This window comes from Paenalcaligenes niemegkensis (genome assembly GCF_022230885.1).
In the GTDB taxonomy this organism is placed as follows: Bacteria; Pseudomonadota; Gammaproteobacteria; order Burkholderiales; family Burkholderiaceae_B; genus Paenalcaligenes; species Paenalcaligenes niemegkensis.
In genome coordinates this window covers 1,721,307-1,836,649 of record NZ_JAKGCT010000004.1, presented here as the reverse complement: position 1 = coordinate 1,836,649, position 115,343 = coordinate 1,721,307, and the positions used below count along the sequence as shown (strand labels likewise).

The 115,343-nt window shown below is 51.6% G+C and carries 99 protein-coding genes, 2 tRNA genes, 18 pseudogenes and 1 riboswitch (2 of these 120 cut by a window edge); of the genes and pseudogenes, 70 read left to right on the top strand and 49 right to left on the bottom strand.

The window, feature by feature from the left end; genetic code table 11:
• Both L1889_RS12925 and L1889_RS12920 read left to right on the top strand, forming a co-directional pair.
• Positions 1-370: the final stretch of an ABC transporter ATP-binding protein gene (locus tag L1889_RS12925; protein WP_372871574.1), read on the top strand. Its footprint begins 686 nt before the window's first position; 370 of the gene's 1,056 nt are visible here — the last part of the coding sequence; its start codon lies beyond the left edge, outside the window; the stop codon is at positions 368-370.
• Between the two features lie 35 nt (positions 371-405).
• Positions 406-1,276, top strand: a pseudogene (locus L1889_RS12920) (N-formylglutamate amidohydrolase).
• 50 nt (positions 1,277-1,326) lie between these two features.
• On the opposite strand, the gene L1889_RS12915 reads toward L1889_RS12920, so the two are convergent.
• Positions 1,327-1,860, bottom strand: coding sequence for a carboxymuconolactone decarboxylase family protein (locus L1889_RS12915; RefSeq protein WP_238665451.1), 534 nt, complete (start codon positions 1,858-1,860; stop codon positions 1,327-1,329).
• 103 nt (positions 1,861-1,963) lie between these two features.
• Complete coding sequence (locus L1889_RS12910; RefSeq protein WP_238665450.1) at positions 1,964-3,307, bottom strand: aspartate aminotransferase family protein; 1,344 nt, start codon at positions 3,305-3,307, stop codon at positions 1,964-1,966.
• Between the two features lie 166 nt (positions 3,308-3,473).
• On the opposite strand from L1889_RS12910, the gene L1889_RS12905 reads away from it, so the two are divergent.
• On the top strand, positions 3,474-4,262 hold the full coding sequence (locus L1889_RS12905) for a MurR/RpiR family transcriptional regulator (RefSeq protein WP_308217636.1): 789 nt from the start codon (positions 3,474-3,476) through the stop codon (positions 4,260-4,262).
• A gap of 97 nt (positions 4,263-4,359) precedes the next feature.
• Complete coding sequence (locus L1889_RS12900) at positions 4,360-5,397, top strand: C45 family autoproteolytic acyltransferase/hydrolase (RefSeq protein WP_238665449.1); 1,038 nt, start codon at positions 4,360-4,362, stop codon at positions 5,395-5,397.
• Positions 5,398-5,443: 46 nt separating this feature from the next.
• Here the strand turns inward: L1889_RS12900 and L1889_RS12895 are convergent, their stop codons facing one another.
• Both L1889_RS12895 and L1889_RS12890 read right to left on the bottom strand, forming a co-directional pair.
• The gene (locus L1889_RS12895; RefSeq protein WP_238665448.1) at positions 5,444-5,986 is read right to left on the bottom strand and encodes a cob(I)yrinic acid a,c-diamide adenosyltransferase; all 543 of its coding nucleotides are present in this window, start codon (positions 5,984-5,986) and stop codon (positions 5,444-5,446) included.
• A 16-nt stretch (positions 5,987-6,002) separates the two neighbouring features.
• Positions 6,003-6,521 carry a GNAT family N-acetyltransferase gene (locus tag L1889_RS12890; RefSeq protein WP_238665447.1) on the bottom strand — a complete coding sequence of 173 codons (519 nt, stop codon included), beginning with the start codon at positions 6,519-6,521 and terminating at the stop codon, positions 6,003-6,005.
• A 90-nt stretch (positions 6,522-6,611) separates the two neighbouring features.
• Here L1889_RS12890 and L1889_RS12885 point away from each other — a divergent pair, with 90 nt between their 5' ends.
• Entirely contained in the window at positions 6,612-6,917 is a 306-nt protein-coding gene (locus L1889_RS12885; RefSeq protein WP_238665446.1) for a copper-binding protein, read from the top strand.
• A 107-nt stretch (positions 6,918-7,024) separates the two neighbouring features.
• On the opposite strand, the gene hslU is transcribed toward L1889_RS12885, so the two are convergent.
• The 5 genes from hslU to L1889_RS12860 all read right to left on the bottom strand — a co-directional run bounded on the left by hslU (position 7,025) and on the right by L1889_RS12860 (position 11,360).
• Positions 7,025-8,356 carry an ATP-dependent protease ATPase subunit HslU gene (gene hslU / locus L1889_RS12880; protein ID WP_238665445.1) on the bottom strand — a complete coding sequence of 444 codons (1,332 nt, stop codon included), beginning with the start codon at positions 8,354-8,356 and terminating at the stop codon, positions 7,025-7,027.
• A 23-nt stretch (positions 8,357-8,379) separates the two neighbouring features.
• Positions 8,380-8,913 (bottom strand): ATP-dependent protease subunit HslV, encoded by a 534-nt coding sequence (gene hslV / locus L1889_RS12875; protein ID WP_238665444.1) that lies wholly within the window; start codon positions 8,911-8,913, stop codon positions 8,380-8,382.
• A 195-nt stretch (positions 8,914-9,108) separates the two neighbouring features.
• A complete protein-coding gene (gene dksA, locus L1889_RS12870) occupies positions 9,109-9,552 on the bottom strand; it encodes an RNA polymerase-binding protein DksA (protein ID WP_238665443.1) in 444 nt (147 codons plus the stop codon).
• 56 nt (positions 9,553-9,608) lie between these two features.
• The gene (locus L1889_RS12865; protein ID WP_238665442.1) at positions 9,609-10,664 is read right to left on the bottom strand and encodes a CobW family GTP-binding protein; all 1,056 of its coding nucleotides are present in this window, start codon (positions 10,662-10,664) and stop codon (positions 9,609-9,611) included.
• A gap of 195 nt (positions 10,665-10,859) precedes the next feature.
• Positions 10,860-11,360, bottom strand: coding sequence for a Fur family transcriptional regulator (locus L1889_RS12860; RefSeq protein ID WP_238665441.1), 501 nt, complete (start codon positions 11,358-11,360; stop codon positions 10,860-10,862).
• Positions 11,361-11,612: 252 nt separating this feature from the next.
• On the opposite strand from L1889_RS12860, the pseudogene L1889_RS12855 reads away from it, so the two are divergent.
• The 3 genes and pseudogenes from L1889_RS12855 (at position 11,613) to L1889_RS12845 (ending at position 14,248) form a co-directional block, all read left to right on the top strand.
• Positions 11,613-12,328, top strand: a pseudogene (locus L1889_RS12855) (metal ABC transporter ATP-binding protein).
• On the top strand, positions 12,328-13,221 hold the full coding sequence (locus tag L1889_RS12850) for a metal ABC transporter permease (RefSeq protein WP_238665440.1): 894 nt from the start codon (positions 12,328-12,330) through the stop codon (positions 13,219-13,221). The pseudogene L1889_RS12855 and the gene L1889_RS12850 overlap by 1 nt, the downstream one beginning before the upstream one ends.
• 4 nt (positions 13,222-13,225) lie before the next feature.
• A complete protein-coding gene (locus tag L1889_RS12845) occupies positions 13,226-14,248 on the top strand; it encodes a metal ABC transporter solute-binding protein, Zn/Mn family (RefSeq protein ID WP_238665439.1) in 1,023 nt (340 codons plus the stop codon).
• Here L1889_RS12845 and L1889_RS12840 read toward each other — a convergent pair.
• The 4 genes from L1889_RS12840 to L1889_RS12830 form a co-directional block, all read right to left on the bottom strand.
• On the bottom strand, positions 14,191-15,219 hold the full coding sequence (locus L1889_RS12840) for a tyrosine recombinase XerC (protein ID WP_238665438.1): 1,029 nt from the start codon (positions 15,217-15,219) through the stop codon (positions 14,191-14,193). The genes L1889_RS12845 and L1889_RS12840 overlap by 58 nt on opposite strands.
• 1 nt (position 15,220) lies before the next feature.
• Positions 15,221-15,727 carry a DUF484 family protein gene (locus tag L1889_RS12835; protein ID WP_257793905.1) on the bottom strand — a complete coding sequence of 169 codons (507 nt, stop codon included), beginning with the start codon at positions 15,725-15,727 and terminating at the stop codon, positions 15,221-15,223.
• Positions 15,703-15,882 (bottom strand): DUF484 family protein, encoded by a 180-nt coding sequence (locus tag L1889_RS19220; RefSeq protein WP_372871567.1) that lies wholly within the window; start codon positions 15,880-15,882, stop codon positions 15,703-15,705. Before L1889_RS19220 ends, L1889_RS12835 begins: the two co-directional genes overlap by 25 nt.
• A gap of 64 nt (positions 15,883-15,946) precedes the next feature.
• Positions 15,947-16,804 (bottom strand): lysophospholipid acyltransferase family protein, encoded by an 858-nt coding sequence (locus tag L1889_RS12830; protein WP_238665437.1) that lies wholly within the window; start codon positions 16,802-16,804, stop codon positions 15,947-15,949.
• Between the two features lie 246 nt (positions 16,805-17,050).
• Between L1889_RS12830 and metK the strand changes: the two genes are divergently transcribed.
• The 5 genes and pseudogenes from metK (at position 17,051) to metF (ending at position 21,445) form a co-directional block, all read left to right on the top strand.
• A complete protein-coding gene (gene metK, locus L1889_RS12825; RefSeq protein WP_238665436.1) occupies positions 17,051-18,220 on the top strand; it encodes a methionine adenosyltransferase in 1,170 nt (389 codons plus the stop codon).
• Positions 18,221-18,347: 127 nt separating this feature from the next.
• Positions 18,348-18,581 (top strand): DUF1289 domain-containing protein, encoded by a 234-nt coding sequence (locus L1889_RS12820; protein ID WP_238665435.1) that lies wholly within the window; start codon positions 18,348-18,350, stop codon positions 18,579-18,581.
• 65 nt (positions 18,582-18,646) lie between these two features.
• Positions 18,647-18,744: riboswitch (S-adenosyl-L-homocysteine riboswitch) on the top strand.
• A gap of 68 nt (positions 18,745-18,812) precedes the next feature.
• Positions 18,813-20,231, top strand: a complete 1,419-nt coding sequence (ahcY, locus tag L1889_RS12815) for an adenosylhomocysteinase (RefSeq protein ID WP_238665434.1) — start codon at positions 18,813-18,815, stop codon at positions 20,229-20,231.
• A 40-nt stretch (positions 20,232-20,271) separates the two neighbouring features.
• Positions 20,272-20,610 carry a phage holin family protein gene (locus L1889_RS12810; RefSeq protein WP_238665433.1) on the top strand — a complete coding sequence of 113 codons (339 nt, stop codon included), beginning with the start codon at positions 20,272-20,274 and terminating at the stop codon, positions 20,608-20,610.
• A pseudogene (metF, locus tag L1889_RS12805) lies at positions 20,607-21,445 on the top strand (methylenetetrahydrofolate reductase [NAD(P)H]). The gene L1889_RS12810 and the pseudogene metF overlap by 4 nt, the downstream one beginning before the upstream one ends.
• A gap of 99 nt (positions 21,446-21,544) precedes the next feature.
• On the opposite strand, the gene L1889_RS12800 reads toward metF, so the two are convergent.
• On the bottom strand, positions 21,545-22,177 hold the full coding sequence (locus tag L1889_RS12800; protein WP_238665432.1) for a 5-formyltetrahydrofolate cyclo-ligase: 633 nt from the start codon (positions 22,175-22,177) through the stop codon (positions 21,545-21,547).
• Between the two features lie 99 nt (positions 22,178-22,276).
• Between L1889_RS12800 and L1889_RS12795 the strand changes: the two genes are divergently transcribed.
• Both L1889_RS12795 and L1889_RS12790 read left to right on the top strand, forming a co-directional pair.
• Complete coding sequence (locus tag L1889_RS12795; protein ID WP_238665431.1) at positions 22,277-24,337, top strand: lytic transglycosylase domain-containing protein; 2,061 nt, start codon at positions 22,277-22,279, stop codon at positions 24,335-24,337.
• A pseudogene (locus tag L1889_RS12790) lies at positions 24,337-25,475 on the top strand (tRNA nucleotidyltransferase/poly(A) polymerase-related protein). Before L1889_RS12795 ends, L1889_RS12790 begins: the two are co-directional and overlap by 1 nt.
• Here the strand turns inward: L1889_RS12790 and L1889_RS12785 are convergent.
• Positions 25,472-26,680 (bottom strand): class I SAM-dependent methyltransferase, encoded by a 1,209-nt coding sequence (locus L1889_RS12785; RefSeq protein ID WP_238665430.1) that lies wholly within the window; start codon positions 26,678-26,680, stop codon positions 25,472-25,474. The pseudogene L1889_RS12790 and the gene L1889_RS12785 overlap by 4 nt on opposite strands.
• Before the next feature lie 34 nt (positions 26,681-26,714).
• Here L1889_RS12785 and L1889_RS12780 point away from each other — a divergent pair, with 34 nt between their 5' ends.
• Positions 26,715-26,897, top strand: coding sequence for a hypothetical protein (locus L1889_RS12780; protein ID WP_238665429.1), 183 nt, complete (start codon positions 26,715-26,717; stop codon positions 26,895-26,897).
• Positions 26,898-26,983: 86 nt separating this feature from the next.
• On the opposite strand, the pseudogene ppc reads toward L1889_RS12780, so the two are convergent.
• Positions 26,984-29,789: pseudogene (gene ppc / locus L1889_RS12775) on the bottom strand (phosphoenolpyruvate carboxylase).
• Between the two features lie 158 nt (positions 29,790-29,947).
• On the opposite strand from ppc, the pseudogene ilvD reads away from it, so the two are divergent.
• The 3 genes and pseudogenes from ilvD (at position 29,948) to L1889_RS12760 (ending at position 34,021) form a co-directional block, all read left to right on the top strand.
• Positions 29,948-31,812, top strand: a pseudogene (ilvD, locus tag L1889_RS12770) (dihydroxy-acid dehydratase).
• 140 nt (positions 31,813-31,952) lie between these two features.
• Positions 31,953-32,789: an NAD(+) synthase gene (gene nadE / locus L1889_RS12765; RefSeq protein WP_238665428.1), complete on the top strand. Its 837-nt coding sequence runs from the start codon at positions 31,953-31,955 to the stop codon at positions 32,787-32,789.
• A 143-nt stretch (positions 32,790-32,932) separates the two neighbouring features.
• Entirely contained in the window at positions 32,933-34,021 is a 1,089-nt protein-coding gene (locus L1889_RS12760) for an AI-2E family transporter (RefSeq protein WP_238665427.1), read from the top strand.
• A gap of 90 nt (positions 34,022-34,111) precedes the next feature.
• Here the strand turns inward: L1889_RS12760 and L1889_RS12755 are convergent, their stop codons facing one another.
• Positions 34,112-35,542, bottom strand: coding sequence for an amidase family protein (locus L1889_RS12755; RefSeq protein WP_238665426.1), 1,431 nt, complete (start codon positions 35,540-35,542; stop codon positions 34,112-34,114).
• A 206-nt stretch (positions 35,543-35,748) separates the two neighbouring features.
• Between L1889_RS12755 and L1889_RS12750 the strand changes: the two genes are divergently transcribed.
• Complete coding sequence (locus tag L1889_RS12750; protein ID WP_238665425.1) at positions 35,749-36,285, top strand: cytochrome b; 537 nt, start codon at positions 35,749-35,751, stop codon at positions 36,283-36,285.
• A gap of 25 nt (positions 36,286-36,310) precedes the next feature.
• Here L1889_RS12750 and L1889_RS12745 read toward each other — a convergent pair whose 3' ends face one another.
• Complete coding sequence (locus L1889_RS12745) at positions 36,311-37,036, bottom strand: response regulator transcription factor (protein WP_238665424.1); 726 nt, start codon at positions 37,034-37,036, stop codon at positions 36,311-36,313.
• 202 nt (positions 37,037-37,238) lie between these two features.
• Here L1889_RS12745 and L1889_RS12740 point away from each other — a divergent pair, with 202 nt between their 5' ends.
• Together L1889_RS12740 and L1889_RS12735 are read left to right on the top strand one after the other, a co-directional pair.
• Positions 37,239-39,266, top strand: a complete 2,028-nt coding sequence (locus L1889_RS12740; protein WP_308217635.1) for a ligand-gated channel protein — start codon at positions 37,239-37,241, stop codon at positions 39,264-39,266.
• Positions 39,267-39,329: 63 nt separating this feature from the next.
• Positions 39,330-40,339: pseudogene (locus tag L1889_RS12735) on the top strand (zinc-dependent alcohol dehydrogenase family protein).
• A 192-nt stretch (positions 40,340-40,531) separates the two neighbouring features.
• On the opposite strand, the gene fdxA reads toward L1889_RS12735, so the two are convergent.
• Both fdxA and L1889_RS12725 read right to left on the bottom strand, forming a co-directional pair.
• The gene (fdxA, locus tag L1889_RS12730; RefSeq protein ID WP_238665423.1) at positions 40,532-40,864 is read right to left on the bottom strand and encodes a ferredoxin FdxA; all 333 of its coding nucleotides are present in this window, start codon (positions 40,862-40,864) and stop codon (positions 40,532-40,534) included.
• A gap of 77 nt (positions 40,865-40,941) precedes the next feature.
• Positions 40,942-41,751: a DODA-type extradiol aromatic ring-opening family dioxygenase gene (locus L1889_RS12725; RefSeq protein WP_238665422.1), complete on the bottom strand. Its 810-nt coding sequence runs from the start codon at positions 41,749-41,751 to the stop codon at positions 40,942-40,944.
• Positions 41,752-41,944: 193 nt separating this feature from the next.
• On the opposite strand from L1889_RS12725, the gene L1889_RS12720 reads away from it, so the two are divergent.
• The 7 genes and pseudogenes from L1889_RS12720 to L1889_RS12690 all read left to right on the top strand — a co-directional run bounded on the left by L1889_RS12720 (position 41,945) and on the right by L1889_RS12690 (position 52,963).
• Positions 41,945-42,835, top strand: a complete 891-nt coding sequence (locus tag L1889_RS12720) for a LysR family transcriptional regulator (RefSeq protein WP_238665421.1) — start codon at positions 41,945-41,947, stop codon at positions 42,833-42,835.
• An 83-nt stretch (positions 42,836-42,918) separates the two neighbouring features.
• Complete coding sequence (locus tag L1889_RS12715; protein WP_238665420.1) at positions 42,919-43,857, top strand: ABC transporter substrate-binding protein; 939 nt, start codon at positions 42,919-42,921, stop codon at positions 43,855-43,857.
• 346 nt (positions 43,858-44,203) lie between these two features.
• On the top strand, positions 44,204-45,382 hold the full coding sequence (locus tag L1889_RS12710) for an efflux RND transporter periplasmic adaptor subunit (protein ID WP_238665419.1): 1,179 nt from the start codon (positions 44,204-44,206) through the stop codon (positions 45,380-45,382).
• 32 nt (positions 45,383-45,414) lie between these two features.
• A pseudogene (locus L1889_RS12705) lies at positions 45,415-48,572 on the top strand (efflux RND transporter permease subunit).
• A 1-nt stretch (position 48,573) separates the two neighbouring features.
• Complete coding sequence (adeC, locus tag L1889_RS12700) at positions 48,574-50,019, top strand: AdeC/AdeK/OprM family multidrug efflux complex outer membrane factor (RefSeq protein ID WP_238665418.1); 1,446 nt, start codon at positions 48,574-48,576, stop codon at positions 50,017-50,019.
• 296 nt (positions 50,020-50,315) lie between these two features.
• Positions 50,316-50,815: pseudogene (sodC, locus tag L1889_RS12695) on the top strand (superoxide dismutase [Cu-Zn] SodC).
• Positions 50,816-51,862: 1,047 nt separating this feature from the next.
• The gene (locus L1889_RS12690) at positions 51,863-52,963 is read left to right on the top strand and encodes an LPS O-antigen chain length determinant protein WzzB (RefSeq protein WP_238665417.1); all 1,101 of its coding nucleotides are present in this window, start codon (positions 51,863-51,865) and stop codon (positions 52,961-52,963) included.
• Positions 52,964-53,222: 259 nt separating this feature from the next.
• Here the strand turns inward: L1889_RS12690 and L1889_RS12685 are convergent.
• Positions 53,223-54,304: pseudogene (locus L1889_RS12685) on the bottom strand (TRAP transporter substrate-binding protein).
• A gap of 79 nt (positions 54,305-54,383) precedes the next feature.
• Positions 54,384-55,223, bottom strand: coding sequence for a class II aldolase/adducin family protein (locus L1889_RS12680; RefSeq protein ID WP_238665416.1), 840 nt, complete (start codon positions 55,221-55,223; stop codon positions 54,384-54,386).
• A 177-nt stretch (positions 55,224-55,400) separates the two neighbouring features.
• On the opposite strand from L1889_RS12680, the gene L1889_RS12675 reads away from it, so the two are divergent.
• The 7 genes and pseudogenes from L1889_RS12675 to L1889_RS12645 all read left to right on the top strand — a co-directional run bounded on the left by L1889_RS12675 (position 55,401) and on the right by L1889_RS12645 (position 63,903).
• Complete coding sequence (locus tag L1889_RS12675; protein WP_238665415.1) at positions 55,401-56,147, top strand: LysR family transcriptional regulator; 747 nt, start codon at positions 55,401-55,403, stop codon at positions 56,145-56,147.
• 340 nt (positions 56,148-56,487) lie between these two features.
• Positions 56,488-57,999: a Rieske 2Fe-2S domain-containing protein gene (locus L1889_RS12670; protein WP_238665414.1), complete on the top strand. Its 1,512-nt coding sequence runs from the start codon at positions 56,488-56,490 to the stop codon at positions 57,997-57,999.
• 68 nt (positions 58,000-58,067) lie between these two features.
• Positions 58,068-59,081, top strand: a complete 1,014-nt coding sequence (locus L1889_RS12665; protein WP_238665413.1) for a PDR/VanB family oxidoreductase — start codon at positions 58,068-58,070, stop codon at positions 59,079-59,081.
• Between the two features lie 62 nt (positions 59,082-59,143).
• A complete protein-coding gene (locus L1889_RS12660; RefSeq protein ID WP_238665412.1) occupies positions 59,144-59,743 on the top strand; it encodes a TRAP transporter small permease subunit in 600 nt (199 codons plus the stop codon).
• Positions 59,740-61,488, top strand: a complete 1,749-nt coding sequence (locus L1889_RS12655) for a TRAP transporter large permease (protein ID WP_238665411.1) — start codon at positions 59,740-59,742, stop codon at positions 61,486-61,488. Before L1889_RS12660 ends, L1889_RS12655 begins: the two co-directional genes overlap by 4 nt.
• A gap of 95 nt (positions 61,489-61,583) precedes the next feature.
• Positions 61,584-62,251 (top strand): annotated as a pseudogene (locus L1889_RS12650) (GntR family transcriptional regulator).
• A gap of 98 nt (positions 62,252-62,349) precedes the next feature.
• Positions 62,350-63,903, top strand: coding sequence for a phospholipase D family protein (locus L1889_RS12645; RefSeq protein ID WP_238665935.1), 1,554 nt, complete (start codon positions 62,350-62,352; stop codon positions 63,901-63,903).
• Positions 63,904-64,148: 245 nt separating this feature from the next.
• Here L1889_RS12645 and L1889_RS12640 read toward each other — a convergent pair whose 3' ends face one another.
• Positions 64,149-64,616, bottom strand: coding sequence for a hypothetical protein (locus tag L1889_RS12640; RefSeq protein ID WP_238665410.1), 468 nt, complete (start codon positions 64,614-64,616; stop codon positions 64,149-64,151).
• Between the two features lie 128 nt (positions 64,617-64,744).
• Between L1889_RS12640 and L1889_RS12635 the strand changes: the two genes are divergently transcribed.
• From L1889_RS12635 to L1889_RS12605, 7 genes and pseudogenes are all read left to right on the top strand, one after another.
• Positions 64,745-65,023, top strand: a complete 279-nt coding sequence (locus L1889_RS12635) for a DUF2149 domain-containing protein (RefSeq protein ID WP_257793992.1) — start codon at positions 64,745-64,747, stop codon at positions 65,021-65,023.
• A 108-nt stretch (positions 65,024-65,131) separates the two neighbouring features.
• Positions 65,132-65,866: a molybdate ABC transporter substrate-binding protein gene (gene modA / locus L1889_RS12630; RefSeq protein ID WP_238665408.1), complete on the top strand. Its 735-nt coding sequence runs from the start codon at positions 65,132-65,134 to the stop codon at positions 65,864-65,866.
• 52 nt (positions 65,867-65,918) lie between these two features.
• Complete coding sequence (locus tag L1889_RS12625; protein WP_238665407.1) at positions 65,919-66,527, top strand: molybdate ABC transporter permease subunit; 609 nt, start codon at positions 65,919-65,921, stop codon at positions 66,525-66,527.
• Entirely contained in the window at positions 66,527-67,120 is a 594-nt protein-coding gene (locus L1889_RS12620) for a beta/alpha barrel domain-containing protein (protein WP_238665406.1), read from the top strand. The genes L1889_RS12625 and L1889_RS12620 overlap by 1 nt, the downstream gene beginning before the upstream one ends.
• Positions 67,060-67,389 carry a beta/alpha barrel domain-containing protein gene (locus L1889_RS12615; RefSeq protein ID WP_238665405.1) on the top strand — a complete coding sequence of 110 codons (330 nt, stop codon included), beginning with the start codon at positions 67,060-67,062 and terminating at the stop codon, positions 67,387-67,389. The genes L1889_RS12620 and L1889_RS12615 overlap by 61 nt, the downstream gene beginning before the upstream one ends.
• A 73-nt stretch (positions 67,390-67,462) precedes the next feature.
• A pseudogene (locus L1889_RS12610) lies at positions 67,463-68,472 on the top strand (acyltransferase).
• A gap of 58 nt (positions 68,473-68,530) precedes the next feature.
• Positions 68,531-68,950 carry a YbaN family protein gene (locus L1889_RS12605; protein WP_238665404.1) on the top strand — a complete coding sequence of 140 codons (420 nt, stop codon included), beginning with the start codon at positions 68,531-68,533 and terminating at the stop codon, positions 68,948-68,950.
• A 576-nt stretch (positions 68,951-69,526) separates the two neighbouring features.
• Here the strand turns inward: L1889_RS12605 and lhgD are convergent.
• Positions 69,527-70,723, bottom strand: coding sequence for an L-2-hydroxyglutarate dehydrogenase (gene lhgD, locus L1889_RS12600; RefSeq protein WP_238665403.1), 1,197 nt, complete (start codon positions 70,721-70,723; stop codon positions 69,527-69,529).
• Between the two features lie 228 nt (positions 70,724-70,951).
• Here lhgD and L1889_RS12595 point away from each other — a divergent pair, with 228 nt between their 5' ends.
• The 3 genes from L1889_RS12595 (at position 70,952) to L1889_RS18850 (ending at position 74,112) form a co-directional block, all read left to right on the top strand.
• Complete coding sequence (locus L1889_RS12595; RefSeq protein WP_238665402.1) at positions 70,952-71,995, top strand: TRAP transporter substrate-binding protein; 1,044 nt, start codon at positions 70,952-70,954, stop codon at positions 71,993-71,995.
• A gap of 9 nt (positions 71,996-72,004) precedes the next feature.
• The gene (locus L1889_RS12590) at positions 72,005-73,153 is read left to right on the top strand and encodes an amidase (protein WP_238665401.1); all 1,149 of its coding nucleotides are present in this window, start codon (positions 72,005-72,007) and stop codon (positions 73,151-73,153) included.
• 95 nt (positions 73,154-73,248) lie between these two features.
• On the top strand, positions 73,249-74,112 hold the full coding sequence (locus tag L1889_RS18850) for an IclR family transcriptional regulator (protein WP_238665400.1): 864 nt from the start codon (positions 73,249-73,251) through the stop codon (positions 74,110-74,112).
• 14 nt (positions 74,113-74,126) lie between these two features.
• On the opposite strand, the gene L1889_RS12580 is transcribed toward L1889_RS18850, so the two are convergent.
• From L1889_RS12580 to L1889_RS12560, 5 genes are read right to left on the bottom strand one after another with little or no spacing between them, the layout of a single operon-like run.
• Complete coding sequence (locus L1889_RS12580) at positions 74,127-75,791, bottom strand: hydantoinase B/oxoprolinase family protein (protein ID WP_238665399.1); 1,665 nt, start codon at positions 75,789-75,791, stop codon at positions 74,127-74,129.
• A 12-nt stretch (positions 75,792-75,803) separates the two neighbouring features.
• The gene (locus L1889_RS18845) at positions 75,804-77,096 is read right to left on the bottom strand and encodes a hydantoinase/oxoprolinase family protein (protein ID WP_308217680.1); all 1,293 of its coding nucleotides are present in this window, start codon (positions 77,094-77,096) and stop codon (positions 75,804-75,806) included.
• A gap of 5 nt (positions 77,097-77,101) precedes the next feature.
• Positions 77,102-77,845, bottom strand: a complete 744-nt coding sequence (locus L1889_RS18475; protein ID WP_257793904.1) for a hydantoinase/oxoprolinase N-terminal domain-containing protein — start codon at positions 77,843-77,845, stop codon at positions 77,102-77,104.
• A 44-nt stretch (positions 77,846-77,889) separates the two neighbouring features.
• Positions 77,890-79,179 carry a TRAP transporter large permease gene (locus L1889_RS12565; protein ID WP_238665398.1) on the bottom strand — a complete coding sequence of 430 codons (1,290 nt, stop codon included), beginning with the start codon at positions 79,177-79,179 and terminating at the stop codon, positions 77,890-77,892.
• A gap of 12 nt (positions 79,180-79,191) precedes the next feature.
• Positions 79,192-79,692 (bottom strand): TRAP transporter small permease, encoded by a 501-nt coding sequence (locus tag L1889_RS12560; RefSeq protein ID WP_238665397.1) that lies wholly within the window; start codon positions 79,690-79,692, stop codon positions 79,192-79,194.
• 175 nt (positions 79,693-79,867) lie between these two features.
• Here L1889_RS12560 and L1889_RS12555 point away from each other — a divergent pair, with 175 nt between their 5' ends.
• From L1889_RS12555 to L1889_RS12545, 3 genes are read left to right on the top strand one after another with little or no spacing between them, the layout of a single operon-like run.
• On the top strand, positions 79,868-81,205 hold the full coding sequence (locus L1889_RS12555; protein WP_238665396.1) for an NAD(P)/FAD-dependent oxidoreductase: 1,338 nt from the start codon (positions 79,868-79,870) through the stop codon (positions 81,203-81,205).
• A 20-nt stretch (positions 81,206-81,225) separates the two neighbouring features.
• Positions 81,226-81,555 (top strand): alpha/beta fold hydrolase, encoded by a 330-nt coding sequence (locus tag L1889_RS12550; protein WP_238665395.1) that lies wholly within the window; start codon positions 81,226-81,228, stop codon positions 81,553-81,555.
• A 41-nt stretch (positions 81,556-81,596) separates the two neighbouring features.
• Positions 81,597-82,085 carry an alpha/beta fold hydrolase gene (locus L1889_RS12545; protein ID WP_238665394.1) on the top strand — a complete coding sequence of 163 codons (489 nt, stop codon included), beginning with the start codon at positions 81,597-81,599 and terminating at the stop codon, positions 82,083-82,085.
• 270 nt (positions 82,086-82,355) lie between these two features.
• On the opposite strand, the gene L1889_RS12540 is transcribed toward L1889_RS12545, so the two are convergent.
• The gene (locus L1889_RS12540; protein WP_238665393.1) at positions 82,356-83,705 is read right to left on the bottom strand and encodes an MATE family efflux transporter; all 1,350 of its coding nucleotides are present in this window, start codon (positions 83,703-83,705) and stop codon (positions 82,356-82,358) included.
• A 253-nt stretch (positions 83,706-83,958) separates the two neighbouring features.
• Here L1889_RS12540 and L1889_RS12535 point away from each other — a divergent pair, with 253 nt between their 5' ends.
• From L1889_RS12535 to L1889_RS19390, 4 genes are all read left to right on the top strand, one after another.
• The gene (locus L1889_RS12535) at positions 83,959-84,249 is read left to right on the top strand and encodes an addiction module antidote protein (protein ID WP_238665392.1); all 291 of its coding nucleotides are present in this window, start codon (positions 83,959-83,961) and stop codon (positions 84,247-84,249) included.
• Between the two features lie 221 nt (positions 84,250-84,470).
• On the top strand, positions 84,471-84,761 hold the full coding sequence (locus tag L1889_RS12530; protein WP_238665391.1) for a nucleotidyltransferase family protein: 291 nt from the start codon (positions 84,471-84,473) through the stop codon (positions 84,759-84,761).
• On the top strand, positions 84,758-85,021 hold the full coding sequence (locus L1889_RS12525) for a HepT-like ribonuclease domain-containing protein (RefSeq protein ID WP_444329669.1): 264 nt from the start codon (positions 84,758-84,760) through the stop codon (positions 85,019-85,021). The genes L1889_RS12530 and L1889_RS12525 overlap by 4 nt, the downstream gene beginning before the upstream one ends.
• A complete protein-coding gene (locus L1889_RS19390; protein ID WP_444329668.1) occupies positions 84,930-85,136 on the top strand; it encodes a HepT-like ribonuclease domain-containing protein in 207 nt (68 codons plus the stop codon). Before L1889_RS12525 ends, L1889_RS19390 begins: the two co-directional genes overlap by 92 nt.
• Before the next feature lie 52 nt (positions 85,137-85,188).
• Here the strand turns inward: L1889_RS19390 and L1889_RS12520 are convergent.
• A pseudogene (locus L1889_RS12520) lies at positions 85,189-85,239 on the bottom strand (hypothetical protein); the annotation flags it as partial.
• 95 nt (positions 85,240-85,334) lie between these two features.
• Positions 85,335-85,457, bottom strand: a complete 123-nt coding sequence (locus tag L1889_RS18470; protein WP_257793903.1) for a hypothetical protein — start codon at positions 85,455-85,457, stop codon at positions 85,335-85,337.
• 83 nt (positions 85,458-85,540) lie between these two features.
• On the opposite strand from L1889_RS18470, the gene L1889_RS12515 reads away from it, so the two are divergent.
• From L1889_RS12515 to L1889_RS12505, 3 genes are read left to right on the top strand one after another with little or no spacing between them, the layout of a single operon-like run.
• Positions 85,541-86,218 carry an MATE family efflux transporter gene (locus L1889_RS12515; RefSeq protein ID WP_238665390.1) on the top strand — a complete coding sequence of 226 codons (678 nt, stop codon included), beginning with the start codon at positions 85,541-85,543 and terminating at the stop codon, positions 86,216-86,218.
• Positions 86,215-86,868, top strand: a complete 654-nt coding sequence (locus L1889_RS12510) for an MATE family efflux transporter (RefSeq protein WP_308217679.1) — start codon at positions 86,215-86,217, stop codon at positions 86,866-86,868. The genes L1889_RS12515 and L1889_RS12510 overlap by 4 nt, the downstream gene beginning before the upstream one ends.
• Before the next feature lie 45 nt (positions 86,869-86,913).
• Positions 86,914-87,540, top strand: a complete 627-nt coding sequence (locus L1889_RS12505; RefSeq protein WP_238665388.1) for a hypothetical protein — start codon at positions 86,914-86,916, stop codon at positions 87,538-87,540.
• A gap of 226 nt (positions 87,541-87,766) precedes the next feature.
• On the opposite strand, the gene L1889_RS12500 is transcribed toward L1889_RS12505, so the two are convergent.
• Both L1889_RS12500 and L1889_RS12495 read right to left on the bottom strand, forming a co-directional pair.
• A tRNA-Leu gene (locus L1889_RS12500) sits at positions 87,767-87,851 on the bottom strand.
• Between the two features lie 168 nt (positions 87,852-88,019).
• Complete coding sequence (locus L1889_RS12495; RefSeq protein WP_238665387.1) at positions 88,020-89,204, bottom strand: RtcB family protein; 1,185 nt, start codon at positions 89,202-89,204, stop codon at positions 88,020-88,022.
• Between the two features lie 171 nt (positions 89,205-89,375).
• On the opposite strand from L1889_RS12495, the pseudogene htpG reads away from it, so the two are divergent.
• The 5 genes and pseudogenes from htpG to L1889_RS12470 all read left to right on the top strand — a co-directional run bounded on the left by htpG (position 89,376) and on the right by L1889_RS12470 (position 95,751).
• Positions 89,376-91,285 (top strand): annotated as a pseudogene (gene htpG / locus L1889_RS12490) (molecular chaperone HtpG).
• 296 nt (positions 91,286-91,581) lie between these two features.
• On the top strand, positions 91,582-92,868 hold the full coding sequence (locus L1889_RS12485; RefSeq protein ID WP_238665386.1) for a TonB-dependent receptor: 1,287 nt from the start codon (positions 91,582-91,584) through the stop codon (positions 92,866-92,868).
• A complete protein-coding gene (locus tag L1889_RS12480; protein ID WP_308217678.1) occupies positions 92,852-93,766 on the top strand; it encodes a TonB-dependent receptor in 915 nt (304 codons plus the stop codon). Before L1889_RS12485 ends, L1889_RS12480 begins: the two co-directional genes overlap by 17 nt.
• Positions 93,767-93,951: 185 nt before the next feature.
• A pseudogene (locus L1889_RS12475) lies at positions 93,952-94,630 on the top strand (Fe2+-dependent dioxygenase).
• An 11-nt stretch (positions 94,631-94,641) separates the two neighbouring features.
• Positions 94,642-95,751, top strand: coding sequence for an alpha-hydroxy acid oxidase (locus L1889_RS12470; protein WP_238665385.1), 1,110 nt, complete (start codon positions 94,642-94,644; stop codon positions 95,749-95,751).
• A gap of 25 nt (positions 95,752-95,776) precedes the next feature.
• Here L1889_RS12470 and ampD read toward each other — a convergent pair.
• From ampD to L1889_RS12455, 3 genes and pseudogenes are all read right to left on the bottom strand, one after another.
• Positions 95,777-96,387, bottom strand: a pseudogene (gene ampD / locus L1889_RS12465) (1,6-anhydro-N-acetylmuramyl-L-alanine amidase AmpD).
• Complete coding sequence (locus tag L1889_RS12460) at positions 96,371-96,625, bottom strand: PP0621 family protein (protein ID WP_238665384.1); 255 nt, start codon at positions 96,623-96,625, stop codon at positions 96,371-96,373. Before L1889_RS12460 ends, ampD begins: the two are co-directional and overlap by 17 nt.
• Positions 96,618-97,469 carry a cytochrome C assembly family protein gene (locus L1889_RS12455; protein ID WP_238665383.1) on the bottom strand — a complete coding sequence of 284 codons (852 nt, stop codon included), beginning with the start codon at positions 97,467-97,469 and terminating at the stop codon, positions 96,618-96,620. The genes L1889_RS12460 and L1889_RS12455 overlap by 8 nt, the downstream gene beginning before the upstream one ends.
• Before the next feature lie 106 nt (positions 97,470-97,575).
• Here L1889_RS12455 and ffh point away from each other — a divergent pair, with 106 nt between their 5' ends.
• Positions 97,576-99,006 (top strand): signal recognition particle protein, encoded by a 1,431-nt coding sequence (gene ffh / locus L1889_RS12450; protein ID WP_238665382.1) that lies wholly within the window; start codon positions 97,576-97,578, stop codon positions 99,004-99,006.
• Between the two features lie 83 nt (positions 99,007-99,089).
• Here the strand turns inward: ffh and L1889_RS12445 are convergent, their stop codons facing one another.
• The 11 genes and pseudogenes from L1889_RS12445 to trmB all read right to left on the bottom strand — a co-directional run bounded on the left by L1889_RS12445 (position 99,090) and on the right by trmB (position 107,957).
• Complete coding sequence (locus tag L1889_RS12445; RefSeq protein ID WP_238665381.1) at positions 99,090-99,629, bottom strand: acetamidase/formamidase family protein; 540 nt, start codon at positions 99,627-99,629, stop codon at positions 99,090-99,092.
• Positions 99,630-99,649: 20 nt separating this feature from the next.
• Positions 99,650-100,087 (bottom strand): acetamidase/formamidase family protein, encoded by a 438-nt coding sequence (locus L1889_RS12440; protein ID WP_238665380.1) that lies wholly within the window; start codon positions 100,085-100,087, stop codon positions 99,650-99,652.
• Positions 100,088-100,122: 35 nt separating this feature from the next.
• A complete protein-coding gene (locus L1889_RS12435; RefSeq protein ID WP_238665379.1) occupies positions 100,123-100,836 on the bottom strand; it encodes an ABC transporter ATP-binding protein in 714 nt (237 codons plus the stop codon).
• A complete protein-coding gene (locus L1889_RS12430) occupies positions 100,829-101,548 on the bottom strand; it encodes an ABC transporter ATP-binding protein (RefSeq protein WP_238665378.1) in 720 nt (239 codons plus the stop codon). Before L1889_RS12430 ends, L1889_RS12435 begins: the two co-directional genes overlap by 8 nt.
• A 17-nt stretch (positions 101,549-101,565) precedes the next feature.
• The gene (locus L1889_RS12425; protein WP_238665377.1) at positions 101,566-102,630 is read right to left on the bottom strand and encodes an ABC transporter permease subunit; all 1,065 of its coding nucleotides are present in this window, start codon (positions 102,628-102,630) and stop codon (positions 101,566-101,568) included.
• 2 nt (positions 102,631-102,632) lie between these two features.
• The gene (locus tag L1889_RS12420) at positions 102,633-103,505 is read right to left on the bottom strand and encodes an ABC transporter permease subunit (RefSeq protein ID WP_238665376.1); all 873 of its coding nucleotides are present in this window, start codon (positions 103,503-103,505) and stop codon (positions 102,633-102,635) included.
• Positions 103,506-103,629: 124 nt separating this feature from the next.
• Complete coding sequence (locus tag L1889_RS12415; protein ID WP_238665375.1) at positions 103,630-104,865, bottom strand: urea ABC transporter substrate-binding protein; 1,236 nt, start codon at positions 104,863-104,865, stop codon at positions 103,630-103,632.
• A gap of 113 nt (positions 104,866-104,978) precedes the next feature.
• Positions 104,979-105,605, bottom strand: a complete 627-nt coding sequence (locus L1889_RS12410; RefSeq protein ID WP_238665374.1) for an ANTAR domain-containing response regulator — start codon at positions 105,603-105,605, stop codon at positions 104,979-104,981.
• Positions 105,602-106,735 (bottom strand): transporter substrate-binding domain-containing protein, encoded by a 1,134-nt coding sequence (locus L1889_RS12405; RefSeq protein ID WP_308217677.1) that lies wholly within the window; start codon positions 106,733-106,735, stop codon positions 105,602-105,604. Before L1889_RS12405 ends, L1889_RS12410 begins: the two co-directional genes overlap by 4 nt.
• Positions 106,736-107,008: 273 nt before the next feature.
• Entirely contained in the window at positions 107,009-107,212 is a 204-nt protein-coding gene (thiS, locus tag L1889_RS12400) for a sulfur carrier protein ThiS (RefSeq protein ID WP_238665373.1), read from the bottom strand.
• A 44-nt stretch (positions 107,213-107,256) separates the two neighbouring features.
• Positions 107,257-107,957: pseudogene (trmB, locus tag L1889_RS12395) on the bottom strand (tRNA (guanosine(46)-N7)-methyltransferase TrmB).
• Between the two features lie 211 nt (positions 107,958-108,168).
• Between trmB and L1889_RS12390 the strand changes: the two are divergent.
• Positions 108,169-108,242: transfer RNA gene (locus tag L1889_RS12390), tRNA-Gly, on the top strand.
• A 2-nt stretch (positions 108,243-108,244) separates the two neighbouring features.
• On the opposite strand, the gene L1889_RS12385 is transcribed toward L1889_RS12390, so the two are convergent.
• On the bottom strand, positions 108,245-108,448 hold the full coding sequence (locus tag L1889_RS12385; RefSeq protein WP_238665372.1) for a hypothetical protein: 204 nt from the start codon (positions 108,446-108,448) through the stop codon (positions 108,245-108,247).
• Between the two features lie 33 nt (positions 108,449-108,481).
• On the opposite strand from L1889_RS12385, the pseudogene L1889_RS12380 reads away from it, so the two are divergent.
• From L1889_RS12380 to L1889_RS12350, 7 genes and pseudogenes are all read left to right on the top strand, one after another.
• Positions 108,482-110,369: pseudogene (locus L1889_RS12380) on the top strand (tyrosine-type recombinase/integrase).
• A gap of 699 nt (positions 110,370-111,068) precedes the next feature.
• A complete protein-coding gene (locus L1889_RS12375; protein ID WP_238665371.1) occupies positions 111,069-111,815 on the top strand; it encodes a hypothetical protein in 747 nt (248 codons plus the stop codon).
• Between the two features lie 117 nt (positions 111,816-111,932).
• On the top strand, positions 111,933-112,145 hold the full coding sequence (locus tag L1889_RS12370; RefSeq protein WP_102071001.1) for an AlpA family transcriptional regulator: 213 nt from the start codon (positions 111,933-111,935) through the stop codon (positions 112,143-112,145).
• Positions 112,146-112,185: 40 nt separating this feature from the next.
• Positions 112,186-113,064, top strand: coding sequence for a ParA family protein (locus tag L1889_RS12365; protein WP_238665370.1), 879 nt, complete (start codon positions 112,186-112,188; stop codon positions 113,062-113,064).
• Positions 113,048-113,308, top strand: a complete 261-nt coding sequence (locus L1889_RS12360; RefSeq protein ID WP_238665369.1) for a hypothetical protein — start codon at positions 113,048-113,050, stop codon at positions 113,306-113,308. Before L1889_RS12365 ends, L1889_RS12360 begins: the two co-directional genes overlap by 17 nt.
• A complete protein-coding gene (locus tag L1889_RS12355) occupies positions 113,301-114,953 on the top strand; it encodes a ParB family protein (protein ID WP_238665368.1) in 1,653 nt (550 codons plus the stop codon). Before L1889_RS12360 ends, L1889_RS12355 begins: the two co-directional genes overlap by 8 nt.
• Before the next feature lie 15 nt (positions 114,954-114,968).
• Positions 114,969-115,343, top strand: partial view of a DUF2857 domain-containing protein gene (locus L1889_RS12350; RefSeq protein ID WP_238665367.1) — the 5' portion only. The gene runs 186 nt beyond the window's last position; 375 of the gene's 561 nt are visible here — the first part of the coding sequence; its start codon is at positions 114,969-114,971; its stop codon lies off the right edge, out of view.

Sequence of the window (115,343 nt, the reverse complement as noted above, 5' to 3'; positions counted from 1 at the left end):
CTTGGCTGACCGGGTCATGATTATGTACCTGGGCAAAGTGGTCGAAATTGGCGATACGTCGACTATTTTCCAGCGATCAGCCCATCCCTACACGCAGGCTCTGATTAAAGAGCTTCCCGAGCTGCGCATGTCCAGGCGCGACTTTGTACCTATCAAGGGCGAATTGCCGTCGCCTTTAGACCCGCCTTCGGGGTGTGCCTTTCACCCGCGATGCCCATATGCAATGGAGCGTTGTGTGCAAGAAGAACCGCTGCTTAAAGAGTTGGAGACCACGGCTGAAGGCATTGTTCACGCTAGCGCCTGCCATTTAAATGACCTGCCTTTAAATACCTTAAGCCCAGGATTTGAACAGCCTGGCGAACACGTATAACTGTGTGCGCCAGAACATATATTAGGAGCAGATAAATGCAGTTTGCAGATAACGATTTTTCTCCGTATGTACTGACTCAGCCCGCCGAGGGCACACTTCCTTTAATGTGTGATTCGCCTCACAGCGGTGTGACGTACCCTCGTGATTTTAAATCGCGGCTTCCTGCCTCTGTATTGCGGTCAGGCGAAGACACCTACGTGGATGAACTGTGGTCGTCGCTGCCTGCTTTTGGCGCTACCTTACTCGCTGCGAATTTTCCGCGCAGCTATATTGATCCAAATCGGGCAGAAACCGATATAGACCCCGATATTTTGGCTGAACCCTGGCCGACCACCTTAAAGCCGACGGAGAAGTCAGCCATAGGCCATGGCCTGATTTGGCAGCAAACACGTGGGCAAGATATCTACGATGACAAAATGTTTGTGGCCGATGTGGAAAATCGTATTCGAAAATACTATCGTCCCTACCATGAAGCGCTGGCCACGCAAACCGCTGCCATGTATGAGGAATTTGGAGGTTTATGGCATTTGAACTTGCATTCCATGCCATCAGATGCCTATGAGGCGCTCGGAATAAAAAATGGCAAGGTTCTGGCCGATTTTGTGCTGGGGGATCGTGACGGCACAACGTGCGAGCCTGGCTTTATTCAGGCCATGGAGAATTTTTGCTGGACAAGGGCTACAGTGTTGCTCGAAATGACCCCTATAAGGGGTAGCCCTGATCGCTCAAATGGGTCAGCCCAGTGATAACCGGCACAGCCTGCAAGTTGAAATCAACAGGGCGCTTTATATGAATGAGCTGAATTATGAAAAAACAGAAAATTTTCTTAACTTGCAAAAAGATCTGGTGGGTTTAAGTGCCTTTATGGCCGAATATGTTCGGGAACAGCTGCAAAAACGCGATTAACAGCAATTTGCAGCGAGATTGATCGGCGGTGTAGTAAAAGCCGGGCTGATTCAAGCGCTATTATCTGCGTCGTCGCTATGAATCTCCAGGGCCTCCAGAAATCGTGAAACCATGTTGTAGGTGGCCACAGTAGCAGTTAGCTCTACGATCTCTTTGGTGGTGAAATGCGCATTGATCTGTTCGAACACAGCCTTGGGTACTTGCACATTTAGTGTCATTTCATCGGTGTAGGCTAAAACGGCGCGTGCCCGTTCGTCAAAAAGACTGGATGCAGACCATTCCTCCAGGGCATCAAGCTGGGCTTGGCTCAGTCCTTCTTTTAGAGCAATTGGAGCATGCTGATCTGCTTCATAGGGAGCCCGGTTCAACAGGGCTACCCGCATAATAACGAGTTCTCGCAGATCACCGGGCAAGCTGCTGTGTAAGCGTATGCCACTTAAATGATTTAGCCATCCCGAGGCCACCCGTGGACTATTCAGCAGCATTTGATAGAGGTGTAATACGCTACCGCGCTGCGCTACGATATCGCTCACCAGGGGACTGATATCAGGATTGCTTAGATCAGCATAAGGAATACGTGCCATGGGGCCTCCAGTTAGAGTTTGTTCACGATAGACAAGGCCAGCCGGCCGGACCGCTTTGCGATGATTGCGGCTGGCTGGCCTGACTCAGTTTTTACATAATAGGCTATAGCTTGGCATCTACAGGCACTGGCAGTACATCAAGTACGGTTTCGCAAACCAGCGCTACAATGCGGCTGATATCATCCGCCGTGCAAATAAAGGGCGGTGCGAGCAAAATATGGTCTCCGTGCACCCCGTCAACCGTGCCGCCCATGGGGTAAATCATGATGCCTTTTTCTTTGGCTACGGCTTTAAGTTTAGCGTGGGTTTTCAAGGAGGGGTCTAAGGGACGCTTTGTGTTTTTGTCAGCAACCAGCTCGATGCCCACGAATAAGCCGCGGCCACGTATATCGCCTACATTCGGGTGGCCATCCAGCTGTTGATGCAGCTCAGCTCGCAGCTGTTCTCCCCGGGCACGTACGTTTTCCAGCAACTGATCGCGTTCAATCACCCGTTGAACTTCAAGCGCAGCCGCGCATGCCGCTGCATGCCCCATATAGGTGTGGCCATGCTGAAAGAAACCTGATCCTTCCACAATACGCTGGTAGATACGATCGCTGGCCAGCATGGCGCCGATTGGCTGATAACCTGCGCCGAGGCCTTTGGCAATCGTGAGGATATCAGGGACTACACTATCTTCGGCGCAGGCGAATAAATGACCGGTGCGGCCCATTCCTGCCATCACTTCATCAAAAATCAGCAGCACGCCATAGCGATCGCATACATCGCGAATCTTTTGCAGGTAACCTTCTACCGGAGGCAGGACTCCTGCGGTAGCTCCTACGACGGGCTCTGCTACAAAGGCTGCAACCTTTTCCGCACCGATTTCCAGTATCTTTTGCTCAAGTTCATCGGCTAAGCGCTGCGCGTAGTCCAGTTCACTTTCGCCCTGAGCCTGATCTCTATAGGCATAGCAGGGCGAAACATGATGCGTTTCGGTGAGTAAGGGAAGAAAGGGGGCACGACGCCACGCATTCCCACCGATAGCCAGTGCGCCTAAGGTGTTGCCATGATAGCTTTGCCGGCGTGCAATAAAAACACTACGGCCAGGCTGATTAATTTCCACAAAGTACTGACGAGCCAGCTTCAAGGCCGCTTCAATTGCCTCAGAGCCACCGGACACAAAATAAATGTGATTTAAGTCGCCGGGAGAGCGTTCGGCGAGAAAAGAGGCGAGGTCTTCAGCGGCCTGGGTTGTAAAGAACGATGAGTGTGCATAGGCCAGGGCATCAACTTGCCTTTTGATGGCAGCGATCACGTCTGGGTGACTGTGCCCCAGGCATGAGACGGCGGCACCGCCTGAGGCGTCAATATAACGTTTGCCATTTTGATCAACGATTTCAATGCCTTCGCCACGTACGGCATAAGGTAGCTCGGACTTGGGGTTGCGATGGAATACGTATGACATAAAGCAGCTCGCCGTCTAGGTGAATGGGGGAGTTGAATGGATGAATCATTTGTTGTTTTAATAGTATCCTATGCAACAAATAAATCAATAGCTGGTACCCGGCTAACGAGAACCCCTGACCAGGCTGTGGTCAATTAGCTGCAGCCACCCGCGATATACTCTGCATATGATTAAAGAAACCTCTAGCCCACCAGCTACCATCGAAGCCCTGACCCAGCGATTACAAGGTGAATTCGCCGGGATGTCCCCTCAGTTTCAGGTCGGAGCCCGTTATTTGCTGGAGCATCCCGAAGATATTGCCACTGTCTCCATGCGCGCGATTGCGGTGCGGGCAGAAGTACAGCCAGCGACCTTGGTCCGTTTAGCACAGTCCTTGGGGTACGCCGGCTGGTCCGAAATTAAAGATATCTTCGTTCGATCGCTGCGCCGGGGCCCTAAGCGTTACGCTGAGCAGGCAAAGGCTGTTGTAAAGAGCCGCAACCCACGGGGAATGGCTGAAAAGATGGTTGCGGCGCAGTCGCTGAATGTGCAATTGCTGATCGATTTGAATGCTGACCGCTTGCCGCTGGCGGTAGAGCTGGTTGTTAAGGCTAAACGTGTTTTCGTGGCAGGTTTCAGGGCCTCGTACGCCGCGGCCTTTAGTTTTCATTACCTGTATCGTCTGTTCAGGCCTTCTGTAACGATGTTGCGCAGCGACGCGGGAACCTTAGAGGTTGAACTGCGTACTCTTGAGCCCGGTGATGTGGTGGTATTGATAGGTTTTGCGCCATACTCCCACGAAGTGGTCAGGGTCTATGAAGCCGCCCGTGCGGCCAATAGCAAGGTATTGGCCATCTGTGATAGCTTGGTGGCACCCATTGCACTCGAGGCGGACCAATCGTTGTTGTTCAGCACAGATGTACCTTCTTTTTTCCTTCATCAAGTGCGTCGGTTGCTCTGGTCGAGGTGCTGGTAGAACAGCTGCTGGCCAAAACTGGCCGACGCGCTGTGAGCGGTATCGAACAGGCTGAAAATCAACTTCACCAGACTGGTGCCTATTGGAATCAAGAATAATGGCAACTTTGAAATATATAGAAATTAATGGCACTGCCCACGAGGTCGGTGTGGCGCTTGGACGTTTCGGGCATGATGCCGTGCATAACCACCTGTTGGACTCTGACGCCTGGAAAGGGGTAATGCAATGGCGCCACACACTGCAGGCCAAGCGGATGCAAAGTCTGGTGCAGCAAAACTATCCTCGTGTCTGGCAAGAGCTTCTGGGTTTGGCCCAAGGGCTGGGATTGCCCTTTGATGACGTATTTCTCTGGAATTGCCGGGGCGATCTCTGGGCGATGGCTCCAGATGGCTGCACGACGGTGCAATTACCGCACGAAAATGTGCCGCGTATTACCCACAATGAAGATGGCGACCCGGGCTTTGCGGGAAGCTGCGGGCTTGCCTACATTTGTTCTAGTGAAGGGGCGAGCTTCATTTCATTTTTGTATCCGGGATCTATTCCCGGCCACACGATAGCAGTTAACGAGTACGGTCTTGCCATGACGGTTAACAACGTGCGGGCGCTAGGCGTTGAGGCAGGTGTCCCCCGCATGGTGCTCACCCGCCAGATATTAGAGGAGTCTTCTTTGGAATCAGCGGTGGCCGTGTTGCAAGAAGCTAAGCGGTCAGGTGCTTTTCATTTGAGCTTGGGTATGCAGGGTTCGACTACGCTGTTGAGTGTAGAGTTCAGTCAGTTTTATGTCTCGGCGCTGAAAACCCGGCAAGCTCTCCTACATGCCAATCACGCTGTTCATGATGCAAGCAAGGGCTTCGAGCAGCGTGTTACCGCTTCTTCAGAGCATCGCCAAAAAGTAGGGACTGCGTTGCTTTCTCAACAGTTGGCAACCGGCAGCGTTAATCCTTTAACGATTTTGGCGGATAACAGCGTGGAGCAGTTTCCAATTTTCAGAAAGGCTGCCGACGACAGCGATGACGAAAACACGCTGGCCACCGCTGACATACGGCTTGAAGGGTCGCAGGTGCTATGGGAGATCTACACTCATCCTCTAGAGGCGCCTGTGTATCGTTTTCGAAATCTGGAGCGCCTGGAGTGACGACATGCCTGTTGCGCATATGGGCTAATGCCGGATGGTTTTAACCTTACTTGCGTTTCCACAGTACGTCGCCCTGTCCGGCAGACCTGTTCAAGGCTCGCGCAAGTACGAAGCAAAGGTCGGACAAACGATTTAAGTATTGCTGTATGGGAGGCTCGATGGTTTCTTCCTGCATCAGGGCTACCACTGCCCGTTCGGCGCGTCTGGATACCGTGCGTGCCATATGGGCCATTGAAGCAGCCTTTGTCCCCCCAGGCAAGATGAACTCTTCAAGCTTTCCCAGGTCGGCATTGTAATGTTTCAGGGCCTCTTCCAGCGCCAGTACATGGCTTTCTTTCATGGCAATATGTCCGGGTATGCACAGTTCGGCGCCCATATCGAACAGGTCGTGCTGTACGCTTGAAAGCACCTCATCTATGTCGGCGGGCAGAGACTCGCAACGCCAGAGCCCAATAACGCTGTTGAGCTCGTCAACGTCTCCCAGGGCGTGAATGCGCAGACTGTGCTTGGCAATACGTGTGCCATCCCCCAGGCCGGTTTGTCCACCGTCGCCGGTGCGTGTAGTGATCACTGATAAACGGGTTGCCATATGAAGATCTGCCTGGTTAAGTGTTTGTGTTGTTTGTATTTGCAAGGCGGACAAGTGCTTCGCCGGCTATTCGTACCACTCGCCATTCGGGCAGTACGGATGCACCTTGTTGCTCATAAAAATCGATTGCATTTTGGTTCCAGTCAAGGACTACCCATTCGAATCGTCCACAACCCAGTTCAATTGCTTTTGCTGCAAGATGCTGCAATGCATATTTTCCCAGGCCTTTGCGACGGTGTGCGGGAACGATATATATGTCTTCCAGGTACAGTCCGCGCTTTGCCAAAAAAGACGAATAGTTATGAAACCACATAAGGTAGGACACCAGCTGTTGCGGATTGTCTTGATGGACAATCACTGAACAGTTAACAGCAGGCGGAATACTGAACAGGTTGTCATGCAGGCTATTTTCAGTTGCCTGGAACTGATCCATAAGATTTTCAAACGCTGCCATTTCCAGCATGAGCCTATGTATTTGAGGCACGTCTTCAGGCGTCGCTTCGCGTAATACATAATCGTGTAATGAATCAGACAAGATTTTTCCTTTCAATCGCGTTATGCTTTTAGAGACGATGAGGGTTTTACCGCCCTGGTTCTCTCATCCTGGTTTTTTGGAGTGTAGTGTATGACTTTTTATTCGTCTCGTTTGGCATCTGCCGCGCTGCTTGGGCTGGCACTCAGTACAACTGCCTATGTTAGCGTGGCTCAGGTCCAAGAAGCTACAGCTACCGGCGAGGTCCGTCGCATCGATGTGTCCGCGCAGAAGATCACCCTTAAACACGGAAGTATTGACGCTTTGCAATTACCTGCCATGACTTTGGTGTACAAAATTGATCCCGCCTTATTGGGCGATATCAAGCCTGGTGACAAGGTGCGTTTCACGGCAAAGCGCGAAAATGAACAGTATGTGGTGACGAAAATACAAAAATAAAATGCCAGATGGGAGTACCGAAAGAGCTGGGTTACGCTGCTTTAACTTTAAATAAGAAGCCCCCGTTTCGTGAAAGAAGCGGGGGCTCGTTTTTGCGTAGGGTCGAATTACAGCACGTATCGGGCCAAGTCCTGGCTTGCAGCAGTTTCCTGTAATTGCTCATTAACGTAGTCAGCGTCAATGACTACATTTTGCTCAGCTTTACTGCCTGCTTCGTACGATAAATCATCCAGCAGTTTTTCCATGACGGTATAGAGCCTGCGGGCGCCAATATTTTCGGTACGCTCGTTTACTTCAAAGGCCAGCTCGGCAAGGCGGCGTATACCATCTGGGCGGAAATCCAGATTTACGTTCTCGGTGCCCAGTAGCGCGGTGTATTGCTTGGTTAGCGAGGAGTCGGTGTCAGACAAGATTTTGACAAAATCGTCGGCGGTAAGGGAGTCGAGTTCGACACGAATCGGGAAGCGACCCTGCAGTTCGGGGATCAGGTCTGAAGGGCGCGACAAATGAAAGGCGCCGGAGGCAATAAACAAGATATGGTCAGTACGTACCACACCGTATTTGGTGTTAACGGTAGTGCCTTCGACTAGCGGCAATAAGTCGCGCTGCACACCTTGGCGGGAGACCTCGCCGCTGGTATTGCCTTCCCGGGCAGTAATCTTATCGATTTCGTCCAGGAACACGATACCGTTTTGCTCGGCGTTATGCACGGCTGCAGTGCGCAGTTCATCTTCGTTAACGCGTTTGGCCGCCTCTTCGTCGATCAGCAGTTTGAACGCCTCTTTGATTTTGAGTTTGCGCTTCTTGGTTTTGTCTCGGCCCAGGCCTGCAAACATGCCCCGCAGCTGCTCAGTCATTTCTTCCATGCCGGGAGGGGCCATGATTTCCATTTGTGGAGCGGCTTGCGCGATATCGATTTCGATTTCAGTGTCATCGATAGAGCCTTCACGCAGGCGCTTGCGAAACACCTGTCGCGTACTGGTTTCTTCACGCTCGGGCTGACCATAGCTATCACGAGCCGGCGGGACCAGGGCATCAAGAATACGATCTTCGGCAGCCTCTTCAGCATGACTGCGTACGCGACGCATTTCCAGTTCACGGGTTTGCTTGACTGAAGCATCGACAAGATCGCGAATAATAGTTTCGACGTCTCGGCCTACATAGCCGACTTCGGTAAACTTTGTTGCTTCGATTTTAATGAAGGGCGCATTTGCCAGCTTGGCCAGACGGCGTGCTATTTCGGTCTTGCCTACACCGGTAGGCCCGATCATTAAAATGTTTTTGGGAACGATTTCGTGACGGAGTGGCTCGGCTACTTGCTGACGGCGCCAACGGTTACGTAGGGCCACGGCAACCGAGCGCTTGGCGCGGTTTTGACCAACGATGTTTTTATCGAGTTCGGAGACGATTTCCCCGGGAGTCATAGACGATGCGGACATAGAATGGATAGCCTTTTCGGTAGTCAAAGCGTTTCAACAACGTGATTATTATTAGTATAGATGCAGAGGTCGCCAGCGATTTCCAGCGATTTTTTCACAATTTCGGCGGGTGTGAGATCGGTGTTATGTAAAAGTGCCAGGCCTGCTGACTGGGCGTATGATCCGCCCGAACCGATAGCGGCGAGACCGTGCTCAGGCTCCAGTACATCACCGTTGCCTGTCAGCACGAGCGTGTGTTCTTTGTCGGCAACAATTAGCATGGCTTCGAGTCGGCGAAGGGCACGATCGGTGCGCCAGTCTCGAGTGAGTTCTACCGCGCCGCGCAGCAAATTACCCTGGTGCTTTTCGAGTTTGGCTTCGAAAAGCTCAAGCAGGGTAAAGGCGTCGGCAGTAGCCCCTGCAAAGCCGGCAAGAACCGAGTCTTTATGCAGGCGACGAATTTTTCTGGCCGTTGCCTTGACAACAACGTTGCCCAGCGTGACCTGCCCATCGCCACCAATGGCGACGTCTTCGCCGCGGCGAACAGCAATAATAGTAGTGGCGTGATATTGTTCCATGTGATCCTTCCTTTGTTTGTTAACACATGGGGTTCGATAGTCAAAACTTCAAGGCTGATTATGTAAGGCGGTTAAATAAAACATGAAAAAGCCGCAATACTGAAGCAGTATTGCGGCTTTTGAAAATGGCATGCAGTGTATGTTATTGCCGTTTACTGATTACTGGCAAAACATCTACGTTCTGGCAAGAGCGGCTTAATCGCCATACATTTTTTGGCGCTTCTCGCGGCGCTCTTGTGCCTCTAGTGATAAATTCGCTGTCGGGCGCGCCAACAGGCGCTTTAGACCAATAGCCTCGCCAGTTTCTTCGCACCAGCCGTATTCACCTGAGTCGATTAAACCGATTGACTGCTGCACTTTCTTCAGTAGCTTGCGCTCGCGATCGCGAGTGCGGAGTTCAAGTGCGTGCTCTTCTTCAATTGTGGCGCGGTCGGCAGGATCAGGAACAAATTGTGTTTCGCGCAGATTTTCGGTGGTAGCACCGGCATTGGCAAGAATCTCTTGCTCTAGCTCGCGGAGACGATTTTTAAAGAATGCCAATTGAGCGGCATTCATGTAGCTGCTCTCTGGCATGGCCAACAGCTCTTCAACCGTTAGGATTTGAGCCGGGTTATTGTTGACACTCGATTTGCTTGCCATGATGTTTCCCTTTTTTTATCGTAGTGGAACCTGAGCGTGAACTCGGTTTAGTAGAGCTAAACTAAGCAGTGCTCAAGCCCCTGCGTAAAAACCTCCTGAGGTAGTTTGCGGCCTATAAATACCATTTTTGTCTCAGGCTTTTCATTGGCTAGCCACGGTTTCCCGGGCTCAGCCCCCATCATCATGTGCACGCCCTGAAAGAGCATGCGGCGATTAACGCCTTTAAGGTAAAGAATTCCTTTGTAGCGCAGCAGGTCAGGCCCGAAAACCTGAGTGACGCCACCCAGAAAATCTTCCAGACGCTCAGGATCGAACGGCCGTTTAGCGCGAAATACAAACGCCCCTATTTCGTCGCTATGAGCAGCGTGATGATGGTGATCGTGGTGCGTGCACCCAGATCCGCACGTCTCATCGTGCTCATGGTCATGAGTATGTTTGTCGTCATGCTCATGTTCGGGTTCCTCATTCAGGAACTCGGGATCGATATCCAGAATAGCGTTCAGATTAAAACCGCTGATATCCAGTAGCTCGTTAATATCGGTTTCGCCGAAGTGTACCGGAGTTATTGTTACACGAGGATTAATACGCATGATACGAGCGCGTAAAGCTTCATAATCGGCTTCATTTACCAAATCTTTCTTGGAAATCAGGATTTTATCGGCAAAACCAATTTGCTTTTGCGATTCTTCCTGCTTATCCAGGGTCACCATGCCGTGCTTTGCATCAACTACGGTGATCACGGCATCCAGACGATAATACTCAGCGATCTCATCGTCCATGAAAAAGGTCTGGCAGACCGGCCCGGGGTTGGCCATGCCCGTTGTTTCAATGATGACACGTTCGAAGCTAAGCTCACCAGCTTCCCGTCGAATACGCAGATCGTTCAGGGTGCGCATCAGGTCGCCGCGCACAGTACAACATACGCATCCGTTGCTAAGCTCGATAATTTCCTCGTCGCTGTCCTGGATCAATAGCTCGTTATCAATGTTTTCTGGACCAAACTCATTTTCAATAACGGCGATGCGTCGACCGTGAAACTCGGAGAGGATTCGTTTTAGCAGGGTGGTTTTTCCTGCGCCAAGAAAACCTGTCAGGATAGTGACAGGCATCATGTTTTTTTGGCAGCGGCTTTCATAGTGGCCTCGTAGTACTTGTACTCAAGTTGCAATCTGCATAAATATTCATTTAACTTGACTGCGTAAAATCAACGTGCGATTACATCACAGCCTTGGGCTGCGGGCAAATGCGCAAAGATGGCTGTTCGCTACTGTAGCGGTAGAAAAAAAGAAATATATACGGTTTGGCCCTTAGACGCTATGGTTCTGTGGGCACGATTTGGCTCGCACGCCCTCCGATATACATTTTTTGCATAAGGCTTGTAACTCAGTTTCCAGGCCTGACAGCGTGAATCCGGCCTGCTCTACGCATGCGGCTAGCTGCGCACTGAGGCTAGGAGCACTTAGCTCGGCCACGGCGCCGCAATTCGTACACACAATGAGTAAATCATGTGGATGGCCGGCAGCGTCAGCACAGGCCGTCCAGGCATTGACGGCGTCTAGCCGGTGGATAAGGCCTTCATCCGTCAGGAACTCCAGGGCACGATATACCGTAGGCGGAGCTGCGCCCGGCTGATCCTGTCTGAATAGTTCCAGCAACTCGTATGCTTTCAGACTGCGTTGCTGCCGGAGCAATAACTCAAGTACCTCGCGCCGTATAGGCGTTAGTCGCTTACCGCGCTTTTTGCATAGCTGCTCTGCGGTGTGAAGCTGCGCTTCGATAGCTTGAGGAGTCAGTACATGTACAGGCATAGTTGTGGCAAGACAGAATGAGCGGTTATGTTATAACATAACGGTCGATAGTCAATTAATCATTTGATCTTAACAGTAAGTCATGCATAAAAGCACAAGTTCACGCCCGTCACCCCAATCTTCGTTACGCAGGCCCTACAGGGGGACGGCTTTATTGGCATCCGCCCCGGCGAGGGTTAGCCGAGTATTGGTGGCTGTTGCGTTTCTTTGGTGCCTGAGCGCGTGGGCTTTAGGATGGATATAAATAGCCACATGGGCGCTGCAGTCATACAGTTGGATCAGCTCTCATTAGGCTGGCGTGACAAGGTGGCCGTTCGTGATGTATCGGGCGAGTTCTGTAGGGCAGGCCTCTATGCCATCGTTGGGCCTAATGGCGCAGGCAAATCGACGTTGCTTAAGGGGATCACCGGCCAGTTAAGTCCATTACGAGGCCAGATTCGACTTGCTGGCAAAGGGCTCAACGACATTGCATTTCTTCCGCAGCTTGGCGAATTGGACCGCAGCTTTCCCATTACTACCTATGACCTGGTAGCGATGGGCGCATGGCGCCGAGTCGGTGTCTGGCGAGGTTTTTCCAATAGTGAAAAAATCGAGTGGAGCAAGCCCTGGCACAAGTAGGTTTAAGTGATTTTGCTGCAAGGCCCATCGGTACCTTATCGGGAGGGCAATTACAGAGAGCTTTGTTTGCCCGTCTTATCCTAAGAGATTCTCCCGTTATTTTGCTTGATGAGCCGTTTGCTGCCGTTGATAAAGCCACCACTGATGATCTGATGAAATTGTTGATCCAATGGAACCAGCAGGGGCGCACGGTAATTGCCGTCCTGCATGATCTCGAAATGGTGCACAAGTTTTTTCCCCAAACCCTGCTATTGGCGGGGCAGGCGGTTGCATGGTGCGACACGCCGACGGCCCTGAGTGCTGAAAACCTGCATTTGGCCCGCCATTTGTGTGCCGGAGACTATCTCTGATGTGGTTGTACGATTTTCTTTTCGCCCCTTTTATTGATTATGGATTCATGCGCCGAGCGTTGGCGGGTTCTTTTGCGCTCTCTGCCGCAGCCGGCCCATTGGGCGTGTTTCTGGTATTGCGACGCATGAGTCTGATGGGCGATGCAATGGCTCACGCCATTTTGCCCGGTGTGGCGGTAGGGTTTCTGACGGCGGGTCTGTCGCTGGGGGCGATGGCCATTGGGGGCATGATTACAGGGCTGGTTGTGGCATTGCTGGCAGGTTTGGTTGCCCGTCTGACCCCTTTGCGCGAGGATGCAAGCTTTGCCGCATTCTATCTGGTGTCACTAGGGCTTGGGGTGCTGCTTGTGTCGCTGCGAGGCTCAAATATGGATCTGATACATGTGCTCTTCGGCACCGTACTTGGCCTGGATGACGCTTCGCTTATATTGGTCACCGGCACAGCGAGTATCGCCTTGGTGGTGCTCGCCATTATTTATCGCCCGCTTGTTTTAGAGTGCCTGGACCCAATTTTTCTGCGCAGCGAAGGTAGAGCGGGGTCGTGGGTGCATATGGTGTTTTTGGTGTTATTGGTCATGACGCTGGTGGCTGGCTTTCAGGTTCTGGGTACTTTGATGGTTGTGGGTATTATGATGCTGCCAGCCACGGCAGCGCGCTTTTGGGTGCATTCATCGGGCTCCCAAATGACGTTATCGGCCTTGCTTGGCATGCTTACATCTTATGCCGGCCTTCTGGCGTCTTATCACAGTAATGTACCTGCCTCGCCTGCCATTATTCTGGCAGCCGGAGCCGTGTATTTCTTTTCGATTTGTGTCGGACCCCACGGGGGCCTGATTCATAGCGCATGGCAAGCGCGGGCCCGTCGCCAGCGTTTATCGCATTTCCCGGAGTAAGCCCATGAAGACGTTGTTTAAAAAAAATGCGGCAGTGGTTGTGCATGGGCCTTGCCGGCTCATGATCGCTGCTATTGCTTTAGTGGGTGCAATGTTAAGTCCTCTTGCCTCGGCTAATGAGCAGTCGCCACTTGAGGTGGTCGCTAGCTTCACTATTCTAGGGGACATGGTCAAACAGGTGGGCGGTGATGCGGTGAACGTGAGTGTAATCGTGGGTCCGGAAAGCGATGCCCATACATTCGAGCCTCGTCCCAGCGATGCCAAGGCGGTGGGCCAGGCTAAACTATTGATCGTCAATGGCCTGGACTTCGAGGCATGGGTTCCACGGCTCATGCAGTCAGCAGGTTACGATGGCAAGCAAGTGGTGGCGTCCACAGGGATCAGCGCCATCAGGTATCAGGCTGACAGTCATGGTCAGCAAGAGAATAAGCACGATCACGATCACGATCATAGTCATGATCATAGTCATGATCATGAGCAAGGGCAGCATCAGCACGGCGATTATGATCCGCACGCATGGCAAAGTTTGAGCCGTGCGATAGTGTACGTGGAAAATATTAGAGACGGCCTGATCGAAGCCCAGCCTCGTTCTGAAGCATTGTTTCGTGCAAACGCGGAAGCTTATATTCAAGAGATGCAGGCCTTGGATACACAGCTGAAGGCCGCTTTTCAAGCCTTGCCTGCCGAGCATCGCAAAGTCATTTCATCACACGATGCCTTTGCCTATCTGGCAGCCGATTACGGCGTTGAATTTATTAGCTTGCTGGGCGTATCGAATCAGGCTGAACCCTCAGCCAAGGATATTGCCAGCGTGATTAGCCGCGCTCGAACTGAAGGTATCTCGGCAATTTTTGTAGAGAATGTCGTTAGCCCCAAGTTGGTAGAACAAGTGGCCAGAGAAACGGGGGCGAAGGTCGGCGGTGTTTTATATTCGGATGCCTTGGCCAAAGCGCTACATGATGCCGACAGTTATCTAGGAATGATTCGCTGGAATAGCAGCAAATTATTAGAGGCTCTGGCGCCGTAGCCGCTATGCCAATTATTTGCTTTTGCGCCTGGCCCGGGGTGAGCCTGATCATACACCTGGGCCAGGTGTTGAAAGTCGAGCCGGGTGTAAATTTGTGTTGTACTGATGTTGCTGTGTCCCAGTAGTTCTTGAACCGCCCGCAAATCTTGCGCCGATTGAAGCAGATGACTGGCCACACTGTGACGCAGTGCATGCGGGCTGACACCCTGGGCGAGTCCGGCTTCAATGGCTCGTTGCTGCAAGCGTTGTTGTACAACTCGAGGGTTGATCCGTTTACCACGGGTACCCAGAAAAAGAGCAGCGTGGTTGGCAGGGTCGTCCGTGGTAGCCCTCAATAGCTGAGCGCGAGCAGGTATCCACAAAGCTAAGGCATCAATGGCTTTCGAGCCTATAGGCACCTGCCTGCGTTTCTGCCCCTTTCCCAAGACGAAGGCTTCGGCATCATCAAGCTGTAGCCAGCCATGAGAGCGATACCCGCTTTGTTCTGTGTAGCGTACGTCTAAGCCTACTAATTCAGATAGCCGCAAGCCGCTAGAGTAAAAAAGCTCAAACATGGCCTGATCACGGAGCTGCTCAGCGCTGCAGGTATCCAGGCTGTCTGATGGCTGGTGGTCCAATAGTTGCTGGGCTTGGTCGACTGATAACGAACTGGGCAAGGGGCGTGGGCTTTTAGGGGCCTTTAAGCCTGTACATGGATTGAGGCGCTGGTCGTCCAGTGCGCACCACCAGTTAAAGAAATTACGCCATGCAGAGAGTATGCGTTGCAGGCTGCGTGGATGGGCGCCATTTTTATGCAGTGTGGCAAGTGTCTGACGCAGCAGATGGCTGTCTATAGAGGCAATAGCATTTATAGACAATGCCCGAATGGGTTTTAAGTCACGAGCGTAGGCTGCCAGGCTGTGCGGTGACAACCGTCGCTCGTGTGTGAGGTAAGTCAGCCATTCATCAATTACACGCTGGACGCCTGCCATATCAGGCCTCGAGTTCGGGGCTTAGTGGAACTCGACTCAGTGCCGAAGCGCAGAGCTCTCCGATCATGACTAAAAAGTCAATTTCCATATCTTCAGTAAATCTGTCGCTTTGGTGTGAGCCCATGACTATGGCACCGGCGCAATCAGACAGCACTGTCAGAGGAACAATTGCCACAGAGCCCACCGGTTCGCTTAGCCAGCCAAGTACAGGCTGTGAGGAAGCAGGACCACAATAAGGCTGGTTCAGCCCGCTGATAAAGCCGGTGCTTTCATCGTTTACGTCATCGTGCTCGGATTCAAGCACACCCCATGTACGGATAGCGATACTGTCTAAATCGAAGACTTCGGTCAGTGAGCGGATGATGTGTCCTGAAAGCTGATCAGCACTGGGTTCAGCCAGCATTCTGCATGACCACTGATGTAGTTGCTCGCCGATTTGCTGGTTGTTCTTCGCGTGGCTAATCAGGCGTTGCAGCTGCCGTTCTAATTCTTTGTTGCGAGCACGCAAGTTAAGAATTTGGCGCTCGCCCAGGGAGATGGCCTTTTTTCGTGTGGATGAGGGACACGGAGTTCGGAGAATATCGCGGAGTGCTGCTGAAAGAAGTCAGGGTTTTCAGCTAGAAATTGAGCAATGTCATAGGCATTGAAACTGGACGATGTCATTGGGAAGTCCTCGGCGGCAATCAGGCCAATGTTGCTGTTATGGCTCGTTAGCGTTTGAAAAAGGTTAATGGGGGGTTAGGTGATCGGGTATGGCAGGGGCTTCGGGCGGAATCTTGTAGCGGTTATAGCTCCAGAGGTACTGTTCGGGAAAGCGCGTAATCAGGCTTTCCATGCCGTCGTTAATGACCGCAACCATGGCATCAATCGACTCGGGAAGAGGTTCTTGAAGCCGTACATAATGGATTTTCCAGCCTTGGCCGCGGGGAAGACGCTCACCGGCGGTCAGCACCACCGGCACCTTGGTTTGTAGAGCAAGCTTGGCTGCAAGGGTCATGGTGTACGCGGGTTTGCCGAAAAATGGCTGCCATACGCCGTCGCCGCTACTGGGCACCTGATCCGGTAACATTCCTATGGCCTCGCCACGCCGTAAGGCACGCACGAACTCGCGTATGCCTTTTAGATTGGCAGGCACCGAATGCAGCCCGGGCGTGTCACGTGATGCGCGCATTGCGGGTTCCAGGAAACTTTGACGGGGCTCTCTGAACATAACAGTGATAGGGCCATACTGAACTAATCGCCGGGCGGTAATTTCAAAACAGCCCAGGTGAGGTGTTAGGTACAAGATACCGCGTTTCTCAGCCAGTGCTTCCTCAACGATGTAGGCATCAGGGTTAATGCATTTGGCCAGACATTCGTCTGCTCTGAGCCACACTTTAGGCGTTTCGAAAATCATTGCGCCAATTTCGCCTGCGCTTTTACGAGCAAAACTAGTGCTGGTGTAGCCGGCCTGGGCAGCATTTTTTCGCAGGCGGTTGCGGTAGCGTCCAGGAATCAAATACACGGTTTTGCCCACTATTCGTCCGCATCCGTGCAGGAAGCCTAAGGGCAGGTAGGACAGGGCACGCAACAAAAACAAAAGCATAAATCTGGGGTACTAACCTTTATAAATATTTCAAACAGATGCAAAGATGCGTTATTTTCGCTTAAAATGCATTTTATCGCTGAGTTAACCGACAACTTGCGGAGCGATACGCCACCTTGGTGGCTAAAAATCCCGCTAAAGCGTCGCGCCCGATGCGCATTGCTTCTGTGCTCTAGTATCCGTGGTGCAACGCAGTTTGTTCACCTACTTATATGCTTTTTAGCATCACAACAGGACGCAACCGCTGTGGCCAACAACGATTTTCTATTTACTTCCGAGTCCGTATCCGAAGGTCATCCCGATAAAGTCGCGGATCAGATATCTGATGCCGTGCTTGATGCCATTTTTACTCAAGACCCTAATGCTCGTGTCGCTGCGGAAACGCTGTGCAACACGGGTCTGGTTGTGATGGCAGGCGAGATCACGACCACTGCCAACGTTGATTATATTCAAGTCGCACGCGACACCTTGCAGCGTATTGGTTACGACAACTCCGACTACGGCATAGACTACAAGGGTTGTGCAGTACTGGTGGCTTACGATAAACAGTCGCCTGATATTGCGCAAGGTGTAGATCGTAGCGCAGAAGAAATTCTTAACCAGGGGGCGGGTGATCAGGGGCTGATGTTTGGTTATGCCTGCGACGAAACGCCCGATCTCATGCCTGCACCCATTTGGTATGCACATCGCTTAATGCAACGCCAAAGCGAATTGCGTAAAGACGGACGCTTGCCGTGGCTGCGTCCGGATGCCAAGGCTCAGGTAACTTTCCGCTATCTGGAAGGCAGGCCGGCTGAGGTCGATACTGTGGTCTTGTCCACGCAGCATGCCCCTGAAATGTCACAGGCCGATATCCAGGAAGCTGTAATCGAGCAGATTATCCGCCCTTGCTTCCCCGATGAATTCCTCACTCCCAACACCCGTTTCCTGGTTAATCCCACGGGGAAGTTTGTGATTGGTGGCCCCCAGGGAGACTGCGGTTTAACAGGCCGTAAGATTATTGTGGATACCTATGGCGGCGCATGCAGCCATGGTGGTGGAGCATTTTCAGGCAAGGACCCGTCAAAGGTAGACCGCTCTGCAGCGTATGCGGCACGTTATGTAGCGAAAAATGTAGTCGCGGCAGGCCTGGCGCGTCAGTGCGAGGTTCAGCTTAGTTACGCGATTGGGGTTGCCGAACCCATTAACATCACCATTTACACAGAAGGTACGGGTGTGATTGCTGATGACGCCATCGCTAAGCTGGTGCGAGAACACTTTGACTTGCGTCCAAAGGGCATTATCAACATGCTCAATCTATTGCGTCCGATCTACAGCAAAACGGCTGCTTATGGGCACTTTGGCCGTAGCGAACCCGAATTCACCTGGGAAGCCACTGATAAAGCGGCAGCATTACGCGCAGCGGCTGGTCTCTAAACGCTCGTTTTCTATCTGTCAGGCATTCAATCAGGGCGCTCGATGCGCCTTGATTGCACTGAGTAAATGCCGATTCATGTTAAGGGCATTAGGTCGGTTTTCCGACACTCAATGCTAAAGTAAAAGAATGTCCACCTATAATCCTTCCCCTTCCGCTGCTGACGAGAGCTCCAGCTTACGTCCCACCGACTCGCCATGTGTGGCGGTGTGTTCTACCCTTTACGATGACATCTGCCGTGGTTGCGGACGTACGGCCATGGAGGTAGCTAACTGGGTGTTTTTTTCCGAAGAGGAAAAACTCGGTATCTGGGAGCGGATCCGTGGGCAGGGCTATCCGCGTCGCAACAACCCGTCCCGTTAAGTTTTTCGGCCTGATGGCTGGCGAAAAATAATTTAACGGGTACAATTCTGCTATCGAATTCCCAGACCCCTGAGGAGCGTTGCGACAAACAACTTACAGTTTGCCAGGCTTAGGGGTTTTTACGTTGAACTACGTTTACGTTTCTCAACGACGCTCACCATATTCCCGTGCAGGGGCCATGGTGACTGCGTAATGTGTGTCCCGGCTTATGCATGTTAACCGGAGCACTCTATGAACGCCGTTACCGATACCGCATTTTCCGATTTCGTTATTGCTGACATCGCACTGGCCAGCTGGGGCCGTCGAGAAATCGCGATCGCTGAAACTGAAATGCCAGGCTTGATGGCCACTCGCGAAGAATATGCTGCATCGCAGCCTCTAAAAGGCGCACGCATTGCCGGCAGCCTGCACATGACCATCCAGACAGCTGTCCTTATCGAAACCCTGGTGGCCCTGGGCGCCGAGGTTCGCTGGGCATCGTGCAATATTTTCTCTACCCAAGATCACGCTGCTGCCGCTATTGCTGCCAGCGGTACGCCTGTATTTGCTGTTAAGGGCGAGACTCTTGAAGAGTACTGGCAGTACGCCCACGATATTTTTGACTGGCCCGGCGAGAATCAGGCCAATATGATTTTAGATGACGGTGGCGATGCGACGGTCTTGCTGCATCTTGGCGCACGTGCTGAAAAAGACATTTCGGTGCTTGATGCTCCGGGCAGCGAAGAAGAGCGCGTGCTTTTTGCTTCGGTCCGGGCACGTCTGCAGACGGACGCTACATGGTATTCAACACGCCTGGCGCAAATTAAAGGCGTCACCGAAGAAACCACGACTGGTGTGCACCGTCTCTACCAGATGGCTAAAAAGGGCGAGTTGGCTTTCCCCGCCATTAACGTTAACGATTCCGTCACCAAATCCAAGTTCGATAACCTTTACGGTTGCCGTGAGTCTTTGGTGGACGGTATCAAGCGTGCAACCGACGTCATGGTGGCGGGCAAGGTCGCCGTTGTTATCGGCTTTGGCGATGTGGGCAAGGGCTGCGCCCAGGCATTGGCTGCGTTACGGGCACAGGTTTGGGTAACTGAAGTCGATCCTATTTGTGCGCTTCAGGCTTCAATGGAAGGCTACCGTGTTGTAACAATGGAAGAAGCGGCAGACAAGGCTGATATTTTCGTGACAGCAACAGGTAACTACCACGTCATTAATCGTCAGCACATGGAACGCATGAAAGACCAGGCCATCGTATGCAATATCGGTCACTTTGATAACGAAATTGATGTTGCTGCTATTGAAGACCTCGAATGGGAAGAGATCAAGCCACAGGTTGACCACGTTATTTTCCCTGACGGTAAGCGGATCATTCTTCTGGCTAAAGGCCGTCTGGTGAATTTAGGCTGCGCAACGGGCCATCCTTCATTTGTGATGTCGGCGTCGTTCACGAATCAGACGATTGCCCAGATTGAGCTGTTTACACGCGGCGAAGCATACGAAACAGGAAAGGTTTATGTATTGCCCAAGCACCTTGACGAAAAAGTAGCTCGTCTGCACCTTGCAAAATTAGGTGTACAGTTGAGCGAGTTAAGCCCGGAGCAAGCTGACTATATCAATGTGCCGGTAGAGGGCCCTTACAAAGCAGACCACTACCGTTACTAAACCCATAGGCGTCTGCGGACGCCTTTTCAGGAGCCTCAACATGACCTTACTGCTTGTTTGGATACTTAATGCTGTTGCACTGCTGGTAGTGGCCTATATTTTGCCCGGTATTGCCGTCGCATCGTTTGGCTCTGCGTTAATCGCAGCACTGGTGCTAGGTTTACTTAACACCATCGTTAAACCTGTTTTGACCATACTGACCTTGCCTATCACTATCGTTACCTTAGGGCTGTTTTTGCTTGTGCTGAACGCTTTGGTGTTCTGGTTTGCTGGTTCGGTGCTCAGCGGCTTTAAGGTCAACGGGTTCTGGTGGGCCATGATTGGGGCCATTATTTACAGCCTGGTGTCCGGGCTACTGTCGAGGTTACTGGTTTCATGATTCAAACGCAGTCGCTGAGCCTGGAGTTTTTTCCGCCCCGTGATATTGCTGCACAGGAAAAGCTGGTTCGATCCGCTAAAACCTTGCAAGGACTGCATCCCGCATACGTTAGTGTCACCTTCGGGGCAGGGGCACTACCCGTGCGGGTACCGTAGGCGCAGTGGGCTTATTGCAAAAACTGGGTTTTGATGTAGCGCCTCATTTATCGTGTATTGGTGCTACGCGTGCCGAACTGGCTGCGGTTCTTGACGACTACCACGCCAAGGGCATCCGCCGTATTGTCGCTTTGCGAGGCGATTTGCCTTCAGGTATGGGAGGGGATGCCGGAGAGCTTCGTTATGCCAGTGAGCTGGTTAAGTTTATCCGGGAGCATAGCGGCGATGAGTTCACGATCGAGGTGGCGGCTTATCCGGAAATGCATCCGCAAGCCACCAGCTTCGATACTGATATGGCTCATTTCGTCGATAAGGTCAATCAAGGGGCTGACGGAGCGATCACGCAATATTTCTTTAATCCTCACGCTTATTTCGACTTTGTTGAACGCGCGCAGGTTAAAGGGGTGAACATTCCTGTCATTCCGGGAATTATGCCTATTACCAACTCATCGCAGCTAATTCGGTTTTCGAACATGTGTGGTGCTGAAGTTCCGCGTTGGGTCCGATTGCGTTTAGCTGACTTTGGCGACGACAGAGACTCAATCCGAGCCTTTGGTGTCGATGTCGTGACCCAGCTCTGTCAGGACTTGCTTGATGGTGGGGCACCCGGATTGCATTTTTATACCTTGAATGGATCAGATGCCGCCATGTCGGTAATACCTAAGCTTAGCTTTAGCTAAGTTCTGTTAGCCGGTCAGCAAGCTAAAAGATAGCTTGAATAAAACAATGGCTACGTTAAACGTAGCCATTGCTGTCTGGAAATACGGTGATGTGTATCTTTACAGGGCAGGAACCGCTTTCGCCCAGCCTTTATCGGTAAGTATGCCGTCCAGCTGAAAGTCGTGAGGCTGGGGCTGGTAGTTTTCAGCGCTTAAGTCGCCAACTGCCCAGGCAACGCCAATAGCGGTAAAGGGGTGATTTTGTGCTTTAAGCTGCGCTAAAGTACGATCATAATAACCTTTACCATATCCGACCCGGTCGCCTTGCCGCGTAAAGCCCAGGGTTGGGACCAGTACAATATCTGGAAGATCGGCGACTTCTGTGGTGTCGGGTTCTTGTATATTGTATTTACCCGCATTCATGTTCGAGTCGGGATGCCAGGGTCGAAACACCAAGGGGCTATCGGGAGCGACGACGCAAGGTAACGATATTTCGATCCCTTCCTCGTCTACCAGTTGGTAAAGTAATGACTGTAGCTCTGGCTCGCCGTCTAAAGACCAAAAGGCAGCAATCTTGTTCGGAAAAGGTTTGCCTGCTTGTTTTAGTCGTGTGCGAGTTGTTGCCAGCCACGTAAACAAACGACCTCGAATCAACAGACCGCCCCGGTTGGTATCCATGCGTTCTTGTTGGCTTCGTTTTTCTAGCAATCGTTTGCGTAGGGTACTTGCGTTATGCTCTACGTTTTGGTTCATGGTTAGCTTAAATTTTTAAAGGCAAGTGAAGATGACGTTGAAGTCGTTACGGTACCAGAAAAGTACCCCCGTTCTAAAACCTTGCTTGACGTGCCACAGATGACGGCTCTTGCCTTGCTATCGATTTTAGGGCTGGCGGGATGTGTGGGCGCACAGCCTCCCCAGAAGCTTAGCCAGAAATCGGATGAAGTCCAAGTTCTTCCGTCTGCTGATGATGTGCTGCGCCTGGCGATGGCCAATCCCGCCCCTGCGCCAGCAACACGTTGGGAACATAAGCCTGATGTTACTCCACAGGCCCGCTCTGCCGTCCTAAGCGCCCGTGCGGCCCTTGAGGCTAAGCGCTGGTCTGCACTGCCTGCCTTGGCAGAACAGGCCGCGGGAGACCCTGTGCTGGGTGCCTATCCACGCTACTGGCATTTGCGTCAGCAATTGCACACTACCACTGCAGTACCTCCTGCTGATTCTCTGAACCACTTTTTAAGAACCAATGCCGATCATTATTTGGCCGAGCGTTTAAAAGGTGATTGGGCAATTGCCGCAGCACGAAGGGGCGACTACGCTTTAGTCAATGAGCTGAATCCAGCCGACCTGGGCAATTCGCAAACACGTTGCGCTCAGCACTATGCCAAACATATGACTGGTCAGGCCGTTGATCTCAATTTGGCACTCGAGCAGTTCCGGCCGGGCAGTGCATGTTGGACGATGTTAGACCAGCTCTACACCGATCAGGTAGCGGGCTGGGATGACATTCGGGGCCTCATGCGAGCCGCCATTGAAAGTGCCAAGCCTGTAGAGGCGCGCCGTTTGGCTGCGATCCTGTTTGATGGCAGCGAAATGAAAGACTACACGTCGTTGATGGCCGCTCCGAAGGCGTGGCTGAATCGCCAGGGCGCAGTCAGTGGTGTGCCTCAGCAAGAACTTGTCACCTTGGCGCTGTCCCGCTTGGGCCGTGAGTCAAATCGTCAGGTTCAGGCCGATTACATTCGCAATAAATGGGCGCAGCAACTGCCTGCGGAAAATCTTGATTGGGTATGGGGTCAGTTTGGTCTGGTGGCCGCATTACGCGTCGAACCAGATGCCGCTACCTGGTACCGCCTGTCTGGCCTGACTCGCATGACAGACTATAACCACGCTTGGGAGGTGCGGGCCGAGCTCCGCGAGCCTTCAATAGACTGGAGGCGAGTTCAGGCCAGTGTCGAGAAAATGACTAAAGCGCAGGCTTCAGAGCCGGTCTGGGTCTATTGGAGAGCACGCGCCCTGCAAGCTCAGGGCGATCGTGCTCAAGCCAAGGCGCAGTTTGAGTCCATCACCAGCGATCTTGGGTTTTATGGGCAGTTGGCCAGCGAAGAGCTGGGCCGCCTGATTACGTTGCCACCTAAACCTACTGCGGTGACAAATGCCGAAATTGCCGAGGTTCGTTCGCGTCCCGGTATTGTGCGGGCTATTGAACTGTTTGATTTGGGATGGAGATCCGAGGCGGTGTCCGAGTGGGCTTTCGCTATTCGTGGCATGAACGACCGTCAGTTACGCGCTGCCGCTGAAATCGCTCGTAGCGAGCATGTCTATGATCGAGTGGTGAATACGTCGTTGCTGACACGGAATGAAATTGACTTTAGTCAGCGTTTTGTGGCGCCCTTTGAAGGACGGGTCACTGAAAAAGCAAAGCTCATTAACCTCGATCCTGCGTGGGTATACGGCTTGATTCGGCAAGAGTCTCGATTTATTACTGATGCCCGCTCAGGGGTGGGCGCATCTGGCCTTATGCAACTGATGCCGGGCACTGCTAAGTGGGTGGCCAATCGGATTGGCATGCAAGGCTTTACTCCCTCTAGCGTTAATGACTTTGACACGAATACCATACTGGGTACCAATTACCTGAATATGGTGCTGCAGCAGCTTGATGGCTCAGAGGTGCTCGCGTCGGCTGGCTATAACGCTGGTCCTAAGCGGCCTGTACGCTGGCGGTCACGCTTGCAAGTGCCGGTTGAAGGGGCTATTTTTGCCGAGACGATCCCTTTTACTGAAACGCGCCTGTATGTGAAAAACGTTTTATCTAACGCAACTTATTACTCAATGGTATTTACCGGTCAGCCACAGTCACTTAAGCAACGATTAGGCGTGATATCGCCTGAAGCTGAAACGACGGTCGCGTTGCCCTGATGACATCCACATTAACAGCAGCCCATCAACAGCGTCTGCTCAAGTTAACACCGGAGCCTGACGCGTATCTGCACGGGCTGCAGGTGTACGTGGTGGGCGGCGCTGTTCGTGATGCCCTGCTGGGGCAGCCCGCGGGCGATCGAGACTGGGTCATTGTGGGTAGCACTCCCGAGGAGATCGCCAAGCGGGGCTTCATTCCGGTAGGGGGCGATTTTCCGGTTTTTTTACACCCTGAAACCAAGGAAGAGTTTGCTCTGGCTCGCACCGAACGAAAGTCGGGCAGAGGGTACCGGGGCTTTACTTTTTACACTGGCACTGACGTGACACTGGCCGATGACCTGAAGCGGCGCGATCTTACGATCAACGCCATGGCTTTAGGCGCCGATGGCACGTTGGTTGACCCCTTAAGAGGACTTAGCGATTTAAACTTGAAGGTTTTGCGGCACGTGGATGGCGCCTTTGTTGAGGATCCCGTGCGTTTATTGCGTTTAGCACGTTTTGCGGCGCGTTTTTTGATTTTTCTATTGCGCCGGAAACACTGACACTAGCACGGCAACTGGTCAGCGAAGGCGAGGTCGATGCCTTGGTTCCTGAGCGCATCTGGCAAGAATTGCGTAAAGCCCTGACGTACGATGCTCCTTGGCGTTTTATTGACGTTATGCAAGAAGTCGCGGCACTTGAGAAAACGCTGCCGGGGCTGGAGCTTAATCAACAGGTAGAACTCGCTTTGGAAAAGGCTGTCTCCCGTGGCTTGGGCACTCGGGAACGTTATGCCGTGTTGCTTGCCTGCTCATCTGAGGCTGTAGAACTGTCGCAGCGTATTCGTGCTCCTGCCGAGTATAGGGATCTGGCTCGATTGACAGCTCAAAGCTTGCAGGAGGTCGCGCTTAGCGCAGATGCAACGGCAGTATCCCGCCTGAACTGGCTTGAGCGCTGTGATGCCTTCAGGCGACCACAGCGTTTCACTCAGCTATTGCAGTGTCTGTCATGTTACCGGCATGTTGATGCCGAGAATTGGCTGCAATGGCGCGACAGGGCCGACCAGATCGATGCTGCAGCCATTGCCCGGGCCCATCAAGGCGATGGGGTGAGAATCAAGGCCGCGTTGCAGCAAGCCCGTATACAGGCTTTATCTTAAAGACGGTCGCGTCTGTCACCAGACAAGAAACCAATCAGCGGCCCGTCAATTTCTTTTGCTACCGCCAGTACCTTAAACAGTTCACCCATCTCGGCTTCAGAAAAGAGCTTCTGGACAGCGCTTGCCGTCTGAGCCCATCTGGCTGTTTCAGCGCTATCGTTGCCAGCAGGTGCGAGTTGCTCCAGGCGTTGCACTAAACCACTGTTCATCAGAAAACGAGCCTGCGACGTATAGCCCATGACGTCCAGACCGCCTTCTAGTGCGGCATCAGCCATGGCGGTGAAGTCGACATGAGCGGTAATGTCTTGCAAGCCTGGAAACAGTAGTGCTTCGCTATGGGCGTAATGACGAAAGTGGCACATGAGGGTGCCTTCGGCACGCTGCTCGTGGTAGTACTCGTGTTGCGGAAACCCATAGTCAAATAGCAAAACCGCGCCTTTGCTTAACCATGAACCAATTTCCCTTACCCATGCTTCAGCCTGCAAGTTAATTTCGCTACGATAACCGTCAACCTTGGGGAAGCGAGCCTCAGCCACGCGTGCCAGCGCATCGTTAGCGGCCTGAGCGGCCCACGTGAAAGGGCTGACAGTGGGCTGCGTGGCCAGGCTGACCCCAAGCTCAGAAAACACACCGGCAGTCTCACGCTCTATGAGGTGAACCGGCATGGCGTCCAGCACTTCATTTGCAATGGCACAGCCGACAAAGTCGGTAGGCAGCTGGTCTAGCCAGCGCACCCGTTCGCCAAACTGATGCAGGCTTTCTTGCTGGCGTTGCTTCAGGCTGGGCGAAACTTCAAGTATGGAATACTGCACATCAATACCCAGATCAAGTAATGCGGGAATGATGGCCTTTGCCAAGGTACCACTACCGGCTCCGAACTCAAGTACTTCTACGCTTTGGCTTAGGCTGAGCACCTGATGAATCTGCACTGCAAGGCTTTGACCGAATAGCGGGGTAAGTTCCGGCGCGGTTGTGAAGTCGCCCACAGGCAGCCCGCTGCCAAATTTGGTGCTGCCGCCGCTGTAATAGCCTATATTTGGCGCATATAAGGTCTGATGCATCCACTGATCAAAGGGCAAGAAATTATCTTGCTGTGCTTCGATTTTTTCCGACAGGTAATTGTGATTGATATCGAGCTGGGGTATCAGTTCGGCTTCAAGTTGAGGCAGACCTGTAGGAACAATAGGGGAGTGCAGGTATTTCATAATGGGCGAAGCGTAGATTTAAGGAGCTGGGGGCGTGAGCCATGTGTTTTTTGCGCTGGCCCGCGCGATAAATCTCCATGATCATGCCCACCAGAAAGCTGAACAAAATAGCGGAGATTGCCGCCAGCAAGAAATTGCTGAATACGAACCACAGCGGAATGCAAATAATAAAGATACGCCAGAGAGGGCGCGAGAGCAGGTTTTTCATACTCTATGACAAATGAAGGTTCCGTCGTAACGGAACGGAACCCCCATTTTACGCAGCCTTTGCTAATTGTGTCGGCAACAGAGACCCAAAACGGATTAGCCGGAATTTCGCAGGCCGGCAGCAATACCGTTAATGGTGATGTGTATGGCCTCTTGGGCATAATCATCACTGCCTTTATCGCCGGCATTGCGCTGGCGCCGTAATAGTTCAACCTGGAGGTGATTCAAGGGGTCTATATAAGCGAAGCGCTCGGTAAGCGCTGCGCGCAAAGCAGGGTCATGGTCCAGCAGCTCATAGCCGCTAAGCTGCGTGAATAGCGAGCAGCACAAATGAAATTCGTCTTTAATACGTTTGAAAATGTCTTGAGCCATGGTTTGATCCTCAACCAGCTGAGCATAGCGAGCACCGATATCCAGATCGGTTTTGGCCAGGACCTGCTCCATGTTTGACAACAGTGTTCTAAAGAAAGGCCATTCTGCAGCCATTTCCTGAAGTTGCTTTAAACGCTCTGCTGGCGTTTCAGGCCCATTGGGTACACCTTCATCCAGATAGCGCTGGATTCCGCTCCCCACCCCATACCAGCCCGGCAAGGGAAGACGGCATTGCGCCCATGAGAAGCTCCAGGGGATAGCCCGGAGGTCTTCAATGCGCTGAGTGGTTTTACGCGAGGCGGGCCGCGAACCAATATTTAAGCCCGCGATTTCTTGAACCGGAGTGGCGTTAAAGAAGTATTCGTTAAAGCCAGGCGTTTCATAAACCAGAGCGCGATAATTTTTTTGAGCTGTTTCAGACATGAAGCGCATCGCATCACCAAAGCGCTCAATGTAGGTGTCTTCGCTGCAAGCCTCGGTGCTTAGGCTGGCTTCGAGGGTGGCTGCCACGAACATCTCCAGGTGCCAGCGTCCTACATCTACGTCTTTATAGCGGCTTTGGATAATTTCGCCTTGTTCGGTGAGCCGGATTTGACCGTTAACCGTACCGGGCGGCTGAGCCAGAATGGCATCAAAGCTGGATCCGCCACCCCGCCCGACGGAGCCCCCTGCCGTGGAACAGGCGTAGACGTATATCTCTTTGCTTAAAAACCGCCACCAGTTCGCGTTCTGCTTGGTAAAGTGACCAGTTTGAACACAGGTAGCCTCCGTCTTTGTTGCTGTCTGAGTATCCCAGCATGACCTCTTGCACACTGTTTTGAGCTAACTTGACCCTTGCACTGACTTCGGGAAGATCCAGGTAGTCAGCCATAATTTCGGCGCCACGCTGTAGGTCTGGGATGGTTTCAAACAGAGGCACTACCATCAGCCCAGAGGCCAGACCATCGTGCATGCCGGGAATGATAAGGCCGGTTTCCTGCTGTAACACCAGGACCTCGAGAAGATCGCTCAACGTTTCGGTGTGCGACACAATAGTCTGTTCAATCGCTTGTGAACCGAAGCAGGTTCTGGCCTTCGCTGCATAACGCAAGATAGCCAGCTCTTTTTCTGTTTCTGCGGAATAGCTGAGCCAGGGAGAGACTAGCGGACGCGTTTCAGCCAGCTCTTTACGCAGAATAGCTATACGATCGCTTTCTGATAGGGCCCCGTAGCGTACAGGTTCGCCGTTATGCTCAATACCCGCTGCCTGGAAAAGCTCAGTCAAGACCCGCTCGTGTACATCTGAGCTTTGACGTAAATCGATAGTGGCCAGATGGAAGCCGAAGACGGCCACCGCCTGGATGAGGTCGCGCAACCGTAGGTCGGCAATAACGGCAGCATGGCTATCCGACAACGAGTCGGCGATGGTTTGCAGATCGTGCTGGAATTCGGCAGCCGTCGCATAGGCTGGAGCAGAGTAAGTAGGGCGCGCCGCCAGGCTGCGCCCGGTAAGACGCTGTCCAGTAGCGGCGAGTCTGGCATAAAAATGTATAAATGCCCGGCGGTAAGGTTCGTCAATACGATGTGGTGACAGGTCCTGGCTTTCTGCGGACAAGGCCATGAGTGCGGGGCTGGCCGGAGCCAGTGATTCCGATAACGACAGCTCGGTGCCGAGGGCTTTTACTTCTTTCAGGTAATGAAGGATAGCCGTGCTGGATTGGCGCAGCAAAGCTTGTTCTAGCGTGCTTGCGTCAACGTTGGGGTTGCCGTCACGGTCACCGCCAATCCAGCTGCCCATGCGCAAAAACGCGGGTAGCGGGCGCAATGGCGCAGCATGGCTCGAGGAATCCTGTTCGTGCAGCAGTAAATCGAGGTTATGGTAAAGTTGGGGGATCGCGGCCAGAAAGGTATGCTGATAATAAGCAAGGGCATTATCAATTTCATCAGCCACAGTCAGCGTGTGCTGACGCAACATTCTTGTCTTCCACAAGGTGGTTACCAGCCCCGCCAAACGGTGGTGATGCTCGCGCTGGCTGCGTCGCTTTTCACCATCAAGTTCGGGCAGCAGGGTGGCAATATCCTTGTGCAATGCCAACGTACTTTGCCGTTGAACTTCTGTAGGGTGTGCTGTTAATACTGGCACCACACTGGCGCGAGCTAGAAACTCAAGCAACTGTGCACTATTGCTTTGTTCGGATAACAGATTCACAGCCCGTTCCAGCGATCCGGCCTGCGCACTTAGGTCCGCGTTATCGCGTTGACGATTTTGCTCCCGGTCTTCGGCAATATTTGATAAATGCAGAAAATAGGCAAAAGCCCTGGCCACGGTATGAGCCTGTTCCTTTGTCAACTCAGGGATGCTGTTTTCAAGGGCATCCAGTTCGCTTCTGTCACCTTCACGACGATATCGCACGGCATAGCGTCTTAAGCCTTCAATAATAGTGAAGATTTCTTCGCCGTCGGTTTCATGGATTACATCGCCAAGGGCTTTGCCTAATAATCGTATGTCTTGACGTAGTGATGATGTGCCGATTGGGGCGTTGCCGTACATGGTTGCTCCTCATGGATGGTGTTTTTATAATTAAAGTATAAATGCTGCGCTGCAGCAACTGCTTGAGGTGATGTTATTTTTTTACAGTTGATTCGCTTTAAGTTGCTTGCGCGTTTATCATAAACTTCTTTATCACGCTTTTTTTAGCTAGAGATCACATGCCACAATATCGTTCTCGTACTTCTACGCATGGTCGCAATATGGCCGGTGCGCGTGCCCTGTGGCGCGCGACTGGCATGAAAGATGGCGACTTCGACAAGCCCATCATTGCTGTCGTGAACTCATTTACTCAGTTTGTGCCCGGTCATGTTCATTTAAAAGACCTAGGCCAGCTGGTGGCACGTCAAATTGAAGCCGCTGGCGGTGTTGCCAAAGAATTCAATACTATCGCGGTAGATGACGGTATTGCGATGGGTCACGACGGTATGCTGTATTCGCTGCCCTCCCGCGAGCTTATTGCTGACTCCGTAGAATACATGGTCAATGCGCATTGCGCTGACGCGATGGTATGTATTTCGAACTGCGACAAGATCACCCCGGTATGTTGATGGCTGCAATGCGCGTCAACATTCCCACCATTTTTGTATCGGGCGGGCCCATGGAGGCGGGTAAGGTCACCTCTAAAGACGGCAAAACCGTAATACGGAAGCTGGATTTGGTCGATGCCATGATTCAGGCGGCTGATGACAGTGTTTCAGACGAGGACCTGGCAGAAATCGAAGTCAACGCCTGTCCCACATGTGGTTCATGTTCAGGCATGTTTACGGCCAACTCCATGAACTGCTTAACCGAAGCTTTGGGCATGGCCTTGCCAGGCAACGGTACTATTGTTGCCACTCATGCACGCCGCAAGGGTTTGTTTGAAATGGCTGGCGGCCTGATTGTCGAACTGTGCAAACGCTATTACGAACAAGACGACGCCTCAGTGCTGCCGCGTAGCGTGGCTACCTTTAACGCCTTTGAAAATGCCATGACACTTGATGTGGCGATGGGTGGCTCGACTAACACCGTGTTGCACTTGCTGGCTGCAGCCCAAGAGGCGGGTGTTGACTTCACCATGACGGATATCGACCGCATTTCACGTCGTGTTCCGTGCTTATGCAAAGTAGCACCGGCTACCGAGCTCTACCACATGGAAGACGTACACCGTGCTGGGGGCATCTTGGGCATACTTGCCGAGCTTGGTCGTGGCGGACTATTGCATCTGGACGAGCCGAACGTGCATAGTGGCACCTTGGGCGAGGCAATCAAGCGCTGGGATGTGTGCGGTAATAACGTCAAGGCCGTTGAGAAGTTCTTTTTGACTGCTCCAGGGGGCATTCCTACGCAAACAGCTTTTAGCCAAGATCGCTATTACCAAGATTTGGATATAGATCGCGAAAATGGCTGTATCCGCGATATCGAACACGCTTACTCCAAAGACGGTGGCCTTGCTGTTTTATACGGAAACCTCGCAAAAAATGGCTGTATTGTTAAAACTGCCGGTGTTGACGAAAGCATTTTAACGTTCACAGGCAAGGCCCGTATTTTCGAGAGTCAGGAAAGCTCGGTCGAAGGCATTCTAAATGGCAGCGTGACCGAAGGTGACGTGGTCATTATTCGTTATGAAGGTCCCAAAGGTGGTCCAGGCATGCAAGAGATGCTTTATCCCACCTCTTACCTGAAATCCAAAGGTTTAGGTGCCAAAGCGGCATTGCTTACCGATGGCCGCTTTTCTGGTGGTTCTTCTGGCCTGGTTATTGGTCATGCTTCTCCTGAAGCAGCCGAAGGCGGTAATATTGCTTTGGTCGAAGAGGGTGATATTATCGAGATCGATATCCCCAATCGCCGCATACATCTGGCGATTAGCGATGATGAACTGGCACGTCGCCGAGCCGAGATGGAAGCACGGGGTCCTGATGCCTGGCAGCCACAAGAAGATCGTCCCCGGGTTATTTCACAAGCTTTGCGGGCCTACGCCGCACTGGCCACTTCGGCCGATCGTGGTGCGGTACGTGACGTAAGTCAGCTTACTCGCAGATAAGCGATACTTATCGCTGTCAGAAGGGGTGCTGCCGTCACGGCAACACCCTTTTTGCTTCGGTCAGGCTTATTTCAAGTGTGGAAGCAAGGCAGTGTTCCGCCAGGATGGCATAAACCGAAGTTCTTTATACGAGAAAACTCATGCTCAGCGCAGATCAGCAACGTCAACAGCAACATATTATTAGCGAATTCAACGTCAAGCCGACGATTGATCCTCTGCATGAGGTGGCCAAACGAGTCGACTATCTGGCCTCCTACCTGCGCAATAGTGGTGGGCGGGCTATGGTGCTGGGCATAAGTGGTGGGGTTGATTCATTGGTGGCTGGGTCGTTGGCCCAACGTGCTGCAGAACAGTTACGCTCGCAGGGATACGAGGCGAGTTTCATTGCGATGCGCCTGCCTTATGGTGAACAAGCCGATGCGGCTGAAGCAGACGCCAGCGTGAAATTCATTGCACCCGATCAACAGCTAGTTGTCGATATCAAAGCGCCAACTGATTCTATGCTTAAACAATTGCTTGATGCAGGGCAGCGTTTCGAAAATGAAGCGCAGCAAGACTTTGTCGTGGGCAATATCAAGGCGCGTCAACGGATGGTGGCTCAATATGCCAGTGCCGCCGCTGCGAGCGGCCTGGTCCTGGGCAGTGATCACGCCGCAGAAGCCCTGATGGGTTTTTTTACTAAATTTGGAGACGGTGCCGCCGACGTCATGCCGTTGGCGGGCCTGAACAAGCGCCAGGTTCGTGCGTTGGGGCTGGCAATGGGGGCGCCGGGTTACCTGGTCAACAAGGTGCCTACGGCAGACCTTGAAAGCCTGACGCCTATGCGTCCTGATGAGGTCGCCTTTGGTGTCAGCTACGATCAAATTGACGATTTTCTGGAAGGCAAAGCAGTTGATGCCGTGGCTTTCGATATTATTGTGCGTCACTATCGCAGCTCTGGCCACAAAAGGGCTCTTCCTGCACAACCAGGAAATTGAGCATCGTGCTGCAACGCGTCTCGATACAGCTTAATTATTGCGATTTTTTTGTCGATTAAGAGTCGTTACAAAGTGGCTTCATGTTATTGTCGACACTAAACCTTTTAAGTGATCTGTAAGATTCACGACAAAAAAAATATTTTATGCACCCAGTAATCCCTGCTTTTCTTATCGCGCGCTGGCTGCTCCTGCTGGTGGTGTTGGCGGGGCTGTACTTCTTGAAAGATTTCCTGGTTCCTGTCTTAGGCGCCTTGATTATCGGTTTAGCAAGTTGGCCTCTGTATAAAAGGTTATTAGTCAGGTGCAGGCACCGACATACCTTAGCTGCCACGCTAGCGCTGCTAGTTGTAATTCTGGTGCTGATTGTGCCGTTATCAATGGCACTTTCGTTTGCCATCCAAGAAGCCAGCAGCTTTATAGGCTGGGCTTTAGCCGCCAATCGTCATGGCATGCCCGTCCCAGACTGGATCAGTGCACTGCCTCTGGCAGGGCAACGGCTGTCCGAATATTGGGAAGACTATCTGGCAGAGCCGCATGCATTGGGCACAATGGTAGAAATGGTCAGTGGTGAGCACCTTGGAAATATTTACCGGATGGTGCTGTCTGCCACCGGTAACGTGTTTCACCTGTTGTTATCCCTGTTGTTTCTGCTGATCACGCTGTTCTTTGTCTATAAAGACGGTGATCGCATACTTGCGCAACTGGACATCGTGGGCGAACGCATTTTGCCCGGTCGCTGGCAGCGGTTTTCGCGCGTGGTTCCGGCTACGGTCAACTCGACTGTTACGGGTATGAGCCTGATCGCATTGGGCGAGGGTGTAGTGCTGGGTATAGCATATTGGGTGGTCGGAGTCCCTTCACCTGTATTGCTGGGGGTAATTACCGGTTTTATGGCGCTGATACCCGGCGGTGCTCCATTGGCCTTTACCCTTGTCTCGTTATATTTAATCGGTTCAGGCAAGATGGTGGCGGGCGTAGGTTTGTTCTTATGGGGAGCTATCGAGTTGTTTATTGTCGATAAAACGCTCCGTCCCCGTTTGGTCGGGGGCCGGTCAAGCTGCCTTTTTTACCCACATTTTTCGGCTTGGTGGGGGGTCAAAACCATGGGTTTTGTCGGCCTGTTTATTGGGCCTGTGTTAATGGCACTGCTAGTGGCGATTTGGCGTGAATGGATCCACGAGACTCCACTGTCTAAAAGTCTGGCCCCTGCGTCGCGAAAAAATCGCCTGTAGTCTTAACAGATCAAAGCCTCGACACTACTCCACCAGAAGTCAAACCGTAACTGCCATCAGGTTAATGCCGTATCGTAAGATCCTACGGCGTTAATCGAAGCCTTTAGCAAACCCCAGAGCCTGCTCTACCTTCGAAGCAATAATAAACAGCAGGTCATCTTTGCCAGGCAAGACATCAATTTCCATGCCTATGGCCAAGTTATGGCTACCGATTCCCACGGGCAGGCTGATACCGGGCAAACCTACACAACTGCCGGGATTGACGTTGGACGCAAGCATTTCGAAACTTGCCGCATTGCTGCTTGCCTGGGTGGCTTCAGGTGCTAATACCCCTACAGTAGGAAAGATAAAGCCATGCAGCTCGTGCTGGGCGCTGACGGTTTGATAATCGTGCAGCATCGCCGGGCACCAGTGGGTTACTGCCTGCTGATAAATGGGATACAAGGCTTCGAGCTCTCCGGCGAGATTGGGAATAAGCTGTGGAGCAATAAAGGCATCCAGTAATTTTTTGATGTCGGGACTGGCAATGCTTTTTTGTATATCTGAATAAGAAACACCAATGTCGTAGGCAAGCAGATACTGCGTAAGAGCCGTCAGATGTTCGTGCATGACTATAGGGCCGCCGCATTTTGGAGCCAGTTTAGCGACGTTCTTAAGTGAGACATCAACCAATTGGATGCCGGATTTTTCTATGCGTATAAGGGCAGCCTGACAAGCCGCCATGACTTCAGATGAGCTGGATTCCCAGAATTCGTTTACTACGCCGAGGCGTATCGGACCCTTAAAGCTGGCGGGCGGGGTTGCATTAGGCCTGAGCAGACTATCAATTTTAACGACATCGACCACATTGGATGCAAGGGGCCCTATGGTGTCCCGCGATGGAGAAGTCGGGGTTATTCCCTCGGTTGCATAGCGTCCTAGCGACGGCCTGTACCCTACACACCCGTTAAGTGCCGCCGGCAGGCGGATTGACCCGGCCGTATCCGTGCCCAAGGCCAGCGGAACCATCATGCTTGCCACAGCGACCGCGCTGCCCGAGGAAGAGCCTCCTGCAATATGAGCGGTGTTTCTCGCATTGCGTGTGCCGGTGAACTCGTTTGAATTGAACGCACTGTTATAGCCCGAGACCCCCAGAGCCAGTTCATGCAGATGAGTTTTGCCTACAATAACGGCGCCTGCTGCCCGCAGCGCCGCTACTGCAGGTGCATCGTGCTGGGGAACAAAGGCATTTAAGGCCGGGGTACCTGCTGTATTGGGCAATCCAGCAACGTGGATATTGTCTTTTATGGCGATGGGAATACCACCTAATGGCAACGTACGCTTATGCTCAGGGCTGCTGGAGTCGTAGTCGCGTGCTTGCTTTAGCGCGCCATCGTCGTCAACGTTGATGAAAACGTTAAGCGAAGCATGCTGGCGAATTCGATCAAGGCTTAACTTGCAAAGTTCGACTGCCGAAATATCGCCCACTAGCAGAGCGGTGGAAGCATTGCGCAAATTGAGCAAATAGTCGTAGCGATCCATAGTACAGGTCCGAATCAAAAATTGATAACGTCTGAATATGTATGTATAGCATTACCCCTCTGTAAAATACTAAGAAAGTTGATGTGTATCGGGCGCGCAACGCAACCAATTCGGTTTTTGAGGGTCTGTTTGGTTACTGAGTTCATTGCGTGGACAAATTGCTGTTGCACGCAGGTATTTATAATTGTTGTTTTATGGAAGTAAGAATGTCCTCTTCTACATTAACCCCATCTGTTAATTTGCGCCCCTATGATAGTGTGACCCGGTTTTTCCATTGGGCGATGGCAGTGGGCTTTGCATGGATGCTGTTTACAGCTCTTGTACGTTTTTTTGCGGATGAAACCCCATTATCTGACGCCGTATGGCCTTGGCACCGTCCTGTAGGCTTCACCTTGTTTTTGCTCTGGTGGCTACGCGCGGCGTGGGCTTTTATGCATCGAGCCCAGTATCAGGCACTTAGCATGGCAGCTAAGTGGGGACATCGCTTCATCTATGCATTGATGCTTGCTGTGCCAAGCATAGCCTTACTGCGTCAATATGGCTCCGGACGCGCTTTTAATTACTTCGGTATTCCTGTTATGCAGGCTAGTGACAATACCATTAAGTGGATGACCGATCTCGGTGGGCTTTTACATGGCGAACTAGGCTGGCTGCTGTTTGCGACTGTTTTGGGGCATGTATCTATGGTGTTCTGGCATCGTCGTGACTCGCAGACCAATGTCTTGCCGAAAATGCTTGGTTAACGCCCTTTGCCAGCCACCCGACAAATCAGGGGTTGGCAGAGACGCTTGTCAGAACGTAGCCTTGCCCCCGCAGGCTGCGTATTTTTAATTGGGTCTCAGCGGCATGCAAGCGTAATTTCTTACGCAAACTGCTGATATGCGTATCCAGGCTGCGATCATAAGGCCCGGGCGTTTGGCCTAAAGCGAAAGCGCCAATAAAAGAGCGCTCTACCAGGCGGCCTGCGCAACGCATAAGACTTTCCAAAATGCGTTGTTCGGCCCCTGTCAATACAATTTCTTCGTTCGCTAACGTGGCTCTTCCTGTGGAAGGATCAAGAGAAAGAGTGCCTACTTTCAATGCAGAGGGAGCCGTTGCCCGCGCAGATGAAAGGCTGCGACGCAGTATGGCGTCGATGCGGGCTTGCAGTTCGCGAAAGCTAAAGAACCGGCCAAGGTAATCGTCTGCCCCCAGCTCTAGCCCCAGAACACGGTCTGGTTCTGAGTCTCCGTCAGAAAACATAATGACCGGTTGCGTTGAATAAGAACGGTAATGCTTAAGCACTTCAATACCATCTATATCCGGTAACTCAGCATGCAGTAGCACCATATCGAATTGTTGTTCATGCAATAGCTGAATTGCCTGGGCACCGGTGCTGACGCATTTGCTGATGTAAGAAGCGCGGCACAGATATTTGCTTATGGCGGCTGATGCGGGCTGGTTCGCATCAACGATCATGACACTGCGGGAAGTACGTAAAGAAGGGGTGGACATAGCTTAAGAGTATGACTATTTATCAAATGCATCCTTTCTGCAACAGGAGATGCAGGCGTTATCTTAAGAAGTCTTAAGAAGGCCAAAGTTATGGGAAGGGAGCTTGTTCATGAATGTTCATATATCTATCTTATTAATAATAGTTCTCATTCAGCAGTATGGGCAAGCCCTAATCTTAAGTAGTGATCCAAAGGAGTAGTTTGTGTTTACGAGCAATAGAGCGTCGATTGAAGAAGGCGTAGCCGCAGGGCGTTATACGGTAGCGGCATTGTGCTTGGCAGGGTTGTGTGGCCTGCCTGCGGTTGCTGGCGCACAGGCTGCCCCGGCAACTCCGGTGACCACGATGGGAGCAGTGGTGGTTACCGCATCGGGGTTTGAGCAGGAAATCAGGGATGCTCCTGCCTCAATCAGCGTCATAACGCGTGAAGATCTGGACTCAAAGTTTTACCGTGATGTGAGTGATGCTTTACTTGAGGTGCCGGGAGTCATTATTACCGGTGGTGGTGATCGTCAAGACATTAGTTTGCGGGGTATGGGAAGCAAGTACACCCTGATACTGATAGATGGAAAGCGTCAGAATTCCAGGGAAACCCGAACGAACTCGGATTCTGCCGGGGTGGAGGGAGGGTGGACACCGCCAATTTCCGCCATTGAGCGCATTGAAGTGGTGCGTGGCCCGATGTCATCCTTGTACGGCTCAGATGCGATGGGTGGAGTGATCAATATTATTACTCGCAAGGTTCCAACCGACTGGGGCGGAGAGCTGCGAGCTGATACGACCATACAAGAGAGCGGTAAGTCTGGAAATATCCATCAGGGAAACTTTTATCTATCGGGACCACTCAAGTCAGACCTGTTGGGGGTCCAGTTGTACGGACAGTACACGCAGCGCGACGAAGACCACATTCACAGCGGTTTTCGCAAACGTGATGCAACGAATCTGACGGCAAAATTTGCCTTAACCCCCAATCGTGATCACGATATTGTTCTGGAGGCCACGACTTCACGTCAAAAATATGCTTCTACATTAGGGAAAACAGTGGCGCCTTTGGATCCCGGCGAGCAGTGCGGCCGTTCAGGTTGTCCGGCGTCTTCTGAGACAGATTATCGCAGCAATAAGTTTGCTTTATCCCATACCGGACGGTGGGGGCTGGGTGTGTCTGACAGTTATGCCCAGCACGAGGAGTTCGATAACCGTTCTCGCCAAATGAAAATCAAGAACACTGACTTGCAGACGACCTGGTCGGTACCGCTGGGGGACCACATGGTTACTGCCGGGGCAAGCTATCTAAAACAAGACTTGATAGACCAAACGGGTAACCAAATCGAAAATGGGCCGAGTCAGGTGGATCGCTACCAGTGGGCGCTGTTTGCGGAGAATGAATGGGCCATAACAGACAACTTCGCACTGACTGGAGGGTTGCGTATGGATCACGACCAGAACTTCGGAGAACACTTTAGCCCGCGCCTGTACGCCGTCTGGCACATGGCAGAGCGTTGGTCTTTAAAAGGTGGGGTATCTACAGGTTTCAGGGCGCCTGATTTGCGTCAGACAGTAGCCGGATGGGGCCAGGTTAGCCGTGGCGGTAATATGTACGGTAATCCTGATCTGGTTCCTGAAAAATCTGTCTCGCAAGAGATAGGCCTTATTTATGACGATGGCGCTGGTTTTAACGCAGGGCTGACTTTATTCAATAACGACTTCAAAGACAAGATTACTCGTGTTGATTGCCCCCTGACGCAATGTACCGATGGGCCAAATCAGTTTGGCTCGAACCCCACAACGTACAGCAACGTGGATAAAGCAGTGTCTCGAGGCATAGAAGCCAGCGTTCGCTGGCCTATTGCGCATGATTGGTCTATGTCAGGTAGCTATACCTTCACGAAGTCAGAGCAGAAGTCAGGTGAATTCAAAGGACAGCCTTTGAATCAGTTGCCTAAGCACTTGGTGACTGCAACGATCAATTGGCAGCCTTCGGACGCACTGGAGGGCTGGGCACGACTTAATTACCGAGGTAAAGAAAGCCAGCCCATTACTTCAGCATCGTCCAGTTCACTGGTGGCTCCTTCTTATACCTTTGTGGATTTAGGAGCATCGTATGCGCTAAATAAAAGCACCACCCTATATGCAGGTGTTTACAACGCATTTGATAAAGAAGTCACTTACGAAGAATATGGTAATGTTGAAGATGGACGCCGCTATTGGCTGGGTATGAGTCTGAAGTTCTAAAGGCATGGGCTCCAGCAGAACGCCAGTGCGATCAGCAGGCCTAAGACTGCATTTGGAGTACACATGAGCATTAAAACTATTTACGTTCAGGCCGGTGGTGGCTTTGACAACGTGGTTGCAGGCATAAGCGAGCCTAGAGCCCCCGAAGCTGGCGAGATTACCGTACGTATTCGAGCCAGTTCGTTGAATTATCATGATCTGGGGGTCGTCAGCGGAGCCACGCCACCCACCGAGCAGCGTATCCCTATGTCAGACGGGGCCGGTGAGGTTATAGCAGTAGGGGCAGGGGTGAGCGAATTCGCTGTTGGCGATCACGTGGTCAGCACCTTTTTCCTGACTGGCTTGATGGTGAACCGCAGCTTGCAGGCTTTGGCCGTACACCTGGCGATGGCATCGACGGTTTTGCACGAGAACAGGTAACGCTGCCAGCCACTGCATTCACCCGGGCTCCGCAAGGATATAGCCACGCTGAAGCGGCGACGCTTACCACTGCGGGACTAACCGCCTGGCGTGCCTTATTTGAAAATGGTCAGCTTAAGCCGGGTGAAACTGTTCTGGTACAAGGCACAGGTGGAGTTTCTATCTTTGCCTTGCAATTGGCAAAACTGGCAGGGGCACACGTGATCGCAACATCTTCCAGCGACGAGAAACTAAACAGGCTTAAGGCCATGGGTGCCGACGAGGTCATTAATTATCGTGAGGATCCAGACTGGGGGAAAACGGTTCGCAGCTTGACGGCTAACCGGGGCGTCGATCATGTGATTGAAGTTGGTGGGCCAGCGACGCTGGCTCAATCTATTGTGGCTAGCCGCGTAGGCGGCCATATTGCAGTAATTGGGGTGCTTAGTGGGGTCACCAGTCAGTTGCCCTTAGGGCTGGCTCTTGCGCGGCAGGTGCACCTGCAGGCCTTTATCGTTGGCAGCCGTCGGCAGCAGCAAGACTTTGTACGTGCTATTGAGGTCATCGGCTTGCGACCGGTAATTGATAGCCATTTTCCACTTGAAGATATTGTCTCTGCCTTTCAGCATCAGGCGAGTGGAAAGCATTTCGGGAAAATCGTGCTCGACATCTAGGGAGCAGGAGGAACGACGACCGATCCGCATAAAAGCAGAGCAGTCGTCGGCGCGTTATTACGATAGGCACGTGCGTGCTTTCCTTTAATCGTGAGTTACGGCCACACTTCGGCTAACGCCAAAGACTGCCCTCTACGCGCAATGCTGCACCTGTGGTAGCAGAGGACAGCGGCGCCGCCGCGGCCCTCGTGCTTAGCCTTGTTCCAGCAGGTGTAACTTGTCTTTTACCCTGGCCCAGGTTTCGTGTTCGGGCAAAGGGTCTCGGGTCTTTGTGATCCGTTTCCATCGAGGGTCGTTCGAGAGATCGCGATTGATCTGCACGAAATGTGCCTGACTGGGATCAATGTCTCTTTCTTCTACGATGGCATTGACCGGACATTCTCCGACACAAATTGAGCAGTCAATGCATTCGTCTGGATTGATCACGAGAAAGTTGGGGCCTTCGTAAAAACAATCCATGGGGCATACGCTCACACAGTCCGTATATTTGCAGGCGATACAACTTTCAGTAACAACAAATGGCATTGTCTTCGTGTTCCCTTTCTTTGGGTTGCTTAAGCAGTCTTAAATTGTTGGCGTTTATTCAGGCGACGAAAAGAGCGTTACTGATTGCCACCGAACTCATATGAGGCCATTGGCACTTCCATGACGTGGTCGATGAAGACCGTTTTTCCTACGTCAGCACCCGCTGCTCCGGCAATCACCATAAGGGGCAGCAGATGGTCTTCTCTTGGATGCGCGAGCCGGGCCCCGGGGGCGGTGTCCCAGCGAACCAGCATTTGATTGCGCGTGTTTGCTTCAGCTTGTCCGATGGCCGTATTCAAATAGGCTTCGAATGCTTCGGCGATTGGGGTGGACTCGGTGCGCCTGAACCCCTGCATATTGTGGTAGGTGAGCCCACTGCCAATAATCAGTACGCCTTCGTTCCGTAGCGGAGCCAGCGCCTGCCCGACCTGAATGTGTTCCTCTGCATCGTAGCTCGACTTAAGGGACAGCATTACAACGGGGACCTCTGCGTCTGGATACATCAGGCTCAGTGGTACAAAAGTACCATGGTCGAAACCACGGGATGAATCTTCGCGCGGGCTAAAGCCGCTATCAGCAAGCAGCGTTTTTATGCGTGTGGCCAAAGCAGGAGAGCCCGGCGCAGGATACTTGATATGGTAGGTATGCTCAGGGAATCCGTAGTAATCGTATTCCATGGGCGGATGCTGAGCGGTGGAGACGGTAAAGTCCTGGGCTTCCCAGTGACCTGAAATGACCAGTATCGCTTTGGGTTTGCCTGGGAGGCGCCCTGGCAGAGCGCTGAATTCGTGGGCGGTCTTGGCATACATTTGCCTCATGCTGTCCACATAAGGCCACGGCCCGCCGCCGTGAGACACAAAATATACGGGATATCTCGTCGTTTTCATATCTGATCTCTCTTTTAATTAGGCCGCGCCGCCGGAACAGCTTACTCCTGGCCGGAACCAGGTGCGATGTGGACAGCATCCGCCTGTATGTGGCAGTAACTTATGTTATCCAGTGCCATAGGTAAACTTTAACGTTGTTTATCAATCTTAAATAGATGACAATTCAGACATCTTTGTTCCGGGAAAAGCAACAATGAGCAAGCTTAAATCAATGGAAATGTTTGTTCGCGTAGCCGAGCAGGGCAGTTTTTCCGCTGCTGCACGTGAGAAGGGGATCGCCCGCTCGATTGTTACTCGACATATTGCACAGCTAGAGGAAGCCCTTGGAATCAAACTGATGACTCGCAGCACTCGGCGGTTAACGCTAACGTCGGCGGGCAGCGCTTATCTTGAAAAATGCAAAGAGATCATTGATTTGGTAGAGTCTGCTGAAACTGAGCTTGCAGAAGAGCACCAGACATTGCGAGGTGCTGTACGAATGAGTCTGCCGTTAAGCTATGGCGTGAGATGTTTGGCGCCATTCCTGCTGGAGTTCGCGGAACAGCACCCTGAGGTTCGCCTGAGGATGAATTATAACGATCAGCGTGTTGATTTAATTGAAGAGGGGATGGACCTTGCGGTTCGCATTACCCAGCGCTTTGCCGACAGCGATATTGTCCGCAGGATAGGTGCGGTGCAGATAGTGGTCACGGCTTCGCCAGAGTACCTGGCGCGGCATGGAGAGCCTCGTCACCCTGTGGATTTGCTTAATCATGACTGTCTCAGTTATACCGCTAGCGGTAACTATGATGTCTGGCAGTTTCTTGTGGATGGCAAGCCTGCTGAGTTTCCGGTACGGGCACATTTGCATTCGAATAATGGGGTGGTGTTGAATCAGGCGGCAGTCAGGGGAATGGGGATTAGCTATCAGCCTGATTTTATTGTGGCTGAAAGCCTGGCCGCCGGGCAGATTAAGGCAATCCTTACCGAGTTTCCTCCGCCGGAACTCGGTGTATATGTCGTGTTGCCCAGTAACCGGCAAATACCCTTTCGCGTACGGGTTCTTATCGATTTCCTTGCGGACAAACTTAAAAGTAATCAATAGCGAACGTGCTAACTCAGATGAGCTAAAGGATTCCAAAGTCACTATAATACGAATCCTTATCATTACTATTAGTGGGGAAGCAAGTGAAATTTCCGATCCGTCTTGCCAGTATGTGCGCCGTCCTCTCTGTCACGTTGCCGGCCATGGCTTTCGACCTCGTGCATAGTGAAGGCGCTATTAGTCTTCCTTCGGTTGCGAGCAATATTGTTACGTTTGACCTTGCTGTGCTCGACAGCTTGAATACACTCGATATTGCAGTTGCCGGTGTGCCGAAGTCGAGTTATCAGGGAAGCTTGGCCAAGTTCAGCGACAGCCCTGTGGTGGGCACTCTGTTCGAACCCGACTATCCGGCTTTAGTAAAGTTGAAACCAGACCTGATCTTTGCCGGCGGACGTTCACAAAAAGAGATTCCAAAGCTAAAGGAAATTGCGCCCACAGCGATGTTGAAGAGTGACCCTTCGGCATTCCTCGACAGTTTCCGGCAAGGTAATCTGGCTTTGGCCGACGCTTTTCAGAAAAAAGATCAGGCTCAAGAGGCGATCAATGTTATCGATGAAAATGTAAAAGCATTGCACGCTGCTAATCAGGGAAAAACCGCAGCCTTTCTTTTTGTTGTACGCGATAACGTCATTGCGCATGTGCCCGGAGACCGCTTCGGGTATGCCTATGAACTGGCAGGTCTGACGTCGGTTCTGCCAGCAAAAGACCCTAAGGCGCCGGCTGCAGCTCGCCCTGAGCCAGGTTCCCCAGAGGCTAAAGCTGCAGAAGCCGCGCGTGCGGAAGCGATGGCAGCTATTGCCAAGGCAGAGCCGGACTGGTTGATCGTATTAGATCGTGGTGCCATCAATGGAGCAGAGAAAACTGCTGCAAGTACTTTGGAAAAGCATCCGCTGCTAAGTCAGACGCAGGCTTTCAAAGAAGGCCGCGTTGTGTACGTGGACCCTAATGGCTGGTACATCATAGGTGGCGGCTTGAATAACCTGAAAGAAATCACCGATGATTTGTTGACCGCAATGAAGTAGTTTTGTTGAAGTTAGCTGGTGCTAATGTGTGATTCCATAGATGCGGAAGAAGACACCCACAATATAGGCGGCTTTTTCTTTGAGTCATCGACGCTGCTTCAAACCCTACCTCGCAAAATAGATCCAATGCAACGCCTAGTATGGCCTCGCGGCGGGTCTCACTTTTAACATTCATTGCTGGATCCAGATTTTTAGTACCGACCCGTACAGTTTTGCTTGACGACTTAACTTTGCCAAGCATAAACTGACCGTACTGTACGGATCATGGCCGCATTCTCTTATTTGAGAGCGGATGGCGCATGGCACCGTGTTTTGTCCATCTTGCAACCCCAAAAATCGAGTCCCAATGAAGCACTACTTCGCCCATCCGCTACTGAAAGCCTTAGTTATAGCCGGTAGCCTGATTGTCGTTGCTGGCTGCGGCCAGCAATCGGAAGAGCCGCCTGCTCCCGAGATCCCTGAGGTCACCGTGCAAACGATTACGTCTCAATCGGTAGCCCTGACGACAGAGCTGGCAGGACGGACGAGTCCCTATCTGATTTCTGAAGTCCGCCCACAGGTCGGCGGTATTGTTAAGGCACGGCTTTTCACCGAAGGCAGTGATGTCGAGGCTGGTCAGACGTTATACGAAATAGATCCGGCTACCTATCGCGCCAACCACAACAGTGCAAAAGCGGCGCTGGCTAAAGCCCAGGCCACCTTAAAGGTTGTCAGCCTCAGAGCGGGCCGTTACAGCGAGCTGGTTAAGATTGATGCAGTCAGCAAGCAGGATAATGATCAGGCCGTTGCCGAGATGCGGCAGGCTGAGGCCGATGTGGCGTCGGCACGGGCTGCACTGGATACTGCCGCCATCAATCTGGGCTATACCGATATCAAGGCGCCCATTTCAGGACGCATCGGACAGTCATCTATCACTCCCGGCGCTTTGTTGTCAGCCAATCAGGCTGAGCCGCTTGCCAAAATTCAACAGCTCGATCCTATTTATATTGACGTAACCCAGTCCAGCATCGAACTGCTGCGTCTGCGCAAAGCGCTGGCCTCGGGTTCACTCACGACCACCGAACAGGCGCGTGCCAACGTCAAGCTGATGCTTGAGGACGGAACGGTCTACAGCCATAGCGGCGAGCTGCAGTTCTCAGATGTGTCCGTTGATCCAGGCACCGGCATGGTGACCTTGCGCGCCGTATTTCCTAATCCCGAGCTGCAGCTCCTGCCGGGTATGTATGTGCGTGCTCTTCTTGAAGAAGGCGTACGCGAACAAGCCATATTGGTGCCTCAGCAAGGTGTGTCGCGAGACTCCACAGGCAATGCAACAGCGTTGCTGGTCAATAGCGACGGAAAAGTGGAAAACCGCACCTTGACTACAGTACGAACGATTGGCGATCAGTGGCTGGTCGAGGCAGGCATTGAGCCCGGGGAACGGGTGATTGTCGAGGGAGTACAGAGAGTACGTCCTGGTGTTGCCGTCAATGCTGTCGAAGCGCTTGCTCCAACCGACGCGCAAGCCGTGTCGTCTGCCGATTAATCGGCTTGCACACCCTCAGGAGCAACTAAGTTATGTCACGATTTTTTATTGATCGTCCGATTTTTGCGTGGGTAATCGCGATAGTGATTATGCTCGCAGGCGGGCTTTCCATCCTAGGCTTGCCTGTCGCGCAATATCCCAGCATCGCGCCACCGCAAGTCACCATTGCGGCTACTTATCCAGGCGCATCTGCCCAGACATTACAAGACACGGTGACGCAGGTCATTGAACAGCAAATGAAGGGCATTGATGGCATGAATTACATGTCATCCACCAGTGATTCGTCGGGTAGCATGAATATCACGATTACCTTTGATGCCGGAGTCGACCCTGATATTGCCCAGGTCCAGGTCCAAAACAAGCTGTCTATCGCCACCCCGATGCTGCCAGAGGAAGTGCAGCGTCAGGGGGTGAACGTCACCAAGTCAACTGCCAACTTCATTATGGTGATGAGCCTGATTTCAGAAGACGGGGGCATGACTGCTACCGATCTTGGTGATTACGCTCAAGCCAATCTGCTTGACCCCATGAGTCGTGTTGACGGAGTAGGGGAAGTGCAAGTGTTTGGTAGCCAGTACTCTATGCGTGTATGGCTTGATCCAAGTAAGCTACACAGCTATAACCTGGTTTCTGCTGATGTTGTGGGTGCCGTTCAGGCACAGAATGCCCAAGTGTCGGCCGGGCAACTGGGGGCAACACCAGCCGTGGCCGGGCAGCAAATCAATGCAACCATTACGTCGCAAACCTTGCTGCAAACGCCTGAAGAGTTTGGTGCGATATTGCTGCGAACGACGCCTGACGGTGCGTCGGTAAGGCTTCGCGATGTTGCTCGTATTGAGATGGGCAGCGAAAACTACAACGTGGTGGCTCGCTACAATGGCCTTCCTTCTGCCGGCTTAGGCTTTAAGCTGGCGACAGGTGCGAACGCGCTTGATGCCGCGGAAGCGATTAAAAGCGAAATCAGCGAGCTCGAAAAGTCCTTTCCTGAAGGCATGAAAGCAGTAGTGGCCTTTGACACCACTCCTTTTGTTGAAGTGTCTATTTCAGGCGTGGTTTCCACCCTGATCGAAGCCATTGTCCTGGTTTTTCTGGTGATGTATCTGTTCTTGCAGAACATCAGGGCTACGATCATTCCGACCATTGCCGTGCCTGTGGTTTTGCTTGGTACGTTTGGTATTTTGGCGGCTTTTGGCTTCTCTATTAATACGCTGACGCTGTTCGGCGTGGTGCTGTCGATTGGTTTGCTGGTCGATGATGCCATTGTGGTGGTTGAAAACGTCGAGCGCCTAATGTCCGAAGAGGGGCTGTCACCCCTGGAGGCCACCCGCAAATCCATGGATCAGATTACTGGCGCGCTGGTAGGTATTGGTCTGGTGATCTCCGCGGTGATGGTGCCGATGGCATTTTTCGGTGGCTCCACCGGTGTGATCTACCGTCAGTTCTCGATTACCATTGTCTCGGCCATGGGCTTGTCGGTTCTGGTGGCTATTATTTTGACACCAGCGCTTTGCGCAACCATGCTCAAGCCGGTAAAAAAGGTGAGCATGCACCCAAAGGGCGTTTCTTCACTTGGTTCAACCGTACATTTGATCGAAGCACGTTGAAGTATCAGTCGGTGGTTGGAAAACTGATCGCGCGTAGTACCCGCTACCTGTTGATTTACCTGGCTTTGATTGTGGTAGCTGCGTTGCTGTTTATCAGAATGCCTACGTCGTTCTTGCCAGACGAAGATCAGGGCATCCTGTTTACCCAGGTGTTGCTCCCTGCCGGTGCGACGCAAGAGCGCACCTTGGCCTCGCTTGATAAAGTGGAAGCGTACTTTGCGGAAAATGAAAAGGACAACGTCGAGTCTATCTTTACTGTAGCTGGTTTCAGTTTTGCCGGGGCAGGCCAGAATACAGGCCTGGGCTTTATTCGCTTAAAAGACTGGGATGAGCGCCCGGGTTCAGAAAACGGCGCACTGGCGATTGCGGATCGTGCAGCGGGTCCTCTGTCGAGAATCAAAGACGGTGTTGCTTTCGCTTTTGCCCCGCCAGCTGTACTTGAATTGGGCAATGCAACCGGTTTTGACATGTACCTCGAAGATAGCGCCGGTGCAGGACACGAAAAACTGACAGAGGCGCGCAATCAGTTGCTTGCTCTGGCGGCTGAAAATCCTAAGCTGGTTGCAGTACGGCCCAATGGTCAGGACGACACGCCACAGTATCGTATCGTCATTGATCAGGCCAAGGCAGGTGCCTTGGGGCTAAGCATGGACCAGGTCAACAGTACTCTGTCCAGCGCATGGGGTGGCACCTATGTCAATGACTTTATCGATAAAGGTCGAATCAAAAAAGTGTACGTACAAGCCGAGGCAGAGTCGCGCATGGTGCCTGAGGATCTTCAGAAATGGTATGCCCGCAATGATGCAGGACAGATGGTGCCGTTTTCGGCTTTCGCCACCGCGCACTGGGAGTATGGCTCCCCGCGTCTGGAGCGCTACAACGGTATTCCTGCGGTGCAGATTCAGGGTGAACCTGCCCCTGGCGTAAGCTCAGGCGAGGCAATGGCAGCCATAGAGGAAATCGCAGCGCAGTTGCCAGATGGCTTTAACGTCGAGTGGACAGGGCTTTCTTATCAAGAACGTATGTCCGGATCGCAGGCGCCTGCACTTTATGCCCTATCGTTGATCGTAGTCTTCCTGTGTCTGGCTGCCTTGTATGAAAGCTGGTCAATTCCTTTTGCTGTGATGCTGGTGGTGCCCTTGGGTGTACTGGGCGCGCTGATGGCGGCGACTGGCCGTGGCATGTCGAATGACGTGTATTTTCAGGTGGGCTTGCTGGTAACAATTGGTCTGGCTTCGAAGAACGCCATTATGATTGTTGAGTTTGCCCGAGACCTGATGGATCAGGGTATGGGGCTGGTTGAAGCCGCTATGGAAGCAGCCAAACTTCGTTTGCGCCCTATTTTGATGACATCGATTGCCTTTGGGCTCGGGGTACTGCCTTTAGCTATAAAAACCGGGGCAGGCTCAGGCAGCCAGAATGCGATTGGAACGGGGGTGTTCGGCGGAACGGTAGCCGCGACGGTATTGGGTATTTTCTTTATCCCGGTGTTCTTCGTGGTGGTTCGCAGGCTGTTTTCTTCAAAGAAAGAAGACAAGGCTCCGGCTACAGAGTCCACAGCAACACCATCGTCCAACGAGATTTAATATGAAACACTTAACCTTAGTCTCTTTGGCTGCAGCGCTGGTACTTGCTGGTTGTACCAGCATGGCGCCAAACTATGAACAGCCGGCCTTGCCCGTAGCTGGCGATTGGCCTGAGGGTTCTGCCTATGCCGAATCCGACGGCGCGGCCGCATCAACGCTGCGGGTAGCCGATATTGCATGGCACGAATTTATCCTGGATGAAAATCTGCGCACGATTGTTTCGATGGCGCTGGAAAATAATCGAGACTTGCGGGTAGCGGCGCTAAATATCGACAGGGCAAGGGCTCAGTATCGAATTCAGCGAGCTGACTCTTTTCCATCAATAGGAATCAGCGGCTCGGGCACAAGTCAACGTCTACCGGCCGACCTCAACGCTAGCGGCGAGGCAGGAATTACTCGTCAATACAATGCGGGCATTGGCGTAAGTGCCTACGAGCTTGATTTGTTCGGGCGCGTACGCAGCCTTAACGAAGATGCGTTACAGCGCTATCTGGCCACCGAAGAATCCCGCAAAACGGTTCAGATTTCATTGGTGGCTGAGGTCGCTAATGCTTACTTGACCCTTGGCTCGGATCAGGAGCGTTTGCAACTGGCCGAACGAACCCTGGAAAGTCAGCGAAACTCTTATGCATTGACTCGTCGCAGCCATGAACTGGGCGTGGCGTCCATGCTCGAACTGCGGCAGGCACAAACGCTGGTCGAGTCGGCGCGTGTTGATGTAGCAAGGTTTACGAGCCAGATTGCACAGGATAAGAATGCTCTGGTGCTATTGGTAGGCGGTCCGCTTTCCGACGCTCTGCTTCCGCAGTCGCAAAAAGATGATCGTGTGACGCTGACCCAGCTGGATGCTGGTGTGCCTTCTGAAGTGTTGCTGCGTCGCCCTGATGTGGTTGAAGCGGAGCGATTGCTGCAGGCGGCTAATGCCAACATCGGAGCCGCTCGTGCGGCATTTTTCCCGCGTATCAGTTTGACTGCATCGGCAGGCACCAGCAGCAGTGCGCTCTCCGGTCTCTTTGAGGGTGGCAGTGGCACATGGAGCTTTATGCCGCAACTGTACCTGCCTATCTTCGAGGGAGGGCGTAACCGTGCCAACCTGGAAGTCTCCCAGGTTGATCGCGATATTGCTCAGGCCCGGTATGAAAAAGCGATCCAAAGTGCTTTTCGCGAGGTGGCTGACAGTCTGGCTCAGCGAGGCACACTTGATGAGCAGCTTGACGCCCAAAATGCCCTGGTTGAAGCCTCAGCGGACAGACAGTCTTTATCTGATGCCCGTTATCGCCAGGGAGTTGACAGTTACCTGAATGTGCTCGATGCCGAGCGTAGCCTTTATGCGGCTCAGCAAGATCTGATCTCGCTGCGTTTGGTTAAAAACAGCAATCAGGTCACACTTTACAAGGCTCTGGGTGGGGGCTGGAATGAAAGTTCTGAACCGATAGCAGAGCGCTAAGCCGGTATTGGCTTGGAGTGCAGGTGGCCGATGAATGCATTGGCCACATGCACCGGCACTTTCGTTTTTTGCACAAACTACTGTCTTGCCCATGTTTTCTTTAGGCACATAAATTGCTGGCAGCCATATACACCCAATATTTGTAGTGTTTACGGCAAACGCCGATTTTGTGAGTTACTAAGGAGAAAATAATGCACAGTCATTGCAGAGATCGCCAGCCTTTACACACTAAAGGGTCCGTTGGTGAAGGTTGCAAGCCATATGGTGCCTTAAGGGCAACGGTACTGGCGGCAGGTATGACCGTTGGAATGTGCCTGGCATCGACTGCCTTCGCGGACATTACCGTGCCCGTGCATCAGGCTACTGAACAGGGCGTCATGGATGAAATCGGCCAGGTGGTAATTTCCGAATCTAAGTACGGACTGGTTTTTACACCACAGCTTAAGGGCCTTGAGCCTGGAGTTCATGGCTTTCATATTCACGAGAATCCCAGTTGCGACGCGGCAGAGGTAGACGGGAAAATGACTCCGGCCGGTGCGGCGGGTGGTCATCTTGATCCGGAAAAAACAGCTAAGCACGGCTATCCGTGGGGAGACGGGCATCTGGGGGATTTGCCTGCGCTTTATGTTGACGAGCATGGGACTGCTGCAAATCCCGTTCTGGCACCACGCCTGACCGCCCTTGATCAGGTGGCAGGGCGATCGTTGATGGTGCATAAGGGGGCGATAACCATGCGGATCACCCTGAGCCTCTGGGAGGAGGCGGAGCTAGAGTGGCCTGCGGTGTCATAAAATAGCTGTTTGTTTTTTGTAACCGTGAGTGCGCGGGTAATGAAAGCAACGGGTGCAGCTAAACAGTCAGCGTTTCATGGTGTTTGCGGCCAACATGGCGATTACAGCAGGAAGCCTAAAAAAGAGGGTTTATAGGCGAAACACCAACTCTTTTCATATAGAAGATTAACCTCGGCGAATGTATATCTGTCGAGACTAAAAATGAACCTCCCTTTGTGGGGACTATGATGTCCCTCCTGCTGATACTCTGAAATTCAAGGAAGTATTTACTTTGGTCTGTATGACAAAGCCTCACAGGCGGATGTTTAGCGATTAGTCCGGTCCATAGACTGTATTTGTATGTGATTCCTGCAGCCCTAAAGTTGTGAGTTATTGTTTTAGGTTACAATATATATATATTGTAATTATTTTGTAATATTGATTCCTAATTATTCTATTATCTGTTTTTAACTCACTCCTTTATTATTCGAATTTCACGCTATGGCTTTCGCAACACAACAGATCCAAGGCCACTATCTTGGTATTGAGGCTGATCAATCGACAACTCTTCACTTTAAACAGCATATAGGCGACCTCAATTTAACCGCTAATATTGTGTATCTTGTGGCAGCTATAGCGGGGACGCTTGGAATCACCAATTTGGCACTTACATACGGGTTAAGTGAGATTACAGCAGTATTTTTAGCTACGCTGTTATGCACAGGGGTGATAGCACTTCGCATTAAAATTTTCAACCGTTATGCCTTTGCTATTCGCAGTATAAGGATCTCACCACATGGTGACCTTGAATGGCTAGGCGGTTGGTTGGAGCATACCGCTGTTGGACGGATTGAGGTTCAGCATCTTGACAAACCTAACGACCGATACAGATTGGTATGCATTAGTCAGGACGGGAACACATATATTCTCGGCTCAGGTCTAACTCAAATACGAGCTGGAGCGATCTGCAGAGATATCTTATTTGCACTTCGTAGTTCGACGTTAGGCAAGCCTATACGTGATTCTAAGGCAGTGCATGCTTCTAGCGTTATACAGTCTGGGAAGGCTTTCTAATGTCAGAGCTTCCCTTGCGTAACACTAGGCACGACGACGAGATAGATTTAGTTCAACTTTTCCAGAAACTTTGGAAAGGGCGCATCATCTTGGTGTTGTTTTTCTTCGCGGGCTTGGCGCTTTCGGCCATTTATGCGTTGACTACAAAAGAACAGTGGACATCGGTGGCGTATGTTAGCTCTCCTCGGTTGGAGCAAATTAGTGCTTATCTCGATCAACGGCGTGCGATGGCGCGAGTGACAGGTAATCAGTCAATTGATACTAAGGCCCTAAGTTCTTCGCTGTTCAACTCGTTCGTTGCGCAAGCCGCTATTTCAAGGAATCAATGGGCATATCTAGGTGAAACCGATTACTACAAACAACAAACGACTGACGATTCAATAGCTAACCACAGGCTGTTGATAGATTTAGCAGATCAGCTACACATAAAAGTCCCTGATAAGAATGAGATAGCCCAATACTACCAACTTTCATTTGGTGCCGATACGGCGGAGCAAGCCCAGAAAATTTTAACAGGCTATCTGGATTGGGTTAACAACCTTTCATTTAACCAAGTTGATGAAGAATTTAATGATCAATTGAATGCGCAGATCCTCTCCCGACAAACCGAGCTGAACAATATCGATTTCAAGCTAGCGACAGAGCGACAGCACAGCATCGAAAATATTGAAAATGCGCTGCATACCGCCAAACTGGCGGATATTAAGGATTACGCCGTAGCAAGACAAACGGAAGGGGCTACGATAATAGAGCTTAGCGACAGCAGGCGTCTTTTCATGCTCGGTGAGAAATATCTGAGCGCTGAACTTGAGACCAGGCAAGAAGCACCGCTCATTTATCCGCCTAATTACTACGAAATAAAGCGTGAACTTGCACAGCTCGAACCGCTTCGAGACTATAAAATTGATGCTTTGTCATACTTTACACAAAGGGCACCCACATTGCCTTTAAGCCATGACAAACCCAAGCGAGTACTGATTGTTGCTTTGGGAGGAATGTTAGGGGGATGCTGGGTGTCATATGGGTCTTTTTGTTGGAGATATTCCGACGAACAGACACGACAAGAGTACCTTGGAACCAAAAAATCTCGCCTGCCCTGACCGAGCCATAATCGGCTCCTGCTGTTACCGTCGTTCCTACTGTAGCGTGAGTATAGTTTGTTACACTTGGGCGGAGCATAAGTATTTCGACTATGATCGCAAACAAGCGAGTCTGACAGAGGTCTTACTCCGCTCAAGACTTGTTAGCCAAGCTGCGTACTGCTAGAGGCAGAGGAACCTATGAGAGGCGGTGCTAAGGACTTCTTGCAAATAGTGCCTGTGATATCAGAGGCACTATTTGCTCGTTTACGCCCAAGGCTTAAAGTTTTACCGACTGCATGTACTGATCGAAACGGGCTTCTGCGAAGCGGAACCAAAGTATCGAATCCTTCTGAAACGCGCGGTAATCGGTGAAAATTTTGCGCCATCGGGGATTGCTTTCATTTAGTTCGGCATATAGCTCTTCACTGGCCTTAAAAGATGCGTCCAGCACTTCTTTAGAGAAAGGCAAAATCTTTGCCCCTTTGCCGACGAGCTCTTTTAATGCATCCGGATTACGGGCATCGTACTTGGCCTGCATATCCAGATGAGCATAGGTGCTAGCCGCTGAAACAATGTCTTTGTAATGGGGTGACAGGGCGTCGTAGGCTTTTTTGTTGACCAGCAGGTCCAGCCCTACTGAACCTTCCCACCACCCTGGATAATAGTAGTAGGGCGCGACTTTATAGAAACCCAGGCGCAGGTCATCATAGGGTCCTACCCACTCGGCAGCATCAATTACCCCTTTTTCCAAAGCTTGATACACTTCGCCGCCTGCAATGTTTTGCGGGATGCCTCCGAGCTTTTCAATTACGCGGCCGGGCAGGCCGCCAATACGAATTTTAAGGCCACGGATATCTTCGGCAGTGTTGATTTCTTTACGAAACCAGCCTCCCATCTGTACACCACTGTTCCCACAGGGGAAGTTCACGATGTTATGTTCTGCGTAGAACTCGCGTGTCAGTTCCAGGCCATTACCGTGATACATCCACGCGGTCAGCTGTCGTGAGTTCATACCGAAAGGAATCGCACAGCTTAAGGCGAACGTGGGGTCTTTGCCGAAAAAATAGTAGGGAGCGGTGTGGGCTGCTTCGACTGAGTTCTGTTCCAGTGCATCCACAACGCCCATTGCTGGCATCAGCTCACCTCCGGCGTGTACAGAAATATTGAATTTTCCCTCGCTGAGTTCTCGAACCTTTTGTGCAAATACTTCGCCACCGCCATAAATGGTGTCCAGGTTTTTGGAAAACTGGATGCCAGGCGCCAGCGAAGATTCTCCTGTGCCTTGATAATGCCTGGAGCCGCTCCTGCGGCTGGGATACCGGCAAGGCCGGTTAGTTTTAGTATTGATCGTCGTTCCACGGTGTTGTCTCCTGTTTTTACTATTTAAAATTATTAGAGCGACCCGGCACAGCATAAACCAACCGCTTTTGAGCCGTGATCAATCAAACATATCGGGTTGGGTTTTTAGCAGATTTTGCCAGATAGGCTGGAAGTGCAGCCATCCAATGTACTCGCTACCTACATGCTCACGGCTGTAGCGAGCCCGTTTTGGGGTGACGAGGGTGGGTGTAACGCCTGTTGCTGCAATCATCAATTGCTGTTGGCAGCAGCGCTCCAGCGCAATAAACCAGAACGCGGCGGCTTCTATGCTGTGGCGACTGGCAGTGAGCAAGCCATGGTTCTGATGGATGGCGGCTTTCACTCCGGCAAAAGCATCAGCTACTTTGTGACCAGCTTTGGCTTCGACTGCAACTTGTCCGGCTTCTTCACGTATGACTACATGATCCTCAAAGAAAGCGGCGGCATCCTGCGTAATGGGAAGAATTTCCTGACCTAGCGAGGCAAAAGCGGTGCCGTACACCGTATGGGCATGACACATGGCGACGATGTCCGGATGGGCCTCATGTACAGCGGCGTGTAATACGAAGCCGGCGCGGTTGATGGCGTAGTCGCCTTCAACAACCGTGCCTTCGTGATCAGCAAGAATCAGGTTGGAAACTTTGACATCCGCAAAGTGCACCGCCATGGGGTTGGTCCAGTACAACCCTGGATGTTCCGGGTCGCGCACAGTAAGGTGTCCGGCGAAACCATAGTCCAGTCCATGCAGGGCAAAGGCGCGGCATGCGGCAACCAAGCGTTCTTTCAGGTGCTGACGTTCTTCTGCGATAGAGTTGAAAGTGGGCTCTTCGGGATAGATGAGGCCGGCTTGCTCAGGCTGATAAATAGATTTACGGCCGGTCAGAGCCAGCATTGCGTTGATGTCTGTGTTGGCATTCATGAAACATTTCCTCTGTAGATGGGTAATATCAGGCTGTACTGCTGAGCGTGGCCATTTGACTCATGTGGCGAACCTCAATGGCAAATACATGAATTTATGGTAGGCAAGTTAAATGGTGAGTGACAAACGAATGTTTTTCATCTATAGATTAAAAATATTCAACTGAAAGGAAATGGGATGCGGGCATTACCGAATTTTGCATGGCTTAAAGCCTTTGAGGCAGCTGCGCGTCTGGAGAGCTTCAGCCTGGCAGCAGAGGAGCTGCATTTAACACCCTCGGCTATCAGTCATCAGGTGAAGAATCTCGAACATCATTTTGGCAGGCCGCTGTTTGTGCGCCACAACCGCCGCGTCAATCTGAATGCTCTAGGGCAGACCTTCTATCGTGAGTTGCAGCCGCTGTTGGATGGATTGGCGCAACTCTGTCGCGAAACACAAGGAGAGTCGGGGCAAACCAATACGCTTACCTTGCACTGTGCGCCGAGTCTGGCGGTGAAATGGCTGGGCCCTCGTTTAAGCGAGTTCATGCATGCCAATTCGCAGCTAGCGATACATCTGCGTACTGACGCCGTTGCGCCGGATCTGCGTCAGGCTACGGATATTGATTGCGTGATCAGCTACGGGCAAGCTCCCAGCCCCGACCCTTATCTGGTGGTTGAGGCCTTGGCCGCCGAGCCTTTGGTTCCGCTTTGCTCTCCGCAGCTTTACGCTCGGCTGGCACTGAGTCAGCCCTGGTATCTCAACCTGCCGCTCATTGATTCCACCCTCAGCCCTGTGACGTGGGCGGATTGGTTCGGCAGCAAAGGCATGGCGGCACCGCTTGGGCCGAGGCTGTCCTTTGACAGGGGGCCATGGCAGTGGCCGCCGCCGTTGATCAACTGGGCGTGGCATTGGAAACGGTACGGTTTGCTGAAAAAGAAATAGAAGATCAACGGCTTATTGTGCTCCCGGCTCCTGATCAGCAGATTCTGAAACGAGAAATGCATTTTCTGTACTATCGGAATAATCTGGAGACCATTCGCCGCGTCGAACAGCTGCGAGCGTGGTTGCTTCGAGAGGCGAAATTTTCATTGCCAGCCTGACCTACCGCTTTAGATCAAGGCTTAGGGCTTTCCCCATAGACTGGTTTTTTTCTTGACATCTCAAATACACTGCGCCGATACTGAACTCTGTATACAGAACACCGAATTCTACAGCTGTTTGGTCACAAGGTGACGCGATGCAGTTGTGTGCTTGAACCTACTTTATGAAAAGAGAGGATGAGATGATTGAAATTGAAAAGAAAATGACCCCTTATGGCGGCTACCACACGAACAAGATCCCTGCACACGACTCAGAACTTACCGAAGTTGGGCCTGGTACGCCAATGGGTGAATACATGCGTGGCTTCTGGCATCCGGTGTGCATGGCTCTTGAGCTGACGGATACGCCACGCTTTTTGAAAATTCTGGGCGAAGAACTGGTTGCGTTTCGTGACAAGAGTGGCCGGATTGGCCTGCTGCACGCGCATTGTGCGCATCGTGGGGCCTCGCTTGAGTATGGTGCTATTCAGGAGCGCGGCATCATGTGCTGCTATCACGGTATGGTGTTTGACGTGGATGGCACGTGTTTACATGTTCCTTATCCCAAGGGTGAGGAAGCGGAAGGCGAAAAGTATGCCTGTTCTATTCGGCAGGGGGCTTATAAAGCCTTTGAACGGAATGGCTTGATCTTTGCCTATATGGGACCTCCCGAAAAAGAGCCTCCTTTTCCAGAGTGGGAAGAGAATTTCACGGTTCTGCCTACAGACGAGCTCGTGCCTTTCAGTAATTTCCAGCACTGCAACTGGCTGCAGGTACAGGACAATGCCGCAGATAACTTTCATCCGACAGCGCTACACGCTGCCAAGAATGTAGTGGGTGGGAATTATCAGGGCACGACCTTTGACGAGGTGGGAGCTGCTTCTATGGAAGTGGCCCCTGACATGCAGTTTATTCCTGTACACGGTGGACGCAGTCTGGCTTGTGCGGGGGCACGACGAGCCAGCAAGGATAATCTGTTTATTCGCGTGCAGCATCAGGTGCTACCAAACTTGAGTCTGCATGCCTACACCTCCGAGGATGGCAGCAAGCAAAAACTTTTCAGCCGCTTCCATATTATTCGCTGGACTGTGCCTGTGGATGACGTAAACAGCAAGATGATTGGCTGGAGAGTGATGGGGCCAGGTATCGACACCCGAGGTGTAGGTAACAAAGAGATGGTGGGTTACGAAACCATTGATTTCCTTGAAGGGCAGGTTGCTATGCGCCGTCCGGAACGTTTTGGGAAATACAAGCTGGAAGACTTGCCGCCAATTCCTGAAGACCATCGCGCTCGACATAATTACAAGGAGTGTCAGCACGCTCCGGGGGACTACGAGGCGATTATCAGTCAGCGGCCCATTGCTGTACATGCACTGGAAAACCCAACCAAGTTTGATGCGGGCGTGTATATGTTCCGAAAAATGCTGCGTGATGGTGTAAGAGGTACCAATCAGGCGGCGACACCGGAAGGGTTCGCGCAATGGCTGAAAGAACTTGCTGGTGCTCCCAATAGCTATTGTGCTGGTAACGTTCTGGAAATTCCGGAATCTGACGATCTGGAGCTTGAGGTCAGCCGTCGCCGTCATGCCACCCGGGAAATCGTGAGGATATTGACATCGGCCGACGGATTGCGTGGTGAGGAGCGAGAGAACTTTGTCAAACAGAGCATGCTTGAGCTTCAACAGTCGTTGAGCGCAGTGGCAGCGGAGTCCTGATAGGGAAATGAAAGGGGGCAGGTCGCTGCAGACCTGTTCTCCTATGTACGCAGACAGGAGAGCAGCAAATGAATGCCATAGTGGATCAAATCCCTTCGGTCGGCCTTGAAACAGGGGCAGATGGACTACTGCAGGTCGTCCTGCGACAAATTCGATACGAAGCCAAAGGGATCAACTCTTACGAGTTTGTCAGCGCCGATGGGCGGGACTTGCCGGCATTTACAGCAGGCGCCCATATTGATGTACACATCGAGCCGGGCCTGATACGTCAATATTCATTATGTAACGATCCTCGAGAACGGCATCGTTATGTGATTGCGGTTCTGAAAGACCCGCAGGGACGAGGCGGATCCAAACGGCTGCACGAGATACTTCGGGTCCAGGAAAGCGTTAGCATCAGTGTGCCCAGAAATCATTTTGAATTGGCTCCAGTGGCAGACCATGCGATCTTGATTGCAGGTGGCATCGGCATCACGCCATTAAAATCCATGGCTCACGCCCTAGAAGAAGAAGGCACCTCATTTGAACTGCATTACTGTACTCGTACATCAGAAACCACAGCTTTTCAGGACGATATGCAGGGCTGGCAGAGCAATGGAAAGCTTCACTTGCACCTGGACCAGGGGAACCCCGAAAAGGGTTTGTGCCTGAACACCTTGCTGGCTGACATCCGTCCTAATACCCAGGTGTACTACTGTGGACCTCAAGGATTTATGAAAGCCTGTGCGCAGGCGACTGAGCATTGGCCCGAGGGAACGGTTCGTTGCGAGCATTTCAAAGCGCCGGAGCCCAGGGAGCAGGATGCCCAACAACTGGAAAACGGCGCATTCATGGCGCAGATCGCCAGTACAGGGCAGTTGATACATGTTGCTGCAAACGAGTCATTGAGCGATGCCTTGGCTGGGGCGGGTGTGGTGGTGCCGACCTCATGTGTTTCGGGCTTATGCGGCACATGCAGAATTGGCTATCTTTCCGGAGACGTGGATCATCAAGACTACATACTTGGACCGGACGAGCAAACCCGCTATTTGACCGCGTGCGTATCCCGAGCAAAAACGGAGTTGCTGGTGTTGGATCTGTAAAGGGTAAAAGGTAGATAGATCAGCTGAATCCACACTCATAATAATATAGATGGAGACAAAAAATGATTGCTCTAAAGTTTATGGTGGGAGGGGTTGATCGCCTGAACCGCTACATCGGTGCCATTATCAAGTGGCTGTTGCTGGTTGCCACAATCTTGAGCGCGGGTAACGCCATCACGCGTAAAGCCTTTGATATCAGCTCAAACGGGATGCTGGAAGCGCAGTGGTATTTATATGCAGCAGTCTTCTTGCTCGGCGGTGCCTACTGTTTTCAATGCAATGGCCATGTACGTATTGATTTTATTTCCAATCGTCTCACAGCCAAAGGCAGAAACGTAGTCGATATCTTTGGTATTGGCTTCATCTTGCTCCCCTTCTGTATTTTCATGATTAGCCTTAGCTGGGGATTTTTCTCCAATGCCTGGGCAACGAATGAAATGTCAGGAAATGCCGGCGGATTGATCCGATGGCCGGCGTACTTGCTGATCCCATCCGGCTTTTTTCTGTTGTTGCTTCAGGCCGTCGCCGAACTGATCAAGCGCGTGCTGTTTTTGGCAGGGAAAATGGATGACCCTATTTCTGATGATCAGCAAGGTGCTACGCCGATAGAGGTGCCGCAGGAAGCTCATGCTGACCCTCGCGATGGGAGGGCTGAACGATGATTGCATTTCTGGTGGATAATTTTGTACCGATCATGTTCTGTAGTCTGATCGTTATTTTGCTGACAGGCTTTCCAGTTGCTTTCGGACTGGCTGCAACCGGGCTGATATTCGGTGTGCTGGGTATTGCGCTGGACCTCTTTCCGACCAACCTTTTCCAAATTCTTCCTTTACGCATATTTGGGATCATGCAGAACGAAACCATGTTGGCGATTCCGTTTTTTACGCTGATGGGTATTATTCTGGAACGTTCGGGTATGGCTGAGGATCTGCTTGAGACAATGGGGCAGCTTTTTGGAACGCTCAATGGGGGTCTGGCCATTTCGGTGATTCTGGTGGGTGCACTGCTGGCAGCCTCTACAGGGGTAACCTCAGCAGTGGTGATCTCGATGGGGCTGATCTCACTTCCCGTTATGTTGCGCTATGGCTATAACCGGGAAATTGCAGCCGGTGTTATCACAGCTTCGGGGGCGATGGTGCAGGCTTTGCCTCCGTCACTGGTGCTGATTGTTATGGCGGACCAGTTGGGACGCTCCGTTGGTGATATGTATGCGGCAGCAATACGCCCTGGTCTGCTGCTGATTGTTATCTACGTTGTGTTCATCATGGCGGTGGCGTTTTTTCGGCCTCACAAGGTACCCGCTTTGCCAGAGCATGCACGGATCAAATGCACGGCTAAGGGAAACACGGGCCGTCGTTCCTTAGGCATGCTGGTTTTGCTTTGCACCTTGATTGGCTTGCTATGGGCAGGTCTGCATAACGAAGTCATGGCGCAGGTGTTCAGCAGGCCTGCCAAAGCACCCACCGACCAGGTGGCAATTACCGCCTTGATTGTGGCTTCGCTCAGTGCATTGAGTTTTGCCTGTATCAACCGAATTACCGGATGGGGATTGTTATCGCAGCTGGCTGAGCGCTTTGTGTTTGCACTCATCCCGCCCGTCATACTCATTTTCCTGGTTTTAGGAACCATCTTTATGGGCATTGCCACGCCTACTGAAGGCGGTGCAATGGGGGCAATAGGCGCGATGGTGTTGGCGATGATTCGTAAACGGCTGACGTGGTCGTTATTGAATCAGGCCTTGGAAAATACCGCCAAGCTGGCTGTTTTCGTCATGTTCATCCTGATTGGTTCGACGGTGTTCAGCTTTACCTTCAGTGCGGCCGATGGACACCTATGGGTTGAAAAGCTGTTTGATGCCATTCCAGGCGGAGAGCTGGGTTTTATTATCGCTGTTTGTGCCATTATTTTTGTATTGGGCATGTTTCTTGATTTTTTCGAGATAGCATTCATTGTCGTACCCCTGCTGATTCCCGTTGCCAATAGTCTGGGTGTTGATTTGATCTGGTTCGGAATTGTGATTGCCCTAGTGCTGCAAACGTCATTTCTTACCCCGCCGTTTGGCTTTGCCTTGTTATATTTACGTAGCGTGGCACCGAAGAAAGATTATACTGATCCGGTCAGTAAGCAGCTTGTTCCGGGGGTGCGGACAGAACAAATCTGGAAGGGTTCTGCCTACTTTGTCGTATTGCAGTTAGTCGTGGTTGCCGCTGTGGTTATGTATCCTCAGCTGGTTACCGGTGGAATGTCCAAGTCCGCAGTGCTGAGCGACGAAGAAATCATGCAGCAGCTTGATGGCAGGGGGGCAAATCAATTGCTGGATGGACCCGTTGACGAGTTACAGAATCCTTTTGAACGCGACTCGGTCAGCTCGAACGATCCGATGGCAGCCTTGATGAATTCGCTCTAGGCTGCATTTTTACTAACACGGACATCGGCATGCAGCCAGTAAAAAGGTTTGCATGCCGTACCTAATTATTTTGTTTGTTGTGGAGTACGTTATTCATGCGTGCCAAACTTTCGGGTAAGTTGCAGGCCCGGCCTCATTATGTAGACGAGGTATATCGTATTTTGCTGGATGCCATTAGCGATGGTTCGCTGGCTCCGGGTTCCAGGGTTACGCAGGAAGATATAGCAGAACAGTTGAATGTGTCCCGCTCCCCGTGCTTCAGGCTATACAGCTTTTGAAAAAAGATGGGTTGCTGCAAGATGCTGAGGGCAGGGGAGTGATGGTTGCGCCATTGGATATTGCTCAAATTGGGCATTTATACGAAGTGCGGGGAGCCCTTGAGGCGTTGGCAACCCGTTTGGCGGCAGAACAGAAAGCCGTAATTGAACCCGCATTAATCAGTACGGGACGTAAGGTTGCGCGCGGCAGCGACGTGCGTGCCATGATCGAGGCTGATGAAGCTTTTCACAAAGCTATTTATGAAGCCTCGGGCAATCCTTTGATTGCAGCCAGCTCAGAGGTGCATTGGGCGCATTTGCGTCGAGTCATGGGGGCGGTGTTGCAATCAGCAGAGCAACGCATGTCCATCTGGGACGAACACGAGCACCTGGCCAAAGCGATCGCTTCCGGAGACGCCCTGGCCGCCGTTGAAGTGTGTGAGGTTCACATGCGTAACGCACGCCAGAAACTGTTGCAGCGACTGGAAGAAATACTCGAGTGCTGAGCGTTGGCTAGCCGGCGTGTTCCCTCATCACAAGTAAGTATGCAAAGCGACGCGTTCCAGATTACAGTAGCGCCATGATTTCATCTTTCTTGGCACGTATGAAGAGCGTTCTTTCTTCCCCCAGCCCTTTTGTTTTCTTTATGCTTGTCGGGCTGCTAGCGGGCTGTTCCTTACCATCACTGGAAGGACGGCCCAGCAGTCTGGCCCTAAATCAGGCTGAAGCCGAAGACACAGCTTTAGGCCGTGCCATCAGACCCCAGGCTCAGGCGCATCCAGGAAAAAGTGGTATCTATTCTCTGGCCGACGCCCATGACGCTTTTGCTGCTCGTGTCTTATTGACGCGATCTGCACAAAAGACGCTGGATGTGCAGTACTACATCTGGCATGGCGATATTACAGGTACCCTGCTTCTTGAAGAGTTGCATGCCGCAGCGGAACGGGGCGTGCGAGTACGCCTTCTGCTGGATGATAACGGTACGGTCGGGCTGGATAAAGAGCTTGCCGGTCTGCATACCCACCCGAACATCGAAATTCGTTTGTTCAATCCTTTTGTGGTGCGCAAGCCCAAAGCGATTGGGTTTCTGACCAATTTCATGAGAGCCAATCGTCGTATGCACAATAAGTCGCTAACGGCTGATAATCAGGCAACGATTATTGGTGGACGAAATGTGGGTGACGAATACTTCGGGGCAGGTGAGGCGGTCTTGTTCGCCGATCTTGATGTTATGGCCGTGGGGAAGGTGGTCAACGATGTGTCTCTGGATTTCGATCGTTATTGGGAAAGCGAATCGTCCTATCCCGTTGACTTGATTCTGCCCGACGTAAATGCGACAGTTTTGCAGGAGCTCAGAACAGCAGCCGAAGCCATGGGCAGATCTGAGGCCTCCGAAGAATACACCGCAGCAATCAAGAACTCCGCCTTCATTACGCATCTGCTCGAAGGAAAGCTCGTTTTCGAATGGGCTGACACGCGGATGGTCAGCGATGACCCAGCCAAAGGTTTAGGCACGGCAAAGGCGGAAACGATGCTGATTTATCAGCTGGGCGAAATGCTCGGCCAGCCCAGCAATAACGTGGAGCTGATCTCCCCTTATTTTGTACCGACGGCGGCTGGCGTGGATGTTTTCACGGATATGGCCCAAGCGGGTGTGAAGTTACGCATATTGACCAACTCATTGGATGCCACCGATGTGGCGGCGGTTCATGCTGGTTATGCCAAGCGGCGTAAAGATTTGCTGCAGGCAGGAATCAAGCTTTACGAGTTGCGTCGGGTTTCGCCCGAGATCAAGCGTAACGAGAGCGCCGGGCCGTTCGGCAGTTCCGGGTCCAGTCTGCATGCCAAAACCTTTGCCGTTGACGATGAACGTATATTTGTAGGTTCCTTTAATTTCGATCCACGTTCTGCACTTTTGAATACCGAATTGGGCTTTGTCATAGAAAGCCCCAGCATGGCGCGTCAAATTGGAGGATTTTTCGATGAAGGGATACCCCAAGGTTCGTACGAGGTTCGCCTCTCCGAATCGGGGAAGGTGTATTGGATCGAACAGCGCGACGGAAAGCCGCTTAGACACGATACGGAGCCTGAAACGAGTCTGCTGAAAAGAGGCTTCGTACGGTTTCTCTCGGTCCTTCCTATAGAGTGGTTACTGTAAAAGAGTCTTGGTATGAGCCTGTAGCAAAGGCGGCTCCGTTGCCCTCCATTGCTGTGCAAGGCACCCTACTCAATTCGTAGTGGATATCTGCAGCGCTCGCTCCAGAGAGACGCGGATCATGTCGCCATGTCCGTGTTGCGGGAAGGCCTCATAACTGATGTTTACACCATTTTGACACCCAATGGTTGTACGCGCGTGCACCAGTGGTTTGATATGGGAGCGTACAAGTGTCCTGAGTGGGGTATTTACAGTTCTTGCGCAGCGGCAAGTTTTAATATTTTTGTCCATCGGCGGGCTTCTTTGCCGCCGCTCATGGGTATGGACCAAAGAGCTTGGTTATTATTGTTGAGCAGAAGCTCCAGTTGCCAGGTCTTTTCATTAGCTACAGCCCGCGCATCAGCGATATCTGCAAAAATAAAAAGCACGGTTTTCCCTTCCAGGTCTAGCTTGCCGCTTTTTTGGTTTGCATCGATGCGGATTTCACCCCATGTGCCTTTTAGCTTCAAGGTGCGCTTTCCCTTGATGGTGACACCATGTATCGCCCGGTATCGGCGAAGCCCCATTGAGATGAATAAGGCCATAACAAGGGCGGCTGATACCACGGCGGCAACGCCGCTGAAGCGGCCAAACTCTGCAGTCACTGTCAGGTAAAGCATGGTGGCGCCATAAATAATCGCGGCTAAAATCAATAAGGCTGCGGCGATAATTGGCATCGGCGAACTCCTTGGCAGGGCTTAAAAAGGCGTTAAATCAAGAGCTGCACTTCAGATTAAATAAGGGTGGCTTACTGAGAGAGCCAATTAAAATAGCGGATGACTTGCTATTTTAAGCCCTTGTTGACCTGTTTCTGGTGATTATCGCCATGCTGATGGTGGTGATCGCGCACAACCCGCTGAATCCTTATGCCCAGGACAAGGTGGTTGTGGTTGAAAACCCCGGCGAAGCCGACATGCGCATCACCATCAAAGACGGGCAGGAACTCACGCGATATGAGTCCAGTGGCGAGGTCGGGCAAGGGGAGGGCTCACGCGCAGGGATTACCTATCGTCTTGATGATGGCCGTATGATCTATGTGCCGGAGGACTACGTTGATGCCATGGGGGCTCAAGAGCCTCTTTAGCTCAAACTTATTGTCATCCTCTTTGTTGTTTGGACTCTTATGTTTTACTGTAATTCTTCGATGTATACTTTGCTATATATCGATTTTTAGAAGAATAAAGCTAAAGTGATGAAACGACTTAGAACGACATGGGCAGTTGCGGTCTCGCTTTGCCTGGTGATGGGGGCAGGATCAGCCAATGCGGATTCGCTATTGATGGCCTCCGCAGCGGGCTATCGTAAGCCTTTGCTGGAGCTGATGGATAACTTCAGCAAAGTAACCGGTATTAAGGCAGAGGCAAGTTTTGGCCACCTAAAGCAAATCGAGACACAAGCGCGACAAAATCCTGATATTGCCTTATTGGTTGCCGACGAATTCTTCCTGACCCCGCTAGGGCTTGCCGATACTTACGTGAGGCTGGGAGACGGTAAGCTGGCCCTGATCTACGCTAAAAACCAACAGCTTTCTACCTTGTCTGATCTGCAGCGACCTGAAGTACAGCGCATTGCTATGCCAGATCAAAAGCGTGCCATGTATGGTATGGCCGCTATGCAATGTCTGGAACACACGGGGCTATTGGAACCTCTGCAATCTAAAGTGATGGAAAGCGACACGGTTCCTCAGGTAGGTAGCTATGTAGCCTTAGGGGAAGTGGATGCAGGCTTCGTTAATCTGACTGAAGCTCTTGCCCAGGGAGACAAGATAGGTGGGTTTGTAGTGGCTCCGTCAGAGTGTTACACGCCCATCGTAATTAGTGTTGCGGTGATGAAGGGCCGAGAAAACGATACGGCAATCAAGGCATGGCTTGACTATATCGCCAGCGCGCCAGCTCGCGAAATTTTGCAGAGTTACGGCCTGGATTAATGCTGGAGCAATGTGCCGCATCGTCCTATGGTTTAACCATCAAGGTCATGCTATGGACCATCACGCTGCAATTGGTGTTCGGCCTTGGCCTAGCCTGGCTAATGGCACGCCGTACTTTTTATGGCAAGGCCGTGGTCGACGCACTGATCATGCTACCCCTGATTTTCCCCCTATTGTTTTGGGGTACGTGCTCTTGATGGCGTTAGGGCGAAATGGCTGGCTGGTTCTCTTCCTGCCTGAATGGCTCCGGCCCGATGTCGTATTTTCCTTGCCGGGCCTGGTTATCGCTGCTTTTGTTGCGGGACTCCCCTTAATGGTGAAACCTGTACAGACGGCATTCATGGCTGTGCCACAACGGATGCGAGAGGCGGCAGCTACGTTGGGCGAGTCCCCTTGGCAGGTTTTTTGGCGTGTGGATTGGCCCCTGGCAAGACGAGGGGTAGTGACAGGCTTGATTTTGTCAGGCGGTCGTGCCTTGGGCGAAGTAGGGGTCTCGCTAATGCTGGGAGGTAACATTTCCGGGCGTACTGAAACGTTGTCTTTAGCGATCTACAACCACGTGCTGGATGGTGAGTTTTACTGTGCGAACCAACTGTCACTGATACTGGCAGGTGTGACCATGGTCGTGTTTTTCACGCTGAAACGTTACGGAAATTTTTAATGATGCTGCAGGCTTCGGTGTTTTTTGATACGGCGACTCTGGAAGGTTGGCTGGAAGAAGATGTTTCTTACTTCGATCTGACTAGCGCTGTTTTAGCTATTGGGACCCAAGCGGCACAGATTCGTTGGGTCGCTCGTACAGATTTAGTTGTGGCGTGCAGCGAAGAGGTTGCCCGCCTGGTTGAGCTTTCAGGCGGGCATGTAACGCAAGTGCATTCCAGCGGGCACAAGATTGCGCCAGGTGACGCTATAGTGACTGCGGAGGGCTCAGCCCAAAGCTTGCTGGACTGCTGGAAAGTGGCGCAGAACCTGCTTGAATACGCCTGTTCCGTGGCGACGCGCACCCACAAAATGTGTACGCTGGCTTATCAGGTAAGTGAGGATATCGGGATACTAACCACACGCAAGCACCCTCCGGGTCTCAGGCGTGTCGCTCAAAAAGCCGCTTTGGCTGGTGGCGCGGCTCCACATCGCCTGGGATTATCTGAAACCGTATTGGTGTTTCCTCAGCATCGCTCACTACTACCGAACGGATGGCAATCAGTACGCGAAGCCTTGAGCCTACATGCCAGGCATCTGGTCGAGAAAAAATAGTCATTGAAGCCGAGACGCTGGATGAGGCTCACGAGGCGATGGCTGCTGGGGCGGACATTATTCAGTTTGATAAAGTCAGCCGACCGCATCTTGAGCAATGGTGCTCCATTTTGCGAGACAAATGGCCTCACATTAAAATTCTGGCTGCCGGGGGCATTAATTTGAGTAACGTTCAGGAGTTCGCAGCCAGCGGCGTTGACGCTCTTGTTACCAGTAGCGTCTACTTCGGCTCGCCCGCCGATATCGGTGTAGAGCTTAAGGCAGTCTAGCCAGTGCAGAAATAGACGCCGCGTCGGTTATCTAATTTGTTAAGGTAACTACACCTTTGTTTTTTGGTGTGCCATGCCTGCTTCTACCGCCGACTATGATCAATTAGACACAGCACGCTGGCTGGCAGCCTTGGCGGTGGTGCTACTGCATTGCGCCGCCGTACCCCTGACCAGAGCTCTCGATCATGGCTCGGTCGACTGGCAGTGGGCGAATGTATACGATGCTGCCACCCGCTGGTGTGTGCCGGTTTTTGTGATGATCAGTGGGGTATTGCTGCTCAATCCTGACAAGCAGGAAAGCGTCAAACGATTCTATCTGCGCCGGGCGCGGCGCATTTTGCCAGCTACCTTATTTTGGACGGTATTCTACTTGCTGTGGGGGCCTTGATGTACCACCTGCAGGGCACAGCTATGGATACAGCGGCCTGGCTACGTAAAGCCACCAGCGGCGAGCCTTATTATCATCTGTGGTATCTCTATATGCTGATAGGACTGTACCTGGTGGCCCCTTGGTTGCGCCTGCTTTATCGACGGACTTCTCGCAGGCAACGCTTTGCTGTCCTGACTTTGGTGTTTACGCTGGCCATACTGCAGAGCCTGCACCGTGAAGCCAACTCGCACGGCTACGGTTTCTTTCTGTTCTGGTTCCTGCCTTACATCAGTTACTTCTGGGCAGGCCGTATGCTGTTCGACGGTCAGTTACGCCTTGCTGCACCCGTCTTGTGGCTGATTACTGCAGTAGCCCTGACGGCGATCGGAACAAATATATTGTCCACATTCGAGACGCTGAATCTGTATTTTTACGATAACTTTAGCGTGACTGTGCCGCTGATGTCACTGGCAATATTTCAGTTGCTCTTGCACACCCGTCGCCTGCCACGCCTAAGTGTCATCGCGCCGCTAACCTTCGGTGTTTACTTGGTGCACCCTGTTTTTCTGGATATAGCCACACAAAGCGGCCTGTATGGTTCAGGCTCGGGTATCGTTTGGCAGGCTCCCCTGATTGCCGTGCTGATTTTTATTCTGTCGTTGGCTTTTGTTGGGTTGCTACGCCGCCTGCCCGGTGGCACACGCTTCAGTTAGGCTACAGCCTCCACCGACTATAATTATTCATCATGCGTTTTCAGGCCTCAGCAAGCTAATGTCACTCCCGCCGCCATCACAGAACAATGCCAAGCAGTCTGAGTCCAGAGTCGTGCGCGCTTTTTGGTTGATTGTCGCGGTGCTCAGCTTGGTACTGGCCTTCATCGGGGCCATTCTGCCGGGGCTGCCAACGACAGTTTTTGTATTGATCTCTGCCTGGGCTGCCGCACGTAGCTCTCCGCGTTTTCATCAATGGTTACTTAACCACCGTTTATTTGGTCCTTCGCTGCAGCGCTGGGAGCAAGGGCGTCTGGTCAGCCGTCGGGGCAAATGGACGGCCCTGTGCAGCATGACTGTCTGCGCCGCAATCCTTCTTTGGACAAACACACCGCTTTGGGCAGCAGGCTTGGCTATTACCTGCATGCTGTGTGTATTGGTGTGGCTGTGGTCAAGGCCTGAATCAGTAAAATGCGAATAATTATCATAGGCCGTTCAGGTTTTTGGCTTCCACGTCTAAAGCAATTAGACAAGCGTAATAAGCAACCATAGAGCGGTTTTATTGTATCGGCTAGAACCAGGCAAAAGACTCGGTGATTTCTGCGACGACCGTCTGGTCGTTATCACCGGAAGAGCTGCTGACACCAGTTGAACTAATGTCCACCATCGAGAATAATTGGCATGCCTCTTTGCAAAGGCAGCAGCCTTTGTCCTGACGAAAGAGAGAGTTCGTATTCTTTGTTGCTGACTCTCTCTGGGTGATAGCAATTTGCGAAGTAAGTCCCTCGCCCGCTTGAGTTTTTCAGCATAGCTCACAAAAGTCTGCTCGAACGCTGCTTTGATGTCTTTATGTACCAAAAATGTGTTGGTGAGTTATGCACATTTTTTCCCATGTGATGGAGCTTAGCATCACCAGGCGTCTTCACAGCTAACCCTATATCGACATCCTGAACAGTAATCCTTGGATCGTGAGGATGGGCAATTGAGTAGGCGCGATCGCATAGCAATATGGAGACCCTGCGCATAATGACATTTCGCTCATGAATAGGGTAAAAGGTTACAGTATGTCATCGGCAACTTTAGCAGCGATAGGCAGACTGCAGGTAGCTGCGGGCGAGGGTGCATTAAGGATCGTTGTGATTCCACCATGGGTTTTAATCAGGAAGTCGTCCACCAGTGTGCCATCTGGACTTACGGCTTGGGCCCGGTTGGCGCTGTGATAGGTGCTTAGATCAGACAATTGTATTTGTGGACAGTATTTTTGTACGGCTTTCAGATAGACACGTTTGGATAGGGAGCCTTTTAGCTCGTTCCAAGTGGCGTTTGGATGTTTAGCTAGCATCTTCCAGAGACCTGAGTAGCTAAGAGCTGAGCAGGCGTCTCCCATATCAATACTGAAACGGCCATATTTTTCTCTGGCAAGTGCTAGAACGGCGTTGGGGCCGACGGTAATGGTACCGTCAACCATCGGGGTTAAATGTATGCCTAAAAAGGGCAGAGTGGGATCCGGTACAGGATAGATGAGTCGATGCACGACGTCGTTCAGGCGAGAAGGTAGAACAAAGTATTCGCCCCTAAAGGGAATGATGCGAACCTCTGGAGTGATGCCTAGTAGACGGGAAACTCGATCTGAAGCCAGACCTGTGCAGGCGATAATTTGCCCCGCTTCTACGGTGCCAGCGGGTGTGACAACTCGATAGGCAGAGCCAACGTGTTCAAGCGTCGTGAATGGTGCATTGAATTGTACGGTACCGCCTGCATTCTCCACTTCTGCTAATAATGCTTTGGTAACGCCAGCATAATCAATGATAGCTGTAGAGGGTATATATAATGCCGCTTGCCCAGTAATAGCCGGCTCAGAAGCGCGTAGTTGTTGGTCATTCAAACGTTCTGCTGGTACGGCGTTTTTTATTGCACGCTCTTCTAAATCTGTTAGACGGGCTTCTTCTCGATCTGTTGTGGCGACCAGCAGCTTTCCTCGTTGTTCGTAGCGGATAGTGTGTTGTTGACATAAGTGCTGGAGCTGCGCCATGCCTTCTTGGCAGAAATGCGCCTTGAGGCTGCCAGGGGTGTAGTAAACCCCTGAATGCACAACACCGCTATTACGCCCGGTTTGATGGGAGGCAGGGCTCGCTTCTTTTTCGATAACTAATACCCTTGCATTGGGTTTTCGCCGAGAGATTTCAGCGGCTAATCCTGCCCCAATGATACCAGCGCCAATAATAAGAAAGTCGTACCTTGCTACGGATCCCATAAGTGCTAAGTCCTAGTATTCGGTTTTTATGATGCTTAGTATTAAGGCGGGTTATTAATCGCGTAAATACCGTGTCTCGATAAGTCTTTGATGTGAAGGGTAAACTTTTTGTGTATCGCATATCAATATCATTGACCCGGCTATCGATAGGGATTAATATGTTTTAACACGCTTTCGCAATAAAGAAATGTAGTTTTAAAGCTTACTGATAAATACTAGGAGCAGACAATGAAGCGCTTTATGAAAAGAAATGTAATTTCAGGCTTTTTTCTTGGAGTGATGGCTCTCAGCGCGCCCGCATTAGCATTTGCGCAGGAAAAGCCCATTGAGTGGCGTTATTACACTGCCCACACCGCTGACCGTGAGGTTTTCAAGTTAGAAACAGATTGGGCAAACATGATCAACGAGGCAACTGACGGTAGACTCAAGGTAGTGGTCTATCCAGGGGGCGCTCTGGGCTTTAAGGAAAGCGATATGCTGGGGGCGCTTAAAAACGGATTGGTTGAAAGCAGCTATGTTTATGCTGGGTATTATGGTCGTAGCCAGCCAGTGCTGCCATTGGTTTTGCCACAGATGGTTTTCAACACTCGCGATGAGTTCCTTAGCCTCCTTCCCACTGTGTATGAAGCCTATGAGGACCTATACGCCGACTGGGACGTCAAAGTTGCTAGCATGTGGCCTACATCCAGCTGCCATATCACCGTGATTGCCAAGGAAGAATTCAATACTCTTGACTCATTAAAAGGAAAACGGGTTCGAGTTTGGGAAGCTCAACAGGTTAATTCTCTGCGGGCGGTTGATGTTGTTGGAACGGTTGTCCCACAGAATGATATCTATTTGGCTTTTAAAACCGGCATGATCGACGCTATAGTTCACTATCCGGAAGCGCTACGAACTTTATCGCTTGCAGAGGACGCAAAGTATTTTTCCCTCCTGCAGCCGGTTCCTGTAGTACAAGGTATAGGCATCAGTGAGCGTGCGTTCAACGCTTTACCTGCGGACTTGCAAGAGATTGTTCAGAGCGTATCAGATGAGCATAGAAGTAAATGGGCTGCCGACAGTAAAACGGATTGTAAAGAAGAGCAGCAGCATCTGGAGTGGGCAGCAGAAAATGGGGTTGAACGGTCACCGGATTTCTCCGAGTCGGATCGCAATAAGTTAAGTGAAGCGGCGATTGAAGTGTGGCGAGCTCGTGCAGAGCAAGTTGGTGGTGAAGCTGAAGAAATACAAAAGCGTATCGAAGATGCGCTCATGAAACTGCGTAACGGTTAAGGGGAGGGTGTGACGTCAACCTGTCCGACTGCTGAAGGTGGTTCACTTTCTGGTCACTCCTTTGCGGTAAAAGACAATATCGACGTCGAAGGCTGGGCCACAGGGTGTGGTAATCCTGAATGGGCCCGCCGGCAAGGTCCGGCAGGCCAGAGTGCGGCTGTGGTGACTATGCTGTTAAATGCAGGTGCCGTTTTTCGTGGAAAAACGCTAACTGACGAGTTTGCGTGGAGCGCTACTGGAAACAACCCTCATTATGGAGCACCCGCTAATCCCTTAGCGCCAGAGCGTTTCACAGGCGGGTCGTCTTGTGGATCTGCGTCGGTGGTTGCTCAAGGGCTTGTTGACCTGGCTCTGGGTACCGATACGGGTGGGTCAGTCCGTATCCCAGCTGCTTTTACCGGGCTCTTTGGTATGCGGCCTACATATGGATCTATCCCTATAAACGGGGTTACACCGCTTGCTCCAAGTTTGGATACCGTCGGGTTTATGGCTAAGACTGCACAGATCTTACGTGATACAGGCTCTGTCTTGTTGCCTTGTGGCGGCATCAAAAAACTTCCTAATCTTTTGATCGCTGAAGATGCGTTTAACTTGACCTCTGCCCGCCACAGAATGGTATTAGAACCGTGGGTAGCTTCGTTATCACGCTATGTTTGTAGTGTGCGGACACATCTTCTTGTTCCTGCAGAGGGAGGGCTGCAGCCTCTCGCATCAGTATTTCAGGTGCTTCAGGCTGCGGAAATCAAGGAGAGTTTGTTACCTAAGCTTAGCGGGATGGATTCGTTCTTAGGGGAAGGCTTGCGTAAACGCATTGCGTATGCAGGGACAATCACCGACGCTGACGCAGGATTAGCCCGTAGAACGATTTTGGACTATATGCTGCGAATTGTGGAGCATGTGGGGGATGATACTGTTGTTGTATTGCCCACTACGCCTGACGTTGCGCCGTTGCGAACTTCGCCGGAGGATATGCTGGCAGCGTATCGCTCAAAAATGATAGAGCTGAGTTGCATTGCGAGTATCACAGGAATGCCCCAGGTTACTATGCCATTCGCGGTGGTCGATGGCGCTCCTTTTGGATTGTCTATTATGGGCCCCCGAGGAAGCGATCTGGCGCTATTAGAATTGGCGTGGATGTTGCAACAGGGAACGAGCTAATGGTGTTTGCTAAAATAGAGTGCGCTTATCGAGTGTACCTGCATACATCGGTCATGCAAAAAGAGCATGCCGATTTTTTTATGAGTGAATTATAAGTGTCGACGAATAAAAGTAATGATCACAGCAAAAGCGGCTTATTCAACCAGTCACTTGAAAAAGGGCTGGACATCCTTTTGGCTTTTGGTCCAGATACGCGCACGATGAACCTTTCGGAAATCGCTAAGGCTACGGGCATTAGTCGCAGTGCAGCGCAACGTTTTACCTATACATTGGAGGCGCTTGGCTATCTGCAAAAGCATCCCGTTAATAAGCGCTATTCGTTGCGAGTGTCCACGTTAGCTCTCGGATATCGCTACTTGCTAGTTAATCAGGATTTAGCGCGCGCAAATCCCTTTTTACGTGACCTCAATGTAACTTGTGGTGAGACGGTCAACTATTCAGAGCCAGATGGCAGCGATATGGTGTATGTGGGCCGCTTTCCAACGACTCGCCTGACACCTGTTCACATGCCCTTAGGTCGCACACTTCCTATGTATTGCACATCGGCCGGTAGGGCTTATTTGGCCTGTCTTCCCGCTGGGCAGCGTAAAGAGATATTAATGGAATCTGAGCGTGTCTCCTATACGAACACTACGGTCACCGACATTAATGAGCTTCTTTACTTGTGCGATGAGGCGGCCGAGGTGGGCTATGCGTACGCCAACGGTGAGTATTATCAGGGTGATATGAATGTTAGCGCTGCTGTGTTAAATGCCAGCGGTGTACCTATCGGGGTTGTATCCATATCGGCTCCTGAAACGCGCTGGAGCTTAGACCAGTTACGCCGTCAACTTGCTCCTCTGGTCATGGAAACTTCTCGGCTGATTTCGGTTCGCGAACCGAGTCCAGCCGAGCTTGAGCCATTCGTTCTCGGGGCAGGGAAGATATCGCCCTCAGGGGGTAGGTTTTACGTTATTTAACCCTGGTTGTCGAGTTACGGTTTGTAGCGAGTACTGGCGGCGTCATGGCTAACTTTTCCGTTATGAATGTCTCGTTCCACCTGTGTTTTCTGACGGAGTTGAGGGGCGCCATACCCACCTCCACCTGCGGTTTTGACCAAAATACGGTCACCTTTAAATAGAGTGGTTACGAGTTTAGAAGGCACAACCTCTTCGCCACCTGCTGCACGGGTGATGACAGTTTTGGCCATTGCCCCTGCGTGTCCGCCATTAGCGCCAGACGCTGATGAGTAATGTCGCTCACCGCGATGCGTGAAGCTGATTTCACCCTCAAGTATTTCGTACTCGCGAATAATGCCTAAGCCGCCACGGTATTGTCCTGGACCGCCTGAGTCGATCCGCAATGCAGATTGAAGAACACGGATAGGAGCATCTGATTCAAGGGCTTCCACTGGCAAGTTCATGCAGTTTGTCGCGTCAGTTTCAATTACGTCCACTCCATCATTGTCGTGCCCTGCTCCACTGCCCCCGGCGATTAATTCGCCTACGACAAACGCATTGCCCTCATCTGTGCGCCCACCGAATGAAAGAAGCAGCATTTCTCCAGCAGCATCGGCTCCGATGGTTTCTGGCACGGCCTGACGCAAGGCACCGAGAATAGCGCCAGTGACCCGTTTGATCGTGGCTGTACGGGCATTTACAGGTGCTGGAGACACTGGGTTGACGATGCTGCCAGGGGGTAAGTGCAAGGACACTGATCTGAAGCAGCCGCCATTTGTTGGGATGTCTGGTCCTGTTATCACGCGACTTGCAAAGTATGCGGCCGCCATAGAACCGGAAGGAACAACATTGAATGGGCCTTTGACCTGTGGACTGGAGCCTGTAAAGTCGCAATGGAACTGGCCGTCTTTGATTGTGACAGCAACTTCGATTTTGATACGTTTATCTAGTTCGATGCCATCGTTGTCGTTGTAATCAATGTATTTATAGGTCCCTTCAGGAAGAGCAAGAAGTGCGGCCCGAGTCATTTTCTCCGAGCGATCTAGCAAGTCGCTGAACATCGCTTTAAGTAATGGGGCGGGGTACTTGTTAGATAGATCCCCCAGTCGCTGTAGACCGATGGTGCATGCTGAAATTTGCGCATGAATATCACCTAGGAACACATCGGGTATTCGGCTGTTCAAGCGCATGATTTCTACGATGCTGTCATTCATTATCTGCTCTGAGCGAAGCTTTAGAGGTGGAAGTCGAAGACCTTCCTGAAATATCTCCGTTGCATTGGTGGGCACCGATCCGGCAGTCATCCCCCCGATGTCTTGATGATGGGTCATTGATCCGCTGAATGCCACAAGTTCACCCTGACAAAAGACAGGCATAACAATACCAATATCGGGTAAATGTGTTCCGCCAAGATAGGGGTCGTTCATCATGTATACATCGCCCTCAAGCATTGTTTCAGGCGGGAACTCTTGAATGATTCGTTTTACGACGGGTATTAGGGTCGCCAGATGGATAGGAATGGCGACAGCTTGTGCGAGGGTTTCTCCATCAGTCGTAAATAGACTCGCCGAGGCATCTAGACCTTCTCGGACGATGGGCGAGAAGGAGGAATGGAACAGTGTCATCTGCATTTCATTAGCGATACCTTCCAGCTTGTTTCGTACAACTTCTATGGTGACGGGATCGAATTTCTGTGTCATGAGAGTGCCTTGTTACGAATCTATTTTGTTAAGAATGATGTTTCTGCTCGCTTGAACGCAGGCGCTCCATCCTGGATAGACGATCGTTGTTGAGTCGGGTTGCTCAAGTATGGCCGGTCCTTCAAAGGTTGTTCTGACTGGAAGTTCGTGTCTGGAAAACACGTCGGCCATCACGGGTTCATCGTGACCGATCACCGAAATGAGGCGCTTATCTTGCATGGGGGACGAGCTAGCGTCTTCTGATTTGGACGACACTTCGTGGGTTTCGGACGCTAAGCTGTGTACTACACGGAGATTGACGATTTTCTCTGCTGTGCCGGGACTATGGCCGAACACTCGCTGATAGGCCTGCACGAATCGTTCCTGAAGTTGTGTTGTGATGTCATCGTTAAGCTCAAAGGGTATTTCGATATGATGAGATTGTCCGATATAGCAGATGTCAGCGAAGTATTGGACGATTACTCGGCTTGTATCTTTGGTTTCCAGAGCCATGAGCGTCGCACACTGGTCGTCTAGTTGGGCGATAGCTCTCTGGATGTCGTTGAATGTGGTTTGGTTTAATGGGGTAGGAAATGCGGCTGACATTTCATGCTCGATCGGAGCCATTAGCATACCAAGAGCTGACAAGACGCCCGGGTGCTGGGGCAAAAGAATCTGTGATGTGCCAAGATCAGCGGCTAAAGCACAAATGTGAATTCCACCGCTACCGCCTAATGGCATAAGGGTGAACTCACGCGGATCGAAGCCTTGACGTACGGAAACGAGCCGTATCCCCTCTACCATTTGAGCCGCAACGACGCGATGTATTCCTAGAGCGGCTTCTCGTACAGAGATACCTAAAGGTTTGGCAAGTTTTTCGTCAATAGCTGAGTGGGCCAGTTCAGGTTTGAGTTTGAATCGACCACCCGCAAAGTACTGAGGGTTGATATAACCCAGGACTACGGATGCATCCGCAACGGTGGGCTCAGTCCCTCGTTGGTCGTAACACGCTGGGCCCGGAACAGACCCTGCAGATCGGGGGCCTACGCGCAAGCTTTTTGCTCCGTCGATCCACGCCATACTACCCCCACCTGCTCCGATGGCGTTGACGTCTACCATTGGTACACGCACTTTATAGCCAGCAACCAAGCCTTCAGGCTTGATTAAGGGCTCGCCTTCGCGAATCAAGGCAATGTCGGAGCTAGTGCCACCAATGTCGACGCTGATAATACTTTTTATGTTTTCTAGTTTCCCCATATGCTGTGCGCCTGTTACGCCGCCAGCGGGTCCGGAAAGAAATAGCCGAACAGGACGTTGTCGCGCGATGCCCGCTAGAGAAATCCCCCTCGTGACTGCATAATTTGCAGCTTTGAACTGACCCCACGCTGCTCTAACCCAACTTCAAGATCTGATAAGTACGTATCAACAACGGGTTTGATGTAAGCGTCCAGAGTCGTTACGACGGTGCGTTCATACTCACGGAAGGTGGGGTTTACCTCAGAGGATATTGATACGTATATGTTGGGATAGGTTTCTTGGATAAGTTTTGCGGCACGGCGCTCATGGGTAGGGTTTAAGAACGAGAACAGAAAGCAGACGGCAATACTCTCCACCCCGCTTTTGATCAACGTGGCGACTTCCTGCATGAGCACTGCTTCGTCCATAGGAGTAATGATCTCGCCTTGAGCGGAGACCCGCTCGGGGACTTCAACTCGGAATCTGCCTGGGGCGAGAAACTCCGGTACTTCAGGCTTGAGCCTTACCGAGTAAACAGTAGTTCGCATTTGTCGGCCCAGCTCAAGAATATCTTTGAATCCTTCGGTGGCTATAAGCCCTGTAAGGGGACCACGTTGTTCTAGTACAGCGTTGGTGGCGACGGTTGTGCCATGAATAAAACGTTGAATTTGCTGTGTCGAAATTCCCCATTCCTGACATAGCGGTTCAATCGCCTGCAATACCCCTTGACTGGGCTCGGGACGTGTTGTTGGAACTTTTGCTACGTGTAGGGTTTCGTTTCCATTCTTGCATACGATATCGGTGAATGTTCCGCCGACATCAACTCCAATTTCAATCATTTTTTTCCTTTGATGGAATCCACAATAGTTGGTATTAATGAGCGTTACATAGCGCTAGGCAAGTAGGTCGCGATTTGGGGGAAAACCGTGATCAATGCTAGAACCATCATTAGCAAAATTACATAAGGTACGGAGCCGCGTGCCAGTTCACCCATCGTTGTGTCTTTTCCTGCAATGCCTTTTAATATGAAAAGAACGAAGCCAGCAGGCGGTGTGATCTGACCAATCTCGCACAAAATAACGATAACGACAGCGAACCATATTGGATCGTGTCCTAATGCGAGAATAAGAGGGAAAGTAAAGGGAAGTGTCGTAACCAGCATCTCGGTTGCTCCGATGAACATGCCGAAAACGAAGTAAAAGACATAGATGGCAAGCAGTAGCACCCAAGGCGACAATTCGAGCGATTGCACGAACTCGACAATTTCGCGGGGTAAGCCAACAACGGCAAGCGCCATGGAAAAGATCATGGCCCCCATCATCACAAACCCGATCGCAGCGCAGGTGAGGCTAGTGCCTATCAGGGCACGACAGAGGCGCTTGACCGAGCAGGCTTTATACAGCATGCCGATGACGACCGCCGCAAGAACACCAAGCGCAGCAGATTCGGTAACGGTGGCTAGACCAAAGTAGATGGTACCCATCACGCATCCGATCAATGCAACGACTGGTAAGAGATTCACTAGCGCAGGTAACGCTTCACGCAAAGGAATAACCTCGGCGGCAGCTGGAGTGTATTCCGGACGGAACTTAGCTTGAAGAACGACGAATGCCAGGAAAAGGCAAATCGCAATAATGGCGGGAATAACAGCCGCGACAAAGCTGGCACCCACTGACACGTTGGTTAACGATGCGTAGATAATGATTGGTATGCTGGGAGGGATAAGAATACCTAGTGTTCCAGAGCCTGCCAGACTGCCGAGTAATGCGGTGCGATTGTAGCCTTTTGCTCGTAGTTCTGGATAGGCTGCAGAACCTACCGTTGCTGCCGTTGCCATGCTGGAGCCGCTGGTTGCCCCAAAAAGAGAGCAGAGCACGACGTTGGACAGCAGGAGTTTGCCCGGCAAACGTTCGAACAGCGGGGTTAGTGCACGATAGACGCGGACGCTCAAGCCGAACTGGACCAGTAGTTCGCCCAGCAGAATAAAAAGAGGCAATGCGACCAACGGGAAGCTGTACAACATGTTCCAAATGGCGACCGTTGCGATTTGAAAGGAGTTGGTGCCTCCAGCAAAAAAGTACAGAATGATAAGACCGGCTATACCTAAGCCGACTCCCATCCAGAGGCCGCCAGCCATGAGAATCAACAGAGTTGTAGTTGCTAGTGTCGACATGGTTGGCCTCGATTAAGATTCGTTGCTGACGTGTTGAGGAAAGAAAATTTCCTCACATAGCTGGTACACAACGACAACCGCCAACCATAGCGAACTCACTACCATTACGGCTCGCCAAGGGGGCTCATAAATATATGCCGTTTCGCTGTGTGCGTTGAGCTGATAGCCCAGCATGAAAAAATCAAAAGTCAGCTTGATAAGCAACGCTAAAAAGCCCAGTGTCATCAGGTGGGTCATTATTACCATCAGCTTGCGCAGTGGCGGAGACAGTATGGATAGCAGGGCTGAAATGGCGATATGCCGACCTTTCAGTGCTGCGTATGGCAAACCAAGAAATACACAAGACACCAGTAAGAAGCTAGATAGCTCTTCAGTGATGGAAAGTGCGCTACCCACAAAATATCGCATGACTGTGGAGTAGCCGATTAAAAGTGGCATAGCGGCAATGACCGCCGCGCTCAAGATTGCCATGCCGAAACTGATCGCGTGCACGATACGTTGGACTTCATTCACGAGTCGTCTCCTAATATTTTTAAATTTTTTATTGCTTAATCCCGATGGGATTGCAGCTGTGAAATGAGTATGCCATAATATCGACTATCGATGCAAGTGAATCGATATGCGATTAATTATCTTACAGTAGTGGAGACAGAGCTATGTTGTTATCAAGAACAATAAGGGCTGCTTAATGCAAGCTCCTAATTATGCATTTGGTCATCCGCCCGATGTAGCATTGCCAGAGCATGCAAATTCTGTGTGGGCAGACACGCTATTGACGGCTCATAATCATGCTCCATTAAGTGGGAGTGAAACCGCAGATGTAGTGGTGATAGGGGGAGGATTTACTGGTCTGAATGCCGCAGCGGAAGCGTTACGGCTAGGTCTGTCCTGCATTGTGTTGGATGCTAGACGAATTGGTTGGGGCGCTAGTGGTCGGAATGGTGGAATGGCAGTGCTTCGTTACAAACTATCGTGGAGCGAGATGGCGGCGCAGTATGGTCACGCCGCAACTAAGCAGCTATACGGCTATATCCATGAGGCCGTTGATAGTCTGGAACAAAATGTGGAGTCTTTTGGTATTGACTGCGAGTTTTCCCGATATGGACATTTGACAGCGGCCTATCATGCACGCGCGATGCAGCGTTTGAAGGCGGATGTTCGATGGTTGGATGAGCAGGTGGGGGACCGTGCCGTAACGCTTGTTTCTAAAGAGGAGACCGAGAGACTCATTGGCAGTGGCCTTTACGCTGGCGCCTATTTTGATCCACGTTCCGCCGGATTGCATCCTTTGAAGTATTGTCAAGGTATGAAAGAAGCATTATCGGCACGTGGTGTGCGTTTCTTTGAAGGGACGCTCGTCGATAATGTCATTACGGAGACTGATGGGGTGGTGGTTATCACGGCAAATGGTGAAGTGCGGGCCAAGCACGCCTTAATCTGCACGAGTGCTTACACGGATGGGCTTCCCATTGCATCTGACATAGAGCGCCGTATGTTGCCTATTACCGTTGCCGTTGTCGCAACGACGCCGTTAAGTTCTGAGCTTCGGGCAAAGATTCTTCCCCAGAATCACCTCGTCACTGATACCAAGAATCTACTCAACTATTACCGTCTCGTTGACGGCGGGCGATTACTCTTTGGTGGTCGAGGCGAACCTGCATATAAGGATCATCCAAAAAATCATCAGCGGCTGCGAGAGGAGATGATTCATGTGTTTCCTGATCTGGCCGATGTCGATATTGGTTATCGATGGACCGGAGTAGTAGGGATCACGCGTGATAACTTTCCCCACATCGGTGCTATTGGCAAGCGCGTATTTTATGCGGTTGGCTTCGGTGGTCGTGGGGTGGCGCTCACGCATTTGTTAGGTAAGTATTTGGCGCGGCGAATTACTGGGGATAGCACCTCATTGGGCGCTATGTCAGAAGGGGCATTCAAACCAATCCCTTTCAAGGGCCTGCGTTTGCCATTGCTCAAGGCAGGAACGGCTTATTACAAGCTTAAAGATAAATTAGAAGCACTTTAAATCAACTAGGAGGAACAACGATGGCTATAGTAACGACAGATGATGGTGTCAAGATCGACTACGAGTTTGATGATTTCACTAACCCATGGGACGATGAGGCAGAAGTAATCGGTCTACTTCATGGCTCAACGCTGAATAAAAAATTCTATGCGCCAATGGTGCCCTATCTGGGGCGAAAATTTCGCGTATTGCGCTGGGATCAGCGTGGTCGTGGGGCCTCCACCGCTCCTGCACCGGGTTCAACCTTATCAGGCGCTGAGGTGGATGATGGTGTAACCGTAGTGCAACGTTACGCCCGTGATGCACTGTGCCTGATGGATCATTTGAATATTAAAAAATCCATTGGGTAGGTGATTCAAGTGGCGGCATTACCGGTGCTAATTTTGCTCTGATGTTTCCCGAGCGTGTCCATACGTTGACGTGCATACAGTCTCCGCTGGTTAAGATTCCTGCTGATTTTGAGAAAGCATGGGCTGCGGGAGAAAAAGATCCAGCAACAGCGATTGAAAAATATGGAATGGCTGAGTACTACGAACGTATCGGCACGGGCTGGGTAACCGATCCTAAAAAAGGAAACGAGCGTTTTCAAGTTTGGCAAAAGGAAGAACGCAAGAAAATCGCTACCCATTCATATATTGGTCACTGGAAATGGCAGTCTTTGGCTGATCTTACTGATCAGCTTCCAAATATGAAAGTACCAGTATTGCTTCTGAATGGCGATCGCAGTGGTATTTGTCCGATGGAGCAACACGAACGTATGCGTGATCTCATTCCTGACTGCGAACTCAAGATTTATCCCGATATTGGGCATGGAATTGCTTTTCTTGAGCCTGAGCGGGTTGCAGCTGACGTGATGGATTTCATCGCACGTAAATCGTGATTTAGACGCATCTGCAGAGAGGTGGCTTGTGCTGCCTCTCTAATGATTTTCTCCTGAGATGATTATCATGTTTGAGTCTATTGCCTACATCGAGCCATCATACACGATGCCAGATCGATCCTCACAGGTTGCCCAGCATGGTCAGGGTACTACGCCCAGGACTACAGGTCGTAAGAGGTTTGGAGGGATTGATGCAGACGAGTTTGTGCCATGACTTCGTATATTTGCTAGTCCTAATTAAGCAAACTTGGTCTGGCTAACTTTTGACTTCTAGGTTTGTGCGCGTTTTTTGCTTGTCGCCGTCATTATAAGAGGCCTATATATAGCCGGCCTTAGCGCCAGCGCGAGGCTGGCACCGCGCAAGCCGTTAAAGGCCAGAAATGCCAACCACAGGCCATGATTTCCCCAAAGTGGAAGCAGCGTCAATGACAGGGTAAAGAAAACAGCTGAACATCCCAGCATGATCAGCATAAGCGGCCGTGTGCGTGTCGCACCAATGAACACACCGTCGTACAGATAGGCGGGCATGGACACCAGTGGGGCAAGAACCGCCCAGAGCAGATATTGACTCGCCAGCTCAGCGATGTCTGGCTGATTGGTGAGCAGCCCGATCAGACTCATTCCTGCCAGGCTGTAAACCACCATGTAGAGCAGCGAGCCCGCCAAGCCCCACACCAGACAAATACGAATGACGCGGGCAAGCTGGGCCGGTTTGCGTTGACCCACTGCGGCACCGCTTAAGGTTTCAGCAGCGTGCGCGAAGCCATCGAGCCCATACGAGGTGAAACTCAGGAAGGTCAGCAAAATAGCATTGGCGGCAAGCAAGGCATCGCCTTGTTTGGCACCCAGATGCGTGAACCAGGTTGTGGTGGCCAGCAAGCAGGCGGTACGAATAAAGATATGGCTGTTGATCAGAATTAGCCGACGCAAAGCCGTGGGCTCGAAAACCTCTATCCACCGCATTGTTGTGATCTGCGATCGGTAACTACGCCACAGCAGCCAAGCGCCAACCGCTGCACCGCTGAAATCAGCCACAGCGGTGGCTCGGCCGATTCCCCTGACTCCCCAATCAAGTCCGTACACAAAGCCGAACACGGTAAGCAAATTGACAACATTGATGAGTATTTGAATAGCCAGGGCAATGCGTACTCGCTGGCAGCCTAGCAACCAGCCCAGGATGACATAGTTGATCAGGGCTAGAGGGGCTGACCATACCCGTCCGTTGGCATATAGACGCGCTTGGTCGGAGGCTTCTTGTGAAGCGCCAAGTAAGGCGAGTCCGCTGTCAATAAGAGGGCGCTGTAATAACAGAATCAATAAGCCGGTGACGCTGGCAATGAGCACGCCCCGAGCGACTGTCAACAATACGGAGTCGGCCTTGCCAGCGCCGAAGTACTGCGCCACCACGCCAGTGGTGCCCATACGCAAGAAGCCAAAGACCCAGAAGATGAGATTGAGTAGGAGACTGCCCAACGCCACGCCCGCCAGGTGTTGTGCGCCGGGCAGATGGCCGGCAACGGCCGTGTCCACCGCAGACATCAGCGGTTGGGTCAAGTTGGCCAAAATGATGGGGATGGCCAGGTAAAGCACTTGCCGGTAGCTGATGGGTGGGGAATTCATGGAACTCATATTTTTTAAGTGTTTACTGTGCGCTGATCGCCGTCACATGCGCCGCCATAGCGTAACACCGAAGCTCTAGTGGCAGAGTCACACCGCCGTCATAAGGTACCATTATGGTAACGATAAGAACTTGTCAGACGACGGATGGTAGGGTCCCGCTGGATGAGTGGTTGGCAGCTTTGAAAGATGTACAAGGCCATGCTCGTATCCGCGCTCTGGCGTCTCTGAATGGTTGGCGTGAACGAGGTAAATCATGACTGCACGTGATAAAAGCTACGAAGTATCAGCCGTTGCGGCGATGCGCGACCCCGTCGAAGCCGCTGCCTACCTAGAAGCAGTGATTGAGTTGGACGATCCGGCAGCCCTATTGGTGGCGTTGCGGCATATTGCCAAGGCATACGGTATAGCCGAAGTCGCCCGTCGCGCGGACTTGGGTGAAAAAACCTTATTTTGGGCGCTATCCAACAAAGGCAACCCAACATTGATCACACTGCATAAATTGCTGCATGCCATGGGACTGCGCCTTAGCGTGACCGCTATTTAAAGCTAAAACCATAGCCTTTTATCGTTGGGCGTTTTAGCTCCATCCCGTATGAGCTAAAACCATCACTCTCAGCGGGTCGTTGTTTCAGGGGGGCGGTGCTTTTCTCCGCGCCCTAATCGTCCTCAGACGTGTATAAGGGTACAAGCCCGTATCAAACAGTTCTTGAAACGTTGTAGTCGGTTGCTTATTATCATAGTAGGTTTACATAATGAAAGATGCACATGCTCCCCTCACTCCAGTTGAACCTTAAGCGAAGTTCTATGCGTGAAGCTGCTAGTCGGCACCGTACGACCAACCTGCGTGTCTTCGGTTCAGTGCTTCACGGTACTGACCGCGAAGGCAGCGACCTTGATTTGTTGGTCGATGCGCTGCCCGGCGCAACGTTGTTCGATCTGGGCGGTCTGCAAGACGAACTGGAAACGTTGCTTGGCATCCAAGTCGATTTATTAACACCTGACGACTTGCCGCCAAAATTTCGTGCCAAGGTTCTAGCAGAGGCCCAGCCGGTTTGACATACAACCGCCTTTCCGATTACCTCGGTCACATGTTGCAGGCAGCAACCGATGCCTGTGCCTTCGTGGAAGACCTCGACAAGGTTCATTTCTTTAAGGACAAACGTACGCAGCAGGCCGTCGTCATGAGCCTTATTATTCTTGGTGAGGCAGCGACGAAAGTAATGGATGGCTATGCCGATTTCGCTCAAGCGCATCCGGAAACTCCATGGCGGAGCATGCGGGGGGATGGGCAACCGTATCGTTCATGGTTACTTTGACATTAATCTTGAGGTCGTCTGGGAGACAGTACAAACTGCATTGCCAGAGCTCCTGAGTCATTACCTGCTGCGCAGCAGCATGCTGCATACGAAGACCGCAACGACGATGGGATAATCCCTTGATATTCTTCAAGCACGACGACCAACCGGCCAGTTGAAATAGCGTCAGCCACCGTAAAATCCGGCAAAAGCGCAATTCCCAGTCCTGCTTCGGCCATCGCCTGCAAAGCTTGAGTCACCTCGGCAATAGCCGAGTGCGAAAGTTCGACAGAGACGACCTTTTGCAAGTAGCGCCCAGGGTGCGAGCTTGCCGCTAGTCGGGTAGCGGTAGCGCAAGCAGGCGTGAGATGCCAGGTCGGCGCCCGGCCTGGGTGAAGCTGCGTGTTTCAGCAGCGTGCACAAACGCACCCAGCGCGCCGAAGTAATCCATTGCCATTACGTCTACTGACTTAGCAGTCTTAGTTTAAATAACTGACTGATAAAGAAGCCTTAGAGGTTTCTGTATAGGACTATGTATTTGTGAAGAAGAGTTTTACGGCCGGCTCCATCCCCAGGCAGCTTGCAACATTCTCGTTTCCAATCCTATTGGCCAATCTGCTGCAAGCCTCCATGCAGTTGATCAACAGCCTATGGGTTGGAAACCTGCTGGGAAGCGCGGCCTTTGGCGCGGTAACCGTCGGAACGACTGTCATCATTGTCGTGCTGGCATTTGTACTGGGCATAAACAATGCCACCCTGACCATCTTTGCGCAATTAAAAGGGTCGAATGATCAGAAAAGAATCAATTCCTACTTAAGTGCATTCGTTATCATTCTGGCCGTACTGTCCCTGATCATTAGTGTCACTGGGTATGTGCTTACAGAGCCTCTGCTTGCGCTGATGAATACACCGGCTTCAATCGCGAGCGAGGCAAAAGCTTATCTGCAGATCAGTTTTATCGGCACCTTTTTATTGGTCGGATACAACTTTATCGGCACTGCCCTGCGGGCGTTTGGAGACAGCAAAACACCGCTGTATTTCGTTTTGCTAGCGACCGTGCTCGCTACTGTTCTTGATCCGTTATTCATTGCCGGCTTTGATCTGGGCGTGGCGGGGGCTGCCTATGCCACTGTATTAGCGCAATCCATCGCGTTCATCTATAGCCTGTTCTATTTGTCCGGACGGTTCAAAAACACAGCTTCAGACTCCAGCTTCTGAAGTGGATCGAAACAAAAACTATCCTGCAGCTAGGCCTACCATCCGGCATACAAATGGTCGTCATTTATGCAGGCATGACGGTTATTTTATCGTTGGTGAACTCGCTGGGAGAATCAGCAGTAGCTGGATTTGGCGCCGCACAGCGCCTGGACAGCATTATTTTATTACCGGCGATGGCCTTAGGCACCGCCGTGAATGCCATGGCGGCACAAAATATCGGTGCTCAGAAATGGGGCCGCGTATCGCAGATTTCTAAAATAGGTGTGATTTATAACCTGGCCATTATGTCGGCAATCGCCGCCGTTCTATTTGTCTGTGCAGAACCTTTAGTCAAACTGTTCGTACGAGATCAAGATAGCGTTTCGTTTGGAACCTCGTACTTAAAAACCATTGCTTGCTTTTATCCCTTTATAGGCCTGAATTTCATTTTGAATGGCATCGTTCGCGGAGCAGGAGCGATGTTTCAGATATTGGTATTGAACATCATTTCACTATGGATTTTACGCGTCCCCTTGGCTTATTGGGCAACGTCCTTGTATGGCGATTCAGGTGTTGCATTAGGAATTGGTCTTAGCTTTTTTATTAGCTGCCTGTTTTCGATTGCCTACTACCGCTGGGGTGGGTGGAAAGACAAGAAGCTATTCTCGTAAAACAGAGTTTTCCATTAATTTTGATACGTTTTTTTAGGATAAACAATGACGCAAAATAAGGGTGCAGCTCAAGTTGAACAACAAAAGGCATTAGATCAGGCACTGACGAAACTTTCGATTCCGGAAGGTTATGTGCTCAAAGACACAACCGAGGTAAAACAGGACAGTGTTAATGCATGGGTATTTCGCTATGAAAAATCTAGCGGGGAAAATAATGGAATGGGCGGTGAACATTACTCCTTCACTGTCACACAGGACACCCATAAGATACTCGGCATGATCTGGCTAAGCCAGGACTTTGAAAAAGGCCAGCCACTGCTTTCCCATGAAGAGACGACAAACATCGTAAAGGCCTTCCTACAAAAAGTAGAACCTGGTTTATTTGAGCGTTCGGAGAACCGATGGATTCGCCCGGAAGACTTTTCAATCAGGGTGAGCGGAAAGGACACAACACTCACCGGAGTTCGATACAAGCTCTATGTGCCGACCGAGGGCAAGTGGGGATGGGTCATCGTCGCCCCGGACGGCAACGTAATGACGTTTGAGCAAGACATGATCTGGATGGGAGGCCGTATATCCGAAATGTGGCTGCATGATCACTGGGTTTCGAGCGGTGCCAACAGCAGCAAAATGAAAACGTATATCAAAGACACGCTTAGAAAACTACGCTGATGATGTAGCGTGACTGGATTCCCGACAATCCAATTTATTTATGATGTCCCTTCAACCAGCCCTGGTTGAATACAGGCTTTAATGAAGAGTTCATATCACGCTGGTGGCGTGTGAAACAACTGAAGGTACAACCAGTCCGGGGGATTCTCAGGTGCGCGCAAGCATGGTGTTTTTTAATCTGTTTGGACAAAAAAAGACCCCTTTGAGAGGGCTGTTTTTATAAACTTGGTGCCCGGGGCCGGAATCGAACCGGCACCCCTTGCGGGATCGGATTTTGAGTCCGACGCGTCTACCTATTCCACCACCCGGGCATTTGAGTTTTTGTGGTCGCCTAAATTAAATCAGGCGCTAGCGGCAAGAGAAAGATTATACACAAAAAACCTGGACGGCCAAGAAAATTCTTAATTCGTATTACAGCATCGGCCCGCTGTTAATTCCTTTGGCCTGGCTGTGCCGGATAGACGTGGTGGCAGTACGCCTTAAGCCCCTTTTACGCACACTACCTGCTTCAGGACATGCAAGACTTCAACCAGGTCTTTTTGATGTTCCATCACCTGGTCGATGTCTTTATAAGCTGAGGGCAGCTCGTCAAGCACGGCATTGTCCTTGCGGCACTCGACCCCTTCTGTCTGTTCGATCAAGTCGGCTACGCTGAAATGGTTGCGGGCGGCTGTGCGGCTGTACTTACGGCCGGCTCCGTGTGCACATGAGCAATAGGAGTCAAGATTTCCTTTGCCGCGTACGACAAAGCTGCGCTGTCCCATGCTGCCTGGAATCACTCCTAAATCGCCTTTACGTGCTCGAATCGCGCCTTTACGTGTGATCCATAAGTTGCGGCCAAAGTGGTTTTCCTTTTCTACGTAATTATGATGACAGTTAATGGCTTCTTGGGTTATTTGAAAAGGTACCTTTATGTGCCGGCGTAGTGCGGCAATAGTACGCGCCATCATCACTCGACGGTTTTCAAAAGCGTAGTCTTGGGCCCATTGAACCGCATTGACATAATCCGTGAAGTCGTCGGTGTCGTCCGGCAGATAAGCCAGATCGTTATCTGGAAGACTGATGTGATAGTGCTCCATATGACGCTTGGCTTTCTCAATAAAGTAGCGGCCAATCAGGTTTCCTATGCCCCTGGAACCGGAATGCAGCATCACCCAGACAGCATCTGTTTCGTCCAGGCATACCTCAATAAAGTGGTTGCCCGAGCCTAAAGTGCCGATCTGACGCTGGGCGTTATTACGTTCCAGCTTGGGGTGTTTGTCTGTGATGTTTTTAAGGCCTTTTACGAGCTCAGCGTTAAAGTCTGGCATGTTCTTATGCTTGTGCGAGCCACCAGGCCCCAGAGGAATATCGCGTTCAATCTGATGTCGCAGAGCCACCAGGTTGTCAGGCAGGTCGTTTGCCGTTAACGACAGCCGCACTGCATTAATACCGCATCCAATATCGACTCCAACAGCTGCCGGAATGATGGCATGGTCAGTAGCAATCACGCTGCCTACGGTTGCGCCAATGCCAACATGCACGTCGGGCATCGCGACAACACCGTGTTCGTCTATAAAAGGCATGCTGGCGATATTGCGTAACTGCTGAAGCGCAGCATCATCAATGTCGTCAGTCCAGATTTTAATAGGGCGGGAGAGGGGTTCGTGAATGACTTGTTTCATGGCTTTGAGGCGGTAGCTGTAGAGCGGCGGAGCCGTTTACCTAAGCCTAGCAACAATCTACGTGTTTGTCCTAGGTCTTGTAATTTTATTCACTGCCCCAATCTATTAGCTATTAACGCATATTGGCCCCTGGCCTCTTCCTGTTTACATTTCTAGCATATCGTACTGACAATGAGCCAAACTGAAACAAACGTTCCCTCTGCCGAAACCCTAGGCTTTCAAACCGAAGTAAAGCAGTTGCTGCAGCTAATGATTCACTCGCTCTACAGCAACAAAGAAATTTTCTTGCGCGAATTGATTTCAAACGCTTCTGATGCGTGTGATAAGTTACGCTTTGAAGCTATTGATCGTCCCGAGCTTCTTGAGGGCGAAGGCGACATGCGCATTCGCGTCGAATACGATAAAGACCAGGGCACCATTACAATTTCCGATAATGGTATTGGTATGAATCGCGACGAGGCGATTGCCAATCTGGGTACCATCGCTCGATCAGGCACCAAAGAGTTCTTCTCACAGCTAACTGGCGACAAACAAAAAGATGCCCAGTTAATTGGCCAGTTTGGTGTTGGTTTCTACTCATCCTTCATCGTGGCTAATAAGGTATCTGTGTTAACCCGTCGGGCCGGCGATGCCGAAACCGAAGGTGTAATGTGGGAATCGGAAGGCGCTGGCGAGTTCTCGATCAGTCCTGCTGAAAAAGCTGACCGTGGTACCTCGGTAACACTGTATCTGCGCGATGATGCTGAAGAGTTTCTGGATGGATGGCGTTTGCGTTCGGTATTGCGACGTTATTCAGACCATATTTCGTTGCCCGTTCAAATGCTCAAAGAAGAGTGGGACGAAGAACAGTCAGCGCAAGTCAAGCAAAGCGACTGGGAAAACGTTAACCAGGCCAATGCGCTCTGGACACGCTCGCGCAACGAAATCAGCGACGAGCAGTACAGCGAATTCTACAAACATATTGCTCACGATTTTGACGATCCGCTAGCCTGGACTCACAACCGTGTTGAAGGCCGTAGCGAATACACTCAACTGTTGTATATCCCTAAGCGCCCACCTTTTGATATGTGGGATCGCGACGCCAAGCATGGTGTGAAGCTTTACGTTAAGCGCGTCTTCATCATGGACGACGCCGAGCAATTGCTGCCATCTTATTTGCGCTTTGTACGCGGGGTTATCGATTCCGCCGATCTGCCGTTAAACGTTTCCCGCGAAATTCTGCAAGAAAGCCGCGACGTCCGTTCTATACGCGAAGGTAGTGCTCGCCGTATCTTAGGTCTGCTTGATGATTTAGCCGAAAACAAGGCCGAACAATACACTGAGTTCTGGCAGAACTTCGGTCAGGTGCTAAAAGAAGGTACAGGCGAAGACCCTAGCAACAAAGATCGCGTGGCAGCCTTGCTGCGCTTTGCGTCAACCCATAATGAAAGCGCAGTGCAAGATGTATCCTTTGCCGATTACATCGCCCGCATGAAAGACGGCCAGGACAAAATCTACTACGTGACTGCTGATTCATACTCGGCAGCAGCAAACAGCCCGCATCTGGAAGTGTTCCGTAAAAAGGAATTGAAGTTCTGCTGATGTCCGACCGGGTTGACGAGTGGATGCTCTCGTACCTCAACGAATTCGATGGCAAGGCGCTGGTTTCCGTGGCCAAAGGCGGCCTCGACTTGGCTGAGCTGGAAGACGAGGACGAGAAAAAACATCAGGCTGAAATCGCTGAAACGTTTAAACCCCTGGTCGAGCGCTTGCAAAGCAGCTTGGGCGAGAAAGTGAAAGAGGTTCGGGTAACAGCGCGTTTGGTCGACTCTCCTGCGTGTGTAGTGGTGGACGAAAACGAAATCAGCCCACACCTGTTGCGCATGCTGCAAGCGGCGGGTCAGGAAGCACCCGAAGTTAAACCTATTCTCGAGGTGAATCCTGAGCATGCCTTCCTGACACGTTTAGCCGAAGCAACTGACGCTGAGTTTGACGATTGGGCATTGGTATTGCTGGATCAGGCGATGCTGGCGGAAGGGGCTGCTTTAAACGATCCGGCGGCATTTGTGAAGCGGCTTAACAAACTGCTGTTGAAAATCTAAACTCTTTGATTTCCTGTTAAAGCGTAAAAAGGTGGCTGAAATCAGCCACCTTTTTTGCGTTCAGAACTCAAGCAATAAGAAATGCTACGAAGTATCGTTAAAATTACGCCACGTTTTGTGAAGCGGATACAAGCGGGTTTGCAATTCGTAATAAGAATGATTACTATTCATTAGTTTTTTAATTATTCCTTTACATTTACGGCATATGGCGTAGCACAAGGCAAGTTTTTTACTTTTTGCCCACGTGTAAATAAAAAATAAGGCGCCGTAGAGTTGCTGTTTTTTGGAGAAGTCTGATGTCCCGTTACCGCCGACCGGTATCCCATTCGTTTAGCCAGGGTATGTTGTATGCGGCTATTGGTGGAGCCCTTACACTACCTGCTGCAGTATCTGCTCAAGAAGATCCCGTTCGCGAGTTACCCTCCATTGAGGTTCAGGGCACTGGCCCCATTGATGGTTACCAAGCGAACGAAGCTTCTTCCAAGAAGTTTACGGCGCCACTCTTGGATACTCCTCGTACCGTTAATGTTATTCCTCAAGAACTTATTAAAGATCGTGGTGCCTCATCGCTACAAGATGTGCTGCGCACGACACCAGGCATTACTTTGGGTTCAGGGGAAGGTGGTACACCACAGGGAGATCGGCCGTTCATCCGTGGTTATGAGGCAAGTACCGATATTTTTATCGACGGTATACGAGACTATGCCCGTGGTTCACACGAGACTTTCAATTTGGAGTCGGTCGAGGTCATTAAAGGGCCAAGTTCGGCCTATACAGGTCGTGGTGGTACCGGAGGCAGTATTAATCTGGTTACTAAAGCTCCGCACTTAAATAACTTTTTTGAAGGCTCCGCTGGTTATGGTATCGACTCAGAATATCGTATAACAGGCGATGGCAACTTTGCTTTTACTGATTCCGCAGCCTTCCGTTTAAACGTCATGAAAATGGGCGGCGATATGCCGGGCCGCGATGTTGTTAAATTCGATCGCCTGGGTATCGCACCGTCTTTGGCTTTTGGTTTAGGCACGCCTACTCGTGTCACTCTAAGCTATTCACACATTGTGAATAAAGATACGCCTGACTGGGGAATACCTTTTAGCAATGCTGCGAATCCTGATCGCATCAGGCCCATTAAAGTAGATCGCGATAATTTCTATGGCCGCAAAAATGTAGATTTCCGCGAGAATAAGTTCGATACGGCCACAGCTATGCTTGAGCACGACCTGAACGATAAATTCACGGTGCGTAATACTACTCGTTATGGCAAAAGCTTAAATCATTATTTATACACACGGCCTTCCTTCGACAATTGTTCGGCGGGTGTTGGTGGCTCATGCGCGGCGGAGGATGGCGATTTACAATTCACTCGTGCCGATCGAGCACGTTACCGCAAGAGCGAGTCACTGGTTAATCAAACCGACTTATTTGGTAGTTTCCAAACGGGTTCTCTCAAGCATTCTGTTGTAATGGGTTTTGAGTTCAGTAAAGAAGAAGTCAGTTCCAAAGCTGTGAGTGGCCTTCCGGGGGGGACACTGATTCATTCTGGAACCCTAACCCTTATCGTCCATATACAGCCAATTTAACGTATGCCAATTTAAAAAAGATGGCGACATCAAGACAAGGTCTGCCTATGTCTTTGATACGGTTGAGTTAAATGACCAATGGACTTTAAATGGTGGTATTCGCTATGAGAATTTCAGAGTGGACAATACAACTATCTCACGTGAAGACAACATGTGGAATTATCAGGCAGGTGTAGTGTATAAACCTGTTCGTAATGGAGCCATTTACTTGTCTTACGGTACTTCTTCTAACCCTGGCGGTGAGAATCTGGGGCAGGCTGGTGGCGCTGATGGCCCCGCAGGTGGCGCCACTATTCGCGATCTTAAACCCGAGAAAAGCCGTTCATGGGAATTAGGTACCAAGTGGGATGTCATGAACGAGCGTCTCTCATTGACAGCCGCACTGTTTGAAACGAAGAAGACTGATGCTCGTTCTACAGATCCTGTTACGGGCGATGTGAGCCTGTCTGGCAACAACCGTGTTCGAGGCATTGAGTTGGGCGCCACCGGAGCCATTACACCTAAATGGGATGTATGGGCGGGCTATACGCATTTAGATCCTAAAATCAAAGAGTATCGCAGCGGGAACAACGACTTTAGTGGCAAACAAATCAAGTTTATCGCTAAAAACAGTGCTTCTTTATGGAGCACTTATAAAGTGCATCCTCAATGGACTGTTGGCGGCGGTGCAACCTACGTAGGTAAGCGCTTTGTTAATGATGCAAATACTTTAGAGCTGCCGTCTCATACTGTTTACGATGCGATGATTCGTTACGACGTGAATAAGAGCGTAGCCTTACAGTTAAACGGGAATAACCTTGGCGATACCCGTGTCTATGATGCTTCGCACGTAGGCCTATTCGCTAACGTAGGACCAGGTCGTTCGGTCATGCTGACCGCAACTTACCGATACGATTAAGTGTAGTGCCCTAGACCTTCGTGGATCGGCCGCCCTTTGGGGCGGCTTTATTATTTGTCTTGCATCAAATGCGTTACCGCATTTTATAGTACGGTGTAGTGTGAATTCTCGCTTTATTGCTTGCCCTGGTGTGTTTCTCTTAGAGCAATCGCGCTGATTCCTACGCTTATTTATATAGGTTATTTATGCTGATCACTATTCCCGATGTTCTAACGGCCCAACAGATAGCCGATTGCCAGCAACACTTAAGGGGCGCTGACTGGGAGGACGGAAAAAACACGGCTGGCTATATTGCAGGTCGGGTTAAAACGAATCTGCAGTTGCCTATTGATCACGCTGTAGCGAAGCAACTGGGTGATTTTGTTGTCAGTGTACTTGCTAGCAACCCGGCTTTTATTGCCGCAGCCTTACCCGCCAAGATTTTACCGCCTCGCTTTAATCGTTATCAGGGTGGGGGAGAATACGGTAGCCACATAGACAACGCCATATTTGCTGTGCCGGGCTCGACCGAACGTGTGCGTACGGACATTTCCAGTACTTTGTTCTTAAACGATCCCTCTGAGTATGAAGGTGGTGAGTTGGTTATTGAGGACACATACGGATCACAAAGCATTAAGCTACCGGCAGGGCATTTGGTTGTGTATCCGGGAACCAGCCTGCACCGGGTGAATCCCGTTACCCGGGGAGAGCGCTTGGCATCTTTTTTGGAGTCAAAGCATGGTTCGTCACGCCCATAAGCGGGCAATGCTCTGGGAGCTTGATCAGTCAATTCAGGGTATTGCAGCGGTTGATGCTAACAGCCCCGCGCTGGCGAGTTTATCGGGCGTTTATCACAACCTGATTCGTGAATGGGCTGATATCTAAGGCTACTGTTTATGGCATTAACTCTTGAACCTTTGCAACAAATTCCCTCTGATATCGTTTGTGTGGATGATTACATTCCCTATGCAAAAGAACGGTTAACTGCGCAGGCATGGGCTTTCTTTAGTGGCGGAGCGGCTGATGAGTTTGCGATACAGCGCAACAGACAGGCCTTTAACCAGTTTCAGCTAGTGCCTGCAGTGTTGAACAAGCTTAGCGGTGGGCATACCCGCTCTCGACTGTTGGACCAGGAAATGGCCTATCCCATTTTGCTGGCTCCTATCGCTTATCAACAGCTTGCGCATCGGAACGGCGAATTGGCAACCGTACTCGCGGCATCAGCAATGCAGGCCACCATGGTTTTAAGCATGCAATCCAGTGTGGCGTTGCACGAGGTCGCTCATCAGGCTCATGGGCCCCTTTGGTTTCAATGGTATAAGCAGGCTGATCGCGAAGCGTCGATACGCTTGCTTAACGATGTCGAGTCGGCAGGTTACGAGGCAATCGTGCTCACTGTCGATGCGCCAGTCAACGGAATACGCAATCGAGAGCAACGAGCTCAGTTTGTGCTTCCGATCGGAGTCTCAGCGGTCAATTTAAGCGCCTTCAAGTCCATGTCAGTTGCGCCCGGTGCTGCAGGGACGAGCCCGGTGTTTGGGTCGGGCCTGGTAGAGCATGCCGCTACATGGGAAGATGTGGAGCGTATTGTGGCTGCAACGCATCTGCCTGTGTTACTCAAAGGCATTTTACGCGCTACTGACGCGCGTCGTGCGATGGCATTGGGCGTTAAGGGGCTCGTGGTATCTAATCATGGGGGAAGGACGCTCGATGCGGCGATTTCGCCGCTCGATGCCTTGGCTGCGGTTGTTGATGAAGTCGGGGGTAGGATGCCGGTGTTGTTTGACGGCGGAATACATCGAGGTACAGACATATTTATTGCCTTGGCACTGGGGGCCTCTGCGGTGTTGATCGGCCGGCCCTACATATATGGACTTGCAGCGGCAGGAGCTCCCGGAGTAGCACACGTATTGCATATATTGCGCACTGAGCTTGAGGTCGCGATGGCTTTATGTGGTTGCGCCACCCTGGCGGATATCAACAGAGATTTTTTGTACCGCAAGTAGGCAAGCGGTATAAGCTTGGGCCTGCCTAAAGTTTCGGTTGCTCTGATAAGGGAAAGAGCGTCTCCGGCCATTCTGTATCAGCGAGATAGCGCTGCCAGTCAAAGCAAGGGCCGGGATCGGTCTTGCGCTCAGGCGAGATATGTTCGTGTCCACGTACAGCTCGCAGGGGGTGACGATAGGCAACTGCTTGACTTAACAGTTTGAGGCTGAAATATTGGGGTGTTTCGAATGCAACATAATCGCTACCCTCAAGTTCTATCCCTATAGAAAAGTCATTGCAGGCCGTACGACCGTTGAAGCTGGATTTTCCTGCATGCCAGGCGCGGTCAAGGGTAGAGACAAACTGCACGATGCTGCCATCACGCCGTATTAGAAAGTGAGCCGAGACTTTCATGCCACGTATGTTTTCAAACCATGGGTGAGCACCAATATCGAGCTTATTCTGAAAAAATCGATAATGGCCGTGCCAGTGAATACATTGGGGGGCAAGCTGATGTTATGGATCACCAGCAGGTCGATCTCAGAACCCTCCGGACGCACATCGAAGTTGGGCGAAGGGGCATGGCTGGCGATGCTGTTTTGAAGTAGCCAGCCGTCACTACCCAGCTTCAGGGCGGGACTATTTTCGTGGCCCATGCTTGGCATGCTCTAGGCTGCACCAGGTGTGGTGGTTGCTCATTAGTGCTTCCGAGCGTGGTAAATAGACGCCGCAATGAGCGCAGCGTACCATCGGTTCGGTCGCCCCTTTTTGAAAACGGTTGTTTTGGGGACGTTGATCAGGTGGCGCATTGCGTTTGGCTTTGGCAAACGACAACACCCGAGCCACCATTAATACCGCCAATATAACGACGATCCAGATAAATAACTTAGCCAATTGTTCCTCGCTGCAAAATAACGTCTAATACAAAACGGGTGCCCGAATACGATAGTAAGAGGAACGCAAAACCCACAAGTGTCCAGCGAAGGGCAACCTTGCCTCGCCAACCTCGCATACGGCGCCCTAGCAACAGGGCGCCCAGCGTAAACCACGACAGCAGTGTAAATACGGTTTTATGGTCAAGAGGTAAAAAGCGTCCGTCGATATGCAGGGACACTGCAATACCGGAAAGCACGGTCAAGGTCAGTACCGCAAAGCCGATACGTACCAAGCGAAACAGCAGTTCTTCCTGTACGAGCAAGGGTGGCATGACATCGAGAGCGCGATAAAATATGCCGGGATCTTCTTCTTGCTGGGCCGGATGGTGTAGCTGGCGGTCTAGGGCTGTCATCAGAATAGCGTGCAACGCTGCAACGGTAATTAAGCCGTAGGCGGCCATAGCCACAAGCAAATGGGCGCGTAGCCATTCGCTATCACCGTGATGCACAATGGCACCCTGCGGGAAAAGTACAGCAGCAAGGCTTACAAGAGTTGACGCCGGTAGTAAAATAAGAAGCAGGCTATCCAGCCGTAAAAACAGGCTTTCAAACCAGAACACCACCATTCCTAGCCAAATAGCGGCTGAAAGCGCTAATGCCCAGCCCAAATGCAAGCCTTGTGGCAATATAATGGTTAACAACAGCCCCGCGCCGTGCACCACAATTGCCGCTAGTAACGCAATACGGCTTGGGCCACTTAGCACGGGTTGCTGGCTACCTTGGGTAATAGGACGCCACAACATAATCGTTAACACGATATACGCCAGTGCGGCGAGCAAGTGAAATACAATGCTTGCAGACATAATTTCCGACAGTCGATAAAACCTTACAGGGATAAACCCTGAAACCGGGTATTTTATTCTTATTCTGTCATCCCGACGATTTACTAGTTTAAGCGAAACCAGCGTTATGTTCGAAAATCTTACTCAACGTATGACGCGTGTTGTAAAAACAATGCGTGGACAGGCTCGCCTGACGGAAGCAAACACGCAGGATATGCTGCGTGAGGTACGTATGGCCCTACTCGAGGCCGATGTATCTTTACCCGTTGTGCGCGACTTCATTTCTAAAGTTAAAGAGCGTGCCTTGGGTAGCGAGGTTGCCGACTCGTTGAATCCGGGGCAGGCTCTTGTAGGCGCGGTTCACCAAGAGCTCACTTCATTGATGGGTGCCGACCTGGGGGTCGAGGCGTCTGAGCTCTCCCTGGCGACGCAGCCGCCTGCTGTACTGCTGATGGCGGGTTTACAGGGGGCAGGTAAAACCACCACGACGGCTAAGCTGGCCAAATGGCTGCACGAAGGTGGCCATACGCAAAATGGTAAAAAATCGGGCAAGAAAAAAGTCCTGGTGGTCAGTGCTGACGTGTATCGGCCTGCGGCTATCGAGCAGCTAAAAACAGTTGCCGCGCAAGTTGGCGTCGACTTCCTGCCCACTGACACTACGGAAAAGCCAGTGGCCATCGCTAATAGGGCGCTGGATCACGCCAAACGCCATCACTACGACGTGCTTATCGTCGATACGGCGGGCCGCCTGGGTGTAGATGAAGCCATGATGCAAGAGATTCAGCAACTGCATCAGGCGCTGAACCCCATCGAAACCTTGTTTGTCGTTGACGCCATGCAAGGACAAGATGCTGTCAATGTGGCAAAGGCTTTTGGTGAAGCGCTGCCCTTAACGGGCGTTGTGCTGACGAAGCTTGACGGTGATGCCCGTGGGGGCGCTGCGCTTTCTGTGCGCCACATCACGGGTAAGCCTCTGAAGTTCGTGGGGGTGTCAGAAAAGCTTGATGGCCTTGAGCCTTTTCACCCGGAGCGTATGGCTCAGCGCATTTTGGGGATGGGCGATATTGTCTCCTTGGTCGAGCAGGCCCAGCGCAATATTGATGTGGCTGACGCCGAGAAAATGGCCAAAAAGATCAAAGCGGGTGATCGCTTCGATCTGAACGATTTTCGGGATCAACTGCAGCAAGTCAAAAAAATGGGTGATATGGGCTCGTTGCTTGAAAAGCTCCCGGCCCAGTTCGCTCAGGCAGCCTCGCAGTTGCAGGGCGGTGAGGCCGAGAAGCAACTACGCCGCACCGAAGGCATCCTCAGTTCCATGACCCCGCTTGAGCGCTCCAAGCCGGACCTGCTCAAAGCTTCGCGCAAGCGTCGTATTGCAACCGGTGCCGGCGTCTCCGTACAAGAAGTCAATCGCCTGCTTTCGCAATACGACCAGATGCAAGGCATGATGAAGAAAATGAAAGGCGGTGGCATGGCCAAGATGATGCGGTCCATGGCTGGTATGGGGGGCATGGGTGGCTTAGGCGGAATGGGTAAAGGCTTTCGTGGACGGCGATAAAAAAACCGTAAGACGGTAGCAGACCGCATCACGGTTTAACAAACACACAGCGGTCAATGAGCGATCATTGATCGCTGTATTGTTTAGCGAGCTTGGCCAACAATGCTCTTTAGAATGGAAGCACCCAAGGTGTATTTGGGGTCAACCATGTTACCTAAGCGCACTCGACCAGCTTGGGTTAATAGCATATACGCATCGATTTCTGAAAAACCAAAGTCAGCAGCTAACCAACGTACCAAGTCACAATAGGCGCGACGTGCAGCGTCTTCCATGGGGCGTGCAGAACCCATGCTCATGTAAAACGTCTCATTTTCTAGACGGGGGTTGGTTAGGTGCATGTTTTTGATTAAATCCACCTGAATGGTGGTGGTAGTGGGGTGCTCAATGGCTACACCACATAACTCACCATCACCTTGTGCAGCGTGGCAGTCACCTAAGTACAAGTACGCGCCTTTGGTTTGTACTGGTAGATAGAGAATAGCGCCTGGAGCCACATCAGGTACATCCAAGTTACCCCCATAGTAATCAGGTACTAATGCGCTAATCGCCTCAATCTCGGGTGACACACCAATAGAGCCAATAAAAGGCTCGTACGGCAGTGTAATGGAGTCTGTCCACTGCACGCCTTTAACGGCGTCTACATTTACCTTTTTACGCGCTCCGGCAAGGGCGCGTTAAGTATGGCAGTGTCAGCAGTACCCACTAAGCCACCAAATCCGTTAATCATCGCTGTAGTACCGCAGGGCTGTGGGCCGCGTGGAACAATTTTTTTGATATAAACAGCTAAGCAATCGCCTTTTTCAGCACCCTCTATATAGATAGGGCCGTTTTGAGGATTGAGAAATGGGAAATTAAGTTTTTCACTTGGTACGCACTGCTCTGTTGCTAAGGCCCCTTCAAAAGCGTCGTGTGTTTCTATTTCTAAAACCGCCCCTGGCTCTACATGGAGAATAGGGTCCACATAGGGGCCGTAAACATAGTGGTATTTCCCTTGACGGGCTTCATCAATGCGGTGTTCAGATCGAGCTTGCCCGCCCGCGACCCCTTTGCGTGCCATCAGCGATGTTTCGAACCAAGACATAATTACTCCTTGATAGTCTGAGAGTGTTGGGGCTGTCAGATTGACAGACACCGTTTCACAACTTTTGGATCATGCAACTCGGAAGGATCCAGTTCTTCCGTGAATTGACCTTTATCCATCACATAGCAGCGCTGTGCCATGGACTGAATCATTTCTAAATTCTGTTCAACGAAGACTACGGTTAAACCTTGGGACTGGTTCAACTTCACCATTAGGCGGGCGATATCTTTCACAATGGATGGCTGAATCCCTTCAGAGGGCTCATCAAGCAAAATTAAGGATGGCGAGGCAATCAGCACTCGCCCAATCGCTAATTGCTGTTGTTGACCACCTGAAAGTGTCCCAGCGGCTTGTTTGCGTCGTTCAGCCAGAATGGGAAAGTAGCTGTAAATCTCGTCGTATTTACTGGTTGCTACCTTATTACTCAGTGACTCACCTACCTTTAGGTTCTCTTCTACGCTCATGCGTGGAAACACATCACGCCCCTGTGGCACATACCCTATGCCCAGACGCGCCCGTTTAAATGAAGGCAGGTGTGCAATGGACTTACCCGCAAAATGGATATCGCCAGTGCCTGTGGGTAACAGGCCAATCAGGCTTTTCATTAAGGTGGATTTACCCACACCATTACGGCCAATCACGGCAAGAATCTCTCCTTGCTTAACCTGAAAATTCACGCCTTGTAGTACAGGTTTGGAGCCATAGCCTGTACGTAACTCGCTGGTTTTTAAGAGCAAGGAATTAGACATTTGACTTTCCTAAGTAAATTTCGATCACACGCTCATCGTTTTCAATGTCGGCGATGGAACCGCTAGCGAAAATCTCTCCGTAGTTCAGTACAGTTACTTGCTCGGCGATTTGTCTTACAAAAGCCATATCATGCTCAACAGCCAGCACAGTCATGCCTTGTTTGTTTAGGTTCAGAATCATCTGTCCTGTCTGGAAGGTTTCATCGGGGGTCATACCAGCAGTAGGCTCGTCGAGCATAAGTAGCTTGGGCTGCAAGCTCACAGCCATACCAATTTCTAGCCACTGCTTTTGACCGTGGCTTAGGTTCTTGGCCAATTGCTCGGCATCCTCTGCTAAATGTAAAAAAGGCAGTAGTTGGTTTACTTGCTTTTCAACTTCATTGCGATGCACAAAACGCTGTTGTAATGCCACCGTTAGGTTTTGAGCGACGGACATATCAGGAAATACGCCAGGTACCTGAAATTTCACACTAATACCACGGCGTATACGCCGGTATGAGGGTTCTTTGGTGATGTCTACGCCATCAAAAATGATGTTGCCGCTGCTCGGTGCTATTTCGCCTAAGATTAATTTGAAGAAGGTACTTTTACCTGCACCGTTAGGGCCAACCAAGCAGTGCACTTCGCCGCGTTTTAATGCAAAATCAACATTGCCTGTGACGTGCAAACCGCCAAACCACTTATTTAATTTTGTAGTCTCTAATAAGCTCATGGTGTCCGTTGCCTCGTCTATGCTTCAGAAGTTGATGTGTTGGACTTCTTGCGGCGGCTTAGTTGTTGACCTAGAGTCAAGAAAATACCGTTAGGGGCTAACAGAACGGTTAAGGTGAGTAGCGCGCCCATGACCACTAAGGCGTATTGGCTGCCGTAAACGGTAAGTGCTTGGAAACCAGCCAGAACTATTAAGGTTCCCATTAAGGTGGCAGTAAGATCGCTACGGCCACTAACGGCTACCCAAATCACGGGTAATGCAGCAGCCGTCATGCTCATATTTGAGGGCGTAATGTATTGTCCCCATGACACATAAAGCACCCCACTCATACCTGCTAGCACGCTGCCGATAACGAAAGCACCGAGTTGGTATTTACGAATGTCATAGCCGAGCATTTCAGCCCGTAGTGGGTTGTCGCGGGCGGCTACCAGCACGTTGCCGAAGCGAGAGTTCACTAAGATACGTAAGCCTAGGTACACAAGAATAAGCAAGATCAGCGTGATGTAGTAGAGCGTGACATCAGCGTATAAAACGATGTCTTCACCAAACCATGGAATAGTCAGTGGTGGCATACCGCTCATACCATTAAAGCCGTTGAGTCTGGCTTTACCAATAGCCCATTCAGGACCAGCGGTCTGAGCCATAAAACGCTCTAACACGAGGGTGACTGATAAGGTCACAATGCCTAAAAACACACCAGCGATACGGCCGAAGAACAAGAAGTAACCTAGAGTCGCTGCGAAAATGGCGGTAACGCCTAAACCCAGTAATAACGCCAACCATGTGAAGCCGTAATCAGCGCCAATATTGATAGTGAGCACGGCATAAACATAGCCGCTGATGCCAAAAAAGGCAGTTTGACCAAAACTTAAAATACCGCCATAACCCCAGATTAAACTGAGGCCTAACGCCATAAATACCCAATTGAAAAAGTAAACGTTATTACCCACGTCATAGCCGTCGGCAAACAGTGGGTAGATGAAAGCGAAGATGGCGAGTAGCCCAGCACCAGACCAAAAGTGCTTACCTCGGCCCAGGGTCTGGGGACCTTCAAGCAGGCCTAAAAAATTCAATAGTTTCATAATTATCTTCTTGCCTTGAGCAGCCAGCCAGAGATGCCGTTTGGCAGCACGCGGATTACGAAAATGACGGTAATTAACATGCCTATATGGCCAAACATCTGCCCTTTCCACGAGGTCAGACCTGCTTTCATGATGCCCAGTACTGCGGCAGCAGGTGCGGTACCTAGGAAAATATCAGAGCCACCAATCACTACAGTGACAAAAGCGTCCACAACAAAGGAGCTACCCATAGTGGGGACCAATGTCATGGTGGGGGCGTAAAGTGCACCAGCTAAGCCTGCTAAGGCGGCACCAATACCAAAGGTGAAAGAGTAAATAAGACTGGTGTTTACGCCTAAGGCGTTAGCCATGTGAGGCACTTGAATGGTTGCGCGAGCCAACACACCAAAACGTGTGAAGCGGAAAATGAGGTACAGCACAGCCAAGAGACCGATGGCGACACCCATTAAGGCCACACGATATTCTGAGTAAGAGTAGGTGCCAATACTAAAGCTGCCCAATGGGGTTCCAGTACCTTGCATGGTGGAGCCCAGCACAATTAGGGTGCCTTGCGTAACAATAAGGCTAATGCCCCACGTTGCTACAATCGTGTCCAGCGGCCGCGAATATAAATGTCGCACTACCAAACGCTCAACCACCATGCCTGCCATACCAGCAGCTAAAGCACCGATGATGACGGCCGCGATGAAGGGCATGCCTGATTTAATAGCGAAGGTGGATACATAGGCACCACACAAAATGAACTCACCATGAGCCAAGTTGATAACACCCATCATTCCGAAAATAATGGCTAATCCACATGAGGCCAATACTAAAAAGGCAAAGGCATCTCCGGCTTGATACAGGAAAGCGAAGAAAGTGCTAAATAGTTCCATAACTGATTCCAGTCAACGCATCCACTTTCAAGAGGTGGACGCAGCGCCTCCTATGCCCTACGCATAATGCGCAGGGAAAAGAGGTCTTTTTGGTGACGAGTAAAACTAGAGCGAGAACTCGTCGTTATTTCTTAACGGTGGGATTCTCTGATGGTGTGTACTGCGCGTAAGGGTCGTCCTGAGTCAAATTACAACCTACTTCACCTAGCCAGTAAGGCTCAATGTTTTCCCATACTTTAGGGAAAGTAATGGAGTGATCTGCACCCACACGAGCTAAGTAAATAGTGTGTGATACGTGCTGGCTTTTGGGGTCTATGCATACACGACCTTCTGGCGCATCCACACATACATCACCTTCAGCGATGACGTCGCGTAAATCCGCTTTTTTGGTTGAGCCATCCGCACGTTCCACCATTTGCTTGTAGAGGTATACAGCGTGGTAGGAGTTCTCGGCTTCTTGGTTAATGTATGGCTCGTCCGGGTATTTTTCATGCCATTTGGCGACAAAGGCTTGGGCTTCCGGTGTTTGCACTTCTTCAATGAAGTTAGTGGTTACGTACATGCCTTCTAAGCTAGGTGCTTTAAAGCGTTTGTGCTCGTAGCCTTGACCTACGTTTACCGATGAAGCCATAGGTAGCTTGAGGTTCGAAGCCAGTGCTTGTTCATAGTAGGAGGCTTGAGCAGTACCTACCAATAAAGTCACAACGAAATCTGGTTTGGTACGTTGAATGTTTTGGATGTTGGTGGAAAATTGCGAAACACCAATTGGGATAAAGTCTTCCCCCACGAGTTCGCCGTCATTCTCTTTAACGAATTTGCGTACCCATTCAGCGGAAATCTGACCGAAGTTATAGTCAGCGGCTAAGATGTACACGCGTTTGCCGTACTTCTCCATCATCCATGGAATAAGTGTTGAAAATTGTTGCTCAGGCACGGCGCCTGTGACCACCATGTTGGCATCACATACACCACCTTCGTATTGGTTGTTGTAGAAAGCGAAGCCGTCAAATTGTTTAACGATAGGGCGGTAGGCTTCACGAGCGGCACTACTAAAGCCTGAAAACACCACGTCCACTTTATCGCGTTGTAATACGCGGCGCATCATCTCTTGGTGGCGTGTGTTGTCGGATTGCGTGTCATAGATTACGAGATCTAGCTTACGACCAGCAATGCCACCGTCAGCGTTAATTTCGTCTGCTGCCATTTGGATGGCGCGAACCTTAGCGATAGTGGGAACCACAAACTCGCCTGATTGGTCTTCAAGTACGCCTAGCCTAATGGGGGCGTCATTGGCGATGGTTGCCCCAGATACAGCCATGGCACCAACTAAGGTGGCAGTTAACCATGTTTTTTTCATCATAATCTCCTCCGCATATACATGTGGTTTATGGTTTGAATGGTTGAGGCTTCAAGCAAAGGGTGCGCAAAGCGTCCCTCAAGGTCTTAGGCGTTATTCATACGTCTTTAAAAGGCCTAGGTTAAAAGTGAGTCCAGTGATTGGGTGTGTCGATCAACCACTTTCTTCGCGAAAATTTCGATAGTAGTTTGCTCATGCATACTTTGTTTACGCAACATCTCATAAGCACGTTCGTCATCAACAGAAAAATGTTGCATCAGTAGGGTTACAGCTTTGATGACATGGCGCCTGGAGTGTCGTCTCGCATCAAGGTCAGCAATTTTTTCCACTAGACTCGCGCGTTCGTTATGGGCATTAATCGCCATAAACAGTGTTGAGAATACGGTGTCCATATGTATGGGTTTTTTAATGAAAGCAGTAGCGCCGTTTGTCATGAGTCGGCCTAGGCGGCTGGGAGCTTCACTGCCCACCATGCCAATAATAGGAACTACAGGGAAACCGGTGCCGGGGTATTCAGGCGTGAGAAGTGAGCCACTTAGATCGCCATCTAAAAAGATTACGTCCTCGGTGGGCTGTAGCTCGTAGTCGTCAAAACTCAGATCGCTAACTTTGGTTTCAATGCGACGCAGTAATACACCCACCTTCAGCAAGGTGTTTTGTAAACGCTCAATGCTGTTTTTATCGGATGAAACTATCGTTGCTTTGCGGCGGGCAAAGTTCTGTATGCGAGGCTGAAGGATCATGGTTCGTGATCTCCCGCGACGTGCCTTACCAACATTATTTCTGCTGATGAGTCCACAAGATAAGGATCTGGGCGCACAGGAGCACTGGCTTGAGCTACGATTTCAAACTCACCATTCGTTTTAGACAGACCGATGCGCGGCGTTAGGTAGCTATGGAAGTTCACAGGATCTAAGTAAACCTCGCCTTGCGGGGCCTGAAAACGTTGCTTACAAACGGCTTTACGTACTGCGTCGATATCATTAGCATCCGCCTGAGCAAGGGCCCCAGCCAATAGGTGCATCGCAATATATGCAGCCTCAACTTCTACAGGAGGCAGTGAGGCTTGAGGAAACTTCTGGGTGTAGGCTTGTACAAATCGTTCGTTTTCAGGGCTGTCTACGCTTGAGAAGTAAACGCTTGAACTGTGATGGCCGTCCATCGCTTCACTACCTATACCGTTTAAATCTGCTTCGGAAAGGTTGCAGCTTGCAATGGGGAACTCTTGAACCTGATCAATGCCGCGAGCAACGCAGGCTGCGCGGAATGCTCTAAAAAAGTGGTAGCTAGATTTGCCAATTAAGGTGTTTAGAATAAAAGCGGGTTTAAGAGCGAAAATCTCTTCTATAACGTCGTCCATCTCCACACCACCTATAGGTTGGTAGCGTTCACCTAAAACTTCTCCGCCCACACGTATGAACTCATCATTAAATACGCGGTTACTCTCCCAGGCCCAAATGTAGTCAGAGCCTATGCAATAAGCGCTATAACCAAAGTTTGAACTCATGTAATCAATCATCGGATAAATATGATGATTAGGAGACGTTCCCGTATAAATCGCATAATCCGTTGACTCAAAGCCTTCGTAGTGAGCTGGAAACCACAGCAGAGACTCGTGTTTTTCAAATAATGGCAAAAGCAACTTTCGACTGCTAGAGGTATAGCAACCAATTACGTGTCGAATACCCGAACGAAGCATATCTTGCGTTTGTTGGAAGTACAGTTCGTCATTGCCTTGCGGGTCGCAGCAGACGACGTCGAAGTCAATTTCTGTATTGTGTGCACGTAGCTCGTCAATCGCCAGCATTACTCCATACCACGCAGTAATACCTACGGCAGCATAAGGTCCTGTGGTCGATGCGATAACTCCGATACGTACTGTTTTTTTGCCATGCTTACTCTGTAGTCCGAAACGAAAAAGGGCCTACAACGCTGAATGCGTTGTAGGCCCTTTTGCCGATGTCTCGTGGTGAAATTCTTATTTTATGTATCTACTTGCTTGAAAAGCGTAGGCAGCGTTGCCGTAGACTCATTGGCTGTTATCGTAGCTGAAATTTATTTTTAGGCAATTGTTTTAGTTGAAAAATGAGCTTTTATAGGGAAAGTCCTAGGGTGAACCTTATCGTCGTTCACAACAGCAGCAAACTTAACCGCCGCCCACTGCCACCACAATTTCCAGGCTATCACCATCATTAAGCTGGCGCGTCTCATGCTGGCTTTTAGGCACGATGTCGCCGTTGAGTTCGACTGCAATGCGTTTGCCTATGTAGCCAAGCTCAGTTAATAAGTTAAATACGGTATAGGGTGTTGAAGGTATCTGGCGTGCTTCGCCATTTAGCATAATGTTCATAACGTATCCTGAAATTAGTCTTGTCGCGTTGCGTAAATAATTGATTAAGCGCGCTGAAAGATGACATCCCAAACACCGTGGCCAAGGCGAATACCACGCGCTTCAAACTTGGTAAGGGGGCGATAATCGGGGCGTTCGGCAAAACCATCAAACTTGTTGTTCAGCAGGGGCTGATCCGAGAGTACCTCAAGCATTTGATGGGCATAATGTTCCCAATCGGTTGCACAATGAATATAGCCCCCGTTTTAAGTCGGCTGCTAAGTAGCTCAATGAACGGAGCCTGCACCAGGCGGCGCTTATGGTGCCGTTTTTTAGGCCAGGGGTCAGGGAAGTAGATGTGGACTCCTGCCAGGCTGTCGGGGGCGATCATGTCACGCACCACTTCAACCGCATCGTGCTGAATAATGCGAATGTTTTGGACGTCATTTTCGTCGATGCGTTTAAGCAGGGCACCTACGCCAGAATTAAAAACCTCGACGCCTAAAAAATTATCGTCAGGACGGTGCTGGGCTATTTTTAAGGTGGTTTCACCCATGCCAAAGCCAATTTCCAGAATCAGCGGCGCATCCCGTCCAAAGGCTTGGATGGGGTCTAAGCGCTGCGGCTGATAATCGATAGCCCATAGTGGCATCAGCCGTTCTAGTGCTTCTTGCTGGCCTGGCGTAATGTGCGAGCGACGGTGCACAAAGCTTTTAATGTGTCCGGCTGGTCGCTGGGAAGTTGCGGAGGAGTTCTCGGTGCTCATAAACGTTGACGCATAAGCCTCGCCCTTTCACAGGGCGAGCGCATAAAAGTATAGGTGGTTCGGTATGGGGAAGACGGCAACGCCCAAACCGTTAGGGCTGAATGTCTGTTTCAAATGACAATAAAATTCTTTTCTGTGCGGACATTGCAGCGTTATACTTTATTATCGCAATAAAAGCGCCATCGTGCGCATCATTCGTGCGTGTCTTCAAGCGGGTGTAGTTCAATGGTAGAACTTTTGCTTCCCAAGCAAATAGCGTGGGTTCGATTCCCATCACCCGCTCCACGTCAACTTTCCAGGGTGTTCCACCAACGGCTCTCAAGTTCTATAAGTCGTTGATTGTTAGGAAGTTCTTTCGCATTGGATGTTCCACTGACATCCAGGGAAAGCTCCCTAAAGCGCCTCTGAATGGGTACATTATTGGGTACATCTATACGGATGTACCCGGTGCCGGATTGTTGATGGGCGCAAACATCAGGTGAGATCAGCATAAGTCCAACTTCCCCGCTTCAGGAGTTGGCACCATGGCTCTGTCCGATCTGACTGTCCGTAAAGCTACGGCGACGGGTAAAGACCGCAGCATTGCGGATTTCGATGGTCTGTATCTCTTTGTTCCCGTTCAGGGGCGAAAAGCGTGGCACTTTCGTTACTACTATGTCGGCAAGCGCGAGCGCTTTTCCCTGGGGACCTACCCCGAGGTGTCGCTGCGCGAGGCCAGAGACTTGCGCGACGAGGCCAGGGCCTTGTTGGCCAAGGGCATTAATCCTCGTAACGAGCGTAAAAGAAAGCGCCAAGCGATCGTCTTGGCCGATGCCGATACGTTTATGGCGGTCTATAAAAGTGGCTCGCTCATCGTCAGCTTTCGCTCGATGAGTGCCGCCAAGGCAGCTATGAACAGATTCAACGGGTATTCAAGGCGAACGTTTTTCATGCGCTGGGCAATCTGACCGTCCATGAGATCACACAGGCTCACCTGTTGGATATCATCGGCAAGGTCGAGGCGCGCGGTTCACTGTCGGTGGCCGAGAAATTGCGCACGTGGCTGAATCAGCTTTTTTCCTACATCAAGGTGGTCGTTACGGGGATAAAGGAAAATCCGGCCGCTGATCTGGATGTGGTGGCGTTGCCGTTGCCCCCGGTCGACCACAACCCCTTCCTGCGCATGGCCGAGCTGCCAGTTATGCTGCAAACGCTGCGCAAGTACCGGGGTCGGCTCACGACTCAACTGGGTTTGCGGCTGCTGATGCTGACTGGGGTGCGCACGGGAGAATTACGATTTGCCACACCCGATCAGTTCGATCTGGACAGAGGTCTCTGGATCATCCCTGTGGTGCGTCTGAAGCAGCGTAAGATGCTCACGAAAAAGAAACGCAAGCGGATGTCCGACATTCCGCCTTATATCGTCCCGCTGTCCGTGCAGGCCCAGGAAATCGTTCGTTACCTGCTGGCGCAGTTCAAACCCGCTCAGGTGTACCTGTTGCCAGGGGCGAGATCCCTACTCAGGCCAGTGAGCGAAAACACGCTGAACCACGCACTCAAGCGCATGGGGTACGAGGACCGACTGACTGGGCATGGCATTCGCGCAACGATCTCCACGGCACTCAACGAGCTGGGATACCTCAAGAAATGGGTCGATGCTCAGCTCTCGCATGCCGACCCGGATAGGATCAGTGCCACCTATAATCACGCCGAGTACGTAGAACAACGGCGTGTCATGATGCAGGACTGGGCCGATCGACTTGATCTATTCGAGCAGAACCACGTCCAGGCGGCCAGCATGCACCTGACCATTACGCTGCAAGGCTTGCCCACCATTGCCGGCCAGGCCGTGACGCATCCTCCCATCATCAATCCGAATACGCCAACGCTCATCGTGGCCCCAGCAACACCCGATATGCCTATCGTGCCGGAGTCAGCCCAGCGTTTGCCCGCAGTGGAGGTGCCGGACTATGCCAAACCTCAGCCGTCACCTCTGCAGCGCGAACGAATGAAGCTGCTCGATCTGTTCGAGGCAGCCCACCACCTGCGTGTTGTTGACTACGCGACGTTAGTGGGTAAGTCCAGGCGTTGGATCAGTTATGAAATCCAGGCGCGCAATCTGCTCGCGCTTAGTATGGGCCATCGTGGCTTGCGCGTACCCGATTGGCAGTTGGACCCACTCAAGCGGCGGCTGGTCCAAAGTGTGCTCGCCTCAACCCCACCCGACATCGACGCTTGGCAGATTTACCACGTATTAACAGAGGCGCATGAGTCGCTGGGGGCCGTTCGCCAATTGAGGCCATCACCGTGCGTAACCTGGATTATCTCGTTGGCTTGGTGCGTGACACGCTCGAGGCCATGCAATGGCCCGTTTCACCCTTCACGACGCTATCGCAAATGGAGAACGCCACAGCGGTCGAGATGATGGTATGAGGCCACATTGATAGGACACAGATGGCCTTGGCGGCATTAAATAATTAAGCTGAGGTCATCGTGGTTTGGGCCACTTTTATTGGCCACGTCTTGCTCCTGCACGCGCTAGGACTCCAGCGTGACGAGTCCTGGCGCTCAGCCGCATTGCGCCATAGCCGGCGCATCTAAGCCGAACTGACGCGGTTCGTACGTCAGCACCCTAGACATCCGCGTGCGCGCTTCTTTCACTGATTGTTATTCAATTCGACCGATATCCGGTCCGCCGCCTACAACCTGCTACTTGAAGTACGACGCGGCTAACTAGGAGTATTCAGATCGCCGGAACAGAATCCTAGTTGCAATATTGGTCTCTCAGGATTCCGGATGGGTCTTAGGCGACCGGCGCTTCCCCTAGTGTTCCTTGGCATGGCGAAAAATATGTGCCAATGATGCCGTCTGCTTAGACCGTCGGTAGAACGCCTAAGACCTATTGAGACTTGTAGGGGCAGGTAAAAACCATGACGCTTGCCGGTATGTACGAGTAACGGGTTAACGCTGGAGCTTGTGAGGTGGCCGATCAGAACCATTGAATTTTCGCACATCAAGCGCGTGATCGCTACCGGCGATCGGCGGACCTGATGTCAGTTCTCAAGGCTTTTACAAAGGCGCTCGTACAGCAGAAGAGTCGGTGATGTAGCACTCCCACAAGGAGACGGAGACATGCATGAGAATCCCTCAACATCCATGGTTTTCTATCGTCCCATCGAAGCAGCCATTCGCTGGGCTGGTCTATTGCGATACGAGCAGGAAATTCTGTCTGCCATCTCGTCGCCAAGAAATTTACCGCGAACTCTCGACTATCCCCGGTGGGACGACCTTCTATTATGTATGGATCGTATCTACGATGCCGTCATCCACCTGGAATTGCCTTATGGACATAACGGCGTCACGTTAAATGATGAATCGTTGTTTGATTCGACCGAGCTGACTATTCGTCATATCGATTTGAAGCGTTGGATGCGCACTCATTACCCAGAGCATCGCCCTAGGTTTCTTTTCAGTCGCAGCGAGCGCATTGCGCATCCCTTCATCACGTTGGAGGCGGGCCAGGCCATGCTGATCGAGCGACAGGCCATGAAAGCCGAGCTTGAGCAATGCCGCCGCCAGATGCACGCGCTTCGGGAACAGCATGAAAGCTTTCTTAAGCAATCGGTGGTGATCTCAGCCTGTAGTCAAGGTAACATTTCCGACAGGGCTGAAACAACGTACCTGAACATCATCGGTGGAATGCTGACGCTGATGCTGGGGACGTCACCCGCGGGCAAGGCCTACTCCAGTTTCAGGACTCAGGAAGCCGTCGTGAGCGCCCTGGTGGCGCATTACCAGAGTGTCATGGGCATCACGGAACGAACCTTGAACGGCAAGTTTGCCAGCGCAAAACGCAGGCTGCGTAGCGCAAACAGCTGAGCGCTGCCAGCTTGTATCTGCAGTCTCCGAAACTGCATTTGCAATGTACTTCCACACCCGTTTCGATTGAATAGAGGTTACGCCAACAAGCGCTACCAAGCGTTAAGGAGTGACCCTATGTCGCAGACACCAGCCTTGCCCCCGGGCGAACGCCGCATTTTACGGCGCGAAGAAGTTGAAGCCAAAACGGGCTTTAAGCGCGCCCATATCTACAACCTGATGAAGAAAGGCCAGTTTCCGAAGGCCTTGCGCCTCGGGGTGCGCGCGGTCGGCTGGGATTCAGTTGAGATAGACCAGTGGATCACTGAACGCCTCGATAACCGGGCGTAACCGCTCTCCCTCACATTTTCACACCCACACGGAGAGCGCCATGCAGGTTGTATCCATCATTTCTACCAAAGGCGGCGTGGGAAAGACAACCACCGCCGCCAACCTGGGCGGGTTCGTCGCTGATGCGGGCTTGCGCGTGCTGCTGCTTGATTTTGACATCCAGCCCACGCTGTCGTCTTATTACGAGCTGGCACATCGTGCAGCCGGTGGCACCTACGAGCTGCTCGCCTTCAACGAGCAGCGTATCGAGCAGTTGGTGTCTCGCACCGTCATTGCAGGCCTGGACTTGGTGGTGTCCAACGATGACCGGGGCGAACTGAACACACTACTGCTGCATGCGGCCGATGGACGCCTACGGCTGCGCCACCTATTACCGGTACTGGCGCCGCTCTATGACCTGGTGCTCATCGATACGCAGGGCGCGCGCAGTGTAATGCTGGAGATGGCAGTGCTCGCTTCCGACGTGGCGCTGTCGCCGGTTACCCCCGAAATTCTGGCTGCACGCGAATTACGGCGCGGGACCATGCAGTTGATTGAGGATATCGCGCCGTATCGGCACCTGGGCATCGAGCCGCCGCCTTTGCAGCTGCTCATCAACCGGGTACATCCTGTGTCGTCAAACGCCCGGCTGATCCAGCAGGCGCTTCGCGATTTATTCCAGGGACAAGTTGGCCTTCGTGTGCTGGACACGGACGTGCCTGCCATCGAAGCCTATCCCCGCGCCGCGACACGGGGCCTGCCCGTGCATCGCATCGAATACCGACAGCCGACAGGTCGCGTGGCACCCGCCGCACTCGAAACCATGCGATCGCTTGCCATTGAACTTTTTCCGTTGTGGAAAGAGCCTTTGGCCCGCGTCTCGGGCCGCCCGCAGCACCCGCATCAACCAGGGAGCGCACGCCATGGCCAACACGCATGAGTTGGCACGTGGCCATAAGCGGCTGCGCGCTCTGATTGATTTTGCCATTGCTGAAGGCTGGCACGTGAAGCGAACATCAGGCGGCCATCTCAAGTTCACTAAGGCGGGATACTCGCCCATCTACACCAGCACGACGGCAAGCGACCATCGAGCCAGTCTCAATGCGCAGGCCCAGATTCGGCGCGCAGACCGGCAAGGCCGCCCAATCCTTGAAAACCTTCATCGGGGGACAGGCCATGGCTGACATAACCTCCCAGGATATGGCAACCAAGTTGCTGGCCGTGGGCTTTGAGCGCAGCAGCCCCTCTGCCTCTGCATTGAGCGACCCGATCGCCGATACCCCCATGGTCGTCACCTTGGATCAGTTGCGTCCCTATGATCACGATCCGCGCATGAAGCGCAATTCCGCGTACGATGAAATCAAGGCGTCTATTCGAGAACGTGGACTGGACGCATCCCCCGCTATTACCCGGCGACCAGGCGCAGAGCACTACATCATCCGCAATGGTGGCAACACGCGGCTAGCCATTCTGCGTGAACTGTGGTCAGAAACCAAGGACGAACGCTTTTTCCGCATTTCTTGCCTGTTTCGGCCTTGGCCAGAGCGAGGCGAGATCATCGCCTTGACGGGACACCTAGCCGAAAACGAGTTGCGCGGTGGCCTGACGTTTATCGAGCGCGCGCTCGGTGTGGAAAAAGCGCGCGAGTTCTACGAACAGGAAAGTGACGCAGCGCTGAACCAATCCGAACTTGCGCGTCGCCTTGCCGCTGACGGTTATCCTGTGCAGCAATCCCACATCAGCCGCATGTCCGATGCGGTGCGCTATCTGCTGCCGGCTATCCCGACCGTGCTTTATGCTGGACTGGGTCGTCACCAGATCGAGCGGCTTGCCGTTATGCGCAAGTCCTGTGAGCGTATCTGGGAGCTCCATGCGCAAGGCAAAAGGGTATCACTGGATTTTGAGAGTTTCTGTCAGGAAGTGCTGATCCAATTCGATACGCAGGTGGAGGAGTTTTCCTGGCAACGCGTGCAGGATGAACTGATTGGACAAATGTCTGACCTGCTGGGTGTGGACTATGACGTTTTGAGCCTGGACCTGAATGACTCAAACAGTCGTCAGCGCGCCTTGGCGAGCGAGCCAACACCCGGAGGTTCGCTTACGACGTTATCCGTACCCACGGCAGCGCCTTCCTCGACGGTTGAAACACCGCCCACAGCCTCTGCGCCACTCAGCGCGCCGCCTGTCAGCCCATCTGCGGTGGATTCGCCGCCTCGCGAAGCCATCGCGGGTGCTAACGACGCTAACACCGATGGTATCGATGACTCCGAGCGTCTGCGAGAACATATCATCTCGACAGCCCCCACGACCGAACGGCTGCAGTCTATTCAGCGCATGGTGGCCGACCAGTTGGGGGATGCGATACCGCCCGAATTCTCGGCGAACGTGCTGCAATCCATACCTGTGCAAGCCGGAGGGTTGTATCCGATCTCGGATGTCTGGTACATCGACCCGGGGTTGGACGCACCCGATCGGCTGCGAACCCACATTGAACAGTTTGCGCGGGAAATCGCCGACGAGGCGGGCGTGGCTGACTGTGTGCAGGCGAGCTCCGATGGTATCGGGTTCCGTTGCACCGAATGGCAGGAAAGCCTGCCGGCAGCCGCACGTGCTGTCATGAGTTTGTTGAGAGCCTTGAGCGGCCAGCCTATCGCTGTGCCAGAGCCTGGCGGTGAGCGCCTGGCTGCTGACTTGCCGGTGCTGCTACACGGTAATGGCCAGCAGGCGCCCGGTTTGAGCGATACCGCCTTGGTCAAGTTATTTCGCTTGCTGCGCCTGGCAAGACGCCTGGTGGAGCTTGACCTCGATAGACCCCATCGCGGTGCGTGAGAGAGGAGGATCTTCATGTCCACACCACACCCTTTGAATCAGGCCGTTATTGCCCAGGCGCTGTACGATCTGCGCAACGGACAGCTGCGCCGCTGTAAGGCGATGGGGTTCGGTGAGGAAGAGCTTAACGCGCTCAAGCGTCCCGAACTGATTAGCGTGCTCCTGAATGCTTCCGTGTCGTGGTGCTCTGTGTCGATCAATCGCGAGGTGGTCAAGCGGTTGCTGCAACAGGCCAAGGACGCGGAAAAAGAGATCGCTTTCGTGGATCGCATGCTCCGGCTTGGTGCCAGCACAGAAATGGTCGGTCGCTTCTACGGTTTGACGCATCAGGAGGTCGCGCTGCGGCGCGACATCTTGGGACTACCCAAACGCAAGGGGCGCCACCCCGTG

Coding starts and splice junctions, on each gene's coding strand:
- L1889_RS12865 (WP_238665442.1), bottom strand. CDS start 10,664: ATGATGCCTGTCACTATCCTGACAGGTTTTCTTGGCGCAGGAAAAACC.
- L1889_RS12640 (WP_238665410.1), bottom strand. CDS start 64,616: ATGCCAATTATCGCCGCAGCCTTATTGATTTTAGCCGCGATTATTTAT.
- L1889_RS12905 (WP_308217636.1), top strand. CDS start 3,474: ATGATTAAAGAAACCTCTAGCCCACCAGCTACCATCGAAGCCCTGACC.
- L1889_RS18475 (WP_257793904.1), bottom strand. CDS start 77,845: ATGATTGAAATTGGAGTTGATGTCGGCGGAACATTCACCGATATCGTA.
- L1889_RS12795 (WP_238665431.1), top strand. CDS start 22,277: ATGACGGCTCTTGCCTTGCTATCGATTTTAGGGCTGGCGGGATGTGTG.
- L1889_RS12485 (WP_238665386.1), top strand. CDS start 91,582: ATGTCCCGTTACCGCCGACCGGTATCCCATTCGTTTAGCCAGGGTATG.
- L1889_RS12385 (WP_238665372.1), bottom strand. CDS start 108,448: ATGCTGATCTCACCTGATGTTTGCGCCCATCAACAATCCGGCACCGGG.
- nadE (WP_238665428.1), top strand. CDS start 31,953: ATGCTCAGCGCAGATCAGCAACGTCAACAGCAACATATTATTAGCGAA.
- L1889_RS12410 (WP_238665374.1), bottom strand. CDS start 105,605: ATGATCCTTCAGCCTCGCATACAGAACTTTGCCCGCCGCAAAGCAACG.
- L1889_RS12430 (WP_238665378.1), bottom strand. CDS start 101,548: ATGAGCTTATTAGAGACTACAAAATTAAATAAGTGGTTTGGCGGTTTG.
- L1889_RS12840 (WP_238665438.1), bottom strand. CDS start 15,219: ATGGCAGGCGTCCAGCGTGTAATTGATGAATGGCTGACTTACCTCACA.
- L1889_RS19390 (WP_444329668.1), top strand. CDS start 84,930: ATGGCTATGCCGATTTCGCTCAAGCGCATCCGGAAACTCCATGGCGGA.
- L1889_RS12415 (WP_238665375.1), bottom strand. CDS start 104,865: ATGATGAAAAAAACATGGTTAACTGCCACCTTAGTTGGTGCCATGGCT.
- L1889_RS12455 (WP_238665383.1), bottom strand. CDS start 97,469: ATGTCTGCAAGCATTGTATTTCACTTGCTCGCCGCACTGGCGTATATC.
- lhgD (WP_238665403.1), bottom strand. CDS start 70,723: ATGGGATCCGTAGCAAGGTACGACTTTCTTATTATTGGCGCTGGTATC.
- L1889_RS12605 (WP_238665404.1), top strand. CDS start 68,531: ATGTCACTCCCGCCGCCATCACAGAACAATGCCAAGCAGTCTGAGTCC.
- L1889_RS12830 (WP_238665437.1), bottom strand. CDS start 16,804: ATGCTTTTGTTTTTGTTGCGTGCCCTGTCCTACCTGCCCTTAGGCTTC.
- L1889_RS12845 (WP_238665439.1), top strand. CDS start 13,226: ATGAAGACGTTGTTTAAAAAAAATGCGGCAGTGGTTGTGCATGGGCCT.
- L1889_RS12440 (WP_238665380.1), bottom strand. CDS start 100,087: ATGTCTTGGTTCGAAACATCGCTGATGGCACGCAAAGGGGTCGCGGGC.
- L1889_RS12690 (WP_238665417.1), top strand. CDS start 51,863: ATGTCAGAGCTTCCCTTGCGTAACACTAGGCACGACGACGAGATAGAT.
- L1889_RS12755 (WP_238665426.1), bottom strand. CDS start 35,542: ATGGATCGCTACGACTATTTGCTCAATTTGCGCAATGCTTCCACCGCT.
- L1889_RS12565 (WP_238665398.1), bottom strand. CDS start 79,179: ATGTCGACACTAGCAACTACAACTCTGTTGATTCTCATGGCTGGCGGC.
- L1889_RS12860 (WP_238665441.1), bottom strand. CDS start 11,360: ATGCCTGTACATGTACTGACTCCTCAAGCTATCGAAGCGCAGCTTCAC.
- L1889_RS12550 (WP_238665395.1), top strand. CDS start 81,226: ATGGCTATAGTAACGACAGATGATGGTGTCAAGATCGACTACGAGTTT.
- fdxA (WP_238665423.1), bottom strand. CDS start 40,864: ATGCCATTTGTTGTTACTGAAAGTTGTATCGCCTGCAAATATACGGAC.
- L1889_RS12355 (WP_238665368.1), top strand. CDS start 113,301: ATGGCTGACATAACCTCCCAGGATATGGCAACCAAGTTGCTGGCCGTG.
- L1889_RS18470 (WP_257793903.1), bottom strand. CDS start 85,457: ATGGCAATGGATTACTTCGGCGCGCTGGGTGCGTTTGTGCACGCTGCT.
- L1889_RS12595 (WP_238665402.1), top strand. CDS start 70,952: ATGAAGCGCTTTATGAAAAGAAATGTAATTTCAGGCTTTTTTCTTGGA.
- L1889_RS12545 (WP_238665394.1), top strand. CDS start 81,597: ATGTTTCCCGAGCGTGTCCATACGTTGACGTGCATACAGTCTCCGCTG.
- L1889_RS12540 (WP_238665393.1), bottom strand. CDS start 83,705: ATGAATTCCCCACCCATCAGCTACCGGCAAGTGCTTTACCTGGCCATC.
- ffh (WP_238665382.1), top strand. CDS start 97,576: ATGTTCGAAAATCTTACTCAACGTATGACGCGTGTTGTAAAAACAATG.
- L1889_RS12535 (WP_238665392.1), top strand. CDS start 83,959: ATGACTGCACGTGATAAAAGCTACGAAGTATCAGCCGTTGCGGCGATG.
- L1889_RS12660 (WP_238665412.1), top strand. CDS start 59,144: ATGATTGCTCTAAAGTTTATGGTGGGAGGGGTTGATCGCCTGAACCGC.
- L1889_RS12530 (WP_238665391.1), top strand. CDS start 84,471: ATGCTCCCCTCACTCCAGTTGAACCTTAAGCGAAGTTCTATGCGTGAA.
- L1889_RS12820 (WP_238665435.1), top strand. CDS start 18,348: ATGTCCACCTATAATCCTTCCCCTTCCGCTGCTGACGAGAGCTCCAGC.
- L1889_RS12615 (WP_238665405.1), top strand. CDS start 67,060: ATGGCAATCAGTACGCGAAGCCTTGAGCCTACATGCCAGGCATCTGGT.
- L1889_RS12745 (WP_238665424.1), bottom strand. CDS start 37,036: ATGTCCACCCCTTCTTTACGTACTTCCCGCAGTGTCATGATCGTTGAT.
- L1889_RS12750 (WP_238665425.1), top strand. CDS start 35,749: ATGTCCTCTTCTACATTAACCCCATCTGTTAATTTGCGCCCCTATGAT.
- L1889_RS12435 (WP_238665379.1), bottom strand. CDS start 100,836: ATGTCTAATTCCTTGCTCTTAAAAACCAGCGAGTTACGTACAGGCTAT.
- L1889_RS12370 (WP_102071001.1), top strand. CDS start 111,933: ATGTCGCAGACACCAGCCTTGCCCCCGGGCGAACGCCGCATTTTACGG.
- L1889_RS12910 (WP_238665450.1), bottom strand. CDS start 3,307: ATGTCATACGTATTCCATCGCAACCCCAAGTCCGAGCTACCTTATGCC.
- modA (WP_238665408.1), top strand. CDS start 65,132: ATGAAACGACTTAGAACGACATGGGCAGTTGCGGTCTCGCTTTGCCTG.
- L1889_RS12760 (WP_238665427.1), top strand. CDS start 32,933: ATGCACCCAGTAATCCCTGCTTTTCTTATCGCGCGCTGGCTGCTCCTG.
- L1889_RS12665 (WP_238665413.1), top strand. CDS start 58,068: ATGAATGCCATAGTGGATCAAATCCCTTCGGTCGGCCTTGAAACAGGG.
- dksA (WP_238665443.1), bottom strand. CDS start 9,552: ATGGCAAGCAAATCGAGTGTCAACAATAACCCGGCTCAAATCCTAACG.
- L1889_RS12655 (WP_238665411.1), top strand. CDS start 59,740: ATGATTGCATTTCTGGTGGATAATTTTGTACCGATCATGTTCTGTAGT.
- L1889_RS19220 (WP_372871567.1), bottom strand. CDS start 15,882: ATGACATCGTCCAGTTTCAATGCCTATGACATTGCTCAATTTCTAGCT.
- L1889_RS12900 (WP_238665449.1), top strand. CDS start 4,360: ATGGCAACTTTGAAATATATAGAAATTAATGGCACTGCCCACGAGGTC.
- L1889_RS12895 (WP_238665448.1), bottom strand. CDS start 5,986: ATGGCAACCCGTTTATCAGTGATCACTACACGCACCGGCGACGGTGGA.
- hslU (WP_238665445.1), bottom strand. CDS start 8,356: ATGTCCGCATCGTCTATGACTCCCGGGGAAATCGTCTCCGAACTCGAT.
- L1889_RS12470 (WP_238665385.1), top strand. CDS start 94,642: ATGGCATTAACTCTTGAACCTTTGCAACAAATTCCCTCTGATATCGTT.
- L1889_RS12680 (WP_238665416.1), bottom strand. CDS start 55,223: ATGAATGCCAACACAGACATCAACGCAATGCTGGCTCTGACCGGCCGT.
- L1889_RS12725 (WP_238665422.1), bottom strand. CDS start 41,751: ATGAAAACGACGAGATATCCCGTATATTTTGTGTCTCACGGCGGCGGG.
- L1889_RS12710 (WP_238665419.1), top strand. CDS start 44,204: ATGAAGCACTACTTCGCCCATCCGCTACTGAAAGCCTTAGTTATAGCC.
- L1889_RS12800 (WP_238665432.1), bottom strand. CDS start 22,177: ATGAACCAAAACGTAGAGCATAACGCAAGTACCCTACGCAAACGATTG.
- L1889_RS12915 (WP_238665451.1), bottom strand. CDS start 1,860: ATGGCACGTATTCCTTATGCTGATCTAAGCAATCCTGATATCAGTCCC.
- L1889_RS12675 (WP_238665415.1), top strand. CDS start 55,401: ATGCGGGCATTACCGAATTTTGCATGGCTTAAAGCCTTTGAGGCAGCT.
- L1889_RS12495 (WP_238665387.1), bottom strand. CDS start 89,204: ATGAAACAAGTCATTCACGAACCCCTCTCCCGCCCTATTAAAATCTGG.
- L1889_RS12365 (WP_238665370.1), top strand. CDS start 112,186: ATGCAGGTTGTATCCATCATTTCTACCAAAGGCGGCGTGGGAAAGACA.
- L1889_RS12785 (WP_238665430.1), bottom strand. CDS start 26,680: ATGAAATACCTGCACTCCCCTATTGTTCCTACAGGTCTGCCTCAACTT.
- L1889_RS12810 (WP_238665433.1), top strand. CDS start 20,272: ATGACCTTACTGCTTGTTTGGATACTTAATGCTGTTGCACTGCTGGTA.
- ahcY (WP_238665434.1), top strand. CDS start 18,813: ATGAACGCCGTTACCGATACCGCATTTTCCGATTTCGTTATTGCTGAC.
- L1889_RS12555 (WP_238665396.1), top strand. CDS start 79,868: ATGCAAGCTCCTAATTATGCATTTGGTCATCCGCCCGATGTAGCATTG.
- L1889_RS12645 (WP_238665935.1), top strand. CDS start 62,350: ATGAAGAGCGTTCTTTCTTCCCCCAGCCCTTTTGTTTTCTTTATGCTT.
- L1889_RS12850 (WP_238665440.1), top strand. CDS start 12,328: ATGTGGTTGTACGATTTTCTTTTCGCCCCTTTTATTGATTATGGATTC.
- L1889_RS12375 (WP_238665371.1), top strand. CDS start 111,069: ATGCATGAGAATCCCTCAACATCCATGGTTTTCTATCGTCCCATCGAA.
- thiS (WP_238665373.1), bottom strand. CDS start 107,212: ATGAACATTATGCTAAATGGCGAAGCACGCCAGATACCTTCAACACCC.
- hslV (WP_238665444.1), bottom strand. CDS start 8,913: ATGGAACAATATCACGCCACTACTATTATTGCTGTTCGCCGCGGCGAA.
- L1889_RS12720 (WP_238665421.1), top strand. CDS start 41,945: ATGAGCAAGCTTAAATCAATGGAAATGTTTGTTCGCGTAGCCGAGCAG.
- L1889_RS12425 (WP_238665377.1), bottom strand. CDS start 102,630: ATGAAACTATTGAATTTTTTAGGCCTGCTTGAAGGTCCCCAGACCCTG.
- L1889_RS12420 (WP_238665376.1), bottom strand. CDS start 103,505: ATGGAACTATTTAGCACTTTCTTCGCTTTCCTGTATCAAGCCGGAGAT.
- adeC (WP_238665418.1), top strand. CDS start 48,574: ATGAAACACTTAACCTTAGTCTCTTTGGCTGCAGCGCTGGTACTTGCT.
- L1889_RS12360 (WP_238665369.1), top strand. CDS start 113,048: ATGGCCAACACGCATGAGTTGGCACGTGGCCATAAGCGGCTGCGCGCT.
- L1889_RS12885 (WP_238665446.1), top strand. CDS start 6,612: ATGACTTTTTATTCGTCTCGTTTGGCATCTGCCGCGCTGCTTGGGCTG.
- L1889_RS12620 (WP_238665406.1), top strand. CDS start 66,527: ATGATGCTGCAGGCTTCGGTGTTTTTTGATACGGCGACTCTGGAAGGT.
- L1889_RS12670 (WP_238665414.1), top strand. CDS start 56,488: ATGATTGAAATTGAAAAGAAAATGACCCCTTATGGCGGCTACCACACG.
- L1889_RS12580 (WP_238665399.1), bottom strand. CDS start 75,791: ATGACACAGAAATTCGATCCCGTCACCATAGAAGTTGTACGAAACAAG.
- L1889_RS12505 (WP_238665388.1), top strand. CDS start 86,914: ATGACGCAAAATAAGGGTGCAGCTCAAGTTGAACAACAAAAGGCATTA.
- L1889_RS12625 (WP_238665407.1), top strand. CDS start 65,919: ATGGACCATCACGCTGCAATTGGTGTTCGGCCTTGGCCTAGCCTGGCT.